102 protein-coding genes and 3 tRNA genes (1 of these 105 only partly in view) are annotated in these 113598 nt (G+C 64.8%); 49 read left to right on the top strand and 56 right to left on the bottom strand.

Going from position 1 to position 113598, the window contains the following annotated elements; genetic code table 11:
• On the bottom strand, nucleotides 1-130 hold the 5' portion of the coding sequence (gene purU, locus CTR55_RS21045) for a formyltetrahydrofolate deformylase (RefSeq protein ID WP_296289026.1). 722 nt of this gene lie to the left of the window's left edge; only the first 130 of its 852 coding nucleotides appear in the window; it begins with the start codon at nucleotides 128-130; its stop codon lies beyond the left edge, outside the window.
• Between the two features lie 258 nt (nucleotides 131-388).
• On the opposite strand from purU, the gene mvaT reads away from it, so the two are divergent.
• A complete protein-coding gene (gene mvaT, locus CTR55_RS21040; protein ID WP_296289025.1) occupies nucleotides 389-763 on the top strand; it encodes a histone-like nucleoid-structuring protein MvaT in 375 nt (124 codons plus the stop codon).
• Nucleotides 764-831: 68 nt separating this feature from the next.
• Here the strand turns inward: mvaT and sbcB are convergent, their stop codons facing one another.
• Entirely contained in the window at nucleotides 832-2262 is a 1431-nt protein-coding gene (sbcB, locus tag CTR55_RS21035; protein ID WP_296289023.1) for an exodeoxyribonuclease I, read from the bottom strand.
• Nucleotides 2263-2403: 141 nt separating this feature from the next.
• Here sbcB and CTR55_RS21030 point away from each other — a divergent pair, with 141 nt between their 5' ends.
• From CTR55_RS21030 to CTR55_RS21000, 7 genes are all read left to right on the top strand, one after another.
• On the top strand, nucleotides 2404-3219 hold the full coding sequence (locus CTR55_RS21030; RefSeq protein ID WP_296289021.1) for a hypothetical protein: 816 nt from the start codon (nucleotides 2404-2406) through the stop codon (nucleotides 3217-3219).
• An 87-nt stretch (nucleotides 3220-3306) separates the two neighbouring features.
• The gene (locus tag CTR55_RS21025; RefSeq protein ID WP_296289020.1) at nucleotides 3307-4044 is read left to right on the top strand and encodes an RDD family protein; all 738 of its coding nucleotides are present in this window, start codon (nucleotides 3307-3309) and stop codon (nucleotides 4042-4044) included.
• The gene (locus tag CTR55_RS21020) at nucleotides 4041-5027 is read left to right on the top strand and encodes a stage II sporulation protein M (RefSeq protein ID WP_296289018.1); all 987 of its coding nucleotides are present in this window, start codon (nucleotides 4041-4043) and stop codon (nucleotides 5025-5027) included. The genes CTR55_RS21025 and CTR55_RS21020 overlap by 4 nt, the downstream gene beginning before the upstream one ends.
• Nucleotides 5014-6609, top strand: coding sequence for a DUF4129 domain-containing protein (locus tag CTR55_RS21015; protein ID WP_296289017.1), 1596 nt, complete (start codon nucleotides 5014-5016; stop codon nucleotides 6607-6609). The genes CTR55_RS21020 and CTR55_RS21015 overlap by 14 nt, the downstream gene beginning before the upstream one ends.
• Nucleotides 6606-7892, top strand: coding sequence for a DUF4350 domain-containing protein (locus tag CTR55_RS21010; protein ID WP_296289015.1), 1287 nt, complete (start codon nucleotides 6606-6608; stop codon nucleotides 7890-7892). The genes CTR55_RS21015 and CTR55_RS21010 overlap by 4 nt, the downstream gene beginning before the upstream one ends.
• The gene (locus CTR55_RS21005) at nucleotides 7889-8905 is read left to right on the top strand and encodes a MoxR family ATPase (protein ID WP_296289013.1); all 1017 of its coding nucleotides are present in this window, start codon (nucleotides 7889-7891) and stop codon (nucleotides 8903-8905) included. Before CTR55_RS21010 ends, CTR55_RS21005 begins: the two co-directional genes overlap by 4 nt.
• On the top strand, nucleotides 8902-10230 hold the full coding sequence (locus CTR55_RS21000) for a DUF58 domain-containing protein (protein ID WP_296289012.1): 1329 nt from the start codon (nucleotides 8902-8904) through the stop codon (nucleotides 10228-10230). The genes CTR55_RS21005 and CTR55_RS21000 overlap by 4 nt, the downstream gene beginning before the upstream one ends.
• Nucleotides 10231-10301: 71 nt before the next feature.
• On the opposite strand, the gene CTR55_RS20995 is transcribed toward CTR55_RS21000, so the two are convergent.
• The 3 genes from CTR55_RS20995 to CTR55_RS20985 form a co-directional block, all read right to left on the bottom strand.
• On the bottom strand, nucleotides 10302-10661 hold the full coding sequence (locus tag CTR55_RS20995) for a PilZ domain-containing protein (RefSeq protein ID WP_296289010.1): 360 nt from the start codon (nucleotides 10659-10661) through the stop codon (nucleotides 10302-10304).
• A 60-nt stretch (nucleotides 10662-10721) separates the two neighbouring features.
• Nucleotides 10722-11144, bottom strand: a complete 423-nt coding sequence (locus tag CTR55_RS20990) for a DUF4124 domain-containing protein (RefSeq protein ID WP_296289009.1) — start codon at nucleotides 11142-11144, stop codon at nucleotides 10722-10724.
• Nucleotides 11145-11219: 75 nt separating this feature from the next.
• The gene (locus CTR55_RS20985; protein ID WP_296289006.1) at nucleotides 11220-11588 is read right to left on the bottom strand and encodes a hypothetical protein; all 369 of its coding nucleotides are present in this window, start codon (nucleotides 11586-11588) and stop codon (nucleotides 11220-11222) included.
• 129 nt (nucleotides 11589-11717) lie between these two features.
• On the opposite strand from CTR55_RS20985, the gene CTR55_RS20980 reads away from it, so the two are divergent.
• The 3 genes from CTR55_RS20980 (at nucleotide 11718) to pyk (ending at nucleotide 15090) form a co-directional block, all read left to right on the top strand.
• The gene (locus CTR55_RS20980; protein WP_296289374.1) at nucleotides 11718-12524 is read left to right on the top strand and encodes a tetratricopeptide repeat protein; all 807 of its coding nucleotides are present in this window, start codon (nucleotides 11718-11720) and stop codon (nucleotides 12522-12524) included.
• Between the two features lie 100 nt (nucleotides 12525-12624).
• Nucleotides 12625-13533 carry a universal stress protein gene (locus tag CTR55_RS20975; RefSeq protein ID WP_296289004.1) on the top strand — a complete coding sequence of 303 codons (909 nt, stop codon included), beginning with the start codon at nucleotides 12625-12627 and terminating at the stop codon, nucleotides 13531-13533.
• A gap of 105 nt (nucleotides 13534-13638) precedes the next feature.
• Nucleotides 13639-15090: a pyruvate kinase gene (pyk, locus tag CTR55_RS20970; protein WP_296289001.1), complete on the top strand. Its 1452-nt coding sequence runs from the start codon at nucleotides 13639-13641 to the stop codon at nucleotides 15088-15090.
• Between the two features lie 631 nt (nucleotides 15091-15721).
• Here pyk and CTR55_RS20965 read toward each other — a convergent pair.
• The 3 genes from CTR55_RS20965 to CTR55_RS20955 all read right to left on the bottom strand — a co-directional run bounded on the left by CTR55_RS20965 (nucleotide 15722) and on the right by CTR55_RS20955 (nucleotide 18736).
• On the bottom strand, nucleotides 15722-16495 hold the full coding sequence (locus tag CTR55_RS20965; RefSeq protein WP_296288999.1) for an enoyl-CoA hydratase-related protein: 774 nt from the start codon (nucleotides 16493-16495) through the stop codon (nucleotides 15722-15724).
• Nucleotides 16496-16677: 182 nt separating this feature from the next.
• The gene (locus tag CTR55_RS20960; protein ID WP_296288997.1) at nucleotides 16678-17616 is read right to left on the bottom strand and encodes an iron-sulfur-binding ferredoxin reductase; all 939 of its coding nucleotides are present in this window, start codon (nucleotides 17614-17616) and stop codon (nucleotides 16678-16680) included.
• On the bottom strand, nucleotides 17609-18736 hold the full coding sequence (locus tag CTR55_RS20955; RefSeq protein ID WP_296288995.1) for a GGDEF domain-containing protein: 1128 nt from the start codon (nucleotides 18734-18736) through the stop codon (nucleotides 17609-17611). The genes CTR55_RS20960 and CTR55_RS20955 overlap by 8 nt, the downstream gene beginning before the upstream one ends.
• A gap of 253 nt (nucleotides 18737-18989) precedes the next feature.
• On the opposite strand from CTR55_RS20955, the gene CTR55_RS20950 reads away from it, so the two are divergent.
• Nucleotides 18990-20513, top strand: coding sequence for a fumarate hydratase (locus CTR55_RS20950; RefSeq protein ID WP_296288994.1), 1524 nt, complete (start codon nucleotides 18990-18992; stop codon nucleotides 20511-20513).
• Nucleotides 20514-20825: 312 nt separating this feature from the next.
• Here the strand turns inward: CTR55_RS20950 and CTR55_RS20945 are convergent, their stop codons facing one another.
• The 8 genes from CTR55_RS20945 to CTR55_RS20910 form a co-directional block, all read right to left on the bottom strand.
• Entirely contained in the window at nucleotides 20826-21128 is a 303-nt protein-coding gene (locus CTR55_RS20945) for a ribbon-helix-helix domain-containing protein (protein WP_296288992.1), read from the bottom strand.
• A 50-nt stretch (nucleotides 21129-21178) separates the two neighbouring features.
• Nucleotides 21179-21760 (bottom strand): DJ-1/PfpI family protein, encoded by a 582-nt coding sequence (locus CTR55_RS20940; protein WP_296288990.1) that lies wholly within the window; start codon nucleotides 21758-21760, stop codon nucleotides 21179-21181.
• 113 nt (nucleotides 21761-21873) lie between these two features.
• A complete protein-coding gene (locus CTR55_RS20935) occupies nucleotides 21874-23541 on the bottom strand; it encodes a GMC family oxidoreductase N-terminal domain-containing protein (protein ID WP_296288988.1) in 1668 nt (555 codons plus the stop codon).
• 76 nt (nucleotides 23542-23617) lie between these two features.
• Nucleotides 23618-24835 (bottom strand): mandelate racemase/muconate lactonizing enzyme family protein, encoded by a 1218-nt coding sequence (locus tag CTR55_RS20930; RefSeq protein ID WP_296288986.1) that lies wholly within the window; start codon nucleotides 24833-24835, stop codon nucleotides 23618-23620.
• Nucleotides 24832-26094 (bottom strand): MFS transporter, encoded by a 1263-nt coding sequence (locus CTR55_RS20925; protein WP_296288985.1) that lies wholly within the window; start codon nucleotides 26092-26094, stop codon nucleotides 24832-24834. Before CTR55_RS20925 ends, CTR55_RS20930 begins: the two co-directional genes overlap by 4 nt.
• Nucleotides 26095-26226: 132 nt before the next feature.
• Entirely contained in the window at nucleotides 26227-27648 is a 1422-nt protein-coding gene (aldA, locus tag CTR55_RS20920; RefSeq protein WP_296288983.1) for an aldehyde dehydrogenase, read from the bottom strand.
• Between the two features lie 261 nt (nucleotides 27649-27909).
• Nucleotides 27910-28848, bottom strand: coding sequence for a LysR substrate-binding domain-containing protein (locus CTR55_RS20915; protein WP_296288981.1), 939 nt, complete (start codon nucleotides 28846-28848; stop codon nucleotides 27910-27912).
• 52 nt (nucleotides 28849-28900) lie between these two features.
• A complete protein-coding gene (locus CTR55_RS20910; protein WP_296288980.1) occupies nucleotides 28901-30067 on the bottom strand; it encodes a hypothetical protein in 1167 nt (388 codons plus the stop codon).
• 220 nt (nucleotides 30068-30287) lie between these two features.
• Here CTR55_RS20910 and CTR55_RS20905 point away from each other — a divergent pair, with 220 nt between their 5' ends.
• Nucleotides 30288-31163 carry a LysR substrate-binding domain-containing protein gene (locus CTR55_RS20905; protein ID WP_296288978.1) on the top strand — a complete coding sequence of 292 codons (876 nt, stop codon included), beginning with the start codon at nucleotides 30288-30290 and terminating at the stop codon, nucleotides 31161-31163.
• Nucleotides 31164-31227: 64 nt separating this feature from the next.
• Here the strand turns inward: CTR55_RS20905 and CTR55_RS20900 are convergent, their stop codons facing one another.
• The 11 genes from CTR55_RS20900 to CTR55_RS20850 all read right to left on the bottom strand — a co-directional run bounded on the left by CTR55_RS20900 (nucleotide 31228) and on the right by CTR55_RS20850 (nucleotide 47503).
• Nucleotides 31228-32652: an efflux transporter outer membrane subunit gene (locus tag CTR55_RS20900; protein WP_296288977.1), complete on the bottom strand. Its 1425-nt coding sequence runs from the start codon at nucleotides 32650-32652 to the stop codon at nucleotides 31228-31230.
• Complete coding sequence (locus CTR55_RS20895) at nucleotides 32652-35819, bottom strand: multidrug efflux RND transporter permease subunit (protein WP_296288975.1); 3168 nt, start codon at nucleotides 35817-35819, stop codon at nucleotides 32652-32654. Before CTR55_RS20895 ends, CTR55_RS20900 begins: the two co-directional genes overlap by 1 nt.
• A gap of 10 nt (nucleotides 35820-35829) precedes the next feature.
• The gene (locus CTR55_RS20890; protein WP_296288974.1) at nucleotides 35830-36993 is read right to left on the bottom strand and encodes an efflux RND transporter periplasmic adaptor subunit; all 1164 of its coding nucleotides are present in this window, start codon (nucleotides 36991-36993) and stop codon (nucleotides 35830-35832) included.
• Between the two features lie 79 nt (nucleotides 36994-37072).
• Complete coding sequence (locus tag CTR55_RS20885; RefSeq protein WP_296288972.1) at nucleotides 37073-37699, bottom strand: hypothetical protein; 627 nt, start codon at nucleotides 37697-37699, stop codon at nucleotides 37073-37075.
• A 305-nt stretch (nucleotides 37700-38004) separates the two neighbouring features.
• Complete coding sequence (locus CTR55_RS20880) at nucleotides 38005-39366, bottom strand: MFS transporter (RefSeq protein WP_296288970.1); 1362 nt, start codon at nucleotides 39364-39366, stop codon at nucleotides 38005-38007.
• 96 nt (nucleotides 39367-39462) lie between these two features.
• Complete coding sequence (locus CTR55_RS20875; RefSeq protein WP_296288968.1) at nucleotides 39463-40902, bottom strand: NAD-dependent succinate-semialdehyde dehydrogenase; 1440 nt, start codon at nucleotides 40900-40902, stop codon at nucleotides 39463-39465.
• A complete protein-coding gene (locus tag CTR55_RS20870; protein WP_296288966.1) occupies nucleotides 40899-41933 on the bottom strand; it encodes an aldo/keto reductase in 1035 nt (344 codons plus the stop codon). Before CTR55_RS20870 ends, CTR55_RS20875 begins: the two co-directional genes overlap by 4 nt.
• Nucleotides 41934-41943: 10 nt before the next feature.
• Nucleotides 41944-42456 (bottom strand): formaldehyde-activating enzyme, encoded by a 513-nt coding sequence (gene fae, locus CTR55_RS20865; RefSeq protein WP_296288965.1) that lies wholly within the window; start codon nucleotides 42454-42456, stop codon nucleotides 41944-41946.
• A 402-nt stretch (nucleotides 42457-42858) separates the two neighbouring features.
• On the bottom strand, nucleotides 42859-45147 hold the full coding sequence (locus CTR55_RS20860; protein WP_296288963.1) for an Orn/Lys/Arg decarboxylase N-terminal domain-containing protein: 2289 nt from the start codon (nucleotides 45145-45147) through the stop codon (nucleotides 42859-42861).
• Between the two features lie 99 nt (nucleotides 45148-45246).
• Nucleotides 45247-46767 carry an arginine/agmatine antiporter gene (gene adiC, locus CTR55_RS20855; protein WP_296288961.1) on the bottom strand — a complete coding sequence of 507 codons (1521 nt, stop codon included), beginning with the start codon at nucleotides 46765-46767 and terminating at the stop codon, nucleotides 45247-45249.
• 184 nt (nucleotides 46768-46951) lie between these two features.
• A complete protein-coding gene (locus tag CTR55_RS20850) occupies nucleotides 46952-47503 on the bottom strand; it encodes a DUF2846 domain-containing protein (RefSeq protein WP_296288959.1) in 552 nt (183 codons plus the stop codon).
• Between the two features lie 197 nt (nucleotides 47504-47700).
• Between CTR55_RS20850 and CTR55_RS20845 the strand changes: the two genes are divergently transcribed.
• Nucleotides 47701-47970 (top strand): CopG family ribbon-helix-helix protein, encoded by a 270-nt coding sequence (locus tag CTR55_RS20845; RefSeq protein WP_296288957.1) that lies wholly within the window; start codon nucleotides 47701-47703, stop codon nucleotides 47968-47970.
• Nucleotides 47961-48248 carry a type II toxin-antitoxin system RelE/ParE family toxin gene (locus CTR55_RS20840; protein WP_296288956.1) on the top strand — a complete coding sequence of 96 codons (288 nt, stop codon included), beginning with the start codon at nucleotides 47961-47963 and terminating at the stop codon, nucleotides 48246-48248. Before CTR55_RS20845 ends, CTR55_RS20840 begins: the two co-directional genes overlap by 10 nt.
• Before the next feature lie 10 nt (nucleotides 48249-48258).
• Here CTR55_RS20840 and CTR55_RS20835 read toward each other — a convergent pair whose 3' ends face one another.
• From CTR55_RS20835 to CTR55_RS20815, 5 genes are all read right to left on the bottom strand, one after another.
• Nucleotides 48259-48849: a GNAT family acetyltransferase gene (locus CTR55_RS20835; protein WP_296289373.1), complete on the bottom strand. Its 591-nt coding sequence runs from the start codon at nucleotides 48847-48849 to the stop codon at nucleotides 48259-48261.
• A 263-nt stretch (nucleotides 48850-49112) separates the two neighbouring features.
• Nucleotides 49113-50390, bottom strand: coding sequence for an acyltransferase (locus tag CTR55_RS20830; RefSeq protein WP_296288954.1), 1278 nt, complete (start codon nucleotides 50388-50390; stop codon nucleotides 49113-49115).
• A gap of 34 nt (nucleotides 50391-50424) precedes the next feature.
• Nucleotides 50425-51582: a phospholipase D-like domain-containing protein gene (locus CTR55_RS20825; RefSeq protein ID WP_296288952.1), complete on the bottom strand. Its 1158-nt coding sequence runs from the start codon at nucleotides 51580-51582 to the stop codon at nucleotides 50425-50427.
• Nucleotides 51579-52154 carry a YceI family protein gene (locus tag CTR55_RS20820; protein WP_296288950.1) on the bottom strand — a complete coding sequence of 192 codons (576 nt, stop codon included), beginning with the start codon at nucleotides 52152-52154 and terminating at the stop codon, nucleotides 51579-51581. The genes CTR55_RS20825 and CTR55_RS20820 overlap by 4 nt, the downstream gene beginning before the upstream one ends.
• A 103-nt stretch (nucleotides 52155-52257) precedes the next feature.
• Complete coding sequence (locus CTR55_RS20815; RefSeq protein ID WP_296288948.1) at nucleotides 52258-53163, bottom strand: LysR family transcriptional regulator; 906 nt, start codon at nucleotides 53161-53163, stop codon at nucleotides 52258-52260.
• Between the two features lie 109 nt (nucleotides 53164-53272).
• Here CTR55_RS20815 and CTR55_RS20810 point away from each other — a divergent pair, with 109 nt between their 5' ends.
• On the top strand, nucleotides 53273-54772 hold the full coding sequence (locus CTR55_RS20810; RefSeq protein ID WP_296288946.1) for an MFS transporter: 1500 nt from the start codon (nucleotides 53273-53275) through the stop codon (nucleotides 54770-54772).
• Between the two features lie 616 nt (nucleotides 54773-55388).
• Here CTR55_RS20810 and CTR55_RS20805 read toward each other — a convergent pair.
• From CTR55_RS20805 to CTR55_RS20785, 5 genes are all read right to left on the bottom strand, one after another.
• Nucleotides 55389-55988: a YceI family protein gene (locus CTR55_RS20805; protein WP_296288945.1), complete on the bottom strand. Its 600-nt coding sequence runs from the start codon at nucleotides 55986-55988 to the stop codon at nucleotides 55389-55391.
• A gap of 43 nt (nucleotides 55989-56031) precedes the next feature.
• Entirely contained in the window at nucleotides 56032-56379 is a 348-nt protein-coding gene (locus CTR55_RS20800) for an amidase (RefSeq protein ID WP_296288943.1), read from the bottom strand.
• Entirely contained in the window at nucleotides 56376-57503 is a 1128-nt protein-coding gene (locus CTR55_RS20795; RefSeq protein WP_296288941.1) for a serine hydrolase, read from the bottom strand. Before CTR55_RS20795 ends, CTR55_RS20800 begins: the two co-directional genes overlap by 4 nt.
• 143 nt (nucleotides 57504-57646) lie before the next feature.
• Nucleotides 57647-58432, bottom strand: a complete 786-nt coding sequence (locus tag CTR55_RS20790; RefSeq protein ID WP_296288939.1) for an MBL fold metallo-hydrolase — start codon at nucleotides 58430-58432, stop codon at nucleotides 57647-57649.
• Between the two features lie 106 nt (nucleotides 58433-58538).
• The gene (locus CTR55_RS20785; protein WP_296288937.1) at nucleotides 58539-59435 is read right to left on the bottom strand and encodes an acyl-CoA dehydrogenase family protein; all 897 of its coding nucleotides are present in this window, start codon (nucleotides 59433-59435) and stop codon (nucleotides 58539-58541) included.
• Between the two features lie 148 nt (nucleotides 59436-59583).
• Here CTR55_RS20785 and olsB point away from each other — a divergent pair, with 148 nt between their 5' ends.
• Nucleotides 59584-60339: an L-ornithine N(alpha)-acyltransferase gene (olsB, locus tag CTR55_RS20780; RefSeq protein WP_296288936.1), complete on the top strand. Its 756-nt coding sequence runs from the start codon at nucleotides 59584-59586 to the stop codon at nucleotides 60337-60339.
• Nucleotides 60339-61109 carry a lysophospholipid acyltransferase family protein gene (locus tag CTR55_RS20775; protein ID WP_296288934.1) on the top strand — a complete coding sequence of 257 codons (771 nt, stop codon included), beginning with the start codon at nucleotides 60339-60341 and terminating at the stop codon, nucleotides 61107-61109. Before olsB ends, CTR55_RS20775 begins: the two co-directional genes overlap by 1 nt.
• A 161-nt stretch (nucleotides 61110-61270) precedes the next feature.
• On the opposite strand, the gene CTR55_RS20770 is transcribed toward CTR55_RS20775, so the two are convergent.
• Together CTR55_RS20770 and CTR55_RS20765 are read right to left on the bottom strand one after the other, a co-directional pair.
• Nucleotides 61271-62131, bottom strand: coding sequence for a universal stress protein (locus CTR55_RS20770; RefSeq protein ID WP_296288932.1), 861 nt, complete (start codon nucleotides 62129-62131; stop codon nucleotides 61271-61273).
• Nucleotides 62132-62206: 75 nt separating this feature from the next.
• A complete protein-coding gene (locus CTR55_RS20765) occupies nucleotides 62207-62800 on the bottom strand; it encodes an ACP phosphodiesterase (RefSeq protein ID WP_296288931.1) in 594 nt (197 codons plus the stop codon).
• A 240-nt stretch (nucleotides 62801-63040) separates the two neighbouring features.
• Here CTR55_RS20765 and CTR55_RS20760 point away from each other — a divergent pair, with 240 nt between their 5' ends.
• Genes CTR55_RS20760 through CTR55_RS20750 form a run of 3 tightly spaced genes read left to right on the top strand, consistent with a single transcriptional unit; the run spans nucleotide 63041 to nucleotide 65660 of the window.
• Nucleotides 63041-63370, top strand: a complete 330-nt coding sequence (locus CTR55_RS20760) for a helix-turn-helix transcriptional regulator (protein WP_296288929.1) — start codon at nucleotides 63041-63043, stop codon at nucleotides 63368-63370.
• Nucleotides 63371-63416: 46 nt separating this feature from the next.
• Complete coding sequence (locus CTR55_RS20755; RefSeq protein WP_296288927.1) at nucleotides 63417-64580, top strand: MFS transporter; 1164 nt, start codon at nucleotides 63417-63419, stop codon at nucleotides 64578-64580.
• A 30-nt stretch (nucleotides 64581-64610) separates the two neighbouring features.
• Nucleotides 64611-65660 carry an alkene reductase gene (locus CTR55_RS20750; protein WP_296288926.1) on the top strand — a complete coding sequence of 350 codons (1050 nt, stop codon included), beginning with the start codon at nucleotides 64611-64613 and terminating at the stop codon, nucleotides 65658-65660.
• 321 nt (nucleotides 65661-65981) lie between these two features.
• On the opposite strand, the gene CTR55_RS20745 is transcribed toward CTR55_RS20750, so the two are convergent.
• The 4 genes from CTR55_RS20745 to CTR55_RS20730 all read right to left on the bottom strand — a co-directional run bounded on the left by CTR55_RS20745 (nucleotide 65982) and on the right by CTR55_RS20730 (nucleotide 69807).
• Nucleotides 65982-66251: a FeoC-like transcriptional regulator gene (locus tag CTR55_RS20745; RefSeq protein WP_296288925.1), complete on the bottom strand. Its 270-nt coding sequence runs from the start codon at nucleotides 66249-66251 to the stop codon at nucleotides 65982-65984.
• Nucleotides 66251-68545, bottom strand: a complete 2295-nt coding sequence (feoB, locus tag CTR55_RS20740; RefSeq protein WP_296288923.1) for a Fe(2+) transporter permease subunit FeoB — start codon at nucleotides 68543-68545, stop codon at nucleotides 66251-66253. The genes CTR55_RS20745 and feoB overlap by 1 nt, the downstream gene beginning before the upstream one ends.
• Before the next feature lie 6 nt (nucleotides 68546-68551).
• Nucleotides 68552-68779, bottom strand: a complete 228-nt coding sequence (feoA, locus tag CTR55_RS20735) for a ferrous iron transporter A (RefSeq protein WP_296288921.1) — start codon at nucleotides 68777-68779, stop codon at nucleotides 68552-68554.
• 188 nt (nucleotides 68780-68967) lie between these two features.
• Nucleotides 68968-69807, bottom strand: a complete 840-nt coding sequence (locus CTR55_RS20730; RefSeq protein WP_296288919.1) for an ATPase — start codon at nucleotides 69805-69807, stop codon at nucleotides 68968-68970.
• Between the two features lie 265 nt (nucleotides 69808-70072).
• On the opposite strand from CTR55_RS20730, the gene CTR55_RS20725 reads away from it, so the two are divergent.
• Nucleotides 70073-70363 (top strand): hypothetical protein, encoded by a 291-nt coding sequence (locus tag CTR55_RS20725; protein WP_296289371.1) that lies wholly within the window; start codon nucleotides 70073-70075, stop codon nucleotides 70361-70363.
• 90 nt (nucleotides 70364-70453) lie between these two features.
• Here CTR55_RS20725 and CTR55_RS20720 read toward each other — a convergent pair whose 3' ends face one another.
• Complete coding sequence (locus CTR55_RS20720; protein ID WP_296288918.1) at nucleotides 70454-71443, bottom strand: NAD(P)-dependent oxidoreductase; 990 nt, start codon at nucleotides 71441-71443, stop codon at nucleotides 70454-70456.
• 207 nt (nucleotides 71444-71650) lie between these two features.
• On the opposite strand from CTR55_RS20720, the gene CTR55_RS20715 reads away from it, so the two are divergent.
• Complete coding sequence (locus CTR55_RS20715) at nucleotides 71651-72712, top strand: trans-acting enoyl reductase family protein (RefSeq protein ID WP_296288916.1); 1062 nt, start codon at nucleotides 71651-71653, stop codon at nucleotides 72710-72712.
• Here CTR55_RS20715 and CTR55_RS20710 read toward each other — a convergent pair.
• Nucleotides 72699-73604, bottom strand: a complete 906-nt coding sequence (locus tag CTR55_RS20710; protein ID WP_296289370.1) for a LysR family transcriptional regulator ArgP — start codon at nucleotides 73602-73604, stop codon at nucleotides 72699-72701. The genes CTR55_RS20715 and CTR55_RS20710 overlap by 14 nt on opposite strands.
• 93 nt (nucleotides 73605-73697) lie before the next feature.
• Here CTR55_RS20710 and CTR55_RS20705 point away from each other — a divergent pair, with 93 nt between their 5' ends.
• The 10 genes from CTR55_RS20705 (at nucleotide 73698) to CTR55_RS20660 (ending at nucleotide 88100) form a co-directional block, all read left to right on the top strand.
• Nucleotides 73698-74120, top strand: coding sequence for an ACT domain-containing protein (locus tag CTR55_RS20705; RefSeq protein ID WP_296288914.1), 423 nt, complete (start codon nucleotides 73698-73700; stop codon nucleotides 74118-74120).
• Between the two features lie 3 nt (nucleotides 74121-74123).
• Nucleotides 74124-74726, top strand: coding sequence for a LysE/ArgO family amino acid transporter (locus tag CTR55_RS20700; RefSeq protein WP_296288912.1), 603 nt, complete (start codon nucleotides 74124-74126; stop codon nucleotides 74724-74726).
• A gap of 326 nt (nucleotides 74727-75052) precedes the next feature.
• Nucleotides 75053-75634 carry a Fe-Mn family superoxide dismutase gene (locus tag CTR55_RS20695; RefSeq protein WP_045211147.1) on the top strand — a complete coding sequence of 194 codons (582 nt, stop codon included), beginning with the start codon at nucleotides 75053-75055 and terminating at the stop codon, nucleotides 75632-75634.
• Between the two features lie 192 nt (nucleotides 75635-75826).
• Nucleotides 75827-77908, top strand: coding sequence for a GGDEF domain-containing phosphodiesterase (locus CTR55_RS20690; RefSeq protein WP_296288910.1), 2082 nt, complete (start codon nucleotides 75827-75829; stop codon nucleotides 77906-77908).
• A 292-nt stretch (nucleotides 77909-78200) separates the two neighbouring features.
• Entirely contained in the window at nucleotides 78201-79535 is a 1335-nt protein-coding gene (locus CTR55_RS20685; RefSeq protein WP_296288908.1) for an imelysin family protein, read from the top strand.
• A gap of 190 nt (nucleotides 79536-79725) precedes the next feature.
• Nucleotides 79726-81150: a di-heme oxidoredictase family protein gene (locus CTR55_RS20680; protein WP_296288906.1), complete on the top strand. Its 1425-nt coding sequence runs from the start codon at nucleotides 79726-79728 to the stop codon at nucleotides 81148-81150.
• Nucleotides 81151-81165: 15 nt separating this feature from the next.
• Complete coding sequence (locus tag CTR55_RS20675) at nucleotides 81166-82227, top strand: imelysin family protein (RefSeq protein WP_296288905.1); 1062 nt, start codon at nucleotides 81166-81168, stop codon at nucleotides 82225-82227.
• Between the two features lie 24 nt (nucleotides 82228-82251).
• Nucleotides 82252-83346, top strand: coding sequence for a DUF1513 domain-containing protein (locus tag CTR55_RS20670; protein WP_296288904.1), 1095 nt, complete (start codon nucleotides 82252-82254; stop codon nucleotides 83344-83346).
• A 489-nt stretch (nucleotides 83347-83835) separates the two neighbouring features.
• The gene (locus CTR55_RS20665) at nucleotides 83836-84957 is read left to right on the top strand and encodes an efflux RND transporter periplasmic adaptor subunit (protein ID WP_296288902.1); all 1122 of its coding nucleotides are present in this window, start codon (nucleotides 83836-83838) and stop codon (nucleotides 84955-84957) included.
• 86 nt (nucleotides 84958-85043) lie between these two features.
• Nucleotides 85044-88100, top strand: a complete 3057-nt coding sequence (locus tag CTR55_RS20660) for a multidrug efflux RND transporter permease subunit (RefSeq protein ID WP_296288901.1) — start codon at nucleotides 85044-85046, stop codon at nucleotides 88098-88100.
• Nucleotides 88101-88285: 185 nt separating this feature from the next.
• Here CTR55_RS20660 and CTR55_RS20655 read toward each other — a convergent pair whose 3' ends face one another.
• The 3 genes from CTR55_RS20655 to CTR55_RS20645 all read right to left on the bottom strand — a co-directional run bounded on the left by CTR55_RS20655 (nucleotide 88286) and on the right by CTR55_RS20645 (nucleotide 92073).
• Nucleotides 88286-89650: an MFS transporter gene (locus tag CTR55_RS20655; RefSeq protein ID WP_296288900.1), complete on the bottom strand. Its 1365-nt coding sequence runs from the start codon at nucleotides 89648-89650 to the stop codon at nucleotides 88286-88288.
• 358 nt (nucleotides 89651-90008) lie between these two features.
• Entirely contained in the window at nucleotides 90009-91031 is a 1023-nt protein-coding gene (hemH, locus tag CTR55_RS20650; protein WP_296288898.1) for a ferrochelatase, read from the bottom strand.
• A gap of 136 nt (nucleotides 91032-91167) precedes the next feature.
• Nucleotides 91168-92073: a TIGR01777 family oxidoreductase gene (locus CTR55_RS20645; protein ID WP_296288897.1), complete on the bottom strand. Its 906-nt coding sequence runs from the start codon at nucleotides 92071-92073 to the stop codon at nucleotides 91168-91170.
• Between the two features lie 294 nt (nucleotides 92074-92367).
• On the opposite strand from CTR55_RS20645, the gene CTR55_RS20640 reads away from it, so the two are divergent.
• From CTR55_RS20640 to phrB, 4 genes are all read left to right on the top strand, one after another.
• Nucleotides 92368-93351 carry an NAD(P)/FAD-dependent oxidoreductase gene (locus CTR55_RS20640; protein WP_296288895.1) on the top strand — a complete coding sequence of 328 codons (984 nt, stop codon included), beginning with the start codon at nucleotides 92368-92370 and terminating at the stop codon, nucleotides 93349-93351.
• 151 nt (nucleotides 93352-93502) lie between these two features.
• A complete protein-coding gene (locus CTR55_RS20635) occupies nucleotides 93503-94462 on the top strand; it encodes a DUF523 and DUF1722 domain-containing protein (protein WP_296288894.1) in 960 nt (319 codons plus the stop codon).
• A gap of 31 nt (nucleotides 94463-94493) precedes the next feature.
• Nucleotides 94494-95444: a MerR family transcriptional regulator gene (locus CTR55_RS20630; protein WP_296288892.1), complete on the top strand. Its 951-nt coding sequence runs from the start codon at nucleotides 94494-94496 to the stop codon at nucleotides 95442-95444.
• Nucleotides 95441-96868 (top strand): deoxyribodipyrimidine photo-lyase, encoded by a 1428-nt coding sequence (gene phrB, locus CTR55_RS20625; RefSeq protein WP_296288891.1) that lies wholly within the window; start codon nucleotides 95441-95443, stop codon nucleotides 96866-96868. Before CTR55_RS20630 ends, phrB begins: the two co-directional genes overlap by 4 nt.
• A 179-nt stretch (nucleotides 96869-97047) precedes the next feature.
• Here phrB and CTR55_RS20620 read toward each other — a convergent pair whose 3' ends face one another.
• The 6 genes from CTR55_RS20620 to hemA form a co-directional block, all read right to left on the bottom strand.
• Nucleotides 97048-97569, bottom strand: coding sequence for an acyloxyacyl hydrolase (locus CTR55_RS20620; RefSeq protein WP_296288890.1), 522 nt, complete (start codon nucleotides 97567-97569; stop codon nucleotides 97048-97050).
• 109 nt (nucleotides 97570-97678) lie between these two features.
• Nucleotides 97679-98473: a glutamate racemase gene (murI, locus tag CTR55_RS20615; protein WP_296288888.1), complete on the bottom strand. Its 795-nt coding sequence runs from the start codon at nucleotides 98471-98473 to the stop codon at nucleotides 97679-97681.
• On the bottom strand, nucleotides 98466-99221 hold the full coding sequence (locus CTR55_RS20610; protein ID WP_296288886.1) for a molybdopterin-synthase adenylyltransferase MoeB: 756 nt from the start codon (nucleotides 99219-99221) through the stop codon (nucleotides 98466-98468). Before CTR55_RS20610 ends, murI begins: the two co-directional genes overlap by 8 nt.
• Complete coding sequence (prmC, locus tag CTR55_RS20605) at nucleotides 99215-100045, bottom strand: peptide chain release factor N(5)-glutamine methyltransferase (RefSeq protein ID WP_296288884.1); 831 nt, start codon at nucleotides 100043-100045, stop codon at nucleotides 99215-99217. The genes CTR55_RS20610 and prmC overlap by 7 nt, the downstream gene beginning before the upstream one ends.
• Before the next feature lie 46 nt (nucleotides 100046-100091).
• Nucleotides 100092-101174, bottom strand: a complete 1083-nt coding sequence (gene prfA, locus CTR55_RS20600) for a peptide chain release factor 1 (RefSeq protein ID WP_296288882.1) — start codon at nucleotides 101172-101174, stop codon at nucleotides 100092-100094.
• A complete protein-coding gene (gene hemA / locus CTR55_RS20595) occupies nucleotides 101171-102439 on the bottom strand; it encodes a glutamyl-tRNA reductase (protein WP_296288880.1) in 1269 nt (422 codons plus the stop codon). Before hemA ends, prfA begins: the two co-directional genes overlap by 4 nt.
• Before the next feature lie 145 nt (nucleotides 102440-102584).
• Here hemA and CTR55_RS20590 point away from each other — a divergent pair, with 145 nt between their 5' ends.
• The 12 genes from CTR55_RS20590 (at nucleotide 102585) to CTR55_RS20535 (ending at nucleotide 112631) form a co-directional block, all read left to right on the top strand.
• Complete coding sequence (locus CTR55_RS20590; RefSeq protein WP_296288878.1) at nucleotides 102585-104351, top strand: tetratricopeptide repeat protein; 1767 nt, start codon at nucleotides 102585-102587, stop codon at nucleotides 104349-104351.
• A gap of 3 nt (nucleotides 104352-104354) precedes the next feature.
• On the top strand, nucleotides 104355-104999 hold the full coding sequence (gene lolB / locus CTR55_RS20585; protein ID WP_296288876.1) for a lipoprotein insertase outer membrane protein LolB: 645 nt from the start codon (nucleotides 104355-104357) through the stop codon (nucleotides 104997-104999).
• Nucleotide 105000: 1 nt separating this feature from the next.
• A complete protein-coding gene (gene ispE, locus CTR55_RS20580; RefSeq protein WP_296288874.1) occupies nucleotides 105001-105849 on the top strand; it encodes a 4-(cytidine 5'-diphospho)-2-C-methyl-D-erythritol kinase in 849 nt (282 codons plus the stop codon).
• 31 nt (nucleotides 105850-105880) lie between these two features.
• Nucleotides 105881-105955, top strand: a tRNA-Gln gene (locus CTR55_RS20575).
• 62 nt (nucleotides 105956-106017) lie between these two features.
• A tRNA-Gln gene (locus tag CTR55_RS20570) sits at nucleotides 106018-106092 on the top strand.
• Nucleotides 106093-106144: 52 nt separating this feature from the next.
• Entirely contained in the window at nucleotides 106145-107086 is a 942-nt protein-coding gene (locus CTR55_RS20565) for a ribose-phosphate pyrophosphokinase (RefSeq protein WP_015478849.1), read from the top strand.
• A gap of 112 nt (nucleotides 107087-107198) precedes the next feature.
• Nucleotides 107199-107813: a 50S ribosomal protein L25/general stress protein Ctc gene (locus CTR55_RS20560; RefSeq protein WP_296288872.1), complete on the top strand. Its 615-nt coding sequence runs from the start codon at nucleotides 107199-107201 to the stop codon at nucleotides 107811-107813.
• 38 nt (nucleotides 107814-107851) lie between these two features.
• Nucleotides 107852-108436, top strand: a complete 585-nt coding sequence (gene pth / locus CTR55_RS20555) for an aminoacyl-tRNA hydrolase (protein ID WP_296288871.1) — start codon at nucleotides 107852-107854, stop codon at nucleotides 108434-108436.
• A 40-nt stretch (nucleotides 108437-108476) separates the two neighbouring features.
• Nucleotides 108477-109577: a redox-regulated ATPase YchF gene (gene ychF / locus CTR55_RS20550; protein WP_296288869.1), complete on the top strand. Its 1101-nt coding sequence runs from the start codon at nucleotides 108477-108479 to the stop codon at nucleotides 109575-109577.
• A gap of 539 nt (nucleotides 109578-110116) precedes the next feature.
• Nucleotides 110117-111253, top strand: a complete 1137-nt coding sequence (locus CTR55_RS20545) for an acyltransferase (RefSeq protein ID WP_296288867.1) — start codon at nucleotides 110117-110119, stop codon at nucleotides 111251-111253.
• Nucleotides 111254-111548: 295 nt separating this feature from the next.
• Nucleotides 111549-111625 (top strand) — tRNA-Met (locus CTR55_RS20540).
• Nucleotides 111626-111776: 151 nt separating this feature from the next.
• Nucleotides 111777-112631, top strand: a complete 855-nt coding sequence (locus CTR55_RS20535) for an OST-HTH/LOTUS domain-containing protein (protein ID WP_296288865.1) — start codon at nucleotides 111777-111779, stop codon at nucleotides 112629-112631.
• Between the two features lie 19 nt (nucleotides 112632-112650).
• Here CTR55_RS20535 and CTR55_RS20530 read toward each other — a convergent pair whose 3' ends face one another.
• A complete protein-coding gene (locus CTR55_RS20530) occupies nucleotides 112651-113070 on the bottom strand; it encodes a type II toxin-antitoxin system VapC family toxin (protein WP_296288864.1) in 420 nt (139 codons plus the stop codon).
• Entirely contained in the window at nucleotides 113067-113312 is a 246-nt protein-coding gene (locus CTR55_RS20525) for an Arc family DNA-binding protein (protein WP_296288862.1), read from the bottom strand. The genes CTR55_RS20530 and CTR55_RS20525 overlap by 4 nt, the downstream gene beginning before the upstream one ends.
• Nucleotides 113313-113598: the final 286 nt, after the last annotated feature.

Raw genomic sequence — 113598 nt, 5'->3', positions numbered from 1 at the left:
AGCCGTTGTCGTTGTCGGAATGGTGACTGGCCTCGGTGATCCAGCCATTGTATGTGGCCAGGAAATTACTCACCTTGGCGACGATGCCGACCCCGTCGGGGCAGGCGATCACCAATCGAAAAGTGCGCATGGGTGTACTCCAGATACATCGCGAAGGCCGCCATTCTAGCGGCTCAAGGGGAAAAGTTCAGCCATTGCCGCGGGGCGCCGACGAGAGTCAGTTCGGTGCATTGCGAGTGCATCGATTAATTATCCGTGAATGAATTAGTTAAATACGTCGACAATTACCGACAAAACTTTTCCCAAGCATTTACTTGAACAACTTCGCTGACTATTATGTCTGCTACAAACTATCCGCCACCGCTGGACACAGAACAAGGTACCCAACATGTCGCTGATCAACGAGTACCGCGCTACCGAAGAAGCCATCAAGGAACTTCAGGAGCGCCTGAAATCCCTGGAGCAGGACGACAAGCTGAAGAAAGAGCTTGAGTTCGAAGAGAAACTTCGTGCGCTGATGGCCAGCTATGGCAAGTCCCTGCGTGATGTCATCGCCCTGCTCGATCCGGACGCGAAGCTGAGCAAATCGCCGCGCGCCGCAAAGACCACCGTGATCAAGCGCGCACGCAAGGTCAAGCAATACAAGAATCCGCACAATGGCGAAGTCATCGAAACCAAGGGCGGCAACCACAAGACCCTCAAGGAGTGGAAAGCCAAGTGGGGCGCCGAAGCCGTGGAAGGCTGGGCCACACTGCTGGGCTAAGCCTTGTGGGCATAAAAAACGCCAGCCTTGCGCTGGCGTTTTTTATGCCTTCAGGAAAGCGCGCGGCGCTACAGGCTATAGCGTGTGCGCAACACCTGCGCATACTTCTCCCACTCTTGCAGCACCAGACGGCCGGCCGGTGAGGCATTGACCAGCTGCTCGCCCATTGCCGCGGCAAAGTTATCCAGAGTATTCGGCGCCCCCCACTCGGCCTGACTCAGGCGGGCACGGCAGAAGTCCTGCCATTGTTGCTGTTCCGTGGCACTCAAAGTTTCCGGGAAATTGCGCGCCCGATAACGGAAGAGAAGTTCGGGAAGTCGTGCATCGTCGAATGGCCATTGTTCTTTCGCCAACCGCGCGGGATCGGCCCGGCGTACCTGTTCGCACAATCGGCGATCACGGTCACCGATAAATCCGTCATACAACTGCTGCTCGGGATCTTCACTGCCTGCGAAACTTTCTTCGGCATACAAGGGCGCGAGTTTGTCCTGCCAGATCGCTTTCGCCTCGGTCAGTGTACGGGCCGCCGCCCGGCAGGCGTCGAGATCCAGGCCGACGCGCTCGCAATCCTGCGGCCGCAATACGGACAGTGGCGCCACGACCGGACATTTGTTGATATGCAGCAGCTTCAGCGGCACCGGCAATTCACCGTCGGCCAGTTCGTCACGGCGCGTGTAGAGACGTTTGCGCAGGGTTTCCGCATCCAGCTCCAGCAGCGGAGAAACATCCACGCCCAGGTCGCAGACGATCAGCGCATTGCGGTTGCGCGGATGCCAGCCCAGCGGCAGCACCACGGACAGATAGTGTCGCGCCGCGGAGAACATGCCGGAGATATGCACCATCGGCTGCAGCATACGCACCTGGTCCAGCACGCCCTGCTTGCCGCGCAGGCGATAAAGGTAGTCGTAGAGCTTGGGTTGGCGATCGCGCACCAGCCGCGCCAGGGCGATGGTGGCGCGCACGTCGGACAGCGCATCGTGCGCCTGACCGTGGTCGATGCCGTTGGCCGCGGTGAGACGTTCCAGCTTGAGGCTGACGACGCCATCCTGCTCGGGCCAGACGATGCCTTCCGGGCGCAGGGCGTATGCGGTGCGCACCATGTCGATGAGGTCCCAGCGGCTATTGCCGCCCTGCCACTCCCGAGCGTAGGGATCGAAGAAGTTGCGGTAGAGGCTGTAACGCGTCACCTCGTCATCGAAACGCAGGGTGTTGTAGCCGGCCGCGCAGGTTCCTGGCTGCGCCAGTTCAGCGTGCAGGCGGGTCATGAATTCGGCCTCGCCCAGGCCGCGCTCCTCGAGGCGATCGGGAGTGATGCCAGTGACCAGGCAGGCAGCCGGGTGCGGGAGGATGTCGTCGCTGGGCCGGCAATAGAGGTTCAGCGATTCGCCTATCTCATTGAGGTTCTCGTCCGTGCGAATGCCGGCGACCTGTAGCGGACGGTCGCGGCGCGGGTCGATGCCGGTGGTTTCGTAGTCGTACCAGAAGATGCTGGCGTTCATCGTTTTTCCTTGCCTGCAAGCGAGTGCGTCGCAGTCTAACAGTGCGACCCACCACACTTCCAAAACGCCTCGCTGGCACCTAGCCAGCCCCCGCCTTTATGATGGGCATCGCAAGGACACTCACTGGAAAGGACTTTCCTCATGCAAGACATTGCCGCACAAAATCCCTACAGCGCCCCGCTGAGCAACCTCGAGCCGGGCGCTGCGCAAGGCTCCGTACCTTCCATCGCTGACGCCCTGACCCGCGGCTACAACTTCCGCCTCGGCGACCTGCTGGGCGAATCCTGGCGCCGCACCAAAGGCGCGAAGGGTCTGATCATCGGCGGCTTCGTGGTCTTCTATGCGGCGATCTTCGCCCTCGTCAACCTGCTCAGCCTGTTCCTCACCGTGGTCGGTGTCGCCGGGATCGCCGGCATGGGCCTGCTCGGTGACAGCGAAGCCGCCGGCGGCATGGCGGTCGGCGCGCTGGTCGCGTTCTTCATCGGCTCCATCGTCCTGAGTTTCATCGCGACCGCCGTTTGCTACCCGCTGCTGGCGGGCGTGAACATGCTCGGCATCCGCCGCGCTGCCGACCAGCCGCTGCGCTTCAACGAAGTTTTCAGCCACTTCGGCCGTACCTTCCAGGTGGTGGTCTGCGTGCTGCTGAGCACCATCATGATCTTCATCGGCTACTTCCTCTTCGTGCTGCCGGGCATCTACCTGAGCATCGCCTACATGCTCGCCATCCCGCTGGTGGTCGAGCGTGGCCTGTCGCCCTGGGCAGCCATGGAAGTCTCGCGCAAGGCCATCACTCAGCACTGGTTCAAGGTCTTCGGCCTGCTGCTGGTATTCGGCCTGCTGTTCATGCTCAGCACCCTGACCCTGGGCATCGCGCTGATCTGGGTGTTGCCGTGGCTGATCGTCGCCATCGGTGTGCTCTACCGCACCATCTTCGGCGTATTGCCGCCGGCCAAGTGATCAAATCGGCCTGAGCCTGCCAGCGCGGTTGCCTCGCCGCACCGCGCTGGCTAGCATCTGGCTCTCAGCCTTCGACAGCGGTTTCCCTTGAGCCCAGCAGACCTTTATTCCAACGCGTCTCCCCACGCCCCCGTCCTGGACACCTACTACCACGTAGAGACTCCAGAGGGCATCGACCTGCTGCTGCGTCCCGCCGGTGTCGTTCCTCGGGCCCTCGCCTACCTGATCGACCTGGGCATTCGCGTGCTGCTGATGGTGGCGCTGTTCATGCTGCTGGCGTTCCTCGGCGAACTGGGCACCGGTCTTGGGCTGATTCTCACCTTCATCATGACCTGGTGGTACATGGTGCTCTTCGAAGTGCTCAACCAGGGTCGCTCGCCCGGCAAGCAGGTGATGGGCCTGCGTGTGGTGCACGATGACGGCACGCCGGTTGGCTGGTCTGCCTCGCTGCTGCGCAACCTGCTGCGCTTCGTCGACATCCTGCCGTTTGCCTATACGCTCGGGCTGCTCAGTTGCCTGTCCAACTCCGCTTTCAAGCGCCTGGGCGATCTCGCCGCGGGCACCCTGGTAATCTACCGCGACCCGCCGCCAAGCCGCCCGCAGGTACCGGAGACCACGCCTGAACTCGCCCCCTGGCCCCTGAACCTGGAAGAGCAGCGCGCCCTGATGAGCTTCGCCGAACGCGGCACACAGCTTTCCGCCGCACGCCGTGAAGAGCTGGCCGCCATCCTCGCGCAACCGCTGGCCGTTGCGCCCGAGCAGGCGGAGGCGCGCCTGAACCGCATCGCCAGCGGCTTGCTCGGCAACGGGGCGGGCCATCCATGAAGCAGGCATTCTTCGAACAGCGTCATCAGGGCGCCTGGAAACGTTTCGCCAAACGCCTGGAGCAACTCGAAAGTGGCAAGCGCCAGGAATCCACCGAGAAGCCCGAAGCATTCGCCGCCGACTACCGGCGCATCTGCCAGCAACTCGCCCTGGCCCAGGAGCGCGGCTACAGCAGCCACCTGATCGACCAACTGCAGCAGCTCGCCATGCGCGGGCACCAGCAGTTCTACCGCCACCGCAGCCACCTTGGCGCACGTATCCTCGGCTTCCTGGTCGCCGGTTTCCCGCGCCTGGTGCGCGAGGAATGGCGCTGCATCGCCATCGCCAGCCTGCTGTTCTACGGCAGCCTGTTGCTGATGGGCGTGCTGGTCTACCACTTCCCCGACCTGGTCTACAGCGTCATGGCGCCGGAGCGGGTGTCCGAGATGGAGTCGATGTACTCGCCGGACACCTCGCGCCTGGGCCCGATGAGCACGCGCGATGCCGGGGATGACTGGCAGATGTTCGGCCACTACATCATGAACAACATCGGCATCGCCTTTCAGACCTTCGCCAGCGGCCTGTTGTTCTGCGTCGGCAGCCTGTTCTTCCTGCTGTTCAACGGGGTGGTGATCGGCACGGTGGCCGGGCACCTGACCCAGGTCGGCTACATCGAGACCTTCTGGTCCTTCGTCATCGGTCACGGCGCCTTCGAGCTGACCGCCATCACCTTCTCCGGTGGCGCCGGTCTCAAGCTTGGCTGGGCATTGCTTGCCCCCGGCCGCCTGAGCCGCCTGGAAGCCCTGCGCCAGGCCGCCGCCCGCGCCGTGAAACTGATCGGCGGGGTGATCCTGATGCTGCTGATCGCCGCCTTCGTCGAGGGCTACTGGTCCTCCGTCACGCAGTTCTCGGCGACGGTGAAGTACATCGTCGGCGCCTGCCTGTGGTTGCTGGTGGGCAGCTATTTCCTCTTTGCCGGACGGGAACGTCATGCGCCTGACTGACGCCAGCGTTGCCATCCGCCCGCGCAGCGCCTGGGAGGCGCTGGACCTCGGCATCCTGCTGGCACGCCGTCACGCCGGCCTGCTGATGGCCAGCTGGGCGATCGTCACCCTGCCAGTATTCGTGCTGCTGTCCGTGCTGCTGTGGAACTACTCGAGCTGGGCCGTGCTGATCTTCTGGTGGCTCAAACCCGCGTTCGAACGCCTGCCGCTGTACATCCTGTCGCGCTCGCTGTTCGGCGATACACCGACGCTGAAGGAGGCGCTCAAAGCCTTCCCCGGCCTGCTCAAGTCGCAACTCTTGCCCAGCCTGTTGTGGCGCCGCCTGAGCCCGACGCGCAGCTTCGACCTACCAGTCCTGCAACTCGAAGGCCTCAACGGCCAGGCACGCAGCCAGCGCCTGGTAGTACTCGGTCAACGCAATGCTGGCGGCGCCACCTGGCTGACCATCGTCGGCATGCATTTCGAGCTGGCGCTGTGGCTGGGCCTGACCGTGCTGATGTACCTGATGCTGCCGCAGCAGTGGGTGGACGACTGGAAATGGCAGTCGCTGATCAGCGTGGCGCAGGGCGACTGGGCGTGGCTCGAGCACGTCAGCAACCTGATCTACGCGCTGCTGCTGATTGTCTGGGAGCCGGTGTACGTCGCCTGTGGCTTCACGCTTTACCTCAATCGCCGCACCGAGCTCGAAGCCTGGGACATCGAACTGGTGTTCCGCCGCCTGCGCCAGCGCCTGATCGGCAGCGCCTATGCCCTGCTGCTGATCGTGGCGGGCGCCTTCGCACTGCTGCCGAGCAACGACGCACTGGCTGCCGGTCCGGAAACCGGCAGCAAGGCCAACCAGAGTTGCCCGCTGCCCGACCAGAACCCCGACGGCCCGCAGGGCGCGCGGCTGACCCAGCAGAAACTCAACAGCGAAAACTCGCGCAGCGCAGCGGAAAAGATCCTCACCGCGCCCCCCTTCAAGAACAGCGAGAAGGTCACCAACTGGCGCCTGCACGAAGACAAGAAAGAACAGAAACCCGCAGACCCGGACGAGGCCAAGCGGCTGAAGAGCTTCTTCGAGGCGCTGGGCAACTGGAAGGCCTTCAAGTTCGCCGCGCAAGGCATCGAAGTGCTGCTCTGGGGGATTCTGTTCACCGTCATCGCCCTGGTCATCTGGCGCTATCGCCAATGGCTGCGGCTGTTCGTCGGGCGCATCGGCCTGCCACAGAAGCCGCGCCGCGAAGCGCCCAGCGTGCTGTTCGGGTTGGAGTTGGCGCCGGAAACCCTGCCCAGCGACGTCGCCAGCGAAGCCGAGCGCCTGTGGGACGAGCAGCCACGCGCCGCACTCGGCCTGCTCTACCGCGCCCTGCTCAGCCGCCTGTTGCACGACTTCCGCGTGCCGCTGCGCGAGTCGACCACCGAAGGCGAAGTCCTGGTGCGCGTGGCGGACCTCAACGACCCGCCGCTGGACAACTTCGCCCGCAGCCTGACCCAGCAGTGGCAGGCTCTCGCCTACGGTCATCGCGCCCCCCCGGCCGGGCTCAAGCAGCAGTTGTGTGACGAATGGCGCCACCTGTTCGGCCGAGAGGTGCAGCCATGAAGCGCCGCAATCTCGCCCTGCTGGTGCTGCTCGTTCTGCTGGTGCTCGGCGGCCTTGGTTACTACCTCTACCGCCACCTCGAGCCCTACACCGAGACCATCGAGCATGGCCCGTCGCCCGAGGTTCGCGCCAACCCCTACCTTGCCGCCGAAGTCTACCTGCGCGGTCGCGGTATCCGCGTCACCACCGCGCGCGGCATGGAAGTGCTGGAGCAACTGCCGAGCAAAGGCCAGACCCTGATCCTGCTGGGCACCCGTGAGAACATCACGCCGTCCCAGACTGCCCGCCTGCTCGATTGGGCCAATCGCGGCGGGCACCTCATCGTCACCGCCGAAAGCCTGTGGGACGAGGACGAGGGCAAGAGTGGCGACCTGCTGCTGGACCAGTTGGGCGTGCAGCAATTCCTCACCGCCGACCTGAAGGACAAGGACGAGAAATCCGCCCCGACCGACGAGAAGCCTGCGGATGCGTCCACAGACCAGACGCAGGACGACGCCGCCAAACCGGAAGTGGAAGAAGAACATCCGGACCAGCCCTCCAGCGCCCACGACAACGAGGCGGAGGAAACGGACCCGTACCCGAACCTGACCAAGCTCTACCTGGAGAACGAGAAGGCGCCGGCCTACTTCGATTTCGACACCGACTACCATCTGCTCGACTCGAAGAACCTCGCCTACGCCTGGGCCAACAGCAGCGATTCCACCCACTTGCTGCAACTGCAGCAAGGCCAGGGGCTGATCACCGTCCTCACCGACAACTGGATCTGGCAGAACGGCCAGCTCGACGACTACGACAACGCCTGGCTGCTCTGGTACCTGACCCAGGACAGCGCCGTCACCCTGGTCTACCGCGCCGACGGCACCAGCCTCATGACTCTGCTGATGCGCCATTTCCCGCAGGCACTGCTGGCCGCTGTCCTGCTGCTGGCACTGGTGCTCTGGCGCAACGGCCTGCGCCAGGGACCGCTGCAACCCAACCCGGACCGCAGCCGCCGACAGCTGGAAGAACACCTGCGCGCCGGCGCCGACTTCATCCTCCGCCAGCGCGGCCAACTCGCCCTGCTGCAAGGGCTGCAACGTGACGTCATGCGCCGGGCGCGACAGCGCCAGCCCGGCTTCGACCGCCTGCCGGTCGCCGAACAATGGCAAGCTCTGGGCCGCATGACGCGCATGTCGGTCAGTGCCATCAGCCAGGCCATGCGCCCCTATCCGCAACAGCGCATGGCCGTCGCCGAATTCACCCGCCAGGTCGCGCACCTGCAAAGCCTCAGGAATGCCCTATGAGTGACCAACCTGAACAGCCCGGCACCACCGCCAGCACCGCTCCCAATGCCGCCGCCCAGCGCCAGCGCGCCAGCCAGCTGGCCCAGGCGCTGCGCCACGAACTGCAGAAGGCCCTGATTGGCCAGCAGGAGGTGATCGACGACGTGCTCACCGCCCTGCTCGCTGGCGGCCACGTGCTCATCGAAGGCGTTCCCGGCCTGGGCAAGACCCTGCTGGTACGCGCCCTCGCCCGCTGCTTCGACGGTGGTTTCGCGCGCATCCAGTTCACCCCCGACCTGATGCCCAGCGACGTCACCGGCCACGCCGTCTACGACCTCGCCACCGAGCAGTTCAAGCTGCGCAAGGGCCCGGTGTTCACCCACTTGTTGCTGGCTGACGAAATCAACCGCGCGCCGGCCAAGACCCAGGCCGCGCTGCTGGAAGTGATGCAGGAACGCCAGGTCACCCTCGAAGGCCGCGCCCTGCCGGTACCGCAGCCATTCATGGTGCTGGCGACGCAGAACCCCATCGAGCAGGAAGGCACCTACCCGCTGCCCGAAGCCGAGCTCGACCGTTTCATGCTCAAGCTGCGCATCGACTATCCGCTGGAGGCCGAGGAGCAGACCCTGGTGCGCCAGGTCACCCGCTCGGCGCGCAGCGACATGCTCGACGTGGCGCCGATGCGCGCCCTGCTCAAGGACAAGGACGTGCTGGCCCTGCAGAAGATCGCCGCCGACCTGCCCATCGATGACCAGGTGCTCGACTACGCCGTGCGCATCGCCCGTACCACCCGCAACTGGCCAGGGCTGGCATTGGGCGCCGGGCCGCGTGCGTCCATCGCCCTGGTGCGCTGCGCCCGCGCCCGCACCTTGCTGCGCAGCGGCGACTTTGTCGTCCCGGATGACGTGAAAGGCTGCGCCCTGGCCGTCCTGCGCCACCGCGTACGCCTGTCCCCGGAGCTGGAAATCGAAGGCCTGTCAGTAGACCAGGTGTTGCAACAGTTGCTCGACCAGGTACCGGCGCCGCGCATATGAAGCCATCGCGCACGCTCCTCGTGCTGCTCGGCATCCTGCTGGCAATCGCCATCGCCCTGGGTGCAGCCGAGGCACTGGACTCGGGCTCGGCATTGCTCGGTCGTCTCTGGTGGGGCGCGCTCTGCGCGCTGATCCTGCTGGCGCTGGCCGATGCGCTGTGGCTGCGCCGCACGCCCTCGCCCGAGTTGCGCCGCCAGCTCAGCGGCAACCTGCCGCTGGGCCGCTGGAGCGAAGTGCGTCTGCAATTCCATCACCGTTATGCCCAGCCACAACGCATCACGGTGTTCGACCACCTGCCCGCCGGCATGGCATTCGAGTACCTGCCGCAGACCGTTGAGCTGCATCCCGGCGAACAGACCGAACTGGGCTACCGCGTGCGGCCACTGTCCCGTGGGCACTTCGTCTTCGAGCGCTGCGAGGTCGAACTGTCCAGCCCGCTGCGCCTGTGGAAGGGCCGACGCTACCTGGAGCAACGCGACGAGACCCGCGTCTACCCGGACTTCGCCCGCCTCCATGGCGCCGAACTGATGGCCGTCGACCACTGGCTCAACCGCATCGGCGTGCGCTCCGGGCAGCGTCGCGGCCTCGGCCTGGACTTCCACCAGCTCCGCGAATTTCGCGACGGCGATACCCTGCGGCAGATCGACTGGAAGGCCACCGCGCGCAAACGCACCCCCATTGCCCGCGAATACCAGGACGAGCGCGACCAGCAGATTCTCTTCCTGCTCGACTGTGGCCGGCGCATGCGCAGCCACGACGGCGATCTCTCGCACTTCGATCATTCGCTGAACGCCAGCCTTTTGCTGGCCTACGTCGCCCTGCGCCAGGGCGACGCGGTGGGTCTGATGACCTTCGCCAGCGACCAGCCGCGACACCTGCCGCCGGCCAAGGGCAGCGCCCAGCTCACCGCCCTGCTCAACAGTGTCTACGACCTGCGCAGCAGCCAGCGCCCGGCAGACTACCCCGCCGCCGTGCAGGCCGTGCTGACGCGCCAGCGCCGCCGCGCGCTGGTGGTGATAGTGACCAACCTGCGCGACGAGGATGACGAGGAACTGGTGGCCGCGGTGAAACGCCTGGGGCGCCAACACCGCGTGCTGGTGGCGAGCCTGCGCGAGGAAGTGCTGGATCGCCTGCGCCAGGCGCCGGTGGAAGGTTTCGAGGAGGCTTTGGCCTATTGCGGCGCGGTGGATTACCTGAACGCCCGCGCCGGGCTGCACGAGAAGCTGGCAGCCCATGGCGTGCCGGTGCTCGACACGCGGCCGAGCCAGCTGGGGCCGGAACTGATCAGCCGCTACCTGGGCTGGAAAAAGGCTGGCGCGCTGTAACCTGACGCCACAACCGGACGCCAACTCCCTGGCGTCCCACACCGTACAGATCGGTCAGCGCGTCCTGCGCTTCAGACCGACTCCACCTGCCGGCGAAAACTGAAATAACGGCGCAGCGCGTCGACCAGTTCGACGTACTCCATCGGCGGCGCCGCCAGGCTGAAGCCCGAATCGTAATGGCCCGGATTGACGTCTTCGCGGCACCACTGGCAGGTGGCGGCAAATTCGATCAATTGCAGTTTGCCGTCCTGCCCGGGAATCTTCAGGCGCATTTCAAAGCGGCCACCCACCAGCATTGGCAACTGGCTGATCAGGAGCAGCCCGTCCAGCGACACGTTTCCCAGGTAACCCATCGGTTTGTCGGTGATGCTGTTGAACACCTTCAGGTAATAGGGCAGCTGATGGCGCTCGATATGTCGTTGATGACGCATAATGGCGTTTCGCTATGAGATATCGTCCAGTATGACGATGCTGCCCATGCAGGGCCAGTCCTAACGACAACCTTCCGCCAGCCGAGCGCTAAGCGCCTGACGAGCGGCGTCGATCTGTGCATCGCTGTAGTAAGTTCTTTCGCCTGCGCTGTCCTGCGTGAAATAGCGCCCACCCTGGCTGAGCGACTCCAGTTCCTGGCGCCACTGCGCACACTGCTGATTCAGCTGGGCCTGCTGCTGCGCCGCGCGGTTCTGGTCGGAAGAACTTTCGTCACGGCGCGCGTCGTAGAAGCGGCGAGTACGTTCCTCCCGCTCGCGGGTCGCCGCGTCGCGCTCGACGACCTGCGGCTTGACCTCGACGCGTTGCGCCCCAGGCGGTGGTGTTTCGCTGAAGTGCACCTTTCCCTGAGCGTCGGTCCAGCGGTAGATATCCGCCGAAGCAAGCAGGGGGAAACACCAGGCACAAAGCCACAGGGCGCGCATTCGTACCTCCTCCGTGAAGTCACCCAACAGATTAGCCAGCTATGGGCGCCACTCAAGTCAGCCTGCGACCACCGGTCAGCGAGTGGCCGGTTCGATCCGCAGGTCGTTGGGCAGCCGGCCGTTGAGCCGCAGCGTTTCCAGCCGGGCCTTGGCGCGGTAAGCATACTCGCTGGTGGGGTAGCGGGCGATGATGAAGTGGTAAGTCTGTGCGGCGTCGACATAGAACTTCTCACGCTCCAGGCACTGCCCGCGCAGCATGGAAATTTCCGGCTGGATCCACGGCCGCGCGCGGGCCTTGCGCTCGGTCTCCGAGAGCTCCAGTTGCACCCGTGGGCAATCGCCGCTCTTGTAGGCGCGGTAGGCGTTGTTCAGGTGATAGTTCATCGACCAACTGGTGCAGCCGGTAACACTCAGCGCCAGCAGCGCGAGGAAAAGGGTTCGCATGGGCATATCCTCCGTTGGGAAGTGTATCGGCCCGTCTTGGCCGGACTGTAGCCCACCACTAGACTCACTTGGACTTCGCCCTGGCGCAAAGGAGCTGCCATGCGTTTCGTCCCCCCCCTCTCAACTGCCATGTCGATTGCCCTGCCGTTCGCCGTGCTACTGCCCTGGCTGGCCGCCTGCGCGCCGACCACTCCGCTGTTCGTCGCGCAGATCACCACCGGTGAAGTGGCCGAGTACAAGCAGCTCAAGAACAAGCGCATGACCGCCGCCGTGGAAGAGGAAGGCGACCTGCTCACCTACAGCGCCCAGGCTATTCGCGATGGCAAGAGCGCGGACGCCGAGCACCTCTACCTCACCGGCTACGACAACACCCGCTACGGCCCGGAGGTGCGCGCCATCGCGCTGTACCAGATCGGCCTGATCTACATGAGCCGCTACAACGACCAGCGCGACGATGCCAAGGCGCTGGACTACTTCCAGCGCATCGACCGCGAATTCCCCGGCACCCAGGCCGCACAGCACGCCGACGCCCGCCAGTTGATCATCCGCCAGCGCGCCAAGGACCCGGTGCAGAAGACCGCCAAGCAGTTGCTGGCCGACTGGCAGCCGCAGTACAACCTCGACCTGAACAAGCCGACCCTCGACCCCGACATGACCCTGCTGTCGCGCCGCGCCGTGCTCAAGGACCGCGTCGACGAGGCCGCGCAGCTCTACCTGCTGGGCGCCAACGATCCGGCCATCCCGGCGGACATTCGCGAGAAGGCGCTGTACCAGCTGGGACTGATGTACATGGCGCAGGACAACCCGCACCCTGACCGTGAAAAGGCCATTGCCTACCTGCGCCGCCAGCTCGCCGAATTCCCCAACGGCGAACTGGCCGACAAGGGCGCCCGGCATCTGGACCGCGCGCTGAACCAGACCTCGCCACGCAGCTGACGACAAAGCCCGCGGGCCGCTGAGCCACGTCAAGACACGTGGCCGGCGCCAGTGTCTACGCTTGCTCTGCAATGAGCGCAGAGCAAGCGAGGACTCCGCCATGAAGCTGCAGCACCTGCTCGTCATCATCGACCCGACCCGCGAGGACCAGCCCGCCCTCACCCGCGCCCGCTGGATCGCCCAGCGCTGCGGCGCACGCCTGGAACTGTTGGCCTGCGTGTACAACGCGGCGCTGGACAACGCCCTGCTGCTGGAGCGCGGCGATCTGGATGTTGCCCAACAGAACCTGCTGGACGAGCGCCTGGGCTGGCTGCAACAGCTGGCCGAGCCGCTTCGCGAAACCGGCCTCGACGTGCACTGCCAGGTGCGCTGGGGCAAGCCCCTGCACCACCAGGTCGTCCTCCACTGCGAGCAGACCACGCCCGACCTGGTACTCAAGTCCGCACACCACCACAACCTGCTCAAGCGCCTGTTCCTCACCAACCACGACTGGCAACTGATCCGCCACTGCCCGCAGCCGCTGTGGCTGGTGCAGCACGGCGAATGGGCCGGGAAGAACCTGTGTGCCGCCGTCGACCCGCTGCATGCCGGCGATGCCCCGGCCGCGCTGGATCATCGACTGATCAAGGTGGCCCGTGAACTGGAACAGCGCCTGCAACTGGACGCCCATTACCTGCACGCCTACATGGCCCTGCCGCACACCCTGGCCTTCAACGCGGAGCTGCTGGCCGACTACGATAACTATGTGCTGCGCACCGAGGCTCACCACCGCGAAGCCTTCGACGCCCTGCTCGCGCACTACCCGCAGATCGACCGCCAGCGCACGCTGCTGGGCCAGGGTTTCGCCGAGGAAGTGATCCCGACCTACGTGAAGGAGCACGCCATCGACCTGCTGCTGATGGGTGCCGTCGCCCGCGGGCAGCTCGACAATGTACTGATCGGCCAGACCGCCGAGCGGGTCTTCGAGGAAGTCGAATGCGATCTGCTGGTAATCAGACCTCGCACCTGAGAGAGCCACCTGAAAGAGTCACCTGAAGAGAGTAAGATGGCGCCCTGGCCGCTCCGGACCCGCTCCGACGGCGGCCTGACCGCTGCTTTCCCCTAGGAGTCCCGCATGTCCCTTCGCCGCACCAAGATCGTCGCCACCCTCGGCCCAGCCAGCAATTCCCCCGAAGTCCTGGAACAGCTGATCCTCGCCGGGATCGACGTCGCCCGCCTGAACTTCTCCCACGGCACTCCCGACGAACACCGCGCTCGCGCCCAACTGGTGCGTGACATCGCTGCCAAGCACGGTCGCTTCGTGGCGCTGCTGGGCGACCTGCAGGGCCCGAAGATCCGCATCGCCAAGTTCGCCAACAAGCGTATCGAACTGGCAGTCGGCGACACCTTCCGCTTCTCCACCAGCCACCCGCGCACCGAAGGCAACCAGCAGGTCGTGGGCATCGACTACCCGGACCTGGTCAAGGATTGCGGCATCGGTGACGAACTGCTGCTGGACGACGGCCGCGTGGTCATGGCGGTCAAGGAAGTGAAGGCGGACGAACTGGTCTGCGAAGTACTGATCGGCGGCCCGCTGTCCGACCACAAGGGCATCAACCGCCGTGGCGGCGGCCTCACCGCGCCGGCCCTGACCGAGAAGGACAAGGCCGACATCAAGCTGGCCGCGAGCATGGACCTGGACTACGTCGCCGTGTCCTTCCCGCGTGACGCCAAGGACATGGAATACGCCCGCCGCCTGCTCACCGAAGCCGGCGGTACCGCCTGGCTGGTGGCCAAGATCGAACGCGCCGAAGCCGTGGCCGACGACGAAGCCCTGGACGGCCTGATCCGCGCCAGTGACGCGGTGATGGTGGCCCGTGGCGACCTCGGCGTGGAAATCGGCGACGCCGAGCTGGTGGGCATCCAGAAGAAAATCATTCTGCACGCGCGCCGCTACAACAAGGCGGTGATCACCGCGACCCAGATGATGGAGTCGATGATCCAGAACCCGATGCCGACCCGCGCGGAAGTCTCCGACGTGGCCAACGCCGTGCTCGACTACACCGACGCCGTGATGCTCTCGGCCGAATCCGCCGCGGGCGAGTACCCGGTGGAAGCGGTCAAGGCCATGGCGCGCATCTGCGCCGGCGCCGAAAAGCACCCGACCACCAAGAAGTCCAGCCACCGTATCGGCCAGACCTTCGAGCGCTGCGACGAGAGCATCGCCCTGGCGGCCATGTACACCGCCAACCACTTCCCGGGCATCAAGGCGATCATCTGCCTGACCGAAAGCGGCTACACCCCGCTGATCATGTCGCGCATCCGCTCCTCGGTACCGATCTTCGCCTACTCCCCGCACCGCGAGACCCAGGCCCGCGTGGCGCTGTTCCGTGGCGTGGAGACCATCCCCTTCGACCCGGCCGCCCTGCCGCCGGAGCGTGTCAGCCAGGAAGCCGTCGACGCACTGCTGCAGCGCGGCGTGGTGACCAAGGGTGACTGGGTGATCCTGACCAAGGGCGACAGCTACACCACCCAGGGCGGCACCAACACCATGAAGGTGCTGCACGTGGGCGACCTGCTGGTCTGATCCTGCTGCAAGTGAAAGTGAAAAGGCCGCCCTCGGGCGGCCTTTTCATTTCTGGCGCAGAGTGAGGCTGTATCGGTAGGAGCGAGCTTGCTCGCGAACCATGCTCCGGCAGCACCGATGTCAAGCGGTTCGCGAGCAAGCTCGCTCCTACGAAGAGCCCTTCGCCGGATTCCGCGGGCAGCTCAATTCTTGCTCAATCCGCCTCAAGCCGCGTGGTGTCTGGCCCGCAGCGGTTGCACCAGAGCTTATCCACAGCACCTTCCACACCTTATGTGGGCAACCTGCGGGGTATCGTTCAAATACCGATCAATCCCCTGCAGGCCACGGCTGGCGTGGGGTAGCCGGGTTGCCCCAGAGCTTATCCACAGCGCGTTCCACAGATTGTGTGGGCAACCCGGCCATCCCACGGCGGATAACGCTGGCGCGTTATTCGCCCTACCAGAGTGACCGAGGGCACGACGTAGGATGGCGTGGAGCGCAGCGATACCCATCAACGCACGCGCACCGGACAGCATGGGTATCGCTGCGCTCCACCCATCCGACATAAGCGGGGTGTGCGTCAGGCGTGCAGGTGGTTTTCCTGCCTGTGGGGCGTACAACCGCTCGCGGTTATACGCCGTGAGCGAGCCGCTCAGAGGAACTTGGAGAAATCCGGCTGGCGGCGCTGGGTGAAGGCACTCAACGCCTCGTGGGCTTCGGGCGAATGCAGACGTTGCACGAAGTGCTGGCCCTCCTCCGCCACCACGCGGCGCAGTTCCTCGATAAAGGGCGCTTTCAGCAGGCGCTTGCTCAGGGCAACTGCCGCCGGCGGCAGTTGCAGGAAGGCCTGGCAGACTTCGCGGGCGCGCTCCAGCGCAGCCACGCCATCCTCCAGCGCCTCGTTGGCGATGCCGTAGGCCACGGCTTGTTCGCCGGTGAAGCCTTCACCGCGCAGCAGCAGACTGGAAGCCTTTACCGGGCCAATCAGACGCGGCACCAGGAAGCTGGAACCGAACTCCGGGCACAGGCCCAGGTTGACGAAGGGCATCTTGAGCTTGGCGCCCTTGGCGATGAACACCTGGTCGCAGTGCAGCAGCAGCGTGGTGCCGATGCCCACGGCCGGGCCGGCGACGGCGGCGACTACCGGCTTGGTGAACTCCATCAGCGCGCGCATGAAGCGGAACACGGCGCTGTCCGGGCCGCTCGGCGGTTCCTGGAGGAAATCGACGATATCGTTGCCGCTGGTGAAGCACTCGGCGTTGCCAGTGATCAGCACCACACGCACCGAACGATCCTCCTGCGCCGCTTCCAGGGCATCGGCGAGCCCCGCATACATGCTGCGGGTCAGCGCGTTCATCTTGTCCGGACGGTTCAGGCGCAGGGTCAGCAGGCCCTCTTCGCGCTCGACGAGAATCTGTTCGCTCATGGCAATTCCTTGTTCTTATTGAAGGGAGAGGACCGCTTCAGAGCCTTTTCAACACCTCGCGAGCTAGAGCAGAACAAGGCGGAACCAGGCTGAAAAAGCGGAGCTTACATCGTGTAAATGAGCATTTTTCTGCCTGGTTCCAACGCAGTTATGCCGACGCGCAGCAGGTGTTGAACTGGCTCTCAGGCGTGGGGCAGGTACAAGTCGGCCAGCGTCTGACCACGGGGCACGCCGCAGAGATAAAGGCGGTGAGCGAAAGCATCGACGCTGGCGGGATGGCCGCAGAGTAAGGCGAGGGTTCGCCGGGAAACAAGCCGGAGTTGCGCCAAAACCTCGGCCGACTCGGCCGTGGTCATCAGCGCCACGTCCAGCTCCGGATGGCTGGCGGCCAGGGATTGCAGGGGCTCGGCCAGGTAATGGCCGGCGCAGTCATGGGCCTGGTGAATAACGCGGATGGGCCCCGCATGATGCTGCCGCAGTGCTTCGCGCAGCACGCCCCAGAGCGGCGCCAGGCCGGTGCCGGAAGCCATCAGCAGCAGCGGCCGCTCCTGCCATTCCGGGTCGTAGTGCAGCGCGCCGCCGCGCAGTTCGCCCAGGCGCAAGCCGTCGCCGACCTTCAGGCCACGGGCGAAATCGGCGAAGGCACCGCGCTCGCGGCAATCGATGTGGAATTCGAGCCAGGGGTCGAGCCCCGGTACGCTGGCCAGGGAGTAGGGCCGCGCGACGCCTTCGGCGCTCCAGAGAATCAGGTGCTGACCGGCGCTGTAGCGCAGCGGGCGTTGCGGGGTGAGGCGCAGGCGCAGCACGTCCGGCGCCAGCCAGTCCAGTTCAGTCACCGTGGCGGGCAGGCCATCGCGCTGCGGGTCGAAGGCTTCCACCGTAATGTCGTCGATGACCCGGCACTGACAGGACAGTCGCCAGCCCGCTTCGCGCCGCGCGCTATCCAGCGCATCGGGCAAGGCATCCAGCACCTCGCCACGAGTGCAGCGCACCAGGCAGGCGTGGCAGCTGCCGGCACGGCAACTGTAGGGCACGGCAATGCCGGCCCCGCGCAGGGCATCGAGCAGGTTGACTCCGGGGCTCACCGAAAAGCGTTGCGATCCGGCCTGTATCTCAGGCACGCGTCCACTCCCATGCGGCATCGCAGCGGTTGCGTCCGCTGCGTTTCGCACGGTAGAGCGCCTGGTCAGCCCGTTGCAAGGCCTCGTCGAGATCGTCGTTGGCACCGAGCAGGGTCATGCCCGCCGACAGGCTCAGGTTCTCGATGTTCACCCCTACCGGCTCCGCTGCTGCATAGGCCATCCGCAGGCGTTCGCAGCAGGTGCTCAGGCGATCGGCATCGGCGTTGGGCAGCAGCAGGACGAACTCCTCGCCGCCGTAACGCGCCAGCACGTCGCCCTCCCGCAGGCAGGCCCGCGCCACTGCGGCGAAGGTCTGTAGCACACGGTCGCCGGCGGCATGGCCATGGACATCGTTGATGCGCTTGAAGTGGTCCAGGTCGATCAGCGCCAGGCCGTGGCGCTGGCCGTCACGCATGTCTTCCAGCGCGCGGCCGGCCAGGCGGATGAAGTGCCGGCGGTTGAACAGCCCGGTGAGCTCGTCGGTGGCCACCAGGTCTTCGAGCTGGCGCATCATGCCGCGCAGGGTGTCCTGGTGTGCCTGCAGGGCATAGCGACGCTGGCGCATGCGTTGACGCAGCGACTGCACGTAGCCGGCGAACAGGCTCAGCCAGGTCAGCACGATGAACAGCACCAGCATTTGCAGTACGGCTTGCGCCGGCAGTTGCAGGCGCTGCTGAAAAGCTTCGTGGAGATTGAGCCCGGCGAAGGCGATGAAGGCCAGCGCGGCGCACCGCGCGAAGACCCTGGGCTGCAACTGGAACACGCCAAACAGCAGGATCAGCACGTAGAGCACCATCAGCGTGCCGCGCGCGGTATCGACATTGGCCAGGAACAGGGTGTGCCAGACCAGAGCCACCAACACCTGAGGCTCGGTCATGCTCGGGTCGGTGAAGCGCTGGTTGCGCCCGGTGAGGAACAGCCAGGCAAACACCAACTGGCTGCCGGCGACCAGCAAGGTGCAGGTCACGGCGAAGCTCACGGGTGCACGATAGAACTCGCCAAATACCGCCAACCACAACAATAGAAGCGCCAGGGCATAGGTCCCGAGGGCCATGCCGAATCGCCTGATGAGTAGTTTTTGTAAGGCGTGCTGCTTCAGAGGTGGTTTCAGCGTGCTCATGGGGCTCCGTCCCGTAATGGCACCTAGCCTTCAATCTACTATCAAAGCGCCGCAGTGCCTAGCCGATCGGAATGTGGGCGGCCCTTCTGAAGAGCAGAGGTCGCCTGGGACCAAGGTCGGATCACTGGCGGGTGCGCGGCGAGCGGCCGCGGCGGTATACTACGGCGCCTTTTTTCGCCGCAGCCGTGTCGGCGAAACCCTGATGTAACAGGCGCCAAGCCTGTCTTACCCTGCCTGAAGAGGACCGTGCTCCATGGCCGTGATCAAGCAAGACGACCTGATCCAGAGCGTCGCCGATGCCCTGCAGTTCATCTCCTACTACCACCCGGTTGATTTCATCCAGGCCATGCATGAGGCCTACCTGCGCGAAGAATCGCCGGCTGCCCGGGACTCGATGGCGCAGATCCTCATCAACTCGCGCATGTGCGCCACCGGCCACCGCCCGATCTGCCAGGACACCGGTATCGTCACCGTGTTCGTCCGCGTCGGCATGGAAGTGAGCTGGGCCGGCGCCACCATGAGCGTCGACGACATGATCAACGAAGGCGTACGTCGCGCCTACAACCTGCCGGAGAACGTCCTGCGCGCCTCCATCCTGGCCGATCCGGCCGGTGCGCGTAAGAACACCAAGGACAACACCCCGGCGGTGATCCACTACTCCATCGTCCCGGGCAACACCGTGGAAGTGGACGTAGCGGCCAAGGGCGGCGGCTCCGAGAACAAGTCGAAGATGGCCATGCTCAACCCGTCCGACTCCATCGTCGACTGGGTGCTGAAGACCGTTCCGACCATGGGCGCCGGCTGGTGCCCGCCGGGCATGCTCGGCATCGGCATCGGCGGTACCGCCGAGAAAGCCGCAGTGATGGCGAAGGAAGTCCTGATGGACGAGATCGACATCCACGAACTGAAGGCCCGCGGCCCGCAGAACAAGATCGAGGAAATGCGCCTCGAACTGTTCGAGAAGGTCAACCAGCTGGGCATCGGCGCCCAGGGCCTGGGCGGCCTGACCACCGTGCTCGACGTGAAGATCATGGACTACCCGACCCACGCCGCCTCGCTGCCGGTCTGCATGATCCCCAACTGCGCTGCCACCCGCCACGCGCACTTCGTGCTCGACGGCTCGGGCCCGGCCGAACTGGAAGCACCGTCGCTGGACGCCTACCCGGAAATCGTCTGGGAAGCCGGCCCGTCCGCACGCCGCGTCAACCTCGACAGCATCACCCCGGAAGAAGTGCAGAGCTGGAAGCCGGGCGAGACCATCCTGCTCAACGGCAAGATGCTCACCGGCCGCGACGCCGCGCACAAGCGCATGGTCGACATGCTGAACAAGGGCGAAGAGCTGCCGGTGGACCTCAAGGGCCGCTTCATCTACTACGTCGGCCCGGTCGATCCGGTCGGTGACGAAGTGGTTGGCCCGGCTGGCCCGACCACCGCGACCCGCATGGACAAGTTCACCCGCCAGATCCTCGAGACCACCGGTCTGCTGGGCATGATCGGCAAGTCCGAGCGCGGCCCCATCGCCATCGAGGCAATCAAGGACAACAAGGCCGTCTACCTGATGGCCGTGGGCGGCGCCGCCTACCTGGTCGCCCAGGCGATCAAGAAGTCCAAGGTCCTGGCCTTCGCCGAATTGGGCATGGAAGCGATCTACGAGTTCGACGTGAAGGACATGCCGGTGACCGTAGCGGTCGACACCAATGGCGAATCGGTGCACATCACCGGCCCCGCCATCTGGCAGAAGAAGATCGCCGAGAGCCTGGCGGTGGAAGTGCAGTAAACCTGCGCAACTGCTCCACGAAAAAGCCCGGCCATGTGCCGGGCTTTTTCTTGTCCGCAATCTCTGCCGAAGCTTCCGTAGGGCGCATAACGCCTACAGCGTTATCCGCCCTACCAAGCTGCGACTCCCACCGAAACCATTTGTAGGAGCGAGCTTGCTCGCGAACAGCCCAGCGCTGGAGCTACGGGGTAACTCGGTTCGCGAGCAAGCTCGCTCCTACGAAAAGCATTCCGTCACCACGCTTTTCACAGGAGCGGGCCATGCCCGCGATCGCGCATGGCGCGCTCCTGCACGGGAAGCTCGGTGCATTGCTCAGGCGCTGCGTGGTACCCGGCTCAGTTCGACGACGTTGTCGCGACGCTGGGCAAGGAAGCGCGTACAGCTCACCCGCAGGAAGGAAGCGAAGTTCACCACTTCCCCGCGGTAGTCCATCACTTCGTCGTAGAGCTTGGCGATCAGCTGGTTGGTGCTCATGCCGTCCACCTCGGCGATCTCACGCAGGATGTCCCAGAACTGGTTCTCCAGGCGCAGCGTGGTGACCACGCCACGGATACGCAGCGAGCGTGAGCGCGACTCATAGAGAATCGGATCGGCCTTTACATAGAGTTCGCACATGGACGGCTGCTCCAGCTTCGAGGATGGGCCAGTTTAAATGTCGGGCCAGTTTACAGGCTGATCCTGGTGCCCAGCACCTCGAGGAACTTCGCCAGCCAGGCGGGATGCGCCGGCCAGGCCGGGGCGGTGACCAGGTTGTCGTCGACGTGAGCGGCGTCCACCGGGATGTCTACATATTCGCCACCGGCCAGCGTCACTTCCGGGCCGCAGGCCGGATAGGCGCTGCACGCGCGGCCCTTGAGCACGCCGGCAGCGGCCAGCAGCTGGGCGCCGTGGCAGACGGCGGCGATGGGTTTGTTCGCGGCGTCGAAGGCTTTCACCAGTTCGATCACCTTGGCGTTCAGGCGCAGGTATTCCGGGGCGCGGCCGCCGGGGACCAGCAGCGCGTCGTAGTCTTCGGCGCGCACAGCGGCGAAGTCGGCGTTGAGGGCGAAGTTGTGCCCCGGCTTCTCGCTGTAGGTCTGGTCACCTTCGAAATCGTGGATGGCGGTACGGATGCTCTGGCCGGCGGTCTTGTCCGGGCAGACCGCATGGACGGTGTGCCCGACCATCAGCAGTGCCTGGAACGGCACCATGGTTTCGTAGTCTTCGGCGTAATCGCCGACCAGCATCAGGATCTTCTTCGCGGCCATCTGGGGCATCCTCCCGGCAGGTCCCGACCATGGTGGCCGGGCATGCGGGAGAGCTTAGTCAGTCGCGCAGGCAGCGGGTAATACGCCGCTACTACACCCCTGCGACTACACCCTTACTGCACCGCCGCGCGCTGGGCAGACTTCGCGCCTGAGCGCTGCTCGGCGACCTGGCGGGCGTCTTCGAGGATCAGGTCGGCGCCCTTCTCGGCCACCATCATCACCGCCGCATTGGTATTGCCGGAGGTGACGTTGGGGAAGATCGACGCATCGACCACGCGCAGCCCGGCAATGCCGTGCACACGCAGGCGCTTGTCCACCACCGAAGTCTGCGGGTCGCTGCCCATGGCGCAGCTGCCGCACAGGTGGTAGATCGAGCCGCAGTTCTCGCGGAAGTACTGCAGCATCTGCTCGTCGGACCGGGTCGCCGGGCCCGGCAGCACTTCTTCGACGGTGATCTTCTTCAGCGCCGGGGCGTTCATGATCTTGCGGATCAGGTGGCTACCCTGGATCGCCTCGTCGATGTCCTTCTGCGTGCTCAGGTAGTTCGGGTCGATCAGTGCGGCGTCGGCCGGGTTCTTCGAGGCGATGCGGATTTCGCCGCGGCTGGTCGGCCGGCACGGGTTGAAGCAGAGCAGGAAGCCGGAGTACGGCTCGGGCTTGAGGCTGGCCTTGTTGCTCTTGGGAATCTGGTACGACAGCGGGTTGAAGTACAGCTGCAGGTTGGGGTGTTCCAGCTTGTCGTCGCTGCGGAAGAAGCCGCCGCTCTGGTTCACGCTCATCGACAGCGGGCCCTTGCGGGTCAGCAGGTACTGCAGGCCGAGCCGGGCCTGGCCGAACAGCGAGCCGAAGTCGTCGTTCAGGGTGCGGATATTGGCCTTGTAGTAGTAGCTGACGCAGAGGTGGTCCTGCAGGTTCTTGCCCACCGCCGGCAGTTGGTGCACCTGGGGAATCTTGTGCTGGTCGAGCAACCCGCGGTCGGCCACGCCGGAGAGTTGCAGCAGCTTGGGCGAATCCACCGCGCCGGCAGCGAGGATCACCTCGCGCTTGGCATGGAACTCGCGCTGCACGCCGCTCTGCTTCACGCTCACACCGATAGCGCGCTTGTGCTCGTCGAACAACACGCGCTCCACCAGTGCGTTGCGCTCGATGCTCAGGTTGGCGCGGTTCTGCGCCGGGTACAGGTAGGCGAAGCTGCTGGAGCAGCGCTGGCCGTTCTTGGTGTTGACGTCGTAGAGGCCGGCGCCTTCGAAGTCCTTGCCGTTGAAGTCATCGCTCAGCGGGTAGCCCAGCTCCTGGCAGCCCTTGAGGAAGCTATCGCAGATGGGGTGGGTGTGACCCTTCATCGGGGTGATCTGGATCGGGCCGTTGCCGCCGTGGTACTCGGTGTTGCCCAGCGGGTGCGTTTCCAGCTTGCGGAAGTACGGCAGTACGTCCTTGAACGACCAACCATCATTGCCATCGGCCGCCCAATCGTTGAAGTCATGGGCCTGGCCGCGCACGTAGATCATCGCGTTGATCGAACCCGAACCACCCTGCACCTTGCCGCGCGGCGCGTAGAGTTCGCGGTTGGCGAGCTGCTTCTGCGGCTGGCTGTAGTACATCCAGTTGAAGGTCGGGTTGTAGTAGAGCTTGGCGAAGCCCACCGGGATCTTGAACCAGGGCGAGCTGTCCTTGCCGCCGGCCTCCAGCAGCAGGACGCTGTGTTCGCCCGATTGGCTCAGGCGGGCGGCGAGGATGCAGCCGGCGGAACCGGCGCCGACGATGATGTAGTCGTATTTCATGGAATGCGTACCGCAGTATTGGGTAGAACCCCGCCCCGCTCTTTCTTTGAGGGAAAGGCCAGGGGCGGGTCCGGCATCAGCCTTTGGCTGGTGCGTTGTCTTTCACGTCGACGGGGTCCGGCCCCATCTGCAGGTGCAGGCGCTCGCCGGTGTACGGGCTGTGAGCCCGCACCACGTCCATGTTCAGCTCGACGCCCAGCCCAGGCTCGCTGGACGGGATGATGTAGCCGTCTTCCCACTGCAATGGCTTCTTGAGGATTTGCGCATGGAAGCCGTCCCAGGTGCCGATGCTTTCCTGGATCAGGAAGTTCGGCGTGCACGCCGCCAGCTGGAAGCTCGCCGCCGCGCCGATGGGGCCGTTGTAGAGGTGCGGGGCGATCTGCGCGTAGAAGGCTTCGGCCATGGAGGCGATCTTCTTGCCTTCAAGCAGGCCGCCGCAGCGCCCGACGTTCATCTGCAGGATCGACGCGCCGCCGGCCTGCAGCAGTTTGAAGAATTCGTACTTGGTGGTCAGGCGCTCGCCGGTGGCGATCGGGATGCTGGTCTTGCCGGCGACCTGGCCCATGGCGTCTTCCTGGCCCGGCGGGATCGGCTCTTCGAACCACAGCGGGTCGTACTTTTCCAGGCGCCTGGCCAGGCGGATGGCCGAGGACGGCACCATCTGCCCGTGGGTGCCGAACAGCAGGTCGCATTGGTTGCCTACCGCTTCGCGGATCTTGCGGCAGAAGGTCTCGCAACGCTCCAGCACTTCCAGGGAAAGCTGGTGGCCGGAGAAGGCGGTGTAGGGGCCGGCCGGGTCGAACTTCACGGCGGTGAAGCCGAGCTTCATGTTGTCGATGGCGCACTCGGCGGCCAGGTCCGGGTCGGAGTAGTCGTACTCGCCCTGGGCGTTCTTCGGGTACAGGTAGGTGTAGGAGCGCAGGCGTTCGTGGACCTTGCCGCCAAGCAACTCGTAGACCGGCTTGTTCGCCGCCTTGCCGATGATGTCCCAGCAGGCCATTTCCAGGCCGCTGACGATGCCCATCATGGTCAGGTCGGGGCGCTGGGTGAAGCCGCTGGAATACGCGCGGCGGAAGAAGCGCTCGATGTGGTGCGGGTCCCGGTTCTCCAGGTAGCGGCCGAACACGTCTTCGATGGCCGGGACCATGACCCTGGGATGGAAGCTGGCGGCGTAGATCTCGCCGACGCCTTCGATGCCGCAATCGGTCTTCAGCTTGACGAACAGCCAGTACATACCGCCGACGTGGGGCGGCGGAACGGCGACCACGTGGGTTTCGAGGGAGACGATCTTCATGCTTGTTTCGCTCGCTTCTGGATGCGCTTGTTCAGGATCAGGGTGGCGACCACGCCCAGCAGGCCGATCACCACGACGTAGGAGAAATAGATCTGGTAGCCGAGGAAGCCAGGGAAGCGGTCGGTGATGTAGCCGTTGAGCAGCGGCAGGTAGGCGTCGGGCGCATAGCCCAGCACCGAGATGATGCCGATGGCCAGGCCGGTGACGCGCAGCGGGATGCGGCAGTCGTCCAGTACCGCCCAGTACAGGCCGCGAATGGCGTAGGTCATCAGGCCGATGAAGATCACCAGGAAGATCAGCACGCCGAGCACATGCAGGCTCGGCAGCACGATCAGGCCGATCATGCCCAGCGCCGCCAGCAACATCGTCCAGGTCAGCACGCCTGCCTTGGAGAAGCGGTCGCCCAGCCAGCCACCGCCGATGCCGCCCACCGGGCGCATCCACAGCTTGACGGTGGTGATCACCCCGGCGGCGGTGGCGGAGAGGCCGAAGCCGCCTTCCTGCAGGTAGGCCGAGAAGCTGTAGGTGGCCCAGAAGAAGTGGTAGCCGCAGAACACGATGGCGGTAACCAGCCACAGCTCGGGGATGCGCAGCAGGGTGCGGAAGTCGTCCAGCAGGTTGCCCTTCTCGGCGCGGGCCTGCTTGCCGTTCTTCTGCGGGTCACGCACCAGCATCAGAGCGGCGCCCAGCACAATGCAGAAGATCGCGTACATATGGATGACCAGTTGCAGACCCTGGGCGTTCTTCTCGCCACGGGTCTCGGTGACGTAGGCGAACAGCGCGATGGCGATGGTCGCCAGCAGCGCCTCGACCAGCCCGCGTCCGCCGTCGAGCACGCCGAAGAAGCGGCCTTGCTCGTCTTCGCCGGCGAGCATTTTCACCCGCTTGATCAGCGCGGCCCAGAAGGTCAGGCCGGTGGTGATGCCGAAGCCGCAGAAGATCACCAGCAGCGTATCGAAGCCCGGCAGCATGGCGTACCACAGGCCCAGGGCGCCGGTGCCGATCAGCGAGAAGCTGATCAAAAAGCGCGGCGACAGGCGGTCGGCCAGCCAGCCGCTGGGCAGGTAACTGAGCAGGAACGCGGTGCCGAGGATCGAGTAGAGGTAACCCAGTTCGCTGTTGGTGATCGCCAGCGCCTCGAGCATGGTGCTCTGGTACACCTGGCGCAGGTACAGCATGGGATAGATCGCCCCCGCCGCGAGCACGAGCAGGGCGAGCTGGATGTAACGGGTGAGGTTGGCGTTAGTGGGCGCGGCCATGGGCATGGCTTCTGCACTTATTGTTTTTTTCATCATGCATCTCGCAGCCGGCTCGGTCGCCGGCAACTGGTCGGAACAGCAGTGGGGATGACGCGGCCCAGGCAGAGGGCCGCGTGCGGTTTGATCAGCGAATCAGAACTTGAGGACCACGAGGCGCGTCTGGGTGAACTCCAGCATCCCGTGCTTGCCGTCGTCGCCGCCCAGGCCCGAGCGCTTCCAGCCGGCGTGGTAGCCCTGGTAGGGGTCGGCGGGGGTGCGATTGATGTAGATCTCGCCGGCTTCGATGTGGTTGGCGACTTTCATGGCGTTGCGGTAGTTCTCGGTGAACAGCACCGAGGCCAGGCCGAACTGGTGGTCGTTGGCCATGGCCAGCGCGTCGTCGAGGGTCTCGTAGGCCAGCACCGGCAGCACCGGGCCGAAGATTTCCTCCTGGACGATTTCCATGTCCTGGCGGCAGCCGCTGAGCAGGGTCGCCGGGTAGAAGTGGCCGGCGCCCTCGGGCAGCACGCCGCCGCACTCCAGCACGGCGCCCTCGGCCAGCGCGCGCTGGACCTTGGCGTGCACATCGGCACGGGCACGACCGTATTGCAGCGGGCCCATCAGGCTGGGGTCTTCGGCACGGTTACCGATGCGCACAGCGGCCATCTTCTCGCGCAGCAGGGCGAGGAAACGGTCATGCACGCTAGCCTGCACGTAAACGCGCTCGATGGCCGTGCACAGCTGGCCGCAGTGGGTGGTCTTGGAGGCGACGATGGCGGCGGCGGTCTTCTCCAGATCGGCGTCCGCCTCGATGATCGCCGGGGTCTTGCCGCCCAGTTCCAGGGACGGCTTGGCGATATTGGCCTTGCAGTAATCGAGCACGATGCGCCCGGCGCCGACGCTGCCGGTCAGGGTGATCAGGCCGATCTGCGGCTGCTGGCAGAGCACCGCGGCGACGTCGTGGTGCATGGTCAGCACGTTCAGCACGCCGGCCGGCAATCCGGCTTCCTCGGCGCAACGGGCGATTTCGAAAGCAGAGGTCGGAGTGTTGTTGCTCGGGCGCACCACCACGGTATTGCCGGTGATCAGCGCCGGCGCGACCTTGCGCAGGAAGGTGTAGACCGGGTAGTTGAACGGGATCAGCGCCGCGACCACGCCGATCGGCTCGCGCTGCAGCAGGATGGTTTCGTCGGTGGAATCGCTGGGAATCACCTCGCCTTCGATGCGACGCGCCCATTCGGCGTGGTAGCGGGTGATCTGCCCGGCGTAGAAGGCTTCGCTGCTGGCGTCGGCCAGGCTCTTGCCGGACTCGGCGGCCAGGGCGGCGCCGATGCGCTCGGCGTTGCGTTCCAGGGCTTCAGCGAAACGGCGCAGGTGCTCGCCACGCTCGATGGCCGGCAGGCGGGCCCAACTACGCTGGGCGCGGGCGGCGGCTTCGACGGCGTTGCGCACATCGACTTCGGTCGCGGCCGGCACCTGGGCGACCTGCTGCTCGGTCGCCGGATCGAACACGGCGATGTGGGCGGAGGAGGCGTCGGCGAAGCGGCCGTCGATGAAGTGTCGATCTGTACGCATGGTCATGTCCTGTCGTTCAAGCAAGGCTTCGGGCCGGTGGCGGCGCCAGGTAACGACAAGGTGCAGGCTGACTCGTGCAGGCGACGGGCACGGTGACGCGGCGCAGGCATGGGGTGACTCTTGTCGTTATCGGTTGGCCGAAGTTTCGACAGGCGCCCGGTACCCGACAAGCGATTAATAGAACGCAGTAACATGCCAAAAACGCAGGTTATCAGACATGGGAAAGCGGCGATTTCCCAGTGGAAATCGCCGCTTCGTTCTTCAGGAAAGACTGATGACCGAGCCCGATCCCGCCAGGTTGCGCTCGGCCATCCACACCTCTTGCTGCAACCACTCCTGGAAGCGTTGCACATGAGGCGGCAGCTCCTGCTCGGGGCGGCTGACCCACCAGTAGGACTGGTGCCCCTGCACCTCGACGTCAAGCATCTGCACCAACTGCCCCGCCGCCAGTTCACGAGCAACCATCTGTCGGTCGGCAATGGTGATGCCCAGCCCGTCGATAGCCGCGCGGATGGCCATGTCCAGCAGGTCGAACTCGTAGCCGCCCTGCAGATCGACGCCCTGAACCTTCGCTGCGTCCAGCCAGTGTCGCCAGGTCAGGAAACGCTGGTCGTCGCGGGCCAGCACATGCAGCAAAGTCATGCTGCGCAGGTCGATGTCCTGCTCCTCGCGCTGCGCCAGCAGGCTGGGCGAGCACACGGCGATGTGCCGCTCGTGCATCAGCAGCGAGCTGTCCAGGCCATCCCACTCACCGTTGCCGAAACGAATGGCGCAGTCCAGCGTGCTGCTCTGCGCGAGACTGTCCTGCAGGTTGGTGGTCAGGCTGACTTCCAGATCGGGGTGTACCTCACGCAAGCGCGACAAGCGCGGCAAGAGCCAGCGCAGGGCAAAGGTGGGCGGCGCGTTGACCCGCAGGCGGTTGAGGTGATGGCGCTGCTGGATGCCACGCACCGTCAGCTCGATGCGGTCGAACGACAGTTGCAACGCCCGTAGCAGGACGCGCCCGGCCTCGGTCAGTTCCAGATGGTGATGGCGGCGCACCAGCAGGCTCTCGCCCAGCTGTTCCTCCAGCTGGCGCACCTGGCGGCTGACCGCGCTCTGGGTCACGTTGAGCAGCTCGGCGGCACGGGTAAAGCTCCCCGTGCTTCCAGCCACTTCAAAGGCTTTCAGCGCATTGAGCGCCGGAATCTTGCGTTTCACCCACCCTTCCCTGCCCCGCGGCCTTTGCCGCGCGGGCCTTGTCAGCGCGATATCAGAAGTAATAGCCGACATTCGCGTACAGCTGATTCTCCCAGTGGCTGGTGCCACCTTCGGCCAGGCTCTGGGTGTAGTTGCTGCCGCCGATGTACGGATCGTTACGACCGTTGAGCCATTCCACGGCGATGTACACCGCCTTCACCGAGAAGGAGGTGCCGAGGATGAAGCGCTGGGAAGTCTTGAAGTCGTCGGCGGATTTGTCGAAGGCGCTGTAGTTGCCATAGACCTTCACGCCACTGACCCAACCATCGAGGAAGTTTCCCGGAATGCTGTAGCTCAGGTCGCCGACATACAGGTTACCGCGACTGGCAACGTTGAACGTACCGTCGTACCCACCGAATGTGACTACCTCGTCGCTCCCCGGATTCCTCGGCGACATCTGCTGGCGAGCGGCTTGCAGTTGCACGCCCCAAGGGCCGTTCTGGCCTGCGTAGTGAATGGCGTAGGCGTTGCGGCGGCCGTTATCGTTGGTGTCCTGGTTCTCCAGGCGTGAGGTCAGCGCGGAGACACCCACTTCGGACTTCCAGTCACCCAGTTGCAGCGAACGGGCCAGACGGCCAACCAGGATTTGCCGTTCCTTGTTGCGGTTGCCGTCAGCCACGTAGCCATCGGCGTCGGTGACCACGGTGGAATAGGTGGTGCCGTTGCTGGTGCCATTGCCGGCCCAAGCCGGACGAGCATAGGCGCCCAACTGGATGTTCCAGTCGCCTTGCTGCTGGATGTACTTCACCCCCACGTCGTTGACGTCTTCCAGGCCAACGACGTTGCCCAGGGTCTCGTAGAAGGTGCTGCCGAACAGCGGCTGCAGGCCGAAGGGAATCTGGTTCAGGCCGACCTGGATCTGCTTGTCCGGATCGAAGCGGTAGCCGATCCAGGCGTACTCGGCGAAATTCACGTCGCCGAAGTGCTCGGTGTACTGATAGGGATAAGCCTTGCCGTACCAGCGGTAGCGCGCGGCACCGATCCAGGTATCGGAGGTGTAGGTGACCCGCAGCATCGCGGTGTCGATGCCGAACTTCTCGATATCACGGTCCGGGTCATGGTCGAAACGGGTACGAACGGCGCCGCCGATATCCAGGTTGTCCGTCACCGGCACAGCGATGGCGGGGGAGCTCAGGGCGAAGAGAACAGGAAGCAGGAACGGCAGGTGGAGTCTGGCCACGTTGAAGGTGCCTCGGCAGGTTTCTTGTCGTTATGAGATGCGCTGACGCCCGGCCCTGGCCGGTCCGTGAGCGCGGCCGAAACTAGCCGTTGGTGAATCCGTACGACAAACGACTAAATCGCAATCCAAACCCGAGAAAAACGCATATTCCTTCAGGCGTGCGAGGGCTAGAATCGGCGAAAAAATTCGCGCCCCAAGGCGCTTTCCGGATGGCCCCGCCATGCGCAACCTGCCGCCCTTGACCATGCTCCGCGTCTTCGAAGAAGTGGCCCGCCATCGCAGTTTCAATCGCGCGGCCGAAGCACTGAACGTCACCCAGGGAGCCGTCAGCCGGCAGATCAAGCAACTGGAGGAATACCTCGGAATCAGCCTTTTCCTACGCACGCCGCGCGGCCTGACCCTGACCGAAGCCGGCAGCGCCCTCGCCCCGCACCTGGGTGAAGCCTTCGACCAGATGGAGCGCGCCCTGCAAGCCGTCCGTGTGCCTAACCTGCGCCAGCGCCTGCGCATCCTCGCGCCCCCCACCTGGGGCACCCGCTGGCTATCGCCGCGTCTGCGCACCTTCCTGCAGCGCTATCCGGACATCAGCCTGAGCGTTACCAGCCACCAGGATGGCGAAAACGCTGGCGAGCTGGACTGCCGCATTCGCTTCGGCCTGCAGCAGGCCGCGAACTGCCATAGCGAACTGCTGGTGATGGAACGCCACATCGCCGTGGCCAGCCCGGACTTGTTCGATACCGGGCAGCCTCCGGAACTCAACGCCCACCCGCTGCTGCACATCCTCCACGAAGGACGACGCCTGAAGGTCTGGGAAAACTGGCTGGAGGCGATGGGCCGAACGGGCGTCGACGCCAGCAGCGGCATCGAGTTCAGCACGCTGGACCAGGTGATCCACACCACGCTGGCCGGCGGCGGCCTGGCGGTGATCGACCGGCAGATGATCGAGCGGGAACTGCTCAGCGGCAGCCTGCTACCCATCACCCCGGTGGAAGTGATCGGTCCCTATGGCTACTGGCTGGATATCGCCAGCGACAAGCTGGGTCTGTCGAAGGTCCAGCGATTCCAGGACTGGCTGAACCAGACGAGCAATCCCTGAATACGAAGGGGCGGATATCTTTTCCAAGACAGCCGCCCCTTCGCTTTTACCCTTCGCGTCAGCGTCAGCCCTGTGGTTTTGGGCGGAACATCAGCGGAGCGTCCTGTCCGAACGCCCCTCCGACCGCCAGGTAAAGCGCATTGAAGGTATTGAGCGCCGCCAACCGGTCGTTCACTTCCTGCAACTGCCCGTCGAAGAGCTTCTCCTCGGCCGTGGTGACATCGAGGTAGCTCGAATAGCCCCCTTCGTACAGACGCCGCGCCTGGCCGGCATAAGTCTTCAAGGCGACGACCTGCTGCTGCACCGCCGCCAATTGCTGCGCCGACTCACGGGAGTCAACCAGGGCATTGTTCACGTCGGCGACCGCTGACTGCACCGCCTTCTGATAAGCCAGCACCGACTGCCGGTACTCGGATTTCGCCGACAGCACCTGGCCGGAGAGCGCACCGGCATCGAAGGCCGCCTGGTTGATCCCGAGCGCCAGGTTCCAGATCTTCGACGCGCTGTCGAACAGCTGGCCACTCTCGCCGCGGCTGAAGCCGACCATGGCGGACAGGTTCAGGCTCGGCAGATACAACGCTTCGGTCGCCCCGACCATGGCATTGCTCGCCACCACGGCCTGTTCGGCCTGCAGCAGGTCGGGCCGGCGTGACAGCAAGGTGGCCGGCAAGGTTTGCGGAACCGCCGGAGCGCGCAAAGCCGACAGTCGTTCGCTACGGACGATGGGCCCCGGCATGCGCCCCAGCAGCAAGGAGAGCGAGTTTTCCGCCGAGGCGATCTTCGTCCGCAGTGGTGGAATGGCGGCCTGGGTCGCCCAGTAGTCGTTCTGCGCCTGACTAAGCTCGATCTGGCGGATCACTCCCCGGTCATAGCGCTTCTGGAAGATCGCCAGGGCATCCTTGCGCGCCTGCGCCGTCTGTTCCGCGATGGCCAGTTGCTCGTCCAGCGCCAGCAGGTTGAGATAGCCCTCGCTGATAGAACTGGCCAGGCTCAGCGCCACCCCGCGCTGGGCATACTGCGCGCCGAGCAATTGCGCGTCAGCCGCCTCGCTCCGCCGGCGCAATTTGCCCCAGAGGTCGATTTCCCAGCTGGCATTCAACCCCGTCTGGTATTGGTCACTGACACCGTCAAAACCGGCGAGCGGCGTATCGACGAACTGGTCGCTGCGCGCGCGCGCGGCCTTGCCGCCCAATCCGAACTGGGGGAACAGACCCGCCCGCACGGTGCGCAACTGGCCACGGAACTGATCGATGCGCTCGGTGGCGCGTTGCAGATCGAGGTTGTTCTTCAGCCCCTCGCCCACCAGCGCGGATAGCGTGGGAGAACCGAACTGCCCCCACCAGGGTCCGCCGACCTGCTCGGAAGCATTGTTCAGATGAGCCCGGTAGGCCAACGGCATGGCGACCTCCGGGCGTTGGTAGTCAGGGCCGATCATGCAACCGGTAAGGCCGGCCACAGCCCATGCCAACAGCAGCTTTCTGGCAGTCATCACTGTGCCTCCCCGGTGGCTTGGCTATCGACAATCGTGCTCGTAGCAGTTCCCGCTTTCGCTTTTTCCCGCTTCTCACTGGCTCGCTCAACCAGGAAGGAGAACAGCGGCACGAACAACAGCGCCAGCGTGGTCGCCGCCACCATGCCACCGATGATGCCGGTACCGATGGAGTGACGGGAGTTGGCGCCGGCGCCCGTGGCGATGGCCAGCGGTATGGCACCGAAGATGAAGGCCAGGGACGTCATGATGATTGGCCGCAGGCGCAGTTCAGCCGCCTTGAGCACCGCGTCCATCGGTGACAACCCGGCCTGGCGCTGGAGGATGACGAACTCGACAATCAGGATCGCGTTCTTCGCCGCCAAGCCCACCAGGGTCACCAGGCCGATCTGGAAGTACACGTCGTTGGGAATGCCCCGCGCCCAGATCGCCACCAGCGCACCGAAGATACCGAAGGGTACCGCGCTGAGCACGGTCAGCGGCAGCGACCAGGATTCGTACTGCGCCGCCAGGATCAGGAAGACCATGATGATGCCGAAGACGAACACGATGACCGTGGTGTTGCCCGCCTTGTTCTCCTCGAACGCCTCACCGCTCCAGGCATAGCTGTAGCCGGCGGGCAGCACTTGCTCGGCCAGTTCCTGCATGGCCTTGATCGCGTCACCGGAGCTGTAGCCAGCACCCGGGTTGCCCGTGATCTTGGCGGCGGGGAAGTTGTTGAAGCGGGTCACCAGGCTCGGGCCGGAGGTGAACTCGGTCGTCACCAGGGCCGACAGCGGAATCATCTTGCCGTCCTTCTGCTTGACGTAGAGGTAGCCCAGGTCCGTCGGTGTGCTGCGGTATTGCGGCGCGCCCTGCAGGATCACCTGCCAGACTCGGCTGCCCAGCACGTACTGGCTGACATAGGCCGAACCGAACTGGGTCTGCAACGCGCCATAGACGTCGGCCATCGGTACACCGAGGGTTTCCGCCTTGGCGTTGTCCACCGAGATGCGCATCTGTCGTGTCGAGGCCTGGAAGGTACTGATCAGGCCGGACAGTTCAGGGCGTTTGGCGGCTGCGCCGATAAGCTTCCAGGTCGCTGCCTGCAGCTCCTGGGCATTGCCGTTGCCACGGCTTTCCACCCAGAACTCGAAGCCACCCTGGGTGCCGAGGCCGGGGATCGACGGTGGGTTGATGGGGATGATCCGTGCCTGGGGAATGACCGCCAGCTGGGGGTATAGCGCCTTGATCACACCTTCGGCCGACAAAGCAGGGTCCTTGCGGCCATCCGCCGGCTTGAGGTTGATGAACACGGTGCCCATGTTGGTCTGGTTCTGGCCGTCGATGAAGCTGTAGCCCGACACTGCGGAGGCGTCCTGCACCGCGGGATGCTTGCGGAACAGCGCGGCGACCTGTTCGGTGGTGGCTTCGGTACGGTCCAGGCTCGCCGAGTCAGGCATCATCACCGCGACCAGCAGGTAACCCTGGTCTTCCTCGGGCACGAAGCTGGTGGGAATGCGCGAGAACAGCGAAGCGATGCCCAGTAGCATCGCCGCAAACAGCACCAGGGCCACCAGCATCCGCCGCACGATCACCGACACCAGGCTCACGTAGCCCTTGGTCATCTTGTCGAAAGCCTGGTTGAACCACTGGAAGCCCTTCCAGCGGGCATGCTGGCCGGGTTTGAGGATCAGCGAAGCCAGGGCCGGCGACAGGCTCAGGGCGACGAAGCCGGAAATCACCACCGAGCAGGCAATGGTCAGGGCGAACTGGCGGTACAGCAGGCCGGTGGTGCCGCTGACGAAGGCCACGGGAATGAACACCGCGCACAGCACCAGCACGATGGCCACCACCGGGCCGGTCACCTCCTCCATTGCCCGCACGGTGGCATCGCGGGCACTGAGGTGGAGTTCCTCCATGTTCCGCTCGACGTTCTCCACCACCACGATGGCGTCGTCCACCACGATGCCGATGGCCAGCACCAGCGCGAACAAGGTCAGCAGGTTGATGGAGAAGCCCAGCGCCAGCAGCGCACCGAAGGTGCCGATCACCGCGACGAACACGGCGGCCACCGGGATCAGGGTGCTGCGCACGCTCTGCAGGAAGATGAACACCACCAGCACCACCAGGGCGATGGCGATCAGCAGCGTCACCACCACTTCATGAATCGAGGAGCGGACGAACTCGGTGGTATCCAGGGAGACGGCGTAGGCAATGCCCTTGGGGAAAGTCGTGGACATGTCCGCCAGTGCGGCGCGCACGTTGGTCGACACTTCCAGGGCGTTGGAACCGGCCTGCTGGTAGACCGCGATCAGGGTCGTGGTCTTGCCGTTGATGGCTGAGCGCATGGTGTACTGGTTGAGGCCGATCTCCGCACTGGCAACGTCGCGCAGGCGCACGAGCGCGGTGCCATTGGCATCGGCGCGCAGGATGATGTCCTCGAATTCCTGGGCAGTCTTCATGCGCCCCGGCGTCACCAGCGGGTAGGTCAGTTCCATCTGCCCCTGGGACGGCGCCTGACCGATGTTGCCGGCGCCGAACTGCTGGTTCTGCTGGCTGACTGCGTTCTGCACGTCGGACGAGGTGATCCCCAGCTCCGCCATGCGGTCCGGCTTGAGCCAGATGCGCAACGCCAGGTCGGCGTCGCCCATGATCTGCGCCTGGTTCGCGCCCTGGATGCGTTTGATCGCATCGAGCACATAGAGGTTGGCGTAGTTGCCCACGTACTGCTGGTCGAAGCTGTCATCGGGCGAGTAGATCGCCAGCAGCATGAGGAAGCTGGAGGAACGCTTCTGCACGTTCACGCCGTTCTGCTGCACCGATTGCGGCAGCTGCGCCAGCGCCTGGCTGACGCGGTTCTGCACCTGGACCTGGGCGATGTCCGGGTCGGTGCCGATGTCGAAATACACGTTCAGGGTCATCTGCCCGGTGGGCGAGCTGACCGACTGCATGTACAGCATGTTGTCGACGCCGTTGACCTGCGTCTCGATGGGCGCCGCCACGGTCGAGGCAATGGTCTGGGAGTCGGCGCCCGGATAGGTCGCCGTCACCGTGATCTGGATGGGCGTGATGTCTGGGTACTGGGCCACCGGCAGGGCGAAGATGGACACGCCGCCGGCGATAATGATGATCAGCGACAGCACCATCGCGAAGATGGGACGCTCGATGCAGAAACGAGAGAACATGGACGTAGCCTCACTCTGCCTTCGGGGTCGCGGGATCGAAGCTGCCGGTCGGCGCCGGGCCCGTGATTTTCAAGGGTGCGCCAGGCGCCAGTTTCGCTGCGCCGTCGACCACCACCTGCTCGCCACCCTTGAGGCCCTTTTCGATCCGCCAGAAGACACCGGAGGGTTCGGCCACCTGCACCGGGCGCTCCTCGGCCTTGCCGTTGGCGACGACATACAGGAAGTCGCCTTTGGGTCCGTGCATGACGGCTCGCTGGGGGACCTGGATCGCGTTGGCGTAGCTGGCGCCCTTGAGGGTGATGCGCACGAACTGCCCTGGCCGCAGCGCGCCATCGGGGTTGGCGAAGTCCGCGCGGACCAGGAAGGTGCCGGTCTGCTGATTGAAGGTCGATGACGCGAAGGTGACCGTGCCGGTGGCCGGATAGTGCGAACCGTCAGCCATCAGCAGGTCGGCCTCCAGACGGCCGTCGGCAGGCATGACCAGTCGACCGCTGTCGCGCTGCTCGCGAATGGCGAGGAACTGCTGTTCGCTCACGCTCATGACGACCCGCATCGGGTCGACGGTGGAGACGGTGGTCAGCAGGCTGTTGCTGGCGTTGACATAAGTGCCGTCGTTGACCCGGGCATAGTCGCTGATGCCAGCCACCGGAGCGCGCACGTAGGTGTAGGAGAGATTCAGTTCCTGGGTGTTGACCTGGGCCTGAGCCGCCTGCATCGAAGCTTCCGCCGCCTTCGCCGCACCGATGGCGTCATCGCGATCCTTGGGGCTCAGCGCGTTTTCCGCGGCCAGTGGCAGCACGCGGTCGAGGTTGGCCTTGGCGCGATCGTAGCGCGCCTTCTGCGCAGCATATTCGGCCCGTGCCGAATCGAGTTGCGCCTGGAACGGTGCGTGGTCGATCTCGAACAGCACCTGCCCGGCCTTCACTACGCTGCCTTCGGTGTAACTGCGCCGAAGCAGGTAACCATTGACCCGGGCGTAGATTTCTACCGCTTGCGGGCTTTGTGTCTGACCGACGAAGGTCATGCTGGCCGGCAGGCTGGCCGGCGTCGCCACCACGGTGGTAACGCCGGCGGGAGCGGCTCCGGCGGCAGCCTTTTCCCCCCCGCCGCAAGCAGTGAGGAACATGGTCACAAGCAACACTGCGCTAGGGCAGCCCAGATGAGTCAGGCGCATAGTCAATCCACAACGAATCGCCCGGAGGCGAAGAAACAGGAGAGAGGAATCCCCGCTGTGCGGGAATTCCTCGGTGACGTCAGTTGGCGGACTTGGTGGACTTGGCGGAATCAGCCACACCCGCTTGGGCCGTCGGTTGCGCGGTCACGATCTGCAGGGTGTCCTGGTAGGTCACCACCAGCATCTGGCCGTTCTTCAACTCGCCCATCCGGTCGCGCAGCTTCGTATCGTCGACCTTGACGACCTTGGTCGCGCCATCGGGACCTTCGAAGGTCAGCTCATGCTTCCTGAGGTTGATGCCGACGATCTTCAGTTGCACACGCGCCATGCGGAACGCATCGCCACCCGGATGCGGGTTGGTCGGCGTGGCCATGGCCGCCCCGTCGATCTCGAGGCCGCCCGGCGCCTGACTCTCCACACGGGTATCAAGATCAAAGGCGGCGGAATGGGTAACCAGTGCGGCGATGAAGTCGCCCGCCTTGAGATGCCCCAGATCCTGCGCGGCATCGGTCAGTTGGACGGTCACCGGCTTGCCGGCGGCGTCTTCGACCACGATGCGACGGTCCTTGGCATCGACGGAGAGAACCTTGGTCACTACCTCATCGGAGACGACTGCGGTACCCAGCGGGATATCGGCGGCCATTGCTGAGCCGGCGATCGCCAACGCGAGGGCGCCAGCCAGGGGCAGGGACTTGAGGATTGGCATGTTTGAACGCTCCTTGATCAGATTTTTGCAACAGAGGAAAAGCGAGAGAGGGAGTCACATATGACGGCGAAGACGAACCGCACGGGTGGCGCCCTCCCGAGGCGGAAGCCGCTACATTAATCGGCATCCCAGCCGCTGAAATCGGGGAAAAAACGATCAGGAAGCGTCGTCAGTCTGTTGCGCCATTTCCCACAAAGACCCAAGGAGAAAACTGAGGACCTGGCGTGCATACCAGTCTTTCTGGAGAGGAACGAAAACGGGCGCACCGGTTTCCCGGTGCGCCCGTTGGCTGGCAATTTTCGAGTTCAGGCCAGCCGAGCAGGCTTGCTGGCAACCTGCAAGCCGTCGTCCTCCGCTTCCCCTCGACCGCAGTCGGTAAGGGTCAGGTACTTGGTTTCCGGCGCCCAGGCGATGGAGATGATCGCGCCCAGCAGCAGGATGCCGGCGAGGATCGCCATGGTCGGGTTGAGCCCGATGCCTGCCACGCTGACCGGCAGCAGGAAGGTGCTGAGCGCTGAGCCCAGGCGGCTCGCCGCGGTGGCAAGGCCGATACCGCCGGCGCGGACTTCAGTCGGGAAGCTCTCCGCCGGGTAGACACCCACCAGGTTGCTCACCGCCGACAGCACCAGGGTGAACAGGCCGAAGCACGCCACCATCAGCCAGGCCAGGCTGCCGGGCAGCAGCACCAGCAGGAACAACGAAGCGGCGAGGATCAGGAAGGAGTTGATGAGGAAACCGCGACGGCTGAATTTAACGGTGCACCAGATGCCCAGCAGCGCCCCGACGATCAGCAGCGCGTTGAGCATCATCTCGGTGCCAAAGCCTTCGGCTAGCCCCATCTTCTGCAGGATCGACGGCAGGAAGGTGTAGATGGCGAAGTACGGCATGACGATGCAGATGAAGAACAGACAGTTGAATGCCGTGCGCTTGCGGTACTCGCGGCTGAACAGCGCCTTGTAGCCGGCGTGCTTACGGTTGATGACTTCCTCGTCGATCTCCACGTTGGCGCCCAGGTGTTTGTGCACGATGGCGCGGGCTTCCTCGATGCGGCCCTTGTAGACCAGCCAGCGCGGCGATTCCGGCGTACCGATGCGGGCGATCAGGATCATCGCGGCGGGGATCGCCGAGGACGCCAGCATCCAGCGCCACGCATCGTCGCCCAGCGGCAACATGGCGGTGCCAACGAAGGTGGCGGCGACGTAGCCGAAGGTCCAGATCACGCTGAACGAGCCCAGCAGCACGCCGCGATGCTTGCGTGGGGCGAACTCGGCGAGCATGGCGTGGCCGACACTGAAGTCGCCACCCAGGCCGATGCCGATCAGCACCCGGCAGAGGAACAATTGCATCGCCGACTCGACATAGAACTGCATCACCGAGGCAGCCGTGATCAGCACGAAGCTGATGAGGAAGATTTTCTGCCGCCCGAGGTGATCGGAAATCCAGCCGAAGAACAGGCTGCCGAGGAACAGGCCGAGCAGCGCCGAACTGCCGATCAGGCCTTGCCAGAAGGGTGTCAGCGCCATCTGCGGGTTGATCAGGGTGAAGGCGATACCGATGAGGCCGAGGATGTAGCCATCGGTGAAGTGAGCGCCGAAGGTGAGGCCGGCGATCTTGATGTGGAACCTGCCGATGGGCAGGTCATCGATTTTGACTGGTTGACCCGACATGATCGTCTCCGATTTTTTGTTATTGGAAACACCGCGAGTGGGAGCCGCCGCGCCCTTGGCGGCGCGACGGATACGGAACAACTACGGGATGGGGCGTCAGGTGGACAGGCCGCCCATGAGCAGGTACTTGATCTCCACGTAGTCCTCGATGCCGTACCGGGAGCCTTCGCGGCCCAGGCCCGACTCCTTGATGCCGCCAAAGGGCGCCACCTCGGTGGAGATGATTCCTTCGTTGATGCCGACCATGCCCGCTTCCAGGCCCTCGGCCATGCGCCAGACGCGGCCGATGTCGCGGCTGTAGAAATAGGCAGAAAGGCCGTAGGGCGTATCGTTCGCCAGATTCAGGACTTCAGACTCGTCGCGGAAGCGGAAACAGGCGGCTACCGGGCCAAAGGTTTCCTCGCTGGCGATCAGCATTTTCGGACTTGCGTCGGCTAGCACGGTCGGCTCGTAGAAGGTTCCGCCCAATGCGTGGCGACGGCCGCCGCAGAGCAACTTGGCACCCTTCTCCAGGGCATCGCCGACGTGCTGCTCGACCTTGGCCAGCGCGGCTTCGTTGATCAACGGCCCCTGCTCCGTTTCGCCTTCCAGCGCGTTGCCCACGCGCATGGCGCGCACAGCTTCGGTGAGGCGCGAAACGAATGCGTCGTACACCCCGTCCTGGATATAGAAGCGGTTCACGCACACGCAGGTCTGCCCGGTGTTGCGGAACTTCGAGGCCATGGCGCCGCGTACGGCGGCGTCGATATCGGCATCGTCGAAGACAATGAACGGTGCATTGCCGCCCAGTTCCAGCGAGACTTTTTTCAGGGTATCGGCGGCCTGGCGCATCAGCAGCTTGCCGGTACGGGTCGAGCCAGTGAACGACAGCTTGCGCACCACGCCCGAAGCCTGCAGCGCGCCGCCGATGGCCGGCGCGTCGCCGGAAACGATGTTGAACACGCCGGCCGGAATACCCGCCTCTTCCGCCAGCACCGCGAGGGCGAAGGCCGACAAAGGCGTCTCTTCCGAAGGTTTGAGAATCATCGTGCAGCCGGCGGCCAGTGCCGGACCGACCTTGCGGGTGACCATCGCCAGCGGAAAGTTCCACGGGGTGATCGCCGCCACCACACCAATGGCCTGTTTGATCACCACGATGCGTGCATCGCCCTTGTGCGAGGGGATCACGTCGCCATAGACGCGCTTGGCTTCCTCGGCGAACCACTCGAGGAAGCTCGCTGCGTAGGCCACCTCGCCCTTGGCCTCGGCCAGCGGTTTGCCCTGTTCGGTGCTGAGCAGGCGCGCGAGGTCGTCCTGACGTTGCAGCATCAACTCGCCCCAGCGGCGGATGCGTGCGCTGCGCTCCTTGGCGGTCAGTGCGCGCCAGGTCGGCAACGCACGTTCGGCGGCGGTGATGGCAGCGTTGGTTTCTTCGGCTCCGCCACGGGCTACCTCGACGATCAGCGCACCAGTGGCCGGATTGCGAACGGAATAGGTCGCACCACCCGCAACCCATTTTCCATCGATGTAGTGGCCGGATTTCAGCAGCGTGCTCATGCCACCGCCTCCGTCAGCGCGAAGGCTTCGCGCATGGGCCGCGCAACACGCAGGATGCGCTTGCCGGCGGTGTAGTCATTGATCACGTCGCAAGGCGTGTAGTTGCGCTCCAGCTCAAAGATTTCCTCGTCGTCCAGGCGCGTATCCAGCGCGGCCAGGGCGCTATCGAATTGCGCGGTGGTATCGGCGCCGACCAGCATGCAGTCCACGCCGGAATGCTGCAGCACCCAGGCCTGGGCAATCTGTGCGTTGGACACACCGCGGCGCTGGGCCACCCGCTGTACCGAACGGGCAATCTCGAAGGAGGCCTCGTCGGCGTACATCTGCTGGGTGAAGAAGTCGGTCTGGTTGCGCGTGGAGTTCGCATCGCCGGTCAGCAGGCCGCGCGCCAGCGGGCTGAACACCGAGACGCCGAGGCCCTGGTCGCGGCAGAAGGGGATCATCTCGCGCTCTTCCTCGCGGTAGGCGCAGTTCAGTTGAAGCTGCATGTTGATCGGCTTGACCCAGCCATTGCGCTCGCAGGCCATGAGGATCTTCGCCAACTGCCCGGTGAGCATGGTGGACACGCCGATGTAGCGGGCCTTGCCGGCGCGGACGATATCGTTCATCGCGCCCATCACCTCTTCCACCGGGGTGTTCACGTCGTAGAAGTGCAGCATGTAGAGGTCGACGTAATCCATGCCCATGCGCTTCAGCGAGGCGTCGATGCCATCCAGGATGTGCTTGCGCGAATGGCCGCTGGCGTTGATGCCGGGGCGGGTGCCGTAGCCGACCTTGGTGGTGATCACCACGTCCTCGCGGCGCACCAGGCGCTTGAGGATGCGGCAGACCACTTCCTCGCCGACACCGGCCGAATAGAAGTCGGCGAGGTCGATGAAGTTCACCCCGGCGTCCAGCGCATGCTTGACGATCGGCTCGCTCTTGCTCTCATCGAAGATCCACGGTTTCCAGTCCGGGGTGCCCATGTTCATGGTGCCCAGGCACAGCTTGGAGACCTGCAGGCCGGAGTGGCCGAGACGGATGTATTCCATGCTGCTGACCTCAGGCCTTGGGGGTGTAGAAAGGATTGGCGATGGCGTTGACCACGTCGGCCAACTGCGCGCGCTCGGGCTTGCAGCTCAGCGCCGCGCGGATCGAGGTGCGGCAGGCGTTGTAGTTGTTGCGGTAGACGGCATCCAGGTCATCGCAGGCCGGGTTGACCCAGTTAGCGGTGACGATGGCCCACTCGTCCTCGGCTTCGGCCGGCAGGGTGCCGTCCAGCAGCGCCTCGGTGACAGCCTTGGCGATCCCCGCCTGGGACGCGCCCCAGGTGGCGCTGGCGTGCAGGTCACCATTGATCTCGGCCTTGTTCACGTAAAGGGTCATCGGCTTGACCGGGATGTTCGGCTGGGCGATCACCATGAACGGGCAGTGCCCCTGGCTGGGCGAGGCCTGGCTGCTTGCGAACGCCTGCCCCGCCGGACCGCTGCGCGGCCCCAGCAGAATGTTGATGTGCGCGGCGTTGACGCCGGGGCCTTCAAAACCTTCACCGATGTACAGGTCGAGCTTTTTCATGGAGTACCTCATGGAACCGTGGGGTGCAGGAAAGCCCGGACACACTTGCGTGGCCCGTGGCAAAACCGGCGGAAGGCGCCGGGAAGAATCGGAAGGGATCAGGAATCGACAGGTGAATCGGACGGGTGCGCGAGGGCACCGGGCAGGCCGGAATGCGGAGGACGGATCGAGGGGGGGGAGAGCAGGAAGGTGATCATGTCGCGTCGCTCTTTGTTGTTGTCGATGAGCTGGTGCGACGATTTTTAGCACCGGGCGAGAGCGGCCCGGTAGCCATAAAAACTCAAGGAGCTATGAGTTCATCTCACAACTCCGCCAGCACCGATCCGCGGGCGGCAGCGAGTTCGGCGGACAACAAAAAGCCGGCGACGGACAGCGTCCGTCGCCGGCTGGTTCACTCGCGGATCAGCAGCCCTTGAGGCAGGCGATACGGTAGAACCCGTCCTCTACTTCGACACCATGGGTGTCGTGGGCGAAGCCCGGAAAGCGCCTATCGAACGCCTCCAGCGCCTTCAGGTAGCCCAGTACCGGGCCGTCGCTGGCACCAGCGTTTTCGCCCGGCATCAGCAACGGGATGCCCGGCGGGTACGGCACCACACCGGTCGCCACGGTACGGCCGCTCATTTCCTCCAGGGTCAACTGCTCGATGTTGTTCTTCACCAGTTGCTCGTAGGCCGCGCAAGGAGTCAGCTTCGGCTCCGGCAGCAGGGAGAAGGCCTGGGCCATCAGCGTGGTGGTTTCCAGCTCGGCCATGGCTTCGAACATCCGGTCGCAGAGGTCCTTGAGGCCCATCGGGGCGTAGCGCTCCGGCCAGCTGGCGACCAGTTGCGGCAGCGCGCGCGCCAACGGAAGGTTCGCATCGTAGTCACGCTTGAAGCCCAGCAGCGCGTTCACCAGCGTGCCCCACTTGCCCTTGGTGACGCCGATGGAGAAGAGGAACAACAAGGTGAAGTCGGTGGTCTTCTCCACCACTATGCCCTGCTGTGCCAGGTAGGCAGTGAGGATCACCGCGGGAATACCGACCGGCATCAGTCCACCGCTGGGCGAGACACCGGGCGTTACCACCGAGACCTTGATCGGATCGAGCATGCAGTAGCCGTCCTCGATCTCACCGAAGCCGTGCCATTGCGCTCCCGGCGCCAGGGTCCAGCACTGCGGATCGCGGACCAGCAGCTCCTCGTCGGCCTCGAAGAACGGCACCTTGCGCCCCGACTTCGGGTCGCGCACCTCATCGGGTTGCCAGGCGTCGAAGAACCAGTCGCCCTGCTCGGCGAAGTCATTGTTCAGGCGCGCCAGCAAGCGGCGGAAGGCCACCGCCTCGCGGATCGAATCGGTGGTCAGGGCCTCGCCGCCCTGCCCGTCCATCATCGCCGCCGACACATCGTTGGAAGCGATGATCGCGTACTGCGGCGAGGTGGACGCCTGCATCATGAAGGACTCGTTGAAGCGCGCGTGCTCCACCGGGTTGCGCCCGTCGCGCACGTGAATGAACGAGGCCTGGGACAAGGCCGCCAGCAGCTTGTGAGTGGACTGCGTAGCGAACACCGTGGGGCGATCCGCCGTGTGCTCGGCCGGGTCACCGTGCATGGCATGGCGCTGGCGGTAGATGGGGTTGAAGCGCGCGTAGCCATACCAGGCTTCATCGAAATGCAGGCGATCGACGCTCTGCCCCAGCAGCTCCTCAACCCGCGCGACGTTGTAGCAAAGGCCGTCGTAGGTGGAGTTGGTGATGATCGCGTGGCGCGGCGTGGGGTCGATCCCCGAATGCGCCAGCGCGTTGTCGGCGATATGCCGCTTCACTGCCACGGCGGTCAGCCGCTCGGGCAGGATCGGGCCGATCAGCCCCAGGTGGTTGCGCGACGGCACCAGGTAGGTGGGGATCGCCCCGGACATGGTCATCGCGTGCTCCGCCGACTTGTGGCAGTTGCGATCACACAGGGCGATCTGATCACGGGTCACGCTGGCCATCAGGATGACCCGGTTGGAGGTCGAGGAGCCGTTGGTGACGTGGTAGCTGCGGTGCGCGCCGAACACCCGTGCGGCATAACGTTCGCTCTCACCGATGGGGCCGCTGTGGTCGAGCAGCGAACCCAGGTCGCCGACGGAGATCGACAGGTCCGAGCGCAGCAGCTCCTCGCCGAAGAAATCGAAGAAGGCGCGCCCGGCCGGCGACTTGAGGAAGCCAGTGCCGCCGGTGTGACCCGGCGTGTGCCAGGAGTATTCGTAGACGCGGGAGAACTTCATCAAGGCCTTGAACATCGGTGGCAACACCGCGTCCCGATAGCGCTCGACAGCCGCGATGACCCGGCCGCCGATGAAGTCGGTGGTGTCTTCCAGCAACCAGATGAAGTCGTCGGACTGGCGCAGCGCCTGCAGATCGATGGACGCCGCATTGCCGCGCGAAGCCAGGAGGAACGCCGGCAACTGCGCATGCCGTCGACGCAAGGTATCGAGCACCGGCAACGCGCCGCCAGGCAACTCCCAGTTCAGCAGCACACACTGCAACGCCGGATTCGAATCGATGACGGCACAGGCGTCGTCAGCAGTCGCGGCAAACAGCACCGTCACGCCGCGGCGCTCGAGATCCTGAACCAGCGCTCGTGCGGCTCGTCCAGCAGAAGTGGCCTGTTCCAGCGCCTCATGGACCATCAGGACCACGACATCCAGCGTATTTTTGGTAACGGACTCAGACATGAGAACTCCTTGAATCAGCTTGCGGCTCTAGAGCTACAAGCCAGACAGGCGCCTGCCGCGCCTTCAGCGCCATTGGAGAAGGCGTGTGCAGGCGAGGGATCAATTGAGGGATTGAGCGGTGGCGGCAGATGCAGCCGGGGTAGCCGTTGCGGTGGTCGCGGTGACCATCGGTTGCGGTACCCGCGGGCGCAGGTTGAGGTTGTCGTGGCGGCCGACCGAGACCCAGAACATCGCCACCAGCGCGATGATGGTCAGCGCCAGGGTGCCAAAGCGGATCCAGCCCGGCGAAACACCGCCCGGATGGACACCGGTTTCCTCGACGGTGCGCATGCTGTTGATCGACAGCTCGTAGAAGATGATCGTGGAGACCACGAAGATCAGCGACCAGCGGGTCTGCTCGCCATCGGAACCGACCATTGCCCAGAGGCTGTAGATGGCCGCGATGACGCCGACGAAGGTGTAGAAGCCATACTGCCGCGCCGGCATCTTCTTGTAGCCCAACACCTTGATGGCGACTGCCGAGTAGATGTACGGCAACAGCGTCATGATCACCGCGATGGAAGCGATCTTGCCGAACTGCTCGCTGGCGGTGGGCGACATGGTCGCCAGCACCTGGATGCTCATGATCGCCGCGACGATGGCCAGGCCTGCCGAGGGCACGCCCTTGGCGTTGACCTTGGCGAAGATCTTGCCGAACAGGCCGTCGTCCGCCGCCGCCTTGGCCGTCTGCCCGACCAGCAAGGTCCAGCCGGCCAGCGAACCGAGGCAGCCGATCGCCGCGCAAAGCGCCACGATGTTCGCGGCGGTATCACCCAAGGCGAGACGTGCGGCATCGGCGAACGGTGCACTGGAAGCGAGCAGGTCCTTGTTCGGGATCATGCCCATGATCGCGGTGGAGCTGAGCACATAACAGACCGCCGCGATGAGCACGCCGCCCACGGTCGCGATCGGCACGTTGCGCGCCGGGTCACGCACCACGCCCGCCGACACCGAGGCGCTTTCCACGCCGATGAACGCCCACAGCGTGTAGTTCAGCGTCGAGCCCACCGCCTCGAAGCCGCTCTTGCCGGACACGTTCCAGCCAGCCTCGTAGATATCGCCGCTGAACCAGAACCAGCCCAGCAACGCCATGCCGATGATCGGGAACAGGGCGAAGACCGTGGTGAACGATTGCAGCTTGCCGACCACCGATGGGCCGAGGATGTTGGCGTAGGTGAAGAACCAGATCACCGCGATCTGCGCCATCGCGGACACCAGCGGGTCCTTCAGGCTGGGGAAGAAGTGCGACAGGTAGCCCAGGCCGGCAACCGCCAATCCGACGTTGCCCACCATGTTGGCCAACCAGTAGATCAGGTTGGTCTGGTAGCCCATGTAATTGCCGAACGACTTCTTGGTGTAGGCATAAGGCCCACCCGCTGCCGGGTCGATCGACGAGAGCTTGGCGAAGACCAGGGCCAGCGACACCGCGCCGACGATGGTGATGAACCATCCGTAAAGGGCAATGCCACCGGTGGTGGCCAGGTTGGCCGGCAACATGAATACACCTGACCCCATCATGTTGCCGGCCACCATCAGGGTGGCCGCCACCACCCCGATCTTGTTGCTGTCGGCTTGTTCCATAGCGTGACTCCCTGAAATGTGGAGTCACGATTTATGTGCTGCCATCAGCGAGGCCGAAATCGCCCGGATTCCCAAAGCCAGGGCTGAAAATTCCTTAGGAAGCTGGCGACGAAAACTCCTATTCCCGCGCTTGCCGGCCAGCGCACAGCCCCTCTGGGGAGCGCATCACAGCCTGCTTATCCAACTAGGGCGAAACCACTTCTCCACTGGCGGCGACCCGCACTGACTCCTGCACCTGCCGGGTGGCCGGAATCTCCCGCGAGCCCAGCTCCTTGCCCACCAGTTGCAGCGGGCCGGCGCCCTGCCCGGCGGTGTGCTCGTACTTGGGCGGCGTGTGGGTCTCGTCGTAGCGCAGGTAGTAGACCTCGCCGGCGCGGGCTTCCAGGGTGAAGCCGGCGATCAGGGTGAAGTCCAGGCTGCCGCCGGCGAATAAGGTCCAGAAGCTGCCCAGCAGCGGGCGACGCATCTGTAACGGATAACTGCCGGGGGCGAAGCTCAGGGCGAGGTAGCCGTTGCTCGGCAGGCTGCCGATCAGCTCGTTGTTGATGAACAGCCCCGGTGCTTCCAGCTCCTCGTCGGACCACTGGTTCTGCGGCCGGTAGAGGTACACCGTGGCCTGCTGCGAGTCCGCCGGGAGCGCAGCGAACGGCGGCCCGTCCACCGCGCCGAAGAAGGCGCCGGGAGAACTGCAGCCGGCCAGCATCAGGAGAAAGGCGCACAGGGCCAGTCGGAGCATGGAGAGTCCCTCTTATGGTTATCCCCGGAGCATAACCACGGCGCCTTGCCTTGCCACCCGTCGAAAGTCCGGGTCGACGGCGTCGCAGTTACAGGCGCCCTCCACCCCACTCATCCTTTCCTGTTTGACACTGATCCATTGCGCGAGAAGTATTGATTAGTACTACCTGGTATTACCTATCGATAAGAGGTACGAACATGGCCACTTCGGTCAAACTCGACGAGGGAATGCTCGCCCGCATCCGCGAACTGGCGGAGCTGCGCCAGCGCTCGCCGCACTGGATCATTCGTGAAGCCATCGGCCAGTATGTGGTGCGCGAAGAGCAGCGCGAAAAGCTGAAGAAGGACACCGAGCAGGCCTGGGAGGAATTCCAGGCGACCGGCCAGCACGTTACCGCCGAGGCGGTGGAAAACTGGCTGAACAGCTGGGGGAATGAAGACGAACAAGCCGCGCCTGAATGCAAGTGATCTACGCACCCGCTGCGATTCGGGATCTCGAACGCCTGCGCCGCTTTCTGCGGGAAACCAATCCCAGTGCAGCCCAGCGTGCCGGCCGGATCATCCTCGAAACCACCCAGGCCTTGGGAGCGCATCCGCAGATGGGGCGGCTGATCGATGACCTGCCCGTGAACTATCGCGAATGGCCCATCGACTTCGGCGACAGTGGCTACCTCGCCCGCTACCGCATCGCGGGCGAATCTCTGGTGATCCTCGCCATCCGCCACCAGCGCGAAGGCGGATTCTGAGTTCTGCTTATCAGGTCAGCTCCTTGAGCCAGAACACCATGGGCTTGGCGGTTGCCTGTTGCTCGCCGCCGATATCGCACCAACGGTATTCGGCCTGCAGGCCAGGCTGCGGAGTGAAACCGCGCTGCAACCAGAAGGCATCCGGGTCACGATAACTGGCGGGCCTGGCGGGATGGTCCCGCGGCCGGCGCAGCGCGCAGAAGGCGCACCAGTCGAAGCGGTTCAGGCCACGCGCGAAGCGTTCGCGCTCGGCAAAGAAGCGCAAGTCGAGGTCGACGCTGCGGTACTCCGGCAACACCACCGATTCGCCGAAATAGAATATCCGCTCGGGGTTCCAGCCCTGCTCCAGAAAGGGCCGCTGGAATGCTTCTGCCTCGTCCTGCAATGGCAGGCCGGTCGCAGCACCGACCACCTTGCCCCCATCGAACAACAGCACGCCAAGGCTCCAGGCCGAGCGCACATAGGCGTCGAGGTATCCGGCTTCGTAGTCCGGGTTGCCGTCGAAGAGGTAGGGATACTCGCGAAACACCTCAATGCGCAGGCGCACCAGGTCATCGATGACGGGGCGGATGGCTTCGCCGCTGAGCAGGTGGATGTCCAGGGGCATGCGTGTTGTCGTCCGTGAAAGGCCACACCAGCAAGGTGATGGCAATGCAGAAAAACTAGCAGGGTCTGCGAAACACGCCGAAGCCTTGGCCGCGATAGAAGCGTATCCCGACAGGCCGGTTCGTAGGGCGGATAATGGCCCTACGGAGCAGGGGCGATTCGCGAGCAAGCTCGCTCCTACGAAGAGCGCAGCGGCGCTGAACTGGCGGGACGAAGGGGACGCCACCGTTATTGCTCGCGAACAGCACAGGCAAAGAGCTAAGTCTCCGTCGCCACCTGCCGCCTCGGCGGTGCGGGCAACAGGTGCCGCACCAGCCATTTGCGCACCGGCACCACGCAGCGCTCCTGCACCAGCACGCAGCTGGTGACCATGAACAGCAGGAACAGCGGGTACAGCCACAAGGACAGCTGTTGATGGGTAGCCGACTCGACACAGAAAGCCCAGTCCGCCAGGCAATCCCCCGGCGCGCGGATCAGCTTCTCGGTACGCGAGAACAGGGTGAACAACGGCACATGCAACGCGAACAGCGATAGCGAGGCCGCCCCCAGCCTTGGCGACCAGTGGCGGATGAAACTGCTCTGCGGGTCGCGCGGCAATGCGCTCATGAACACCAGCATCAGCTGTGCCGGCAACAGCAGACCGTTGTGCAGCAGGAAGTACCAGAACTTGGCACCGTGGGTGTAGAGGTAATCGGCGACAAGGAAATTCGCCAGCACGAAGGCGCCCATCGTTATCAGCATCCCACGTCCCGGCAGGCGAGCGGCGTCCTTGTACTCGCGGAACAGCCCATAGACGAGGATGCCGCTGAGGAACTCCGGCAAGCGCAGCAGCGGATTGCGGTGCAGCAGGCCGGTCCAGGGCATGCCGTACTGCTCGCTGGCGATCACCAGCACCGGTGGGATCAGATAGAGCCCCCACAGCGCCAGCAACCAGCGCCACTTGTGCTGCAGGCGCGCCAGGCGTGGTGCGACGAAGGGGAAGCAGAGGTAGAAGAAGAACAGCGTCGACAGCGACCAGAGCGGCGCGTTGAAGGTCAGGTAGTACGGATTCCAGGCCTGCAGCATGCTGAGCTGGAGGATGCTGTTGAACAACAGCTCGCGGTCGCTCATCCAGTGGTGGAACAGCTCCGGCTGCAGGCGGCCGATGGCCTCGTTGGTGTCGTAGATGACAAAGCGCGGCGTCGCCTGGTCCAGGTCCGGGCCGATGCCCAGTCCGCTCACCACCAGCAACACGGCGATGGTCAGCAGGATCGAGAAGATATGCAGCGGGTAGAGGTTGGACAGGCGCTTGGTGAGGAAGCTGCGCGGGCTTTCGCGCAGTTGCCCGCCGGTGACGTAGACGTGGCAGAGCAGGAAGCCGGAGAGCACGAAGAAGGTGCTGGTGGCGAAGAAGCCGAGGGCGGTGAGGTCATCCAGGCCGGCGAACTTCTGCTCCGCCGGATAGCTGTGCAGGGTGTGGTAGATCACCACGTACAGGCCCATCAGGAAGCGCAGCCACTCCAGCCCGATGAAACGCTCCTTTGCAACTTTCTCCACACCGCTCTCCTACTCGACAGACAACCCTGAGACGTCATCGGCGGCGGTCGAGGAAGTTCACCACCAGTCGGTCCAGCGAGCCCCACAGGCGTTCGCGCAGGCGTTTCCACCAGGGGCGCGCGCGCCAGAAGCCCAGGTCGATCTCGCGACTCTGCGCGAAGTCGGCGGCCAGGCAGTCGGCCACCGCCGCCGTGAATGGCGGATCGAACGCTTCTACATTGGCCTCCAGATTGAACCGAAGGTTCCAATGATCGAAATTGCAGGAGCCGACACTGACCCAGTCATCGACCAGTACCATCTTCAGATGAAGGAAACGCGGCTGGTACTCGAAGATCTTCACCCCGGCGCGCAGCAAGCCTGGGTAATAGCGCTGGCCCGCATAGCGCACGGGGGCATGGTCGGTGAGGCGGCCGGTAAGCAACAGACGCACGTCGACACCGCGTTGAGCTGCCTTGCGCAGCGCGCGGCGGACCTTCCAGCTCGGCAGGAAATACGGCGTCGCCAGCCAGACCCGCTGGCGCGCGCCACGCAGCGAACGGACCAGCGCCTGGAGAATGTCGCGGTGCTGGCCAGCGTCGGCGTACGCGACCCGCGCCAGGCCTTCGCCGTCGCTGGGGATGGGCGGCAGGCGAGTCAGCAGGACTTCCTCGCGCGGCTTCCACGCCCGTACGCCCAGGCAGGCACTCCATTGCCGTTCGAACAGGCGCTGCCAGTCGGCAACGATGGGGCCGGTCATTTCCACCATCACTTCGTGCCAGTCACTGCGATTCTCCCGCGCGGACCAGAATTCATCCGTGGCGCCGGTGCCACCGACATAGGCGATGCGCTCGTCCACCAGCAACAGCTTGCGGTGGTCGCGGTACAGGTTGCGCAGGCCGGCTTTCCAGTTCAGCGGGTTGTACTGGCGCAGCTCGCCGCCCGCCTCCAGCAGTTGGCGCGTCCAGGCGCTGGAGAGTTTCAGGCTGCCGAAGGCGTCGAACAGGCAGCGCACCTTCACGCCGCGCCCAAGGGCGGCCAGCAGGTGGTCCAGCAGCGCCTCGGCACAGCTGCCGCTTTCCACCAGGTAGAGTTCCAGTTCGATCTGCCGCTGTGCACTGTCGATGGCGGCGAACATGCTCGGGAAGAAGCGCTCGCCATCGCAGAGCAGGGCGAAACGGTTGCCCGTCCGCCAGGGGAAGATCGGCCCGCTCACCGCGAGGCGAAGATCAGCACGGCGCCCACCGGCACCGACAGGCCGATGCTTTTCAGCCCAGCCAGTTTGCGCAGTTGCGCCACGCCCGGTGCGAGGCCGAAGTCGGCGGCGTTGATCACCAGCGGCGAGAGGGTCACCACCTGGAAGCGGTGCTCGTCCAGGCGGGTGATCAGCACCTCGGTGCGGTAATCCTTCGCCTGGCCATTGAGCTCCAGGCGCAGCGGCAGGCGCATCTCCAGTTGCACGCCGTTGGCCAGGTCGGTGATGGGGCGCAGGTCGATACGCGAAGTGACGCGCGCCTCGGGGAATTTCTCGGTGTCGAACAACTTGTCGCGCAGGCGTTCGTCGCGCAGCGGGATGCCGCTGCTCACCGAGTCCATCTCGATCCGCAGCTCCACCTGCCCCTGCTCCTCCACCTTGCCGTGCATCACCAGGAAGCGGTTCACCTCGGCGATATCGGCGTTCTTGGTGGTGACGAAGGTCAGCCGCGAGGACTCGTAGTCGAGGTACCAGGCAGCCTGGGCGGAAGCGGCGAAGCAGGCCGCGAAGAGGAAAGCGAACAGCGAGCGCATGAAATCCCTTACATGAAAAACGGATGGATCAACGGGCAACGATAGCGGCCCGCCGTCGGCTTGCAAACCGGCCAGCGGTTGGGCAGGCGGCGGCGCCAATGGTTCAGTCCGCCAGCAGCGCAGGAATCCCGGACACCAACGCATCGATGGCGCAACGGATCTTCGACGGCATGTAACGGGTCTTCGGCCACACCGCGTGAATGTCCAACGGCGGCAACCTGCAGCGCCCCTTCACCACCACTAGCTCGCCACGCTTCACGTGCCGCGCCAGCAGCCAGGTCGGCAGGCGTGCCAGGCCGAAGCCGGCCACGGCGGCGGCGGTGATGGCCTGCAGGTCGTCCATGCTCAGTTGCGGGTCCATCTCGATACGTCTGGCGTAGCCGTCGTCGTCGCGCATGTCCCAGGGCGAGGTGACGCCCGCGACGGAATAGCTGATGGAGGCGTGGCCGAGGAGATCGTCGAGGTGGTCCGGCATGCCATGCTCGGCGATATACGACGGCGCCGCGCCAATGCCGGTGTACTGCACGCCCAGCTTGCGTGCGGCGAGTGTGGCGCTGTCGCTCAGCGGGCCGATGCGCACGGCCAGGTCGATGCCCTCTTCCACCAGATCGACCCGGCGGTCGGTGAACGACAGGTCGATTTTCAGCGACGGATACTGCCGGGCCAGCGCCAGCATCAGCGGCGCCACGCAGAGGTGGCCGAAGGAGATCGGTACGCTGACCCGCAACCGCCCGCGCGGCTCCAATCGCCCGCCCTCCAGCGCGGTGTGCGCGGCGTCCAGTTCGGCCAGCGCCCGCACGCAGCTGTCGTAGAACACCTGGCCGTCATCGGTGAGGTTCTGGCTGCGCGTGGTGCGTTGCAGCAGGCGTACGCCCAGGCGCGCCTCCAGCCGGGCGATGGCCTTGCCCACCGCCGAACGCGTGAGGTTCAGGCGCTCCGCCGCGAGCGCGAAGCTGCCGGCATCCACCACCTGGACGAAGGTGGCAATGCCATCGAGTCGGTCATCCATCGCCCTGCCCTTTTGAATCCGGAAAAGACCCAATGATGGGACGAAATGGCGCCAATGGGGAAGCCTGTTCTTTTCGACAATGATGGTTCGCCCTACGGAGCCCACTCCCATGACTGCCCAGCCCAACCCCCGAAACCTCATCGCCCTGGCGGCGGTGTGCCTGTCCTCGATGATGTTCGGCCTGGAAATCTCCAGCGTGCCGGCCAGCCTGCCGGCCCTTGAGCGCGTGCTGCACGGGGATTTCCAGGACCTGCAATGGGTGATGAACGCCTACACCATCGCCGTCACCAGCGTGCTGATGGCCGCCGGCACCCTGGCCGACCGCTTCGGCCGCAAACGCCTGTTCGTCATCAGCCTGGCGATGTTCGGTCTGACCTCGCTGCTCTGCGGGCTGGCGAGCGACATGCCGACCATGATCGCCGGGCGTTTCCTGCAGGGCGCCGCCGGCGGGGTCATGCTGATCTGCCAGGTGGCAGTGCTCACCAGTCAGTTCAGCGACCCGAGCGAGCGCGTGCGCGCCTTCGCCGCCTGGGGCGTGATCTTCGGCATCGGCCTGGGCTTCGGTCCGATCATTGGCAGCGCCATCGTCGCCCTGGCCAGTTGGCAATGGGTGTTCCTGGCGCACGGGCCGCTCGCCCTGCTCACCTTGGCGCTGGCGCAGTACGGCGCCGTGGAGTCGCGCGATCCTGACGCCGAACGACTCGACCTCGGAGGCATGCTGACGTTGTCGCTGGCGGTGCTCGGCAGCGTGTTCTACATCACCCAGGGCGCGGACATGGGTTTTGCCAGCCCGGCGGCGCTGGCGATCCTGCTGCTCAGCTTCGCCTGCCTGATCGCCTTCGTCCTGATCGAGCGCCGCGTCGCCCACCCAATGTTCGACTTCTCGGTGCTGCGCATCCGCGCCTTCTCCGGCGCGATGTTCGCCTCGGCGAGGATGAACGTGAGCTTCTGGCCGCTGATGATCTACCTGCCGGTCTACTACCACGGCGCGCTCGGCTACGACGATGTGAAGGCCGGCTGGTCGCTGCTCGCCTACACCCTGCCGACGCTGGTGGTGCCGCCGATTGCCGAACGCCTGGCGCAACGTTTCCAGCCGGGCTGGGTGATCCCTGGCGGAATGTTCGTGATCGGCGCCGGCTTCTTCCTGATGCTCTGGGGCAGCGCCGCGGATCACGCCAGCTGGCTGACCCTGCTGCCCGGCTGCGTGCTGGCCGGCATCGGCCTGGGCCTGACCAACACCACGGTGACCAACACCTCCACCGCCGCCGTGCCCGCCACCCGCGCCGGCATGGCCTCGGGCATCGACATGAGCGCGCGGATGATTTCCCTGGCGATCAACATTGCGGTGATGGGGCTGATCCTGCTGTCCGGCGTCGCGGCCGCGCTACATGGCGTAGAGGGTGGCGAGAAGCTGCAACTGGCGGCCAGCATCGCCAGCGGCCGGTTGGGCACGGACGATCCGGAGGGCGCCCGTGCGGCACTGGTGCAGGGCTTCGGCTGGGTGCTCGGCTACGGCGGGATCAGCGCCTGGCTGTTCGCGGTCGGCAGCTTCCTGACCTTCGGTGCGCATCGGGCGGCGCGGCCTAGACTGGAGGCTGTCCAATCCTGAATGAGAGGAGAGTCGCCATGAAAACCATCCTGCTGCTCACCTTCGTGCTCATCGGCGCTTCCAGTTGCAGCGTGGGCTCGGGCTTTCGCTTCCAGCCCGACGTGCCGGCGATTGCGGTGAGGGCTTGAGGCCGGCTGTTTTTTGCGGTTGACGCTGTGCCGTGCGGTTCGCGAGCAAGCTCGCTCCTACGAAGAGCCCACACGGCTCTGGCTCTGGCTATTTGAAGGCTTCCAGAGAAATATCCGCGCCCTCCGAACTGCCCCGTTCAGGAGGCCTCGTTGAAGCGGAGTTTCAGGGGTTGAGCGACATGGATGTCGCGAGAGCGGCGATGGGCCAGGGATGGCCCTTCGACGCGTGCCCCTGAAACTTCGCTTCAACGAGGGAATTTTTCGCCTAAGCGAAAAACCGGATGTCCGGGGCAAGACCTTTGCCTTCTTTGGGGCGTTTGCCAAAGAAGGTCGCCCGAGGGGGCGAAACACGAAGTCCGCGCGTACGCCGAGGCGGCGCAGGAACACCAAGGCCAACGCAGCAGACCTGCAAGACCAGAGCAAAGGAAAGCGCCGGCCCTGCCAACGGATCGCGGGCACGGCCTGCTCCTACAGATCGAAGGTGTCCATCAAGGCGCCTGCTTGATCACCTGGCTGAACCCCAGCACCGCGAACACCGGCACTTCGGGGGTGATGGAGGGAACGTTGGCGAGTGCCTTGAGCGGCTCCAGCTTCTCTTCAAGGTCGAAGTCGATCAGCTTGAGCACCAGCGGCTCCAGGGTCGTCACTTCGATGCGGGTCTCGCTGGGGCGGATGACCAGCACCTCGGCCTTGAGCCGGCGCTGCTGGCCGTGCAGGTCGAGGTTGAAGTCGATGGTTTCCTGCCGCGACTGGCCGACCTGCAGGTCCTGGTAACGGCTCAGGTCCAGCTGGCTGCTGATGATCGCCTCGGGGAAGCGCTCGATCTCGAAGAAGGTATTGCGCATGCGCTCGTCGCGCAGCGCCAGGCCGCTGTCGATGGACTCCAGCGGCACCACCACGCGCACCGCGCCCTGATCGTCGATCTGCCCGGAGAGGCGCTCGAAGCGCTGCACCTCCGCCATCTTGCCGCGCTTGACCGAAACGAAGCTGATCCGCGAGGTGTCGCCGTCCAGTTGCCATTCGGCCAGCGCCAGGGGGCTGGCCAGCACCAGCAAGGCGCACACGGCGCCGGTTACAAAAGAATGCATTGCTCCTCCGAAGCGGGTCGCCCCGCTCCGTGGAGCGCGCCCGTCAGTGGCTGCCCGATTCGGGCAAATCGTCCGCCTGGGGCATCAGTTGGCATCCCTCGCGCGCACCGAGCCAGGCAGCTGTCTGCGTACTGCCCAGGCCACGGGCGGTCACCCGCTTGCGCGCTTCGTCGTCGAGGAAGGCGCTGGTCGGCACGTACTGCTTCGTATAGGCCCGGCAATAGTCCGCCGAGTTCCCCATAACGTAACGGCAGGAGCAGTACTCCTTGGCCGTGTAGGCGCCGATGATGCCGGGGAAGGCGGCGAGATGGATGCGGTTCTGCCAGATCACGGCGGCCAGCGCGATGAGCAGCAGGGCGAGAACGCTGAGGATCGGATGGCGGCGGATCATGGCTGCACCTCCCCGTGGGCGAAGGCCGCCCGGGCAAGCTTGAGGAAGGCGTCGTGCTGGTAGCTGCCGTCACGGTCATCGGCGTAGCGGACGATCACCAGTTTCTGCTCGGGGATCACATACAGCGCCTGGCCCCAGTGGCCGAGGGCGGCGAAAGTGTCCTCAGGCGCATTCGGCCAGGGTGCTGGCGCGCCAGCCACCGGACGGTTGAGCCACCACTGTCCGCCGGGCACCGCTTCGCCGGGTTTTTCCTTGTTGGGCTGGTAGTCGGGGAATGGCGCGAGGACGAATTTCATCCAGTCCTGCGGCAGCAGTTGGCGATCCTTCCAGCGCCCGCCGCGCTCCATCAGCAGGCCGATGCGCGCCAGGTCGCGGGCGGTCATGTAGGCGTAGGAGGAACCGACGAAGGTGCCGCTGGCATCACGCTCCCAGACCGCGGACTGGATACCCAGCGGCTCGAACAGCGCGGTCCAGGGGTAGTTCGCGTAGTCCTTGCCGACCATCTGCTTGAGCGTGGCTGACAGCACGTTGCTGTCGCCGCTGGAGTAGCGGAAGCGCTTGCCCGGTTCGGCGTCGGCGGGGAAACCGGCGGTGAACTTGGCCATGTCGTCGCGGCCACGGGTGTAGAGCATCGCCACCACCGAGGAGCGCACCGGCGCGTATTCGTACTCTTCCTGCCAGGCCAGGCCCGAGGCCCAGTGCAGCAGGTCGCGCATCTTGATGTCCGGGTGGTCGGCGAAGGCCGGGTAATGCTGGGCGACCGGGTCGTCGAGCTGGAACTTGCCCGCGCCGAAGGCCACGCCGAGGACGCTGGCCATCACGCTCTTGCTCATCGACCAGGCCAGGTGCGGCGTCTCGGCACGGGTCGGGCCGGCGTAGCGCTCGTAGATCAGCTGGCCATCGCGGATAACCACCACGGCGTCGGTGCGCACGCCCTTGCGGGTAGCGTCGTCGCGGGTGGGGAAGGCGTAGTTTTCGAAGTCCTGCACGGCGCTGCTGCTGGGCGTCGCACCGTGAGGCCAGTCGGCCTCGGGCCAGGTTTCGGCGCCGTGGGCGTGGCCACTGAGCAGGCAGGTGGCCAGGGCCAGCGCGCGCAGCGCTGGACGGAAGGGAGCGAAGGGCATCGGCGGGCCTCTTGTTATCAGGTCGGCCCGCACCCTAACACGCTGAAGATGACGGATTAAGCGCCGATCGTGCCGTAATCAAGGACGATTGGCGCAATCGGTCAGCGCGGTACTTATCAGCAGAGCTTGTCAGCAGGAACGTGTCAGCGAGGAACCTGATAATCGTCGGGGCCCATGAGGTCCATGCCGCACTGCAGGTCGCTGATCCAGTCGAGGAACGCCGTGATCATCGGCTTGCCGACGAAGGGCCGGCCGTGCTGCGGGACGATCATCTCGATGTCCAGGCCGCGAACCATGTTGGCCCACAGCCGGCCAACCTTGTTCGAGGCCATGTAGCGGCGGTGGAAGCCTTCCATGTGCGGCACGTGGGCGGCGAAGTCCTGCACCGGGCTGGCGTCGTCCACCAGGGAGGCGCCCATGTCGCCGGAGAAGAGAATCTTGCTGATCGGGTCGTAGACCTGGAAGTTGCCCACCGAATGCAGGAAGTGCGCGGGGATCATCTTCAGTTGGCAGCGGCCCAGTTGCACCGATTCGCCACGGTCCGGCAGCGGGATCACCCGGTCATAGGTGGAGATGCCGTGGCTGATCGCCAGGTAGCTGGCCGTGAGGTGCGGCAGGAAGCGCGCCCAGAGCTTGGAGCAGATGACCTTGGCGCGGGTGTGCAGCAGCCACTTGTCCAGCGCAGCGATGATGTCCGGGTCCTGGTGCGAAGCGAAGATGTAGTCCAGGTCCTGCAGCGGGAACAGCTTGGAGAGTTCCAGCGACAGCGGGGTGTAGGTCAGGTCGCCGCCCGGATCGAGGAGCAGGCGTTTCTCGTGGTCGACGATGAGGAACTGGTTGGATTGCACACCGTCGCCGCTGACCAGATCGTCGAAACACAGGCATTGGTGCTTACCGTCGTCGAACAGCACGATGGGTTCGCGTCGCATGAGCGGGATTTCCTAAAGCAGTGGGAGGGAAAACAGTGGGTAGCCGTGCGGAAATTTCTAGGTATCTCAGAAATTTCCGTAAGGCTAACGCCCCCTCCCAGAGCCCTCACTGACGTGGGTCAAGGCCTATTGCCACCCTCGCTTTCTCCAGGCGTTTAGCCCGCGCGGAGCCGGCGATGGCGAGCACGCCCTTGTCCCGTTTCCACACTGCCGACAGCTCCGCATCACTGGCGGCGAACGCAGCATCCAGGGCGGCCGCGAGGCCCTCGAACTGGCTGAATACGCCAGCCAGCAACAGGTGGGTTTCCGGCTGCGAAGCAGGCTGCCGGCTGACCTCGGCGCAACCGGCGAGTACGCCGGTCAGGCGCAGGCTCAGCTCCGCCGGCCACTGGCGTTCCACGGCCAGGCCGTAGAGCCAGGCGCAGACCGCCGCCAGCACATGGGTGTCTTCCAGGGTGCGGAAGGGTTTGCTGTAGGCCTCCCAGCCATCGCCGGGCAGGCGCTCGCAATGGGCGCCGTCGAGCAGCAGGCGGGCATGGGGGATATCGGGCATCAGCGGCAGGGCCGGCAGCGCTTCCAGCTTCGCGCCGGGAGCCCCGGCCTGCACCACGGTCATGGCAATGCGCGGCGGCTCGCCCTCCTCCTCGTCGCGCGCGGCGACCAGCCACCAGGCGGCGCTGTCGGCGGCGGTGGCGAAGTCCTTGCGGCCGTGCAGCACCAGGCCTTCGAGGCGGGTCTGCAGGTCGGCGGGGCGCACGCTCTTCTTCTCGGTCACGCACAACGCGCCGAGGCTGCGCGGGGCGGCGGGCCAAAGGGCACGCAAAGCCGCCTGGTAACCGGCGAGAAAGGCCAGCCCCGGCGAGCTCGCCAGACGGCCACCGAGCACGGCCAGTTCGAAGCTGCCGGCGCACCCTGCGCGAGTGAGCAACTCGGCATACCAGTCGTCCAGGGCCAGGCCGGGCGGTAAGCGGTCCTGCGGACCTATCAGGCATTTCCAGGGCATCGCGGCGCTCCTTCCTTCGAGGTCGTCGTTCTTGTCATACAAGCATCACCGCACCGTCATGGGCGTGACACCGGTCATTCCTAGCCTGAGCTTGCACAACAAAGCCGACCGGCCGCAACCCGCATGGCCGGTTCACGGAGGCACTCGCATGAGTCAGATCGCCCTCTCCTGTGATACCCCGGCGCAGCGCCGCCTCAAGGCCGTGCGTCTGCGCGGCGCCCGCGCCCTGCGCGAAGCCCAGGCCCTGCGTTACCGCGTGTTCAGCAGCGAGTTCGATGCCCAGCTCAAGGGCGCGGACCAGGGGCTGGACATGGACGACTACGACCGCCACTGCGCCCACATCGGCGTGCGTGACCTCAACACCGGCGCACTGGTGGCCACTACCCGCCTGCTCGACCACCGCGCCGCCCAGCGCCTGGGCCGCTACTACAGCGAAGAAGAGTTCGCCCTCGACGGCCTGGATGACCTGCAAGGCCCGGTGCTGGAAATCGGCCGCACCTGCGTCGACCCGGCCTACCGCAACGGTGGCACCATCGCCGTGCTCTGGAGCGAACTGGCCGAAGTGCTCAACGAAGGCGGCTACCGCTATCTCATGGGCTGCGCCAGCATCCCCATGCGCGACGGCGGCATCCAGGCCCGCGCCGTGATGCAGCGTCTGCGCGACCGCTATCTGTGCCAGGCAAACCTGCGCGCCGAGCCAAAGACCCCGCTGCCGCAGCTGGACGTGCCGGACAACCTCACCGCCGAGCTGCCGCCGCTGCTCAAGGCCTACATGCGCCTGGGCGCGAAAATCTGCGGCGAGCCCTGCTGGGACCCGGACTTCGGCGTTGCCGACGTGTTCATCCTGCTCAAGCGCGATGAGCTCTGCCCGCGCTACGCCCGCCACTTCAAGGCTGCCGTCTGATGCGCAGCCTGCGCGCCTGGCTGCGCGTCGCCCGCCTGCTGCTGGTGCTGACGCTGGGCCTGGCGCTGGCCAGCTTCGTCAGCCTGCTGGAACGCCTGCCTGGCGGTGATCGGATGCCCCTGCGCCAACGCCTGACCAGTTGGTACCTGGCACGCTTGTCCGGCGCCCTGCCCTTCGACGTGAAGGTACGTGGCGAACTTCCCGGCCAGCCGATGCTGTGGGTCTCCAATCATGTGTCCTGGGTCGATATCCCGCTGCTGGGTGCGCTGCTGCCGCTGACCTTCCTGTCCAAGGCGGAAGTGCGCCAATGGCCGGTGGCCGGCTGGCTGGCGGAGAAAGCGGGCACCCTGTTCATCCGTCGCGGATCGGGCGATGCGCAAATGATCAACGCACAACTGGCCACGCACCTGTCGCGCGGGCGCTCGCTGCTGGTCTTTCCCGAAGGCACCACCACCGACGGCCAGGGCCTGCGCACCTTCCACGGCCGCCTGATGGCCAGCGCCATCGAAGCCGGCGTGCCGGTGCAGCCGGTAGCGCTGCGCTACCGCCGCAACGGCCAGGCTTGCGAGCTGGCGCCGTTCATTGGTGACGACGATCTGGTCAGCCACTTGAAGCGCCTGTTCGATAACGACCGGGGCGTGGTGGAGATTCACTTGCTACCGGCGCTGTCCAGCGCCCACCAGGACCGCAACCTGCTGGCGAAGCAGGCGCACGCCGCGATCCACGCAGTGGTGAGTGACGTTCAGGAAGAGGCGGCCATCGCGGCCTGAGAGTTGCCGGCAAGGCAGCAAAGAAAACGAAGTTGGTTTGGAGCCCGCCGTAACCTACGGCCGGCGGGTTCCCACTCTGGCGAAACAGCTTTCAAACTACGCCGGACGGCACCCTCGAGTCGCCCGACGCAGCCTGAAAACAGTCTCCAGGCGCCGGAGGTTCAAGCCTCCGGCGGCACGACCAGGATGTCACAATCCAGCTCGCGCAGAGCGTAGTCGGCGACACTGCCGATCAGGGCACGCTTGATCCCACCCATACCCCGAGTACCCATGACCAGCAGATCGGGCCGATGCTTGTCGACCATCCGCTGCAACACGTTGCCCGGCAGCCCGACGGCCACCAGTTGCTCATCGATGCGTTCTTCCAGGTGCTGGTCGTGGAGGAACTTCTTCAGCTCTTCCACCGCCTGGCGCGATTCGGTGCCGACGAATTCGTCGATGCGCTCCTCGCTCACCCCGGAGTACTGCATCATGCCCTTGGCCAGCGGGCTGAAGGCGTAGACGCCACGGCGCACGGCGCCATCCAGCAGGCCTAGTTCATCGGCCACTTCCACCGCGTGGGCGGAGGCCGGCGAGGTATCCAGGGCAATCAGCAGGTCGCGGTATTGCCCGCCGGCCGGCTGGTTGACCACCAGCACCGGCAGTTGCCCGGCGCGCAATACTCGCTCGACCGTGGTGCCGATGAAGATGTCGCGCAGCACGCTCTTGCGGTGTGCGCCCATCACCAGCAGCTCGCAGTTCTGGCTCTTGGCGGCGGCGAGAATCTGCTGATTCGGATCGCCGCGCTCCACCAGCAGTTTCGGGCAGGTACCGCCCAGTTCGGTGAGTTCCACCAGCCGCGCTTCGAGCATCATGCGCACCTGGGTGACTTCCTGTTCGACCAGCGCCGCAGGCTGGTCTTCATCGACCACGTAGAGCACGGTCCAGGGACAGGCGTAGCGCTTGGCGAGCGCTGCCGCACGGTGCAAAGCCTTTTCGGAACGGCCGGACAGATCCGTTGCGACCATTAACGACTTCATCATGCTGCTCCTCTCGTCGTCCTTCAGATGTGTCTATTGCACACGCTATGGGCCGCCGGGCGGTTGACGCATATCAAGTCAGCCCGGACCGTCCATCGAATTCGGCAGGTTTCTGACGAAGGCCTGCAATTCGGGATAGAACTCGCGGAAATCGCTGCTCAGCGGCTCGTAGAGACGATCCAGTTCATCCCAGGCGCCGTCCAGCAGGGACGGCCGCGACAGGCGCCGGGACATCCCGACCATCACGTCCTGCAGCACTTCGAACTGTCGATAGCTGCCCAGCCAGTCCTGCGCAGCCATGCGCGGTGCAATGCGTGCCAGACGCTCCGGCAGGCCGGGCGTGCGGCCCAGTACACCGTAGACCCGTTGGGTGAAGTGCTCCAGCGGCTCGCCGGAGAAACGCCCCCAGTCGCGGGCCAGGCAATGGTCGAAGAACACGTCGAGAAGCACGCCGGCCATGCGCCGACGCTCGCTGGGGAAGCGCGTCTTGGCACTGTGTATCAAGGCGTGACTGTCGGTGAAGGCGTCGATGCGCCGGTGCAGGCGGATGCCCGCCTCGATCTCGGCGGGCCACTGGCCGGCGAGCGGCCCTTTGACGAAGTCGCCATAGAGGCTGCCAAGCAGTTGGGCGGGCCGGTCGCCGCCCAAGTGGAGGTGCGCGAGATAGTTCATGCAGGTGAGCTTAGCGCGGAACCGTGGCCAACCGATAAACGCAATGCCTGGTCGAAGCGTAGGAGCGGATTCATCCGCGATAGGTCCGCATCGCGCCGGATACCGATCGCGGACGAAGTCCGCTCCTACGGGCGCCCAGCCTATTATCACAGGTGTTGATCATCACTATCGCGCCAAACGAATTCATATCGCCTTTGACCGATATATAGTTCGTCCCAACGCGATATAGCGATGTGCCCCATGACTGAACAACCCACTCTCGATCCTGGCATCGACCTCGACGAAATCTTCAAGGCCTTGGCCCACCCGGTGCGGCGCGACATCCTGCACTGGCTCAAGGACCCGGAGAAGTTTTTCGTCGAGCAGGAGCACCAATCCTTCGAGATCGGCGTCTGCGCCGGCAAGTTCGACCAGCGCACCGGTCTGTCGCAATCCACCGTTTCCGCGCATCTGGCCACCCTCCAGCGCGCGGGCCTGGTGACCAGTCGAAAAGTCGGCCAGTGGAACTTCTTCAAACGCAATGAAGAGACCATCCAGGCCTTTGTTCGCCACCTGAGCGAAGCGCTGTAACCGGCTACTGCCAGCCAAGACATTCCCACTCTCCAGGAGCAGGCACATGCCCACTTCGCTTCTCGTCCTCGCTTTGTCCGCGTTTGCCATCGGCACCACGGAATTCGTGATCATGGGCCTGTTGCCCGAGGTCGCCGGCGACTTGTCCGTGACCATTCCCGCCGCCGGCTGGCTGGTCAGCGGCTACGCCTTCAGTGTCGCCATCGGCGCGCCGATCATGGCCCTGCTCACCGCCCGCCTGCCGCGCAAGACCGCGTTGCTGATGCTCATGGGCATCTTCATCCTCGGCAACCTGCTCTGCGCGGTGGCCGCCAACTACGGCCTGCTGATGCTGGCGCGGATCATCACCGCCCTGTGTCACGGCGCCTTCTTCGGCATCGGCTCGGTGGTCGCCGCCAGCCTGGTGCCGGCCAACCGCAAGGCTTCCGCCGTGGCCCTGATGTTCACCGGCCTGACCCTGGCCAACGTGCTCGGCGTGCCGGCCGGCACCGCGCTGGGGCAGATAGCCGGCTGGCGTTCGCCCTTCTGGGCAGTGACGCTGATCGGCGTGGCAGCGCTGATTGGCCTGTGGCGTGTACTGCCTAAGAAGCACGATGAAGAAGCGGTGGACATGCGCAAGGAAGTTGCCGCGCTGCGCAACGGCCCACTGTGGCTGGCGCTGGGCACCACCGTGCTGTTCTCGGCCGCTGTCTTCGCGCTGTTCACTTATGTCGCGCCGCTGCTGGGTGAAGTCACCCAGGTTTCGCCGCACGGCATCACCTGGAGCCTGGTGCTGATCGGCCTTGGCCTGACCCTGGGCAACATCCTCGGCGGCCGTCTTGCCGACTGGCGCCTGGGCACCACCTTAGCCTGCGTGTTCGCCAGCATGGCGGTGGTTTCCACTGCATTGAGCTGGACCAGCGCCTCGCTGATCCCGGCCGAAATCACCCTGTTCATCTGGGCCACTGCCGCCTTCGCCGCAGTGCCCGCGCTGCAGGTCAACGTGGTGCGCGTCGGCGGAGCCGCGCCGAACCTCGTCGCCACCTTGAACATCGGCGCCTTCAACGTCGGCAACGCCATCGGCGCCTGGGTCGGCGGCAGCGTCATCAGCCACGGCCTGGGCCTGACCCGCGTGCCCCTGGCTGGCGCCGTGCTCTCCGTCCTCGCGCTGATCGCGGTGATGATCGCCTTCAGCGGCAAGCCCAACCAGACCCAACCCGTCCTCGACTGATCCTCCACCCTCACGCCCCGGAGTAACGCAATGACCACGCTTTTCGACCCCATCGTCATCGGTGACCTGGAACTGCCCAACCGCATCGTCATGGCCCCGCTGACCCGCTGCCGCGCCGACGAAGGCCGCGTGCCCAACGCGCTGATGGCCGAGTACTACACCCAGCGCGCCGACGCCGGCCTGATCCTCAGCGAGGCCACCTCGGTGACCCCGATGGGCGTGGGCTACCCGGACACCCCCGGCATCTGGTCCGACGACCAGGTGCGCGGCTGGAGCAACATCACCAAGGCCGTGCACGCCAACGGCGGGCGCATCATGCTGCAGCTGTGGCACGTGGGCCGTATCTCCGACCCGCTGTACCTGAACGGTGAAACCCCGGTAGCACCGAGCGCCCTCAAGCCGGCCGGCCACGTCAGCCTGGTGCGCCCGATCAAGGAATTCGTTACCCCGCGCGCCCTGGAAACCGAAGAGATCGCCGACATCGTCGAGGCCTACCGCACCGGTGCCGAGAACGCCAAGGCCGCCGGTTTCGATGGCGTGGAAGTCCACGGCGCCAACGGCTACCTGCTCGACCAGTTCCTGCAGAGCAGCACCAACCAGCGCACCGATCAGTACGGCGGCTCGGTCGAGAACCGAGCGCGCCTGCTGCTGGAAGTCACCGATGCCGTGATCGGCGTCTGGGGCGCCGGCCGCGTCGGCGTGCACCTGGCCCCGCGCATGGACTCCCACGACATGGGCGATGCCGATCCGCTGGCCACCTTCGGCTATGTAGCCCGCGAGCTGGGCAAGCGCGGCGTGGCGTTCATCTGCACCCGCGAGAAGGCCGGCGACGACAGCATCGGCCCGAAACTGAAGGAAATCTTCGGTGGCGTGTACATCGCCAACGAGCGCTTCACCAAGGACACCGCCAACGAATGGCTGGAAAGCGGCAAGGCTGACGCGGTGGCCTTCGGCATCCCGTTCATCGCCAACCCGGACCTGGTGACCCGCCTGGCAAAAGGCGCCGCCTGGAACGAGCCGCACCCGGAAACCTTCTACGGCAAGGGCCCGGTCGGCTACCTGGACTACCCGCGCCTGTAAGGGCTGGTTCCGGCACCAATAAAAAGGGCGCCTTCATTCGAAGGCGCCCTTTTTTGTTTTCCAGAAACGCTACAGCTTAGCTGTAGGAGCGAGCTTGCTCGCGAACCGCATGGCACCGGCGCTCGGCCTGTTCGCGAGCAAGCTCGCTCCTACGAAAAGCCACCGGGCTCGGTATCGAGGCAGCTGTAGGGCGAATAACGCCTCGGGCGTTATCCGCCCAGTTGCTGGACGTAGGATGGCGTGGAGCGCCGCGATACCCATCAATCCGTGGCACCGACCGCATGGCTATCGCTTAGGCTCCACCCATCCTACGTTTCGATCTCAGTTGGTAATCCAGCGCAAGGGCGTGGCGTCGTTGCGGCCGGCCAACCGATACCCCGTCGTCGCACACCGCGTCGCCTCCGCACAGCCCTTGCAACTCCCGCAGGCCGCCGGTTCCGGCGCGATCTTTTCCACCACACCCATCGCCAGCAGCCGCTCCAGCAATGCTTCGAGCAGAGCCTTGGAGGCGCCGAGGCGCTGGGCGAGGGTCGGCACATCCGCCTCGCCCATCTCGCCGAGCAGGTTGCGCACTGCGATTGCCGTGGCCATCAGTGGCAGCTCCCCGCCGGGGCCGCGCGCAGCTCACGCTCGCCATCCAGCTCCAGGCCGCGCCGGCCGACCCAGCGCAGGACGAGGAACACCGCCAGGTTGAAGGCCAGCACGATGCCGATAACGGTCGCGCTGTATTGCGGGTGCTCGGCGAAGCTGAATACCTGATAGCAGAGGGTCGCCAGCGAATAGGCCACGTTGAGGCCCCAGAACACCGCGAAGGTCATCCAGCCACGGCCGCTCTCGCGGGTCAGTGCGCCAAGGGTGGCCACGCACGGCACGTAGAGCAGCACGAAGATCAGGTAGCTGTAGGCGGCCAGCGGGCTGCCGAACTTGGCGGCGAAGGTGCCCATGGAGCCCTCCTCCATCTCGCCGTCGGCCATGCTCGCGGCCACCGGGTTGGCCAGCACGCTGAGGCTGAAGGAGTCGCGCAGACCATCCAGCGTATCCGCCCCGGCCTGTTTCAACTGGCCCCAGAGGTCGTAGGCATCGGCATCGAAAGCTTCCCCCTGGATGTGTTCGGCGGTGTACAGGGTGTTCAGGGTGCCGACCACCACTTCCTTGGCCAACGCGCCGGTGACCAGGCCGACCGTGGCCTGCCAGTTGTCCGGGTGCACGCCCATGGGCGCCAGCAGCGGCGTGACCTTGTGGCTGAGGCTGGACAGCGCCGAGTCGGCGATGTCGCCCTGCACCGGGCGGCCGTCGAGGGTGACGCTGTTGAGGCCGCCAATCACCAGGCTGACCAGGATGATCACGGTGCCGGCGCGAACCACGAAGGCACGCAGGCGCATCCAGGTTTGCAACAGCAGGCTGCGCAGGTGCGGCACGTGGTACAGCGGCAGCTCCATGACGAAGGGTGAAGCCTCGCCGCGCATGAGCGTGTGCTTGAGCAGCAGGCCGGTGAGCACCGCGACGACGATGCCCAGCAGGTACAGCGAGAAGATCGCCAGTGCGCCGTTCTGGCCGAAGAAGGCCGCAGCGAACACAGCGAAGATCGCCAGCCGCGCACCGCAGGACATGAACGGCGCCATCATCGAAGTCATCAGGCGTTCGCGCGGGTTGTCCAGGGTGCGGGTGCCCATGATCGACGGCACGTTGCAGCCGAAGCCGACGATCAGCGGCACGAAGGATTTGCCCGGCAGGCCGAGGGCCTGCATCAGGCGATCCATGACGAAGGCCGCGCGGGCCATGTAGCCGGAGTCTTCGAGCAGGGCGAGGAACAGGTACATCAGGCCGATCTGCGGGATCAGCGGCAGCACCGCGTTGATGCCGCCTCCCAGGCCTTGGGCCAGCAGCGCGGTGAGCCAGTCCGGCGCGCCGCTGCGGGCGCCCAGCCACTGGATGCCGTCGATGAACAGCGCCGAGGAGCCCTGGTCGAAGATCGGTTGCAGCGCACCACCGAGGGTGATGGCGAAGAAGAACATCAGGTACATCACCAGCAGGAACACCGGGATGCCCAGCCAGCGGTTCAGGGCGATGTGGTCGAGCAGTTGGGTCAGCCGGTGCGGCGTCGCCTCGCGGTGGTTGCTGGCGCGCTCGCAGAGCTCGCCGATCAGCCGGTAGCGTGCGTCCACCAGCAGCAGTTCCGGGTCTTCGCCGCAGGCGCAGCGAATGGCGTCGCGCGCGGCCAGCAGGCGTGCAGGGTCGAGCTGGAGCTGGCGGGCACTGTGCAGGTCGCCTTCCAGCGCCAGCAGGGCCATCCACGCATGGGCGGGCGGCGCGTCGTTCGGCAGCAGCTGAGTGACGGCATTCCTGAGTGCGGCTGGATAGGGTACGTGCAGCGGCGGCTGGGCCGTCAGGCCATCGATGGCGTCTTTCAGCTCGTCGATGCCTTCGCCACGGGTCGACACCAGCGCCACCACCGGGCAGCCCAGCTCCCGCGCCAGCGCCTCGCGGTCGATGTTCAGGCCCTGGGTGCGGGCGATGTCGAGCATGTTCAGCGCCACCACGCAGGGCAGGCCCATCTCGCGCAGCTGCACGGTGAGGTAGAGGTTGCGTTCCAGGTTGGTGGCGTCCACCACGTTGACCAGCACATCCACCTCGCCATCGACGATGCAGCGCCGGGCGATTTGCTCGTCCAGCGAGGCCTGGGTCGACAGCGTGGTCAGCGAGTAGGTGCCGGGCAGGTCCACCAGGCGCACGCTGTGGCGGGCGGTGCGGAAGCTGCCCTCCTTGCGCTCCACGGTGACGCCGGCCCAGTTGCCGACGCGCTGGCGTGAACCGGTGAGCTGGTTGAACAGGGTGGTCTTGCCCGCGTTGGGGTTGCCGATCAGACCGATGCGCAGTTCGTCCATGGCGGCTCAGTCCTGCACTTCAAGCTGGAGGAAAGCCAGGTCGCGGCGGCGCAGTACCAGGCTGCACTGACGGGTATCCACCTGCACCGGGTCACCCAGCGGCGCTACGCGGCGTATCTTCAGCTCGGCGCCCGGCAAGAGCCCCATGGAAAACAGCCGCTGGCGGAAGGCGGCGCCGATCCCGGGCCGGTAACCGGCGATGCGGTACCGGCGTTGCGCTTGAAGATCGAGCATGGGGAGGCCTCCGGGCGATTGGGCAATCTGGAGAGAATCTAAATGACTCTCATTTGTTGCCAATTATTCGCCCCGAAACCTGAACTGAAACTGATTCAAGACAAGAATTGCCTTCACTACCCCCAAAGAGGGATGGCAACAAAAAGCCCCCGGACCTTTCGGTGCGGGGGATTTTTGTGTCCAACAGATCAGCGGGTGCTGATCTGTTGCTGGAGGTTCTGCATCTGCTGCTGCAGGGTGTTGATGTTGCGCATCACCTGGATGCGGAACACGTCGAACTCCTTGGTATCGCTGCTGGCCTGGCCCTGGCGGCCGTCGACTTCGGCACGCAACAGCATCAGGTCGTCCTGGATGCTCTTGATCGCCTGGCTCGGATTGCCCTGCTTCTTCAGGTTGGCGATCTCGGTATTCAGCCCTTGGATCTGCTGGTTGGCGGCAGCGAGGTCAGCCTGCACGTTCTTGAACTTGGCCTGTTCTTCGGAGATGGCCTTGAGCTTGCTGTCGAGCTGGGCGACCAACTGCGCGGCGGCGTCCTGCTGGGCCTTGAGGTCTGCGCCGATCTGCGCCAGGCGCTTGCCCTGGGCGCCGTCGAACTCCGACAGGGAAGTCTGTTGCGCCTTGGCCTGTTCGGCCAGTCGACCCTGCAGCTGCTTGACCTGCAGCTTGAGCGCCTCGCGGTCGGTGGTGCCGTTGGATTCATTGGCGACGAACTTGCCGCGAATGTCGTCGAGGCGGCCGGCGGCTTCCTCACTGATCTTGGCGAAGCTTTCCTGAGTGGCGATCAGTTGCTGCTCCATCAGCATCAGTTGCTGGTGGCTCCACCAGCCCACACCCGCCAGGGCGATGGCCATGGCCGCCACCAGCGCCCACAGCGCGCCGGTACCGCCGCCACGCTTCACCGGCTGGGGCTGCGGGCGGCCGTTGGGCTCGACCACACGGCGCGGGTGATGCCCGAACTCGTCGCGGTCGGCGGCGTCGGTGGAAAGGTGGGGCACATCATCGAATTCGTCGAACGTGTCATTACGCATGGAATGAACCTGTGGGGATAAAGCGGCGTGTTGCCTGCGCAGGGCGCAGTATATCCGTTCGCATGACTCTTAGAGAGCAGCCTGGGAGCAGCGTGCCATCACAGGGCGTCACGCACCTCGTCGGCGCATAGAAGACCTGCCAGGACGCACGCAGTTCCCCTGGCGGCCCGCCAATAGTGGCTTTGCGATATCGTGGCACGCCCCTTGCTCCCGCTTCAGATACTTGGCGCCGCTCTGGCGCCCTTCGCGGGGAGGAAGTCGGGTGATCGAACTCAACAAGGCCATCCTGGATTGCATGCGTGAACTGCGCCGCCGTCTGCGTGAAGAACAGGCGCTGGAAATCCAGTACCAGCAGAGCGACGCCATCGAGCGGATGCTGCGTGCTTGTGTCGATTCCGCACGGGAAGAAACGCGCCAGCTGGGCGAACGCCTGAGCGAGTTGAGCGGCGTGAAGCTGCCCCGCGTGGTGCAGGAGCCGAGCTTCCTGCCGCTGCAGGGCGGCGGTGACCCGCAGTACTCCGGCCCGCTGCGGGGCGGGGCCCGTACCTCACGCTGATGTGGCTCTTGTAGGAGCGAGCTTGCTCGCGAACCGCATGGCACTGAAGCTCGGGCTGTTCGCGAGCAAGCTCGCTCCTGCGAAGAGCCGTCACGCCCCGCGCAACCGCCACCAGTCGCAGAACTCGTCCAGAGCATCCCACAGGCTGTTCTGCGGGTCGTAATCGAGGTACTGGCGAGCGCGGGAGATGTCCAGGGAGAAGTCCTTGGCCATCACCGCCATGCCCAGGCGGTGCAAGGTCGGTTCCGGGCGGCCGGGCAGGATCTTGCACACGCCCTCATTGAGCAACGCCAGGTTGTAGGCCAGCCCGTACGGCATGTGCCGCTCAACTGGCTGCATGTCCAGCCGTCGCAGCACGTAGTTCACCACGTCCCACAGCGGCAGCGGCTGGCCGTTGCTGATGTTGTAGGCCTGGCCGAGCGCCTCGTCGCCGGCCATCAGGCTGGCGAACAGCGCATCGTTGAGGTTCTGGATGCTGGTGAAGTCCACCTTGTTCAGGCCCTGCCCGATGATGCGCAGGCGGCCCTTGCGGTGCGCGGCGATCATTCGCGGGAAGATGCTGGTGTCGCCGGCGCCGGTGACGAAACGCGGGCGCAGCGCCAGCACTTCCAGGCCAAATTCCTGGGCGCCGAGGGCGACCAGCTCGGACTGGTACTTGGTCGAGCCGTAGTGGTTGGCGAAGCGCTTGGGCACCTGCTGCTCGGTAATGCCGACGTGGGACTGGCCATCGAAGTAGATCGACGGCGACGACAGGTGCACCAGCCGGCGCACCTTCTGTTTCAGGCAGGCCTCGACGATGGCCTCGGTCATCGTCACGTTGGCCTGATGGAAGTACTCCTGGCTGCCCCACACGCCCACCGCGCCAGCGCAATGCACCACGGCATCGACGCCGCTGCACAGGGCGCGAACCAGCGCCGAGTCCGACAGGTCGCCGGCCATGAACTCGGCCCCGCGCGCCACCAGCGGCTGCAACGCCTCCTCGCGGCGTCCGTTCACCCGAACCGCCAGCCCCTGCTCCAGGGCAAAACGGGCAAAGCGCCCACCAATGAACCCGCTGGCTCCGGTGACCAGAATCTTCATGCACGCCACTCCCGTTCTTATAGTCCGGCGACTCTAGCAGGCGCCGAACGCTACCACTCTGGCCTTGCACGCCAGAAACGAATCCTTGCAGACCGCCGTGTCACGCCAGGGTTGCACGACTTGCGATCGGCGACATGAAGCGAGTGGTTGCGACTACCCTTGAGGCACGCTGTTTTCCCTCTATAAAAAGCAAGACGAGGCAACACCATGAGCAAGCCCCACTGGATGATCTACGGCGCCAACGGCTACACCGGCCGGCTGGTGGCCGAGCAGGCGCAGCGTGAAGGCCTGAAGCCGATCCTCGGCGGCCGCAACCCTGCCAACCTGCACGCACTGGGCAGCACGCTGGGGCTGGAATGCCGGGTGTTCGACCTGAACGACAGCGCCGCCGCCCTGGCTGCGCTGGAAGACGTCGCCGTGGTTGCCAACTGCGCAGGGCCCTTTTCCGCCACCGCCGCACCGATGATCGAGGCGTGCATCGCCAGCGGCGCGCATTACGTGGATATCACCGGGGAGATTGCCGTCTTCGAGTACGCCCACAGCCTGGACGAAGTGGCGCGCACGGCCGGCGTGGTGCTCTGCCCCGGCGTCGGCTTCGACGTGATCCCCACCGACTGCGTCGCCGCCTGCCTGAAGGAAGCCATGCCCGATGCCGCGCACCTGGCGCTGGGCTTCGACAGCGGCAGCGGCTTGTCGCCGGGCACCGCCAAGACCACCGTGGAAGGCCTCAAGCTCGGCGGCAAGGTACGCGAAGCCGGGCGCCTGCGCGACGTACCGCTGGGCTACAAGCGTCGCGACATCGACTTCGGCCGCGGCCTCAAGCACGCGGTGACCATCCCCTGGGGCGACGTGGCGACAGCCTATTATTCCACCGGCATCGGCGATATCGAGGTCTACCTGCCGGTGCCACCCGCCGCCGCCCTCGGCATGCGGGTGATGGACAGCCTGCGTCCGCTGCTGGGCCGCGACCGCGTGCAGGACTGGCTCAAGCAGCAGGTGGACAAGCGCGTCCACGGCCCCGACGAACTGGCCCGCGGCAAGCTGCGCACCTGGGTCTGGGGCGAGGTACGCAACGCCCGTGGCGAGCGCCGCACAGCGCGACTGGAAACCGCCAACGGCTACGACGTGACTCTCCACGGCGTGCTCTTCGCGGTACGTCACCTGCTGGCCAACCCGAACACAGTCGGCTACTTCACCCCATCAAAACTGTTCGGCACGCGCTGCATCGAGCAGTTGCCGGGCAGCGGCAGCATCGTCATTCGCGGCTGATCGGCACCAGCAGGCCCGGCGCCTTCGCCAACAGGTGCCGGGTCAGCGCGGCGAGCAATTCGCCGCCGTTGCGCCAGTGATGCCAGTAGAGCGGTACGTCGATTACCCGCCCCGGCAGCATGTCCACCAGCTCACCGCGCTCCAGCTCGCCACGCACCTGTTGCTCAGGCACCAGGCCCCAGCCGAGGCCGCCACTGGTCATGCGCACGAAGCCTTCGGAAGAAGGGCACAGGTGGTAGCTGAAGTGGCCGTCGACGCCCAGGTCCTTGAGGTAACGGTGCTGCAACTGATCGTCCGGGCCGTAGACGATGGCCGGCGCGCGCACCAGCCCGGCGGGCGTCACGCCCCTGGGGAAGTGCCGGGCGATGAACTCCGGGCTGGCCAGCCCGCGATAGCGCATGGCCCCCAGCGGTTCGCAGCGCCCACCGGCCACCGGACGCGGACTGGCGCAGACGCAGCCGGCCACCTCGCCCGCGCGCATGCGCTTGAGGCCGACTTCCTGATCCTCCACCACCAGATCCAGCAACACATGGCGTTCGCCGCAGAAATCGCCGACCACCTCGGCCCACCAGGTCGCCAGGCTGTCGGCGTTCAGCGCCAGGCGCAGGCGCTCGGGTGCCGCGCCGTCGTCCAGCGCCGGCACCCATTGCTGCAAGTCGCCCTCCAGCAAGCGCACCTGCTGTACATGGTTGAGCAGGCGCTGGCCGAGATCGGTGGGTTGCGGCCGCGCGGCGCGCACCAGAACCGGCTGGCCGACCCGTGCTTCGAGCAGCTTGATGCGCTGCGAAATGGCCGACTGCGACAGCCCCAGCACCTGGGCGCCGCGCTCGAAACCACCCTGCTCCACCACGGCAGCCAGGGCGGCAAGCAGCTTGTAGTCGAACATGATCAGTTTCCCTAATGAGATATCAGCAGTATTGGTTTTTCTTATACAGGCCAAAGCCGGACAATCGCCAGCATTCCCACTTTCTTCACGGATTCCACCATGGCTGGCGAAACCTCCCTGACCGCGCTGCTGCGCGACATGACCCCGGTACTCAACGACGGTGAGTATGTGTTCTGCACCCTGCCCGACGGCCAGCTCCCGGCCGGCCTGCAGCCGCTGGGCAGCTTCCGTGAAAGCGAGGGGCTGACGCTGATCCTGCCGCGCAGCGAAGCCGAACAGGCGGGGCTGGCCTTCGACTACGTCGCCGCCTGGCTGACCCTGGAAGTGCACTCGGCACTGCAGGCAGTCGGCCTCACCGCTGCCGTGGCCGGCGCCCTGGCCAAGGCCGGGATCAGCTGCAACGTGATCGCCGCCTGGTACCACGATCACCTGTTCGTCGCCCAGGCCGACGGCCCGCGGGCGCTAGGCGTGCTGCATGCCCTCGCGCTCAATCCGCCCGCCTTCAATAAAGAGGAGGCCTGAACCATGTGGCAGAGCTATCTCAACGGCGTGCTGGTCGCCGCCGGCCTGATCATCGCCATCGGCGCGCAGAACGCCTTCGTTCTCGCCCAGAGCCTGCGCCGCGAACATCACCTGTCGGTGGCCGCGCTGTGCGTGCTGTGCGACGCCATCCTGGTCAGCGCCGGAGTGTTCGGCCTGGCGAAGATCCTCGCCGAGAACCCGACGCTGCTGGCTATCGCCCGCTGGGGCGGTGTGACCTTCCTGGTCTGGTATGGCCTCAAGGCGCTGCGGCGTGCAGTCGCACCCGAGGCCATGGCCGATGCGCAGGAAACCGGCCCGCGCTCGCGGCGCACCGTACTGATGGCGGCCCTGGCGGTGACCCTGCTCAACCCCCACGTCTACCTCGATACGGTGCTGCTGATCGGCTCCCTCGGCGCCCAGCAGGCAGTGCCCGGCGCCTACGCCATGGGGGCGGCGAGTGCCTCGCTGCTGTGGTTCTTCACCCTCGCCCTCGGTGCCGCGTGGCTCGCGCCCTGGCTGTCACGGCCGGCCACCTGGCGCCTGGTCGACCTGATGGTCGCCGTGATGATGCTCGGCATGGCCGCCCAACTGGTATTCGCCGGCTGACTCCAAGCACGCCGGGTAAATGATTCCGAACGACGTTCCGTCATCCCGGTCTGTGCATAATGAGCGTCGCGCTCCGACGCAAGCCGCTGCGCAGGGCCTTTGCCCTTACAGTTGCTGCGTGGATATGCCGCAGGTCGGGTGCTATGATCGGCCCCTCGCGGCGCCGGCGGGCTCTGAGCCTTCCGGACGCAACTGGCGCGCTGCCCGTCCCCGAAAGGGACACCCTGCAGCTACGCCCGGATGCCGCGACAAACATCGAACCGGCCCCGTGTACCGGTCGCGCGCCCGTCGCGCTTGCCCAGACTGAGTGAGATAGGAGAAACACCATGGCTTTCGAATTGCCGCCGCTGCCTTACGCGAAGAATGCCCTTGAGCCGCACATTTCCGCGGAAACCCTGGAATTCCACCACGACAAGCACCACAACACCTACGTCGTGAACCTGAACAACCTGGTTCCGGGTACCGAATTCGAAGGCAAGAGCCTGGAAGACATCGTCAAGACCTCTTCCGGTGGCATCTTCAACAACGCCGCCCAGGTGTGGAACCACACCTTCTACTGGAACTGCCTGAGCCCCAACGGCGGTGGCCAGCCCACCGGCGCCCTGGCTGACGCCATCAACGCGGCCTTCGGTTCCTTCGACAAGTTCAAGGAAGAGTTCAGCAAGACCTCCATCGGCACCTTCGGCTCCGGCTGGGGCTGGCTGGTGAAGAAAGCTGACGGCTCCCTGGCCCTGGCCAGCACCATCGGCGCCGGCTGCCCGCTGACCAGCGGCGACACCCCGCTGCTGACCTGCGACGTCTGGGAACACGCCTACTACATCGACTACCGCAACCTGCGTCCGAAGTACGTCGAGGCGTTCTGGAACCTGGTCAACTGGGACTTCGTGGCCGAGCAGTTCGCTGCTTGATCGCCCCCGCTTGATACGAAAAACCCGGCCCTGCGCCGGGTTTTTTCGTAATGGGCGCGTAACACCTTCGTGTCAGCTAACCTGAAAGGCCGGTACCATCACGAAACACAACGATGGCCCTTTGACGCCATTGCGCCAATTGCCAATACTCAGCCCCAGTCGTTCGCCCCTGGCGAGAAACAAGGAAAGACCTTGAAACTGGATCCTCGGCACAGCCTCTCCCTCAAGCTGCTGCGAATGGTATTACTCGCGGCCCTCGTGGTCGGGGTGGTACTCAGCTGTGCCCAGATCGTCTATGACGCCCACAAAGCCCGCCAGAACGTACACAACGACGCCCAGCGGATCCTGGCGATGGTCCGTGACCCGTCTACCCAGGCCGTCTACAGCCTCGACCGGGACATGGCGATGCAGGTCCTCGAAGGCCTGTTCCAGCACGAAGCCGTACGCTACGCCGCCATCGGCCACCCTGACGAACCCATGCTGGCGGAAAAATCCCGCCCGCTGCTGGACTCCAATACCCGCTGGCTGACCGACCCGATCCTCGGCGCCGAGCAGAACTACTCCATTCGCCTCGCCGGCCGTGGTGGCTCCAACGAATACTACGGCGACCTGAAGATCACCCTCGATACCGCGCCCTACGGCAACGATTTCGTCACTACCTCGGTGATCATCTTCATCTCCGGCATCCTCCGCGCCATGGCCCTGAGCCTGGTGCTGTTCATGGTCTACCACTGGCTGCTGACCAAACCGCTGTCGAAGATCATCGAGCACCTGGCCTCGATCAACCCGGACCGCCCCAGCCAGCACAAGCTGCCGATGCCCGACGGCCACGAGAAGGACGAACTGGGTTTATGGGTGACCACTGCCAACCAGTTGCTGGCCTCCATCGAGCGCAACGGCCATTTGCGCCGGGAGGCCGAAGACAGCCTGCTGCGCATCTCCCAGTACGACTTCCTCACCGGCCTGCCCAACCGCAAGCTGCTGCAGCAGCGCCTGGACCAGATACTCGAAGACGCCTCGCGCCTGCAACGCCGCGTCGCCGTGCTCTGCCTGGGCCTGGATGACTTCAAGGGCATCAACGAGCAATACAGCTACCAGTTCGGCGACCAGTTGCTGATCGCCCTCGCCGACCGCCTGCGCACCCGCAGCGCGCATCTCGGCGCCCTGGCGCGGCTGGGCGGCGACCAGTTCGCCCTGGTCCAGGCCGACATCGAGCAGCCCTACGAGGCGGCCGAACTGGCCCAGCAGATCCTCGACGACCTGGAGGCACCCTTCGAGCTGGACCAGCACCTGGTGCACCTGCGCGCCACCATCGGCATCACCCTGTTCCCCGAGGACGGCGAGACCACCGAGAAGCTGCTGCAGAAAGCCGAGCAGACCATGACCCTGGCCAAGAGCCGCTCGCGCAACCGCTACCAGTTCTACATCGCCAGCGTCGACAGCGAGATGCGCCGCCGCCGCGAACTGGAAAAGGACCTGCGCGAGGCCTTGGCGCGCAACGAGTTGCACCTCGTGTTTCAGCCGCAGGTGGATTACCGCGATCACCGCGTGGTCGGCGTCGAGGCGCTGCTGCGCTGGCAGCACCCGACCCAGGGCTGGGTCGCGCCGGACCTGTTCATCCCGCTGGCGGAGCAGAACGGCAGCATCTTCAGCATCGGCGAGTGGGTGCTCGACCAGTCCTGCCGCCAACTGCGCGAATGGCACGACCAGGGCTTCGATGACCTGCGCCTGGCCGTCAACCTGTCCACCGTGCAACTGCGCCACAACGCCCTGCCGCGGGTGGTCAGCAACCTGTTGCAGATGCACCGCCTGCCGCCGCGCTCGCTGGAGCTGGAAGTCACCGAGACCGGCCTGATGGAAGACATCTCCACCGCCGCCCAGCACCTGCTCAGCCTGCGTCGCGCCGGCGCCCTGATCGCCATCGACGACTTCGGCACCGGCTACTCCTCGCTGAGTTACCTGAAGAGCCTGCCGCTGGACAAGATCAAGATCGACAAGAGCTTCGTCCAGGACCTGCTGCTGGACGACGACGACGCCACCATCGTTCGCGCCATCATCCAGCTGGGCAAGAGCCTGGGGATGCAGGTGATCGCCGAGGGCGTGGAGACGGTCGAGCAGGAGGCCTACATCATCGCCCAGGGCTGCCACGAAGGTCAGGGCTACCTCTACAGCAAACCGCTGCCGGCGCGCGAACTGACCCTGTACCTCAAGCAGGCGCGGCGCCTGGCCGAAGCGGCCGGCGGCAATCCCAACGGGTCCGTCGAGCGTCATTGATGCTTCACGGCGGATAACGGACGAGGTGTTATTCGCCCTCCCCCACGCCGAATCCCCCTGTAGGAGCGAGCTTGCTTGCGAACAGCCCGAGCGCTGGTGCCAAGCGGTTCGCGAGCAAGCTCGCTCCTACGAAAAGCCAAATCTCCTGGCTCCTGCTGGCGACTTGCTGGCCCCGTGATCAAACGGCGCCACCGATCTCTCTTTTCAAAAATGCAAATCTTTCGCATTATGTTGCAGATTTTCTTGCGCAGTCCTTTTTCGTGCGCCTCTTCTCCCTGCAAAGGAACCCGTCATGACTCGTATGCCCTGGGCCACTGCCAGCCTGCTCGCCATCGCCATCTCCCTCGCCGGCTGCGGCGATGACAAGAAAGCCGAAGCCCCCGCCGCCACTCCGGCTGCCAGCACCCAGAGCACTGCCCCGGCGGCCGCCAAGGTCGACGAGGCCGCGGTCAAGGCCGTGGTGAAGAACTACCTGGACATCGCCGAAGCCACCTACGGCGACGCCCTGACCACCGCCAAGGCGCTGCAGGCCGCCGTCGACGCGCTGATCGCCAAGCCCAGCGAAGCCACCCTGAAGGCCGCCCGCGAAGCCTGGATCGCTTCCCGCCCGTCCTACTCGCAGAGCGAAGCCTTCCGCTTCGGCAACTCGATCATCGATGACTGGGAAGGCGCAATTAACGCCTGGCCGCTGGACGAAGGCCTGATCGACTACGTCGCCAAGGACTACCAGCACGCCGAAGGCAATGCCGGCGCCAGCGCCAACATCATCGCCAACACCGAGATCCAGGTCGGCGAAGACAAGATCGACGTCAAGGAAATCACCGGCGAGAAGCTCAAGGGCCTGAACGAACTGGGCGGCTCCGAAGCCAACGTCGCTACCGGCTACCACGCCATCGAATTCCTCCTGTGGGGCCAGGACCTGAACGGCACCAAGCCGGGCGCGGGCGATCGCAAGTACACCGACTACGCCCAGGGCAAGGACTGCACCAACGGCCATTGCGACCGTCGCGGCGCCTACCTGAAAGCCGCCACCGACCTGCTGGTGGCTGACCTGGAAGAAATGCACGGCAACTTCAAGGCCGGCGTCGCCGACAACTACCGCGCCAAGGTCGAGGCCGACACCGCCGACAACAACCTGCGCAAGATGTTCTTCGGCATGGGCTCGCTGTCCCTCGGCGAACTGGCCGGTGAGCGCATGAAGGTCGCGCTGGAAGCCAACTCCACCGAAGACGAGCACGACTGCTTCAGCGACAACACCCACAACACCCTGTTCTTCAACGCCAAGAGCATTCGCAACATCTACACCGGCGAATACAAGCGTACCGACGGCAGCGTCGTGAAGGGCCCGAGCCTGTCCGACCTGGTCGCCAAGGCTGATGCCCAGGCCGACACCGACCTCAAGGCCGACCTGGCGAACACTGAAGCCAAGATGCAGGTCATCGTCGACCGTGCCGAGAAGGACGGTGTGCACTTCGACCAGATGATCGCCCCGGAAGACAAGGACGATCAGCAGAAGATCCGCGACGCCATCGCTTCGCTGGTCAAGCAGACCGGCGCCATCGAGAAGGCCGCCACCGCGGTTGGCGTACAGGACCTGAAGCCGGACACCGCCGATCACCAGTTCTGATACGCGCGACCTGAAGGTACTGCGGCTCCAAGCCGCAGCACCTTGAGAGGCACAGCAAAGCCCCGCACTGCGGGGCTTTGTCATTTCAGAACGGCAAACGATGTCGTTCGCAAATACAAATTTTTCATATTTGCATTTGACTCCCCTGATACCATGGCGCGCTGCCATACACCGCTTTCGGAACCCGTCGATGCTGCCCCGCCGTACCGCCCTGCGCCTCGTGCCGCTGCTGTCTGCCCTCGCCCTTGCCGCGTGCAAGCCGGAGACCTCCCAGCACGCCGTGGCCGAGCCTGGCGAAGTACTGTCCGGCGGCGCCACCACGGTCAGGCAGAACGACCGCAACGCCTACTCCATGCCGTCGGGCAACCTCACGCCGAGCCGCCGCCTGGACTTCAGCGTGGGCAACAGCTTCTTCCGCAACCCCTGGGTGATCGCGCCGAGCACCACCACCGCGCGTGACGGCCTCGGTCCGCTGTTCAACACCAACGCCTGCCAGAACTGCCACATCAAGGACGGCCGCGGCCATCCGCCGGAGCTGAACGACGTCAACGCCGTGTCGATGCTGGTGCGCCTGTCGATCCCCGCCGGCCCCGAGGATGCACGCACGCTCAAGCGCCTGGGCGTGGTGCCCGAACCGGTGTACGGCGGCCAGTTCCAGGATTCGGCCATCCCCGGCGTGGCGCCCGAAGGCAAGGTGCGAGTGGACTACGAGCCGGTAAAGGTCACCTTCAAGGACGGCACCGTGGTCGAGCTGCGCAAGCCCAAGCTGCGCATCAGCGACCTGGGCTACGGCCCGATGCACCCGGACACGCTGTTCTCCGCACGCATCGCCCCGCCGATGATCGGCCTCGGCCTGCTGGAATCCATCAGCGAAGCGGACATCCTCGCTAACGCCGAACTCCAGGCCAAAGGCGGCGACGGCATTCATGGCCGCCCGAACCAGGTCTGGGACGACGCGAAGCAGGCAACCGTCCTCGGCCGCTTCGGCTGGAAGGCCGGGCAACCCAACGTCGCCCAGCAGAACGCCCACGCCTTCTCCGGCGACATGGGCCTGACCAGCGACCTGCTGCCCAGCGACGACTGCACCAAAACCCAGGTCGACTGCCTGAAAGCCATCGACGGCGGCAAGCCGGAAGTCAGCCAGCACATCTTCAACCAGGTCGCCTTCTACGCCCGCAACCTCGCCGTACCGGCGCGGCGCAAGGTCGACGACCCGCAGGTACTCACCGGCAAAGGCCTGTTCTTCGACACCGGCTGCGCCAGCTGCCACACGCCCAAATTCACCACCGCCGCCAATGCCGCCGAGCCCGAGCTGGCCAACCAGCTCATCCGCCCGTACAGCGACCTGCTGCTGCATGACATGGGCGAGGGACTAGCGGACAATCGCCCGGAATTTCTCGCCAGCGGCCGCGACTGGCGCACGGCGCCGCTGTGGGGCATCGGCCTGACCGAGACGGTCAACGGCCACACCCAGTTCCTGCATGACGGCCGCGCCCGCAACCTGCTCGAAGCCGTGCTCTGGCATGGCGGCGAAGCCGAAGCGGCCAGGCAACGCGTACTGAATTTCGACGCCGGGCAGCGCGATGCCCTGCTGGCGTTCCTGAACTCACTCTAAGGAGCCGAGCCCACCATGTTCCGCCCCCGACTGCTGATCACCAGCCTCGCCATCGCCCTGGGCGCCTGCTCGCCCACCGACCCGCAGGCCACCACCAGCGCCACCCTGGCCCAGCAGGTGATCCTGCCGACCTACAGCCGCTGGGTCGACGCCGACCGCGCGCTGGCCGCCAGCGCCCTGGCCTACTGCCAGGGCAAGGAAGACCTGACCAAGGCGCGCGCCGACTTCATGGCCGCGCAGAAGGCCTGGGCCGAGCTGCAGCCGCTGCTGGTCGGCCCGCTGGCCGAAGGCAACCGCTCCTGGCAGGTACAGTTCTGGCCGGACAAGAAGAACCTGGTGGCGCGTCAGGTCGAGCAACTGCTGGGCAGCGGCAACGCGATTTCCCCGGCGACCCTGGATAAGTCCAGCGTCGTGGTGCAGGGCCTGACCGCCTACGAATACATCCTCTACGACGCCAGGATCGACCTGGCCAACGCCGAGACCAAGGCGCGCTACTGCCCGCTGCTGGAAGCCATTGGCAGCCACCAGCAGGCCCTGGCGGAGAACATCCTGGCGCAGTGGAAGCAGGACGGCGGCATGCTCGCCCAGCTCTCCAAGTTCCCCAACGAGCGCTACGCCGATGCCCACGAGGCCATCGCCGAGCTGCTGCGCGTGCAGGTCACCGCACTGGACATGCTGAAGAAGAAACTCGGCACCCCGCTGGGCCGCCAGAGCAAGGGCATCCCGCAGCCGTTCCAGGCCGAAGGCTGGCGCAGCGACGCCTCCCTGGCGAGCCTGGACTCCAGCCTGACCGGCGCCCAGGCGCTGTGGAACGGCACTGACAACAAGGGCCTGCGCGCCCTGCTGCCGGCCGAACAGAAAGAGCTGGCCGGCAAGATCGACGCGGCCTACGCCGACGTCCACGGCAAGCTGAAAGCCATCAACCAGCCGCTCAGCGACCTGCTCAAGGACGAAGCCGGCATCAAGCAACTGAACGAGCTGTACGACAGCCTCAACGTCGTCCACCGCCTGCACGAGAGCGACCTGGCGAAGGCCCTCGGTGTACAGCTGGGCTTCAACGCCAACGACGGCGATTGATCGAGAGCGAACGAGGTGAACGCCATGTTGCGACGTCACGTGATCGGCCTGGGCAGCCTGCTGCTCGGCGCCCTGACCTTCGGCGGCTGGACGCTGTCACGCAAGGGCAAGGAGCCTCTGGTGCTGTCCGCCCGTGACGACGCGGATGGCAAGCACTACGCCGTGGGCTATCGGCTGGACGGCAGTTGCGCCTTCGCCACCGAAGTCGGCCTGCGCTGCCACGACGTGGTGCAGCACCCCAGCCTGCCGCTGGCGCTGTTCGTCGCCCGGCGTCCGGGCCGGCACAGCTACCTCATCGACCTGAACGACGGCCGTCTGCTGCAGACCCTCGACTCGCAGACCGACCGCCACTTCTACGGCCACGGCGTGTGGCACAAGGACGGCGAGTGGCTCTACGCCACCGAGAACGACGCCACCGATCCGGGCCGCGGCCTGCTCGGCGTGTACCGTTTCGACGGAGAGCGCCTGAGCCACACCGGCGAGGTTTCCACCCACGGCCTCGGCCCGCACCAGGTGTCCTGGATGCCCGACGGCGAGACCCTGGTGGTGGCCAACGGCGGCATCCGCACCGAAGCCGAAAGTCGCGTGGAGATGAACCTCGACGCCATGGAGCCGAGCCTGGTGCTCATGCGCCGCGACGGTTCGCTGATCTCCAAGGAAACCCTGCCGCAGCAGATGAACAGCGTGCGCCACCTGGCCATCGCTGCGGACGGCACCATCGTCGCCGGCCAGCAGTACATGGGCGATGCCCACGACCGTGCCGACCTGCTCGCCATCAAGCGCCCCGGCCAGCCGTTCCAGGCCTTCCCGCTGGCTGACGAGCAACGTCAGGCGATGACCCAGTACACCGCCAGCGTCGCCGTGCACAACGACCTGCGCCTGGTCGCCCTGACCGCTCCGCGCGGCAATCGCTTCTTCATCTGGGACCTGGACACCGGCGCCGTGCGCCTCGACGCGCCGCTGCCCGACTGCGCCGGCGTCGGCGCGGTGAAGGACGGCTTCGTCGTCACCTCCGGCCAGGGCCGCTGCCGCGTCTATGACTGCCGCGGCGAGCGCATCGCCGGCACCCCGCTGGACCTGCCCGCGGCCTTCTGGGACAACCACCTGCACCTGGCCTGAACGACTTGCCGGGAAATCACCTGCTGGCGTAGGAGCAGACTCCGTCCGCGATGTTCGACCACCACGCTCGGAGCGGCCGGTAAATCGATCGCGGATGAATCCGCTCCTACCCGGAAAGCCTTCTGCACAGCGCGCCCCTCCCCCCAGCCCTCTCCCTGAAGGGAGAGGGAAATTCCAGGCACGGACTTTCAGAGAAAGACAGTTGCCCCTGCCCGACCGGGGACCGGCATGGAGGAACGTCCTGCTGCACCGATCCAGCGCACATCTGCCGCAAACAACCTTACTTTTCGTGCGAAACCTCTTGTAATCGCAGCCCTTTGACTATCCACCGTTTCAGGCATAAGGTGCGCAATTCCGCCCCGCAACGGGGCGTCCCCCGTATCGGCTTCAGAGCCTGATCGACATCTGCGCGAACGGAAGGCCGTCCAGTGAATAGTGGGCGAGCGATCGCGCCCGATAGCTGCCAGGCACGTACCAAGGAACAGGAAGATGTTGCGCCGCATGCTGATCATGCTGGGCGTAGTTGCCGTCATCGTTGCGGTGCTCGCCGGCTCGAAATACCTCTCCATCACCCAACAGATCGCCATGTTCTCGGCACCGCGCCCGCCGGTGAGCGTGAACGCCACCCAGGCCGAGGAACGCGACTGGCAGAGCCGACTGGCAGCCATCGGCACCCTGCGCGCGATCCAGGGCGTGACCCTGACCGCCGAAGTGTCCGGCACCGTCAGCGCGGTGCAGTTCGTTTCCGGCGAGAAGATCAAGGTCGGCCAACCCGTCGTTCAGCTCGAATCCGACGTCGAACAGGCCACCCTGCGCACGGCCGAGGCGGACCTCGGCCTGGCCCAGGTCGAGTACGAGCGCGGCAAGAGCCTGGTGGGCCGCCAGGCCATCTCCAAGAGCGAGTACGACCGCCTCGCCGCCCAGCTGAATCGCTCCACCGCCACCGTCGCGCAGCTGAAAGCGAGCCTGGACAAGAAGCGCATCCTCGCGCCCTTCTCCGGCACCATCGGCATCCGCCAGGTGGACGTCGGCGACTACGTTTCCCCGGGCACCGAGATCGTCACCCTGCAGGACCTTTCCACCCTGCAGGTGGACTTCTTCCTGCCCGAACAGGACTTCCCGCTGCTCAAGCGCGGGCAGAAAGTCGTGGTGCGCGTGGCGGCCTATCCGGGCCAGAGCTTCGACGCGCAGATCGACGCCATCAGCCCGCGCGTGGACAACCAGACACGCAACCTGCTGGTCCGCGCCAGCATGGCCAACCCCGACGGCAAGCTGCTGCCGGGCATGTTCGCCAACCTGGAAGTGCAACTGCCAGACAGCGCGCCGCGCGTCGTCGTCCCGGAAACCGCCGTGGCCTTCACCCTGTATGGCAATTCGGTTTACGTGGTGGTGCCGCACAAGCCTAAAGAAGGCGAAAAGGCGGAAGACACCAAGGCCGACGACAAGGCTCCGAAGCTGGAAGTCGAACGCCGCTTCGTGAAGACCGGCGAGCGCCGCGAAGGCAGCGTGGTGATTCTCGAGGGCCTGAAGGCCGGCGAGCAGGTGGTGACCTCCGGCCAGCTCAAGCTGGACAACGGCACCGCCGTCGCCATCGTCCCGGACAAGCCCTAATCGCACAGGCGGCGCGGCGCTGATTCAGCGCCCGCCCACAGGCCCTGCCGCACAGCGGCCGGCGCCCGAAACAAAGGATTGAGCCTATGTTCACCGATCCCTTTATCCGTCGCCCGGTGCTGGCGACCGTGGTCAGCCTGCTGATCGTCCTGCTCGGCATGCAGGCCTTCAGCAAGCTGGTGATCCGCGAATATCCGCAGATGGAAAACGCGCTGATCACCGTCACCACCTTCTATGCCGGCGCCAACGCCGAAACCATCCAGGGCTACATCACCCAGCCGCTGCAGCAGAGCCTCGCCAGCGCCGAAGGCATCGACTACATGACCTCGGTGAGCCGGCAGAACTACTCGGTGATCTCGATCTATGCGCACATCGGCGCCAACTCCGATCGCCTGGTGACCGAGCTGCTGTCGAAGATCGGCGAGGTGAAGACCCAGCTGCCGCCCGACGCGGAAGACCCGGTGCTGGACAAGGAGGCCGCCGACGCCTCGGCGCTGATGTACATCAGCTTCTTCAGCGAGCAGATGAACAACCCGCAGATCACCGACTACCTGTCGCGGGTGATCCAGCCCAAGCTCGCCACCCTGCCGGGCATCTCCGAAGCCGAGATCCTCGGCAACCAGGTGTTCGCCATGCGCCTGTGGCTGGACCCGGTGAAGATGGCCGCCTACGGCATCACCGCCGGTGATGTGGCCAGCGCCGTGCGCGAGTACAACTACCTGTCCGCCGCCGGCGAGGTGAAGGGCGAGTTGGTGGTCACCTCGGTGAACGCCTCCACCGACCTGAAATCCCCCGAGGCCTTCGCCGCCATTCCGCTGAAGACCGTCGGCGACCGCCGCGTGCTGATGGGTGACGTGGCGCGCATCGAACTGGGCGCGGCGAGCTACGACGCGGTCAGCTCGTTCAACGGCATCCCCTCGGTGTACATCGGCATCAAGGGCACGCCCAGCTCCAACCCGCTGGACGTGATCAAGGAAGTCCGCGCCAAGATGCCGGAGCTGGAAGAGCAGCTGCCACCGGGCCTGCAGGTCTCCATCGCCTACGACGCCACGCGCTTCATCCAGGCCTCCATCGACGAGGTGGTGAAGACCCTGGGCGAGGCGATCCTGATCGTCATCGTGGTGGTGTTCCTGTTCCTCGGCGCGTTCCGCTCGGTGATCATCCCGGTGGTGACCATCCCGCTGTCGATGATCGGCGTGCTGTTCTTCATGCAGATGATGGGCTACTCGATCAACCTGCTGACCCTGCTGGCGATGGTGCTCGCCATCGGCCTGGTGGTGGACGATGCCATCGTGGTGGTGGAGAACATCCACCGGCACATCGAGGAGGGCAAGTCGCCGTACCAGGGCGCCATCGAGGGCGCGCGGGAAATCGCTGTGCCGGTGGTGACCATGACCATCACCCTGGCCGCCGTGTACGCCCCCATCGGCTTCCTCAGCGGCCTCACTGGCGCGCTGTTCAAGGAGTTCGCCTTCACCCTGGCCGGCGCGGTGATCATCTCGGGCATCGTCGCCCTGACCCTGTCGCCGATGATGTGCTCGCGCCTGCTGCGCCACGACGAAAACCCCAGCGGCCTGGCCCATCGCCTGGACCTGATCTTCGAAGGCCTCAAGCAGCGCTACCAGCGCGCCCTGCACGGCACGCTGAACAGCCGCCCGGTGGTGATCGTCTTCGCCCTGCTGGTGCTGGCGATCATCCCGCTGCTGATGATGTTCACCCACAAGGAACTGGCGCCGGAGGAAGACCAGGGCATCGTCTTCATCATGGCCAACGCGCCGCAGACCGCGAACCTCGACTACCTGTCGAAGTACACCGCCGAGTTCGAGGGCATCTTCCGCAAGTTCCCCGAGTATTATTCCGCGTTCCAGATCAACGGCTACAACGGCGTGCAGACCGGCATCGGCGGCATGCTGCTCAAGCCCTGGGACGAACGCGAGCGCAGCCAGATGGAACTGCTGCAGGCGGTGCAGGGCGAGCTGGACAAGATCCCCGGCCTGCAGATCTTCGGCTTCAACCTGCCGTCGCTGCCAGGCACCGGCGAGGGCCTGCCGTTCCAGTTCGTGATCAACACCGCCAGCGACTACCAGTCGCTGCTGCAGGTGGCCGAGCGGGTGAAGAAGCGCGCGGAAGAGTCGGGCAAGTTCGCCTTCCTCGACCTCGACCTGGCCTTCGACAAGCCCGAACTGGTGGTCGACATCGACCGCGCCAAGGCCGCGCAGATGGGTGTCACCATGCAGGACCTGGGCGTGTCGCTGGGCGCACTGCTGGGTGAAGGCGAGATCAACCGCTTCACCATCGACGGGCGCAGCTACAAGGTGATCGCCCAGGTCGAGCGCGCCTACCGCGACAACCCGAGCTGGCTGAACAACTACTACGTGAAGAGCCAGAGCGGCCAGCTGATCTCGCTGTCGACCCTGGTGACCTTCCACGAGCGCGCCCGCCCGCGCCAGCTCAACCAGTTCCAGCAGCTCAACTCGGCGATCATCTCCGGCGTGCCGATGGTCAGCATGGGCGAGGCCATCGACACCGTGCGCGGCATCGCCGAGCAGGAATCGCCGCGCGGCTTCTCCTTCGACTACGCCGGCGCCTCGCGGCAGTTCGTGCAGGAAGGCAGCGCGCTGATGATCACCTTCGCCCTGGCGCTGGCGGTGATCTTCCTGGTGCTGGCCGCGCAGTTCGAGAGCTTCCGCGACCCGCTGGTGATCATGGTCACGGTGCCGCTGTCGATCTGCGGTGCACTGATCCCGTTGTTCCTCGGCCTGTCGAGCCTGAACATCTACACCCAGGTGGGGCTGGTGACGCTGATCGGCCTGATCAGCAAGCACGGCATCCTCATCGTCGAGTTCGCCAACCAGCTGCGCGAAGAGCGCGGGCTGGCGGTGCGCGAGGCGGTGGAGGAAGCCGCGGCCATTCGCCTGCGCCCGGTGCTGATGACCACCGCTGCCATGGTGCTCGGCGTGATCCCGCTGCTGCTCGCCACCGGCGCCGGCGCGGTGAGCCGTTTCGACATCGGCATCGTGATCGCCACCGGCATGAGCGTGGGCACGCTGTTCACCCTGTTCGTGCTGCCCTGCGTGTACACGCTGCTGGCCAAGCCGGACAAGAAGCCCGACGAAGCCACCGCGCCAGCGCCGGCGCACTGAACGAAAAGCCCCGCAGATGCGGGGCTTTTTTATCGTTCGGAGACAGCGCTCCTCCTACAGGAGAACTCCGCTGCGACGCTTCCGTGTAGGAGCAAGCTTGCTCGCGAACCGCTTCATGCCATGGGAATCCTGTCAGGCTGGGTTCGCGAGCAAGGACTGGGCGTCCCCTCGGCCCTACAAAGAGCTCACGCCGGCTGGCGCTGCATCGCACCGCTGTCGCTCTCGCCTTTGAGGCTCCAGCTCTTCAGGTGCTCCAGGCTCGCGCGGTAGGGCTTGAGGCCGTTGGCCAGCAGCAGCGCGCCAGCGACAAGGGCTATCACGCTGACGATCAGCAGCGAGTAGCGCAGCGCCATGTCGTCGGCGAACACGTAGTCGGTTACCAGGGCGATGGCAGTCGGGCCGATACCCAGGCCCAGCAGCGTGACCACGAACAGGTAGATGGCCGAAGCCTGGCCGCGCATGGAGTTGGGCATGATTTCCTGGATCGCCGCCGGGGCGACGCCAAAGGGCATGCTGAGGAAGAACACGATCGGCGCCATCATCGCCGCCGCCGCGTTGCCGCTGTCCAGCAGCGGATAGACCAGGCTCAGCGGGATCGCCAGGCAGGCCGCCAGCAGGCCCACACGCATGTTCGCATCGGTGCGCCCGCGCTTGGCCCAGTAGTCGGCCAGACGGCCGCCGCAGACGATGCCCAGGCAGCCGAACACGGCAACGATGCTGCCGTACACCACGCCCACGTGGCCGGCGTCCCAGCCGTAGGTGCGGACGAAGAAGGTCGGCACCCAGGCGCCGCTGCCGTAGCTGGCGAAGGAGATGCAGGCGAAACCGAAGTTGTGGCAGAGCACGGTCTTGCGGTTGGCGCGCAGGTAGGCGCCCACTTCGCTCATTGGCACCACTACGCCGGCGCCCACGCCACGGCGGGTCGGCTCCTTCACCGCGAGCATCAGCAGGGTGAAGAGCACACCGGCCGCGCCAAGAATCAGGAAGATCAATTGCCAGGGGCGCACTTCACCGAAGATCGGCAGGTGCACGTCACCCTGGGCGGAAGCGAACTTGATCACCAGCCCGCCGAGCAGGAAGGCCAGGCCCGAACCCAGGTAGATGCCCATGGAGTAGACGCTGATGGCGGTGGCGCGGCGCTGGGCCGGGAAGCTGTCGGCGATCAGCGAATAGGCCGCCGGCGACAACGCCGCCTCGCCCACACCGACACCAACGCGGAACAGCAGGAACTGCCAGTACTGGCGGGCCAGGCCGCAGGCGGCGGTCATGGCGCTCCAGATCAGCACGCCGACGGTGATCAGCCCACGGCGGCTGCGGCTGTCGGCCATGCGCCCGAGGGGGATGCCGCACAGCGTGTAGAACAACGCGAAGGACAGGCCCATCAGCAGGCTCATCTGCGTGTCGCTGATCTCCAGGTCGCGACGGATGGGACCGACCAGCAGGTTGAGAATCTGTCGATCGATGAAGGACAGCACGTAGGCGACCATGAGGATCGCGACCGTGGACCAGGCCACGGCACTGGAGGGGTAGCCGTTATTGTTGTTGTTCATGCCGGGCTCCTGATACGCCGCCAATCGCGGCGAAGGCGAAGGGGAGACCCGCAGAGTAGGCATTGCGAACGCGTCGCGCGCGCACTATCAAATCTCTGAATGCGCGCGTCGGCCGTTGGCTGATGAATGGGTGGTCAGGGATTGGACGCAGGGTTTCGCCGTCTCCCCCTGTAGGAGCGAGCTTGCTCGCGAACCCGCCCAGCGCTGGAGCCGCCTGCGAGCTTGTTCGCGAGCAAGAACTGGGCGTCCCCCTCGGTCCTACGAAGAGCAGATCTTCCCTGTAGGGCGCATAAAGCGGAACGCTTTATCCTCCATGGCGGATAACGCCCAAGGCGTTATGCGCCCTACATCACTGCGCTCAGATTGCGGCAGGCAACCGCTCGCAAAGCTTCGCCAATGCCCGCGCCCACAACTCCTGGTCGTTCAGGCAGGGCACCAGCACCAGCTCTTCACCACCTGCCGCGCGGAACTGTTCCTGGCCGCGCTGGCCGATCTCTTCCAGCGTCTCGATGCAGTCGGCGACGAAGGCCGGGCACATCACCAGCAGGCGCTTCACGCCCTGCTTGCCGAGCTTGTCCAGCTGCGCCTCGGTATAGGGTTCGATCCACTTGTTGCGACCCAGGCGCGATTGGAAGGACACCGACCAGCGTCCGTCTTCCAGCCCGGCGCCAGCGGCGAAGTCCTCCGCCGTGCGCAGGCACTGGCTGCGGTAACAGACAGCCATGACCTCCTCGTGCACACCCCGGCTGGAGCTGGCGGTGAGGTCGTGGTCCTTGTCCTTCACCAACTTGCGGATGTGCGACTCGGGCAGGCCGTGGAAGCTCAGCAGCAGGTGGTCGTAGGGTTGTTGCAGATACGGCTTCACGCTGTCCACCAGCGCCTGACGGTATTCGGGTTCCGCGTAGAACGGCGGCAGCACCTTCAGCTCCAGCTTGAGGTTGTGCTCGCGCATCACCCGGCGGGCTTCCTCGATAGCGGTGGTGGTGGTGCTGTCGGCGAACTGCGGATAGAGCGGCGCAAAGGTCACCTGGGTGATGCCCTGCTGGCTCAGGCGCAGCAGCGCGCCCTCGATGGACGGTTCGCCATAACGCATGCCCAGCTCCACCGGACCATGCGGCCAGAACGGCCGGACCGCCTCCTGCAAACGACGGCTGAGCACGACCAGCGGCGAGCCCTCATCCCACCAGATCGACGCGTAGGCGTGGGCGGACTCCTCCGGGCGCTTGCGCAGCACCAGCGACACCAGCAGCCGGCGGATCGGCCACGGCAGGTCGATCACGTAAGGGTCCATGAGGAACTGATCGAGGTAGCGGCGCACGTCCTCGACCTGGGTGGAGGCCGGTGATCCCAGGTTGACCAGCAGGAGGGCGTTTTGGGTCATGCAGTGTCCTTAAACCGGTACGGTAGGAGGTCGTCGTGCGGGCTGCGCAGTTTACACGCAGCCCGCGCCATCAAGAGTCGCTCAAGGCTGTTTCAAGCCTGTCACCGATGTCGCAGGGCATCGGCGACCAGGGTGTTCAGCGAGCTTCGCGCAACACGTCGGCCAGCGCGTCCTTGAACTGAGGGAAGCGGAAGACGAAGCCGGCATCCAGCAGGCGTTGCGGCACGATGCGCTGGCCGCCCAGCAGCAGGGTGGACATCTCGCCCAGCAGCAGGCGCAGGGCAAAGCCCGGCACCGGCATCAGCGTCGGCCGGTGCAGCGCCTGGCCCAGTTCCTGGGTGAAGTCGCGGTTGCGCACCGGCTGCGGCGCGCACGCATTGTAAGGGCCGCTTGCGTCGGCCTTGCGCAAAAGAAAATCGATCAGGGCGATCTGGTCTTCGATATGGATCCACGACATCCACTGGCGCCCATCGCCCAGTCGCCCGCCGGCGCCCAGGCGGAACGGCGGCAGCAAGCGCTTGAGGAATCCCCCTTCGGGCGCCAGCACCAGCCCGGTACGCACCAGCACCACGCGGATGCCCAGGGCTTCGGCCTCGCGGGCGATCTGCTCCCAGGCCAGGCACAGTTCGCTGGCGAAGTCCTCGCCGGCTGCCGCGCTGTTCTCCTCCAGCGGACGCTCGCCGGCGTCGCCATACCAGCCGACCGCCGAGCCGTTGATCAGTACCGCCGGGCGCTGGCTGCGGCCTTCCAGCCAGCTCACCAGGCGCTCGGTCAGGCGTACCCGGCTGTCCCACAACAGGGCCTTGCGCCGGGCGCTCCAGGGTTTATCGGCGATGGGCTCGCCGGCCAGGTTGACCACCGCATCCAGCGGGCCGTCACCATAGGCCTCGAAGTCGGCGATACCGCGCACCGCCTCGCCGCACAGCGAAGCGACGCGCTGCGGCTGACGACTCAGCACCGTGAGCTGATGCCCCTCGGCGCCCCACTGGCGACAGAGGCGGCGGCCGATCAGGCCGGTGCCGCCGGTCAAGAGAATGTGCATGGCGAACTCCTTGTTGGGTTGTTCCACCTTCCATCAGTCTGGACGAGAGGGAAGCGATTGCATTGACACTCCCTCCGCGGCGAGGTCTACGCTGTATGTGCCGGACCTTGAGCCGGGTTCATCTCTGAATGAACCGATACGGCGCCGAAGGTTCCGATGATCGGACTCCTATCGTTGACGAGCGCAGATAGCTGAAACTCACCCAAACGCAGTCACGCAGAGTGTACAGATAGTTTCATTTGTACAAGAACCTTCTGCTCGTTACGCTGAAAGATACAGACGACGAGGCATGTCATGAGCGCCCCCATTGCCATCATTGGCACCGGTATCGCCGGACTCTCTGCCGCCCACGCGCTGCAGGACGCCGGACAGGACGTCCAGCTGTTCGACAAGGGCCACGGCAGCGGCGGCCGGATGGCCAGCAAGCGCAGCGAAGCCGGTGCCCTGGACCTCGGTGCGCAGTATTTCACCGCCCGCGACCGACGCTTCCTCGACGCCGTGCAGAAATGGCGCGAGCACGGCTGGGTCGCCGAATGGGACCCGGCCCTCTACCAGTACCGCGACGGTGAGCTGAGCCCCTCCCCCGACGAGCAACCGCGCTGGGTCGGCACCCCGCGCATGAGCGCGATCACCCGCGCGTTACTGCAGGACCAGGTCGTCACCTTTACCTGCCGCATCACCGAAGTGTTCCGCGGTGAGGAACACTGGCACCTGCAGGACTCCGAGGGCCAGACCCACGGCCCGTTCAGCCGCGTGCTGGTGGCCACGCCCGCACCCCAGGCCGCCGCTCTGCTGGCCAGCGCGCCGAAACTGGCCGCCGCCGCCGCGAGCATCCCGATGGAGCCGAGCTGGGCCGTCGCCCTGGCCTTCCGCGAACCACTGGACACTCCCGTGCAAGGCTGCTTCGTGCACGAAGGTCCGCTGTCGTGGCTGGCCAGCAATCACTCCAAGCCGGGCCGCGACGAACAGCTCGACACCTGGGTGCTGCACGCCGCCAGCGGCTGGAGCAAGCAGCACATCGACCTGCCCAAGGAGAGCGTGATCGAGCACCTGCGCGGCGCCTTCGCCGAGCTGATCGGCTGCGCCGTCCACGCCCCCGACTTCGCCCTCGCCCACCGCTGGCTCTACGCCCGGCCCATGGAAGCCCACCAGTTCGGCGCCCTCGCCGATGCCGACCTGGGTATCTACGCCTGCGGCGACTGGTGCCTCTCCGGCCGTGTCGAGGGCGCCTGGCTGAGCGGCCTGGAAGCCGCCCGACGCCTGCTCGAACACCTCTGACCAGCCTCTGACCTTCTCCACTCAGAGAAGGTCGGAGCGCCCCAACTTCAGCCGCCCCCTTGTACAAGGCTTTGCACTTGTACAAGCCTGCGCCTATCCTTGCCGATAGTTGTACAAATAAATTTACCTGTACAAGAAATCGGTCGACACCATGTCCAACACCACACCTCGCCCCAAGCTCGGCATCAGCGCCTGCCTGCTGGGCGAGCCGGTGCGCTACAACGGCGGGCACAAGGCCTCGCACCTGTGCCTGGACGTCCTCAGTCACCACTTTGACTTCACTCCGGTGTGCCCGGAAGTCGCCATCGGCCTCGGCGTTCCGCGGCCGACCCTGCGTCTGGTCGGCGATCGCAACGAGCCCAGGGCGCTGATCCAGCGCGACGGTGGCCGCGACGTCAGCGAGGCCCTGCTCGACTTTGGCCGCCAGCAGGCCGCGCTGCTGCGGGACATCTGCGGCTACATCTTCATGCAGCAGTCGCCCTCCTGCGGCCTGCAGCGGGTGAAGCTCTATCGCTTCGATGGCCAGTTGCGTCCGCCGGGTGTACGCGGGCTGTATGCGCAAGCCTTCTGCGCCGAGCGCCCGGAACTGCCGGTGGAAGAAGAAGGCCGGCTCAACGACCCGGTGATCCGCGAGAACTTCCTCACCCGCGTGTTCGCCTTCGCCGCCTGGCAGCGGCTTTGCGAGGAAGGCCTGACACGCCACGCGGTGATCGGCTTCCACTCCCGCTACAAGTATCAGCTGATGGCGCACAACCCGCGCCAGTACAGCGCCCTCGGCCAGCGCCTGGCGAAGATCGCCGACCAGCCGCTGGAAGACTTCGCCCCGGCGTACTTCCGCGACTTCATGCAGGCGCTGGGTACCTGCGCCACCCGTGGCACCCACAGCAACGTGCTGCAGCACCTGGCCGGCTACCTCAAACACGACCTGCCCTCCACCGAGAAGGCCGAGATGCAGCATCTGATCGACCAGTATCGCGAGGGCGTGATCCCGCTGGTGGTGCCGCTGACCCTGCTCAAGCACCACTTCCGCCGGCACCCGCACCCCTACATCGATGCCCAGGCCTACCTGCAACCACACCCCGAAGACCTGAGCCTGCGCAATGCCATCTGACGTAGCCATCAGACGTACTGAAAGGATGCCCATGAATCCCGACCACCCTCACCGCGAAACGGACGACGATTACCGCCAAGCCCTGGCCGAAGGTTGGCTGCCGATCCGCGAAGTGTCCCGGCGCACCGGCGTCAACCCGGTCACCCTGCGCGCCTGGGAGCGCCGCTACGGCCTGGTCGTGCCGCAACGCACGCCCAAGGGCCACCGCCTCTACTCCGAAGCGCAGATCGCGCGCATCCAGGCCATCCTCACCTGGCTCGGCCGGGGCGTGGCGGTGAGCAAGATCCGCGCTCTGCTCGACGAAGACGCGCCGCCACCACTGGAAACCACCGCCTCGCCCTGGGGCGACCTGCGCCAGCACTGCATCGCCGCCATCGGCCGGATCAACGAACGCCAGCTGGACGAGCTGTTCAACGGCGCGCTGGCGATCTACCCCGCGCAAACCCTCTGCGAACAGCTGATGCTGCCCCTGCTGGAGGAACTGGAGCGGCGCTGGCAGGGCCAGTTCGGCGCGCAGCTGGAGCGGGTGTTCTTCCACACCTGGCTGCGCACCAAGTTCGGTACCCGCCTCTACCATCACAACCGCCAGCAGCGCGGCGCTCCACTGCTTCTGGTGAACCAGTCCGGCCTGCCGCTGGAGCCGGGCCTGTGGCTTACCGCCTGGCTGGCCAGCAGCGCCGGTTGCCCGCTGGAAATCTTCGACTGGCCCTTGCCGCCCGGTGAACTGGCACTGGCGGTGGAGCGCCTGCAACCGCGCGCCGTGCTGCTCTACTCCAGCCGCACGCTGAACCTGTTGCAGCTGCCCCGGCTGCTGGCCGGCGTCGATTGCCCACGCCTGCTGGCCGGGCCCGCCACCGCCATCCACCCCGATGCGCTGCAGGAACTGGCCATCGCCGAACCGCCGCTGCACCTGGCCAGCGACCCGGTCGCCGCGTTCGAACGGCTGCGCGAACTGCACCTGCTCAACGGGGAGGCCGCATGAAACGCCAACTCGTCTGGCTGCGCAGCGACCTGCGTCTGCGTGATAACAGCGCCCTGCACGCCGCCGCCGAACGTGGCCCGGTGATCGTCTGCTACCTGCTCAGCCCCGGCCAGTGGCAGCGCCACGACGACGCGCCGTGCAAGGTCGACTTCTGGCTGCGCAACCTGCGTGAGCTGCGCGCCAGCCTCGACAAGCTGCACGTCCCACTGCTGATCCGCACGACGGACCTCTGGGACCAAGCCCCCGACGTCATCGCCCAACTCTGCCGCGAGCTGGACATCGAGACGGTGCACGTCAATGAGGAGTACGGCGTCAACGAGTCCGCCCGCGACGCCGCCGTGGAGAAAGCGCTGGAGCGCGACGGCATCCGCCTGCGCAGCCACCTCGACCAGTTGTTCTTTACGCCCGGCACGATTCTTACCAAGGGCGGCACCTACTTCCAGGTCTACAGCCAATTCCGCAAGGTCTGCTACGAACGCCTGAACCTCGGCGTGCCTCGCTTGCTGCCGGCGCCCCGCGCACAGCAGAAGCTGGATATCACCAGCGACGTGGTGCCGGAGCGGGTGGAAGGCTTCGAGACACCGACAGCCGAACTGCGCGAGGAATGGCCCGCAGGCGAAGCGGCGGCGCACGAGCGCATGGAGTTGTTCACCGACGAAATCCTCAAGACCTACCAGGACACCCGCGACCTCCCCGCGCGCGACGGCACCAGCCGCCTCTCGCCCTACCTGGCCGCCGGTGTGCTGTCGCCGCGGCAGTGCCTGCACGCGGCGCTGGCGAACAACCACGGCGAGTTCGAAACCGGCAACAGTGGCGCGGTCAGCTGGATCAACGAGCTGCTCTGGCGCGAGTTCTACAAACACATCCTGGTCGGTTTCCCGCGCGTCAGCCGGCACCGAGCCTTCCGCGAAGACACCGAGAAGCTCAAGTGGCGCTACGACCAGAAGGATCTGGAAGACTGGCAGCAGGGCCGCACCGGCTTCCCGATCATCGACGCCGCCATGCGCCAGTTGCTCGCCACCGGCTGGATGCATAACCGTCTGCGCATGGTGGTGGCGATGTTCCTCACCAAGAACCTGCTGATCGACTGGCGCGAGGGCGAACGCTGGTTCATGCGCCACCTGATCGACGGCGACCTGGCGGCGAACAACGGCGGCTGGCAGTGGAGCGCTTCCACCGGCACCGACGCGGTGCCCTATTTCCGCCTCTTCAATCCGATCTCGCAGTCCGAGCGCTTCGATCCGGATGGCCGCTTCATCCATCGCTGGCTGCCGGAGCTGGCCGGGCTGCAGGGCCGGGCGATGCATGATCCGTCGAAGCTCGGGCTGTTCGGCGCGGAGCGTTATCCACAACCGATGTGCGATCTCTCGGCCACGCGGGAACGGGCGCTGGAAGCGTTCAAGAACCTCTCCGCCGCCCGCTGAGGTCAGCTCTTCGTAGGATGGGTGGAGCTTGCGATACCCATCATGATCGGTGCCCGCTGGATTGATGGGTATCGCTTCGCTCCACACCATCCTACGACGAAGTCATCCTGTAGGAATGAGCCAAACCCGCAGGCACAAAAAAGCCGGGCCCAGGGCCCGGCTTTTTTGTCAGCGCTCTGTTACAGCGGATGCGTGTAATAGAGGCTGTAGGATTCGATACCGTCGTTCGGCTGGCTGATGCCGGCGTTGGAGTAGTGCATGGCGCGCAGACCCAGCGCCTGGCCTTCACCGAAGCGCAGGCCGACGCCCAGGCGATCCTCGAAGTTGAAGGCGCCACCCAGGTTCTGGTCGCTGACACGAGAACCGCTGAACAGGGCAACACCGATGCCGGCCTCGACGAAAGGTTTGACTGTCTCGCCAGAGAACTCGTAGACGAACACCGGGCTGAAGGACAGCGAGTGGCGGCCGCTGGCTTCATCACCACCTTCCCAGTAGGTGTAGCCCGCGTCCCAGTATCCGGTCAGGCGTCCGGTGGAGCTTTCCCACCAGCTCTTGTCCCAGTCGAAGCCCAGGCCCAGACGGTAGGTCATGGTGTTCTGCCCGGTGAAACCGACGGCGCCGGTCAAGCCAGCGGCCTGTGCGGAGACAAGATGCCCCAGAGTCAAAGCTGCCACAGCGGCAAGCGAGAGCAGTTTCTTCATCGAAACGTCCTTTATTAGAAAGCTGAATGAAAAATCCCCGCGAATAGCTGGCGATTATAAGGCCATTTGTCAGCATCTGCTGACAGAGCAAAATAGAGAGCCATTTTTCTCAGCCAGGGAAGAAACTGACGGGCTCTTCAGTGCCCCAGAGCACCGGCAAAACCCGCTCAAGTCCTTCGACTGCCCCACTGGTCCAGAGCTCAGTTTTCTTTGCAGCCCCCTCGCCCAGCATCCCGCGCGCCTGTAACAGGCGCTCAAGCTGACGGGCCACGGCGGCACCGGTATCGATCAGCGAAACGTCCGCCGGCACCAGTTCACGCAGCAGCGGGCGCAGGAAAGGGTAATGGGTACAGCCCAGGATCAGCGTGTCGCATCCCTCGGCCAGCAGCGGTGCCACGTAACCTCTCAGCAGCTCACGGGTCTGCGGCCCGTTCAGGTCGCCCAGTTCGATGCGCTCCACCAGCCCCGGGCAAGGCTGGGTGATGACCCGTACATCGCTGGCGAAGCGATCCAGCAAGGCGGCGAAACGCGCGCTCTTCAGCGTGCCAGTGGTGGCGAGCACACCGACCACGCCGCTGCGCGTCGCTTCCGCCGCCGGCTTCACGGCTGGCTCCATGGCGACGATGGGCAGCTGGGGATAAAGCTCGCGCAGGTCGGCAGCGGCGGCGGCGGTGGCCGTGTTGCAGGCCAGCACCAGCGCCTTGGCGCCACGGGTCAGGAGGAACTCGGCGATGGCGCGGCAACGCGCACGGATGTACTCGGGGGTTTTCTCGCCGTAGGGCACATGGCCGCAGTCGGCAAGGTAGATCAGGGATTCATGGGGAAGCCGCGCCCGGATTTCGTGGAGGACGCTGAGGCCACCCACACCGGAATCGAACACGCCGATCGGCGCGGCATCAGCCATGCTTGGCTCCGCACACGGCGCACTGCGGATCGCGCTTGACCCGCAGCTCGCGGAAGCGCGTGCCGAGGGCGTCGATCAGCAGCAGGCGGCCCACCAGCGGATCGCCGAAACCGGCCAGCAGCTTCAGTGCTTCCAGTGCCTGCAGGCTGCCCACCAGCCCCACCAGCGGGCCGACCACGCCGGCCTCGCTACAGGTCAGTTCGGCTTCGCTGCCGTGGCCATAGAGGCAGTGGTAGCAGGGGCTCTCCTCGCGGCGCGGGTCGAACACCGAGAGCTGCCCTTCCAGGCGTATGGCAGCGCCGCTCACCAGCGGTTTCTTCGCGGCGACGCAGGCGGCGTTCACCGCTTCGCGGGTGCCGAAGTTGTCGCAGCAGTCCAGCACCAGGTCCACCGCAGCCACGGTGGCGTCGAGGGAATCGGCGTCCAGCGCCTGGCGATGGGCGACCAGCTTCACGTCCGGATTCAGCGCGGTCAGGCGGGCGATGGCGGAGTCCACCTTGCCCACGCCGACGCTGTCGGTGCCGTGGATGATCTGCCGTTGCAGGTTGGTCAGGTCGACCGTGTCGAAGTCCGCCAGGTGCAGCTCGCCGACGCCGGCAGCGGCCAGGTACAGCGCCACCGGGGCGCCCAGGCCGCCGAGGCCGACGATCAGCACGCGGCTGTCCTTCAGACGCAGCTGGCCGTCGACGTCGATCTGCGGCAGGAGGATCTGCCGGCTGTAACGCAGCAGTTCGTTGTCGGTCAGCATGTCCATTGTCCCAGGCTGATGCGCTCATGGCCGCCCAGGTCGCGGCGACTTTCCACCGCGCTGAAACCACGGCCCAGCAGCAGGTCGCGCACGGCGGCGGGTTGATCGAAGCCATGTTCGATCATCAGCCAGCCGCCCTTCTCCAGATGGTTAGGCGCCTGTTCGATGATCAGGCGGATGTCGTCCAGCCCGTCGGGCCCGGAGACCAGCGCGCTCGACGGTTCAAAGCGCACATCACCCTGCTGGAGGTGCGGGTCGGTGCTGGGGATGTAGGGCGGATTGCTGACGATCAGCAAGAAGCGCTCGCCCTCTACCGCGGAGAACCAGTGGCTGGCGCGGAAGGCGACGTTGGCCAGGCGCAGACGCTCGCGGTTGCGTTCGGCCAGTGCCACAGCCTCGGGAATGCGGTCGACGCCCAGCACCTGCCAGCTCAGGCGTTCGCACGCCAGCGCGAGGGCGATGGCGCCGGTGCCGGTGCCCAGGTCGAGCACGCGCGAGGGCGAGGCCGGCAGCAGCGCCAGCGCCGTCTCCACCAGCAGCTCGGTATCCGGGCGCGGGATCAGGGTGTGCGATGCCACTTCCAGGTCCAGGCTCCAGAAGCCCTGGCGGCCCAGGATATAGGCCACCGGCTCGCCGGCCACCCGGCGGGCCAGGAAACTGTCGAACAGATCGTTGGCCTCGCGGCTGACCACGCGCTCGGGCCAGGTGCGCAGGAAGCTGCGCGGCTTGCCCAACGCGGCGGCGAGCAGCAACTCGGCATCCAGGCGCGCGCTGGGCGAGTCCGGCAGTTGCGCTTCGTTGAGCAGGGTCATGATGGTTGCCATGGTCTGTCGTTCTCTCAGTCGCCCGCTCTTTCAATCACCCGCACGATCAATCACCCAGTGCGGCCAGCTGGTCGGCCTGGAACTCTTGCAGCAGCGGTTCGATGACCTGCTCCACTGCGCCCTCCATCACCTCGCCCAGGGAGTACAGGGTGAGGTTGATGCGGTGGTCGGTCACCCGGCCCTGGGGGAAATTGTAGGTGCGGATACGCTCGGAGCGGTCGCCCGAGCCGACCAGCAGCTTGCGCGTGCTGGCGATCGCATGCTGGGCGGCGGCCTGCTGTTGGTCGTTGAGCTTGGCCGCCAGCCAGGCCATGGCCTTGGCGCGGTTCTTGTGCTGCGAGCGCTCTTCCTGGCACTCGACGACGATGCCCGACGGAATGTGGGTGATGCGCACCGCCGAATCGGTCTTGTTCACGTGCTGACCACCGGCGCCGGAGGAGCGGTAGGTGTCCACGCGCAGATCCGCTGGGTTGATCTCGATGGCCGCCTGCTCGTCCGGCTCGGGCAGTACCGCCACGGTGCAGGCCGAGGTGTGGATGCGGCCCTGGGACTCGGTGGCCGGCACGCGCTGCACACGGTGGGCGCCGGACTCGAACTTGAGCTTGGCGTAGACGCTCTCGCCCTCGACGCGGGCGATCACCTCTTTATATCCGCCGTGCTCACCCTCGTTCTCCGACATGATTTCCACACGCCAGCCCTGCTTCTCGGCGTAGCGCGAGTACATGCGGAACAGGTCGCCGGAGAAGATCGCAGCTTCGTCGCCGCCGGTGCCGGCGCGGATTTCCAGGAAGACGTTGCGACCGTCGTTGGGGTCCTTGGGTAGCAGCATGCGCTGCAGGCGATCCTCCAGGCCGACCAGCGCGGTCTTGGCCTCAGCCACCTCTTCCTCGGCCATCTCGCGCAGGTCCGGGTCGTTGTCCTTGAGCAGCGCCTGGGCGCCCTCCAGGTCGGACTGCACTTTGCGGAATTCGCGGAAGGCAAGGATGACCGGCTCCACTTCCGCGTATTCACGAGAGTAGGCGCGGAACCTGGTCTGGTCGCTGATCACTTCGGCGTCGCCCAGCAGAGCAGTGAGCTCTTCATAACGGTCGCTGAGGATATCCAGCTTTTTCAGGAGGGAAGCTTTCATCGCTTGTCAGTGCCCTCCTCGAGGGCGAACAGTTCCTGCGCGACGGCCAGCGCATCGATGCGGCCCTCGGCGGAGAGTTTCTTCATCTGTACGCTGGGGGCGTGCAGCAATTTGTTGGTCAGGCCGCGGCTGAGCTGGGCGATGACTTCCATCGGATCGGCGCCGTTGGCCAGCAGGCGCTGGGCCTTCTGGGTTTCCTCGTCGCGCAGGCGCTCGGCCTGCTGGCGGTAGGCGCGCAGCACGTCGACAGCCGCCAGCTCGCGCAGGCGCAGCATGAACTCGTGCACGCCATCGCCGACCAGCTCCTCGGCGGCCTGGGCGGCGCCCTGGCGGCTCTTGAGATTCTCGGCGACCACTTCGTGGAGGTCGTCGACGCTATAGAGGTAAACATCTTCCAGTTCGCCGACTTCCGGCTCGATGTCGCGCGGCACGGCGATGTCGACCATGAACATCGGCTTGTGCCGGCGCTGCTTCAACGCCCGCTCCACCGCGCCCTTGCCGAGGATCGGCAGCTGGCTGGCGGTGGAGCTGATGACGATGTCGCTGTTGACCAGTTCGTCCGGCATGTCCGCCAGCAGGATGGCGCGGGCGCCGAACTGCTCGGCCAGCAGGCTGGCGCGCTCCAGGGTGCGGTTGGCGACCACGATGCGCTTCACGCCCTGCTCATGCAGGTGGCGAGCGACCAGGGTGATCGTCTCGCCGGCGCCGACCAACAGCGCCTGGCTGCGGCTCAGGTCACTGAAAATCTGCCGGGCCAGGCTCACCGCGGCGAACGCCACGGACACCGGGTTCTCGCCAATGGCGGTATCGGTGCGTACGGTCTTCGCGGTGCTGAACGTGGCCTGGAACAGTCGGCCGAGCATCGGCCCGACGGTGCCGGCCTCGCGGGCGACGGCGTAGGCGGACTTCATCTGGCCGAGAATCTGCGGCTCGCCCAACACCATGGAGTCGAGCCCCGCGGCGACGCGCATCATATGGCGCACCGCGTCGTCGTCCTGGTGCACGTAGGCGCAGGCACGCAAGTCGTCGATGTTCAGATTGTGGTAATCGGCCAGCCAGGCCAGCACGTCACCGGCGTCCGGATGCTCGATCTCCAGGTAAAGTTCGCTGCGGTTGCAGGTGGAGAGGATCGCGGCTTCGCGGCTGGAAGTCAGCCTGCACAGCAGCTGCAGGGCCTCGACCATCTGCTCGGGAGTAAAGGCCACGCGCTCGCGCACGGCGATGGACGCGGTCTTGTGGTTGATGCCGAGGGCAATGAAGGCCATGCAGAGTCGCTGAGCTGATCGGAAAGCCCGCAATTGTCCTACTTAGGCTGGTGAAGGACAACCACCCGCGACGGATCGCACACTGCAAATCGTATACAGGCCCGCAAGCGGTGCTTGCCCATGGGATTGGCACTTTCCTTATGTCATGATGGTCCCATTTCGCAGGTCAGGCCCTCGTCCTTCCTCTATGAACAAGTCTCTTGCGCTGCTGACTGCTCTGCTGCTGCTCGGCGGCTGCCAGTCTCTTACCCAGAAAAACACCGACAGTGCTTCCGCCCAGAAGGACAAGGCCGCTGCTGCGCAGAAGGACCAGAAGTACGGCTCGTTCAGCGAAGACACGATGTTCTCGCTGCTCACCGCCGAACTCGCCGGCCAGCGCAACCGCTTCGACATCGCCCTCGCCAACTATGTGGAACAGGCCCGCGAAACCCGCGACCCCGGCGTTGCCGAACGCGCCTTCCGCATCGCCGAGTACCTGGGCGCCGACCAGGAAGCCCTGGACACCTCACTGATCTGGGCCAAGGCCGCGCCGGACAACCTCGATGCCCAGCGCGCCGCTGCCATCCAGCTGGCGCGCACCGGTCAGTACGACGAATCCATGGTGTACATGGAGAAAGTCCTCAACGGCCAGGGTGACACCCACTTCGACTTCCTCGCGCTGTCCGCCGCCGAGACCGATCCGGATACCCGCACCGGCCTGCTGCAAAGCTTCGACCGCTTGCTGAAGAAGTACCCCGACAACGGCCAGTTGCTGTTCGGCAAGGCGCTGCTGCTGCAACAGGACGGCCGCCCGCAGGAAGCCCTGCACCTGCTGGAGGACAACTCCGCCAGCAAGCATGACGTTGCCCCGCTGCTGCTGCGCGCCCGCCTGCTGCAGAGCATGAAGCGCAGCGACGAAGCGCTGCCGCTGCTCAAGGCCGGCATCAAGGAACATCCGGACGACAAGCGCGTCCACCTCGCCTACGCCCGCCTGCTGGTGGAACAGAACCGCCTGGACGACGCCAAGGCCGAGTTCTCCGCGCTGGTCGAGCAATTCCCCGACGACGACGACCTGCGCTTCTCCCTGGCGCTGGTCTGCCTCGAAGCCCAGGCCTGGGACGAGGCCAAGGTCTACCTGCAGGAACTGGTCGAGCGCGACAGCCACGTCGACTCCGCCCACTTCAACCTGGGCCGCCTGACCGAGGAGCAGAAGGACCCGGAAACCGCGCTCAAGGAATACGCTCTGGTCGGCCCGGGCAACGACTTCCTCCCCGCCCAACTGCGTTCGACCGAAATCCTGCTGGACCAGAAGCGCTTCGACGAAGCCTCGCGCCGCCTCGCCGAAACCCGCGACCGCCAGCCGGACTACGCCATCCAGCTGTACCTGATCGAAGCCGAAGGCCTGTCCAACCGCGACCAGGTGGACCGCGCCTGGAGCGTCATCCAGCAAGGCCTCAAGCAGTTCCCGGACGACCTCAATCTGCTCTACACCCGCTCCATGCTCGCCGAGAAGCGCAACGACCTGGCGCAGATGGAGCAGGACCTGCGGCTGATCATCCAGCGCGAGCCGGACAACGCCATGGCGCTCAACGCGCTGGGCTACACCCTGGCCGACCGCACCACCCGCTACAGCGAAGCTCGCGACCTGATCCAGAAGGCCCACTCGCTGAACCCGGACGACCCTGCAATCCTCGACAGCCTGGGCTGGGTGAATTACCGCCTGGGCAACCTCAGCGAAGCGGAAACCTACCTGCGCAAGGCGCTGGAACGCTTCCCCGACCACGAAGTGGCCGCACACCTGGGCGAAGTGCTCTGGGCCCAGGGCAAGCAGAGCGAGGCCCGTAAAGTCTGGGCCACCGCACTGCAAAGCCAGCCCGACAGCGCCGTCCTGCGCGACACCATGCTGCGCCTGACCGGCTCCGGAACCCTCTGATTCATGCGTTTACGTCACCTGATCGGCGCCGCCGCGCTTGCCCTGCTCGCCGGCTGCTCCAGCTTCGGCACCCACGAAGCCCTGGAAGGCCAGGGCAATGCCACCGCCTGGAACACCCACAAGGCGCACATCGCCACCCTCGACGGCTGGCAGATTGACGGCAAGGTCGGCATCCGCGCACCCAAGGACTCTGGCAGCGGCACCCTGTTCTGGCTACAGCGCCAGGACTACTACGACATTCGCCTGTCCGGCCCGCTGGGCCGCGGTGCTGCGCGCCTGACCGGACGTGAAGGCGCAGTGACCCTCGAAGTCGCCGGCCAGGGCCGCTACCAGGCCGCCTCCCCCGAAGAACTGCTGGAACAACAGATGGGCTGGCGCCTGCCGGTTTCCCACCTGCTCTGGTGGATCCGCGGCCTGCCCGCACCGGACAGCAAGAGCCGCCTGACTCTGGACGCCGACAGCCGCCTGGCCAAGCTCCAGCAGGACGGCTGGGACGTGGAATACACCCGCTACAGCGAGCAGGATGGCTACTGGCTTCCCGAGCGCTTGAAGCTGCATGGCCAGGACCTCGACGTCACCCTGGTGGTGAAAACCTGGCAGCCGCGTCAATTGGGCATCGGCCAGCCGAACAAAGCGGACCAGCAGTGACATGCAGGATCGCCTGACCCTGCCGGCACCGGCCAAGCTCAACCTGTTCCTGCACATCACTGGCCGCCGCGCCGACGGCTATCACGAGTTGCAGACCCTGTTCCAGTTCCTCGACCACGGCGACGAACTGCAGTTCGCCCTGCGCGAGGACGGTGAAATCCGCCTGAACACCGAGATCGAAGGCGTTCCCCACGACAGCAACCTGATCGTCAAAGCCGCGCGCCGACTACAGGAACAATCAGGCTGCGCGCTGGGCGCCGACATCTGGCTGGACAAGCGCCTGCCCATGGGCGGCGGCATCGGCGGCGGCAGTTCCGATGCCGCCACCACCCTGCTCGCACTCAATCAGCTGTGGAAACTCGACTGGGACGAAGATCGCCTCGCCAGCCTCGGCCTGACACTGGGCGCCGACGTCCCGGTGTTCGTGCGCGGCCGCGCGGCATTTGCCGAAGGCGTCGGCGAGCAGCTCACACCAGTGGAGCTCGACGAACCCTGGTTCCTCGTCGTGGCGCCGCAAGTCTTTGTCTCCACAGCAGAAGTTTTCTCCGATCCCGAGTTGACACGGGATACTCCGCCCATTAAAGTTCGCAGCCTTCTCGGGGTGGACGGTCATAACGACTGCCAGCCGGTCGTCGAGAAGCGTTACCCAGATGTACGTAACGCACTGATCCAGCTAGGTAAATTTACCCAAGCGAGATTGACCGGCACCGGAGCTTGTGTGTTTGGGAGCTTCCCAAACAAGGGCGATGCTGATAAAGTTCGCCGCCAACTTCCGGCTACTCTGCCAAGTTTTGTTGCCCAAGGCCGTAACATCTCGATGTTGCACCGCAAGCTGCAAAGCCTGGACTGAGAAGAAAGCAATGTAATCGGTTGTACGATACAGGGGCGTCGCCAAGCGGTAAGGCAGCAGGTTTTGATCCTGCCATGCGTTGGTTCGAATCCAGCCGCCCCTGCCATTAACCCACAGGGTTTCACGTACAGCATCAACGAACACATTGCTCCGCAAGTTGTAAGCTACAGGGGCGTCGCCAAGCGGTAAGGCAGCAGGTTTTGATCCTGCCATGCGTTGGTTCGAATCCAGCCGCCCCTGCCATTTTCTTCTGGCTCAACCGGGCCTACCCTCAAGCCGACACAGGTACCGCAGCGTGTCCAAAATGATGGTTTTCACGGGGAACGCCAACCCCGATCTGGCACGCCGTGTTGTACGGCAGCTGCACATCCCCCTCGGTGACGTTTCTGTCGGTAAATTCTCCGACGGCGAAATCAGTGTCGAAATCAATGAAAATGTCCGTGGTAAGGACGTCTTCCTGATTCAGCCGACCTGCGCACCGACCAACGACAACCTGATGGAACTGGTAGTGATGGCCGATGCCTTCCGCCGCTCCTCGGCGACTCGTATCACGGCAGTCATCCCCTACTTCGGTTACGCCCGCCAGGATCGCCGTCCGCGTTCCGCTCGCGTGGCCATCAGCGCCAAAGTCGTTGCCGACATGCTGACCGTCGTAGGCGTCAACCGCGTTCTTACCGTTGACCTGCACGCCGACCAGATCCAAGGCTTCTTCGATATCCCCGTCGACAACATCTACGGCTCGCCCGTACTGGTCGACGACATCGAAGACCAGCGCTTCGAGAACCTGATGATCGTCTCCCCGGACATCGGTGGCGTGGTGCGTGCTCGCGCCGTCGCCAAGTCCCTGGGCGTCGACCTGGCCATCATCGACAAACGTCGTCCGAAGGCCAACCAGTCCGAAGTCATGCACATCATCGGTGATGTCGAAGGCCGTACCTGCGTACTGGTCGACGACATGGTCGATACCGCCGGCACCCTCGGCCACGCTGCAAAAGCTCTGAAAGAGCACGGCGCCGCCAAGGTCATCGCCTACTGCACCCACCCGGTGCTGTCGGGCCGCGCCATCGAGAACATCGAAAATTCCGTACTGGACGAGCTGGTAGTGACCAACACCATCCCGCTGTCCGCTGCTGCGCAAGCCTGTGGCCGTATCCGCCAACTGGACATCGCTCCGGTTGTCGCTGAAGCCATGCGTCGCATCAGCAATGAAGAATCGATCAGCGCCATGTTCCGCTAAGGCGGAACAGCCCTGACGTAAAGCGCCTCATCACTTCGATGGGGCATTAACAAAATCGCCCGAACGCTGGTCGCAAGCGTCCGGGCGATCTTGTCATTTTGGAGATAGTGAAATGGTTGATTTTGTACTCAATGCTCAAGAGCGTTCCGACCTGGGGAAAGGTGCGAGCCGCCGCCTGCGTCGTAACGACGGCCTGCTTCCGGCTGTGATCTACGGTGGCGAAAAAGCCCCGCAATCCATCACCCTGGAACTGCGCGAAGTTTCCAAGCTGCTGGAAAACGAGGCTGCCTTCAGCCACGTGATCAGCCTGAACGTCGGTTCCGCCAAGGAAACCGTACTGATCAAGGCCCTGCAGCGTCACCCATCCAAGGGTTTCGTCATGCACGCCGACTTCCTGCGCGTCGTGGCCGACCACAAGCTGACCGCTCACGTTCCCCTGCACTTCCTGAACGAAGCGACCGCTGTTGGCGTCAAGACCGGTGGTGGCGAAATCTCCCACGTGATCGCCGAAGTCGAAGTTTCCTGCCTGCCGAAAGACCTGCCGGAATTCATCGAAGTCGACCTCGCCCAAGTAGCCCTGGGTCAGATCGTTCACCTGTCCGACCTGAAACTGCCGAAAGGCGTAGAGCTGGTGCAACTGGCCCACGGTAACGACCTGGCCGTCGCCAACATCCACGCTTCCCGCGTAGTGAAAGAAGAAGGTGAAGGCGAAGCTGCTGCCGAGTAATCGCGCGCACCATTGCCTTTAAGGAAGGGGCCTCCGTCGTGACTGCCGTACAACTGATCGTTGGCCTGGGAAATCCAGGCCCTGAATACGACCAGACCCGGCATAACGCGGGGGCCCTTTTCGTTGAGCGACTGGCGGACGCGCAACGCGCGAACCTGTCCCTCGACAAGAAATACTTCGGCCTGGTTGGCAAGTTCAGCCACAAGGGCCGCGACGTTCGTCTGCTCATCCCCACCACCTATATGAACCGCAGCGGCCAGGCCGTGGCGGCGCTCGCCGGATTCTTCCGCATTCCGGTCGAAGCCATCCTGGTGGCCCACGACGAACTCGACATGCCTCCCGGTGTCGCCAAGCTCAAGAAGGGCGGCGGACACGGCGGGCACAACGGGCTGCGCGACATCATCGCCCAACTCGGCAATCAGAACGGTTTCCATCGCCTGCGGCTTGGCATCGGCCATCCGGGGCACAGCAGCCTGGTCTCCGGCTTCGTCCTCGGCCGCGCCCCGCGCTCCGAGCAGGAACTGCTCGACACCAGCATCGACTCCGCTCTCGGCGTGCTGCCGGAAATGCTCGACGGGGAATGGACCCGCGCGATGCAGAAGCTGCACAGCCAGAAGGCCTGATCACACCTCTATTTCCGCCACCTGGCGCGAGGGACCTAACATGGGATTCAACTGCGGCATCGTCGGCCTGCCCAACGTCGGCAAGTCCACCCTGTTCAACGCCCTGACCAAATCCGGCATCGCGGCGGAAAATTTCCCCTTCTGCACCATCGAGCCGAACAGCGGCATCGTGCCGATGCCCGACGCCCGCCTCGATGCGCTGGCCGAGATCGTCAAGCCCGAGCGCGTGTTGCCGACCACCATGGAGTTCGTCGACATCGCCGGCCTCGTAGCCGGCGCCTCGAAGGGTGAAGGCCTGGGTAACAAATTCCTCGCCAACATCCGCGAGACCGACGCCATCGCCCACGTCGTGCGCTGCTTCGAAGACGAGAACGTCATCCACGTCTCCAACAGCGTCGACCCCAAGCGCGACATCGAGATCATCGACCTCGAACTGATCTTCGCCGACCTCGACAGCTGCGAGAAGCAACTGCAGAAGGTCGCGCGCAACGCCAAGGGCGGCGACAAGGACGCCCTGGTGCAGAAAGCCCTGCTGGAAAAGCTCATCCCCCATTTCAGCGAAGGCAAACCCGCCCGCTCGCTGATGAAGAACATGGGCGATGACGAGAAGCGCGTCGTACGTAGCTTCCACCTGCTGACCAGCAAGCCGGTCATGTACATCGCCAACGTCGCCGAAGACGGCTTCGAGAACAACCCGCACCTGGACATCGTTCGCGCCATCGCCGAAGAAGAAGGCGCCATGGTCGTACCGGTGTGCAACAAGATCGAAGCCGAAATCGCCGAACTTGACGATGGCGAAGAGAAGGACATGTTCCTCGAATCCCTCGGCCTCGAAGAGCCGGGCCTGAACCGAGTGATCCGCGCCGGCTACGAGCTGCTGCACCTGCAAACCTACTTCACCGCCGGTGTAAAGGAGGTCCGCGCCTGGACCGTCCGCGTCGGCGCCACCGCCCCGCAGGCCGCCGCCGTGATCCACACCGACTTCGAAAAAGGCTTCATCCGCGCCGAAGTCGTCGCCTACGACGACTTCATCCAGTTCAAGGGCGAACAGGGTGCGAAAGAAGCCGGCAAATGGCGCCTGGAAGGCAAGGACTACATCGTCAAGGATGGCGACGTCATGCACTTCCGCTTCAACGTCTAACTCGAAGCCGTTACGTCATTGATTTAGAACCCCGCAGTTGCGGGGTTTTTCATTTCTAAATTTCACATGCGACCTTCTCAGTAGCAAGCAAAACTGCTCAAAACCCAGGCTCTAGAGCTAAGAGCACCACCAAAGAAACGAGCGAGCCCCCCCTGAATTCTCTCAGTTAAACAACAGGGAATGATGTAAGTACAGCTTGAGAAAGTGGCATTGTGGAGAGCAGCAGAGATAGCTTTCCAAGCGAGAAATAGTCCTGCGATACGCCTGGATCAGCCATTTCTACAAGCGGGACGGCCGGCGGCACCGAGCTTGAGTTTACGTAGCACCTGGCATGCACGAGAGAGTCCGCGATGGCAGCGTCGGTACAGCCAACTCAGGATCACCCAGGCCCTCCGAAAGTCCTTGCCGGAAAATTAGCGGCATTGGAAAATCCGGTATTAAGCGGGGGCCTTCCATAGCGACGCCAAGAAGACTTGGCACCTCTTCTGGTAAAGCCCTTAATAGCGAGCGGAAACAATTAGCCGACGAGACCCGACCACATGCAAAAAAATGCTCTCTCACACAGCCTTGCTTGGCTGGACATGATCCGGCTAATCTCAATCCTTCTCGTTATATACGGGCACTTCGCAAGTGTAGGAGGTTTTGCGCCAGAAATTCCGGGGATCATATCCCCCGAAGTCACTCTACCCCTGATGAATGGCCCACAGATCGCCTTTCTCAATTTCGACATCTTCCTGATCAATACGTTCTCCACGCAGTCAGCCATTATTGGTGTTGCCCTATTTTTTATGGTTACGGGCTATCTAATGCCAGCCATGATGGATCGGTATTCTCGGAAAAACTTCCTGATCAATAGGTTCTTCCGAATATTCCCTTTATTGATAGCATCCACTTTGATAGTCGGCGCTTATCTGTGGCTAACGCAGGGCATCAAGTATGGATTCCCCAGCTACCTTGCTAGTTGGACACTGACTTACTCAGTCCTCGCCCTCCCTCCTGTCATGGGAGTTTTATGGACACTGGTCGTAGAGGTAGCATTCTATTTGATCGCTGCTCTGACAGGCAGGTTCACTGCATCAAAATTGATACTTCTTCAGGCAGTGCTTCTCGCATGCGTCATTGTCAGTGCCAACTACAGCGGCTACTACACTGGGCTCCTAGGAAAAAATTCACTCTTCATTTTATTCATCACCATCGGAGTCGGCTTTTTCCTAGCGAAAAAGGAAGATACTGCCATAAAAAGGCTATCACTCATTTTCAACACCACAGTGATATCTTATCTTGGCTTTCAGTTCTACAAGCAAAGCATCGGGAGCTCGGGAACATATGAAAATATCGGCACACATCTTCTGGCTGTTGGTATTTTCTCCTTATTCATGCTCCTCGGAAAATCTGGAGCACTTTCTCGAACTCCCAAGTTTGTTAGCTGGCTGGCCGACTTGGTTTACCCAATGTACTTATTCCACACTGCGCTAGGACTCGCCACCATGGCGCTCGTGCGAAGTTACTCAAACAATTATATATTGATGCTCACCGCCGCCTTGGCTGTCACAACCCTTACGGCCTGGATTACACACATTGCCATCGAAAAACCCATGATAGTGTTTGGGCGCCGATTTACCTCATCAAAGGCCCGCGGAGAAACCAAAGAGGCAGTCACCGCCCTTGCATCGTGATGGAAGTCGCCGTACCGCTTTTCAGTATTACTGATGGCTATACCTTGTATGCGAATAGGGCAGAGCGAATGATGGTTGGCAACCTTCTGCCTGGTTCTGCTATGCACTACTTATCGCCCGAGTACTTACCAGCCCCGAAAAGCCGCGACCACCCGCCGGGCTTTTTCATGGACGCCCTGCCCCGCCGCTCATCGCGAAAAGCCCGCGGAACCGGCTAAACGATTGATAGATCAGAACAATATTCAAGAAAAGGGGTTGACACCCCCCCTTGATCTGCGGAAAATGCGCGCCACTCGGCTACATAGCTCAGTCGGTTAGAGCGCAGCATTCATAATGCTGATGTCCCAGGTTCAAGTCCCGGTGTAGCCACCATACAAAACAAAGGGTTAGCGAAAGCTAGCCCTTTGTGCTTTCTGGGGTAGTGACTACGAAGTGACTACACCCTGTCTACCTCCCAAATCTGTTGCTCCCCTAGCTCCCGATCTCTAGCCTTGTCATACCCCAGATATGGATGGAGACAGGCATGGACGAGCCAGCTATCGACTTAACCCCCCTTCAAAACGACATCGCTCGAAAAGTCGGCATTTGCATCATTCGATTGCAGCAGTACGAGCAGGGAGTGAAGCGACTCATCTCTACCCAGGAGATTGGGGGCTCCGCCACAACCATACGGGACAATCTCGCCAAGCGAAGAAGAGAGTTTGCCGACAAGACCCTTGGCCAAGTCAAAAACACACTCGTCAGCGGCTTTTTAAACAATGCACAAGACGACGACGAAGCGGACAACTGGGGAGTGGACGCAACAGAACCTCTGTTCCGAATGACGTTCCATGCACCGCTATCCGGGCAAGAGCTCCAAGATACTAAAGATCGCTTAGATAGCTTCGTGGCGCTCCGCAATGAGCTCGTGCATCACTTCACAGAGCGCTTCAATCTTCAGAGCTACGAAGATTGCCAGAATGCGTTGCGCTACCTAGACACAACTCATGCCGCAATTGACAAGCAACATCAGGAGCTTCGCGGATGGGTAGAGACAGCTAATCGGGCAACAAAAGCGATAAGAGAGCTAATGCAAGCTCCAGGTTTCGATGATCTTCTCGTTTTCGGGATTGTTGACGGCCAACCTCATGACTGGCCCAAAACGGTAGTCGTTCAGTACCTGAAAAAGATCGAACAAGATTTCGCTGTTGATGGCTGGACCTGTCTAGCTGAGGCAATTAAGACATTCCAGGAAAATTGGCCAGAGCATACCCCAAAGAAATATGGATGTAGCAGCTGGCGGCATCTCATTCATGAATCGCGCCTATTCGAACTTCAGAGACGCAGGGAGCATGGATCCGAGACAGGTCAGATCTGGTTCCGCAGCAAACCTGAATAAGAAATATCCCCAAAGCCCGCTACAGTCCCCATGGGTTAGTCAGCGGGACGCCAAAGCTCTCAAAGTGACGAACGTTCCTAGTGGCGATCTGCACTCCGTGAAGCCGGGCAATTGCAGCGATCTGCCCATCAGCCATATCGGCGATCTTTCCCTTGGCCTCACTCTCTGCCGCCAGCTCTGCGTAGTGCACCGCCGCATCCGCATCGAAGGGCAGGATCCTGCCGGCAAAGTCCTCTTCGAACATGGCAATGGCCAGATCCTGCAGAGCTTGCCTGCGCTTCCCCTTCGGCATCCTGGCAATGCCATAAAGGATCTCGGCCACCGTGATCGAGCAGATCAGCAGATCCTGAGCAGGTTGAGCATCGATCCAGGCAACCACCGCAGGATCCGGCTTGGCTCTCATGAGCTCCGACAGGACATTGGTGTCGAGCAGAATCATTCGTCGAAGTCCGCAGCCCGAGCCTTAGTATTGCGAGCAGGCAGCTCGATATCAGCCCCGCCAACCGACGCAAAGCGAGCATGAATTCGGCTTCCCAGGCCACCCCGTTTCTCTTCCCGAGAAAGCGCCTGGGCTAGGATCACTCGGACTTCCTCTTCCATCGAGCGGCCATGGTTCGCGGCTACCACTCGGAGCTTCGCCTTGAGGTCTTCGTCTAGGTTTCTAATCGTGATGCTGGCCATGGCATCCTCCAAAGCAATCAATGAAATCATTGATAGCATACGAGGATGCCCCAAGTTGTGCGAGGGGAAACAGATGCAAGGCCTAGGTCCCGCCCTTACACTCCCGCACAGCGAAGGTGATCTCTTCACCAACCTTAGTCGCCATCAGCACTCGATCACCATCTAGAAACGCGACGCGTTGTCCTTTTTCTAAAGCGCATGGTGCCTTTTCGTAGGTCTCGAATGAATCGACCCTAGTTTCGTAGACACCTCCGTGCCTCATAATACGACCCATTAGGAGGTGCCA

It is taken from the genome of Pseudomonas sp. (assembly GCF_002796985.1).
Classification (GTDB): Bacteria; Pseudomonadota; Gammaproteobacteria; order Pseudomonadales; family Pseudomonadaceae; genus Pseudomonas.
This window is presented reverse-complemented; position numbering and strand designations above follow the sequence as displayed.

What these genes read in the sequence shown, in the direction of transcription:
- mvaT (WP_296289025.1), top strand. Translation starts at nt 389, where the DNA reads ATGTCGCTGATCAACGAGTACCGCGCTACCGAAGAAGCCATCAAGGAA.
- CTR55_RS20845 (WP_296288957.1), top strand. Translation starts at nt 47,701, where the DNA reads ATGGCCACTTCGGTCAAACTCGACGAGGGAATGCTCGCCCGCATCCGC.
- CTR55_RS21000 (WP_296289012.1), top strand. Translation starts at nt 8,902, where the DNA reads ATGAAGCCATCGCGCACGCTCCTCGTGCTGCTCGGCATCCTGCTGGCA.
- CTR55_RS20800 (WP_296288943.1), bottom strand. Translation starts at nt 56,379, where the DNA reads ATGATCCGCCGCCATCCGATCCTCAGCGTTCTCGCCCTGCTGCTCATC.
- CTR55_RS20560 (WP_296288872.1), top strand. Translation starts at nt 107,199, where the DNA reads ATGGTTGATTTTGTACTCAATGCTCAAGAGCGTTCCGACCTGGGGAAA.
- CTR55_RS20630 (WP_296288892.1), top strand. Translation starts at nt 94,494, where the DNA reads ATGAATCCCGACCACCCTCACCGCGAAACGGACGACGATTACCGCCAA.
- lolB (WP_296288876.1), top strand. Translation starts at nt 104,355, where the DNA reads ATGCGTTTACGTCACCTGATCGGCGCCGCCGCGCTTGCCCTGCTCGCC.
- CTR55_RS20670 (WP_296288904.1), top strand. Translation starts at nt 82,252, where the DNA reads ATGTTGCGACGTCACGTGATCGGCCTGGGCAGCCTGCTGCTCGGCGCC.
- CTR55_RS20870 (WP_296288966.1), bottom strand. Translation starts at nt 41,933, where the DNA reads ATGGAATACATCCGTCTCGGCCACTCCGGCCTGCAGGTCTCCAAGCTG.
- CTR55_RS20935 (WP_296288988.1), bottom strand. Translation starts at nt 23,541, where the DNA reads ATGAAATACGACTACATCATCGTCGGCGCCGGTTCCGCCGGCTGCATC.
- feoB (WP_296288923.1), bottom strand. Translation starts at nt 68,545, where the DNA reads ATGGACGAACTGCGCATCGGTCTGATCGGCAACCCCAACGCGGGCAAG.
- CTR55_RS20720 (WP_296288918.1), bottom strand. Translation starts at nt 71,443, where the DNA reads ATGAAGATTCTGGTCACCGGAGCCAGCGGGTTCATTGGTGGGCGCTTT.
- CTR55_RS20765 (WP_296288931.1), bottom strand. Translation starts at nt 62,800, where the DNA reads ATGAACTATCTCGCGCACCTCCACTTGGGCGGCGACCGGCCCGCCCAA.
- CTR55_RS20985 (WP_296289006.1), bottom strand. Translation starts at nt 11,588, where the DNA reads ATGCGAACCCTTTTCCTCGCGCTGCTGGCGCTGAGTGTTACCGGCTGC.
- CTR55_RS20940 (WP_296288990.1), bottom strand. Translation starts at nt 21,760, where the DNA reads ATGGCCGCGAAGAAGATCCTGATGCTGGTCGGCGATTACGCCGAAGAC.
- CTR55_RS20810 (WP_296288946.1), top strand. Translation starts at nt 53,273, where the DNA reads ATGACTGCCCAGCCCAACCCCCGAAACCTCATCGCCCTGGCGGCGGTG.
- CTR55_RS20860 (WP_296288963.1), bottom strand. Translation starts at nt 45,147, where the DNA reads ATGTCTGAGTCCGTTACCAAAAATACGCTGGATGTCGTGGTCCTGATG.
- CTR55_RS20695 (WP_045211147.1), top strand. Translation starts at nt 75,053, where the DNA reads ATGGCTTTCGAATTGCCGCCGCTGCCTTACGCGAAGAATGCCCTTGAG.
- CTR55_RS20770 (WP_296288932.1), bottom strand. Translation starts at nt 62,131, where the DNA reads ATGATGAAGTCGTTAATGGTCGCAACGGATCTGTCCGGCCGTTCCGAA.
- CTR55_RS20820 (WP_296288950.1), bottom strand. Translation starts at nt 52,154, where the DNA reads ATGCGCTCGCTGTTCGCTTTCCTCTTCGCGGCCTGCTTCGCCGCTTCC.
- CTR55_RS20705 (WP_296288914.1), top strand. Translation starts at nt 73,698, where the DNA reads ATGGCTGGCGAAACCTCCCTGACCGCGCTGCTGCGCGACATGACCCCG.
- CTR55_RS20905 (WP_296288978.1), top strand. Translation starts at nt 30,288, where the DNA reads ATGCGCAACCTGCCGCCCTTGACCATGCTCCGCGTCTTCGAAGAAGTG.
- CTR55_RS20535 (WP_296288865.1), top strand. Translation starts at nt 111,777, where the DNA reads ATGGACGAGCCAGCTATCGACTTAACCCCCCTTCAAAACGACATCGCT.
- CTR55_RS21030 (WP_296289021.1), top strand. Translation starts at nt 2,404, where the DNA reads ATGCAAGACATTGCCGCACAAAATCCCTACAGCGCCCCGCTGAGCAAC.
- CTR55_RS21005 (WP_296289013.1), top strand. Translation starts at nt 7,889, where the DNA reads ATGAGTGACCAACCTGAACAGCCCGGCACCACCGCCAGCACCGCTCCC.
- CTR55_RS20790 (WP_296288939.1), bottom strand. Translation starts at nt 58,432, where the DNA reads ATGCGACGCGAACCCATCGTGCTGTTCGACGACGGTAAGCACCAATGC.
- CTR55_RS20755 (WP_296288927.1), top strand. Translation starts at nt 63,417, where the DNA reads ATGCCCACTTCGCTTCTCGTCCTCGCTTTGTCCGCGTTTGCCATCGGC.
- CTR55_RS20675 (WP_296288905.1), top strand. Translation starts at nt 81,166, where the DNA reads ATGTTCCGCCCCCGACTGCTGATCACCAGCCTCGCCATCGCCCTGGGC.
- CTR55_RS20840 (WP_296288956.1), top strand. Translation starts at nt 47,961, where the DNA reads ATGCAAGTGATCTACGCACCCGCTGCGATTCGGGATCTCGAACGCCTG.
- aldA (WP_296288983.1), bottom strand. Translation starts at nt 27,648, where the DNA reads ATGCGTACAGATCGACACTTCATCGACGGCCGCTTCGCCGACGCCTCC.
- CTR55_RS20645 (WP_296288897.1), bottom strand. Translation starts at nt 92,073, where the DNA reads ATGCACATTCTCTTGACCGGCGGCACCGGCCTGATCGGCCGCCGCCTC.
- CTR55_RS20925 (WP_296288985.1), bottom strand. Translation starts at nt 26,094, where the DNA reads ATGGCCGCGCCCACTAACGCCAACCTCACCCGTTACATCCAGCTCGCC.
- CTR55_RS20805 (WP_296288945.1), bottom strand. Translation starts at nt 55,988, where the DNA reads ATGCATTCTTTTGTAACCGGCGCCGTGTGCGCCTTGCTGGTGCTGGCC.
- CTR55_RS20785 (WP_296288937.1), bottom strand. Translation starts at nt 59,435, where the DNA reads ATGCCCTGGAAATGCCTGATAGGTCCGCAGGACCGCTTACCGCCCGGC.
- CTR55_RS20975 (WP_296289004.1), top strand. Translation starts at nt 12,625, where the DNA reads ATGAAGCTGCAGCACCTGCTCGTCATCATCGACCCGACCCGCGAGGAC.
- feoA (WP_296288921.1), bottom strand. Translation starts at nt 68,779, where the DNA reads ATGCTCGATCTTCAAGCGCAACGCCGGTACCGCATCGCCGGTTACCGG.
- CTR55_RS20795 (WP_296288941.1), bottom strand. Translation starts at nt 57,503, where the DNA reads ATGCCCTTCGCTCCCTTCCGTCCAGCGCTGCGCGCGCTGGCCCTGGCC.
- CTR55_RS20980 (WP_296289374.1), top strand. Translation starts at nt 11,718, where the DNA reads ATGTCGATTGCCCTGCCGTTCGCCGTGCTACTGCCCTGGCTGGCCGCC.
- CTR55_RS20900 (WP_296288977.1), bottom strand. Translation starts at nt 32,652, where the DNA reads ATGACTGCCAGAAAGCTGCTGTTGGCATGGGCTGTGGCCGGCCTTACC.
- CTR55_RS20990 (WP_296289009.1), bottom strand. Translation starts at nt 11,144, where the DNA reads ATGCGCGCCCTGTGGCTTTGTGCCTGGTGTTTCCCCCTGCTTGCTTCG.
- CTR55_RS20685 (WP_296288908.1), top strand. Translation starts at nt 78,201, where the DNA reads ATGACTCGTATGCCCTGGGCCACTGCCAGCCTGCTCGCCATCGCCATC.
- CTR55_RS20610 (WP_296288886.1), bottom strand. Translation starts at nt 99,221, where the DNA reads ATGCTGACCGACAACGAACTGCTGCGTTACAGCCGGCAGATCCTCCTG.
- CTR55_RS21020 (WP_296289018.1), top strand. Translation starts at nt 4,041, where the DNA reads ATGAAGCAGGCATTCTTCGAACAGCGTCATCAGGGCGCCTGGAAACGT.
- CTR55_RS20930 (WP_296288986.1), bottom strand. Translation starts at nt 24,835, where the DNA reads ATGAAGATCGTCTCCCTCGAAACCCACGTGGTCGCCGTTCCGCCGCCC.
- fae (WP_296288965.1), bottom strand. Translation starts at nt 42,456, where the DNA reads ATGAAAAAGCTCGACCTGTACATCGGTGAAGGTTTTGAAGGCCCCGGC.
- CTR55_RS20850 (WP_296288959.1), bottom strand. Translation starts at nt 47,503, where the DNA reads ATGCTCCGACTGGCCCTGTGCGCCTTTCTCCTGATGCTGGCCGGCTGC.
- pyk (WP_296289001.1), top strand. Translation starts at nt 13,639, where the DNA reads ATGTCCCTTCGCCGCACCAAGATCGTCGCCACCCTCGGCCCAGCCAGC.
- prfA (WP_296288882.1), bottom strand. Translation starts at nt 101,174, where the DNA reads ATGAAAGCTTCCCTCCTGAAAAAGCTGGATATCCTCAGCGACCGTTAT.
- ispE (WP_296288874.1), top strand. Translation starts at nt 105,001, where the DNA reads ATGCAGGATCGCCTGACCCTGCCGGCACCGGCCAAGCTCAACCTGTTC.
- CTR55_RS20880 (WP_296288970.1), bottom strand. Translation starts at nt 39,366, where the DNA reads ATGTCGGGTCAACCAGTCAAAATCGATGACCTGCCCATCGGCAGGTTC.
- CTR55_RS20545 (WP_296288867.1), top strand. Translation starts at nt 110,117, where the DNA reads ATGCAAAAAAATGCTCTCTCACACAGCCTTGCTTGGCTGGACATGATC.
- CTR55_RS21015 (WP_296289017.1), top strand. Translation starts at nt 5,014, where the DNA reads ATGCGCCTGACTGACGCCAGCGTTGCCATCCGCCCGCGCAGCGCCTGG.
- CTR55_RS20950 (WP_296288994.1), top strand. Translation starts at nt 18,990, where the DNA reads ATGGCCGTGATCAAGCAAGACGACCTGATCCAGAGCGTCGCCGATGCC.
- CTR55_RS20665 (WP_296288902.1), top strand. Translation starts at nt 83,836, where the DNA reads ATGTTGCGCCGCATGCTGATCATGCTGGGCGTAGTTGCCGTCATCGTT.
- hemH (WP_296288898.1), bottom strand. Translation starts at nt 91,031, where the DNA reads ATGACCCAAAACGCCCTCCTGCTGGTCAACCTGGGATCACCGGCCTCC.
- CTR55_RS20745 (WP_296288925.1), bottom strand. Translation starts at nt 66,251, where the DNA reads ATGGCCACGGCAATCGCAGTGCGCAACCTGCTCGGCGAGATGGGCGAG.
- murI (WP_296288888.1), bottom strand. Translation starts at nt 98,473, where the DNA reads ATGGCTGATGCCGCGCCGATCGGCGTGTTCGATTCCGGTGTGGGTGGC.
- CTR55_RS20760 (WP_296288929.1), top strand. Translation starts at nt 63,041, where the DNA reads ATGACTGAACAACCCACTCTCGATCCTGGCATCGACCTCGACGAAATC.
- CTR55_RS20640 (WP_296288895.1), top strand. Translation starts at nt 92,368, where the DNA reads ATGAGCGCCCCCATTGCCATCATTGGCACCGGTATCGCCGGACTCTCT.
- CTR55_RS20815 (WP_296288948.1), bottom strand. Translation starts at nt 53,163, where the DNA reads ATGGATGACCGACTCGATGGCATTGCCACCTTCGTCCAGGTGGTGGAT.
- CTR55_RS20620 (WP_296288890.1), bottom strand. Translation starts at nt 97,569, where the DNA reads ATGAAGAAACTGCTCTCGCTTGCCGCTGTGGCAGCTTTGACTCTGGGG.
- adiC (WP_296288961.1), bottom strand. Translation starts at nt 46,767, where the DNA reads ATGGAACAAGCCGACAGCAACAAGATCGGGGTGGTGGCGGCCACCCTG.
- CTR55_RS20885 (WP_296288972.1), bottom strand. Translation starts at nt 37,699, where the DNA reads ATGCCAATCCTCAAGTCCCTGCCCCTGGCTGGCGCCCTCGCGTTGGCG.
- CTR55_RS20890 (WP_296288974.1), bottom strand. Translation starts at nt 36,993, where the DNA reads ATGCGCCTGACTCATCTGGGCTGCCCTAGCGCAGTGTTGCTTGTGACC.
- CTR55_RS20875 (WP_296288968.1), bottom strand. Translation starts at nt 40,902, where the DNA reads ATGAGCACGCTGCTGAAATCCGGCCACTACATCGATGGAAAATGGGTT.
- CTR55_RS20660 (WP_296288901.1), top strand. Translation starts at nt 85,044, where the DNA reads ATGTTCACCGATCCCTTTATCCGTCGCCCGGTGCTGGCGACCGTGGTC.
- CTR55_RS20680 (WP_296288906.1), top strand. Translation starts at nt 79,726, where the DNA reads ATGCTGCCCCGCCGTACCGCCCTGCGCCTCGTGCCGCTGCTGTCTGCC.
- hemA (WP_296288880.1), bottom strand. Translation starts at nt 102,439, where the DNA reads ATGGCCTTCATTGCCCTCGGCATCAACCACAAGACCGCGTCCATCGCC.
- CTR55_RS20955 (WP_296288995.1), bottom strand. Translation starts at nt 18,736, where the DNA reads ATGAGCACGCTGAAACCACCTCTGAAGCAGCACGCCTTACAAAAACTA.
- ychF (WP_296288869.1), top strand. Translation starts at nt 108,477, where the DNA reads ATGGGATTCAACTGCGGCATCGTCGGCCTGCCCAACGTCGGCAAGTCC.
- CTR55_RS20995 (WP_296289010.1), bottom strand. Translation starts at nt 10,661, where the DNA reads ATGCGTCATCAACGACATATCGAGCGCCATCAGCTGCCCTATTACCTG.
- sbcB (WP_296289023.1), bottom strand. Translation starts at nt 2,262, where the DNA reads ATGAACGCCAGCATCTTCTGGTACGACTACGAAACCACCGGCATCGAC.
- CTR55_RS20530 (WP_296288864.1), bottom strand. Translation starts at nt 113,070, where the DNA reads ATGATTCTGCTCGACACCAATGTCCTGTCGGAGCTCATGAGAGCCAAG.
- CTR55_RS20715 (WP_296288916.1), top strand. Translation starts at nt 71,651, where the DNA reads ATGAGCAAGCCCCACTGGATGATCTACGGCGCCAACGGCTACACCGGC.
- olsB (WP_296288936.1), top strand. Translation starts at nt 59,584, where the DNA reads ATGAGTCAGATCGCCCTCTCCTGTGATACCCCGGCGCAGCGCCGCCTC.
- CTR55_RS20525 (WP_296288862.1), bottom strand. Translation starts at nt 113,312, where the DNA reads ATGGCCAGCATCACGATTAGAAACCTAGACGAAGACCTCAAGGCGAAG.
- CTR55_RS20655 (WP_296288900.1), bottom strand. Translation starts at nt 89,650, where the DNA reads ATGAACAACAACAATAACGGCTACCCCTCCAGTGCCGTGGCCTGGTCC.
- CTR55_RS21010 (WP_296289015.1), top strand. Translation starts at nt 6,606, where the DNA reads ATGAAGCGCCGCAATCTCGCCCTGCTGGTGCTGCTCGTTCTGCTGGTG.
- CTR55_RS20775 (WP_296288934.1), top strand. Translation starts at nt 60,339, where the DNA reads ATGCGCAGCCTGCGCGCCTGGCTGCGCGTCGCCCGCCTGCTGCTGGTG.
- CTR55_RS20700 (WP_296288912.1), top strand. Translation starts at nt 74,124, where the DNA reads ATGTGGCAGAGCTATCTCAACGGCGTGCTGGTCGCCGCCGGCCTGATC.
- CTR55_RS20945 (WP_296288992.1), bottom strand. Translation starts at nt 21,128, where the DNA reads ATGTGCGAACTCTATGTAAAGGCCGATCCGATTCTCTATGAGTCGCGC.
- phrB (WP_296288891.1), top strand. Translation starts at nt 95,441, where the DNA reads ATGAAACGCCAACTCGTCTGGCTGCGCAGCGACCTGCGTCTGCGTGAT.
- CTR55_RS20635 (WP_296288894.1), top strand. Translation starts at nt 93,503, where the DNA reads ATGTCCAACACCACACCTCGCCCCAAGCTCGGCATCAGCGCCTGCCTG.
- CTR55_RS20730 (WP_296288919.1), bottom strand. Translation starts at nt 69,807, where the DNA reads ATGCGTAATGACACGTTCGACGAATTCGATGATGTGCCCCACCTTTCC.
- CTR55_RS20750 (WP_296288926.1), top strand. Translation starts at nt 64,611, where the DNA reads ATGACCACGCTTTTCGACCCCATCGTCATCGGTGACCTGGAACTGCCC.
- CTR55_RS20965 (WP_296288999.1), bottom strand. Translation starts at nt 16,495, where the DNA reads ATGAGCGAACAGATTCTCGTCGAGCGCGAAGAGGGCCTGCTGACCCTG.
- prmC (WP_296288884.1), bottom strand. Translation starts at nt 100,045, where the DNA reads ATGGCAACCATCATGACCCTGCTCAACGAAGCGCAACTGCCGGACTCG.
- CTR55_RS20895 (WP_296288975.1), bottom strand. Translation starts at nt 35,819, where the DNA reads ATGTTCTCTCGTTTCTGCATCGAGCGTCCCATCTTCGCGATGGTGCTG.
- CTR55_RS20590 (WP_296288878.1), top strand. Translation starts at nt 102,585, where the DNA reads ATGATGGTCCCATTTCGCAGGTCAGGCCCTCGTCCTTCCTCTATGAAC.